Origin of the sequence: Mycolicibacterium confluentis, from assembly GCF_010729895.1 — a bacterium.
In the GTDB taxonomy this organism is placed as follows: Bacteria; Actinomycetota; Actinomycetes; order Mycobacteriales; family Mycobacteriaceae; genus Mycobacterium; species Mycobacterium confluentis.
Window position 1 is genome coordinate 854953 of sequence record NZ_AP022612.1, and the last position, 115343, is coordinate 970295.

A 115343-nucleotide genomic window follows, 5' to 3' on the forward strand; every position below is an offset into this window, starting at 1 on the left:
GTTTCGGGACGCCGACAACGCCGCGGCCACCCACGTCGCGGAGGCCGCGAAGGCGGCCGGGTTGAAGCGCATCGTTTACCTCGGCGGGTTCGTGCCCGACGACGACGCACTGTCCGAGCACCTGGCCAGCCGCGCCGAGGTGGCCGACGCACTGCACGTGGACGGCGGCCCCGAGGTGGTGTGGCTCGGGGCGGCGATGATCATCGGCGCCGGGTCCACGTCGTTCGAGATGCTGCGCTACACCGGGGACCGGTTCGTGCTCATGCCGATGCCGAAATGGGCGCGACATCCGATGGACCCGATCTCGATTCGCGATGTGCTGCACTACCTTCTGGCCGCGGCCGACCCCAAACAGGTGCCTGTCGGCTCCTACGACATCTGCGGGCCGACCACCACGACCTACGGTGATCTCATGCGCACCTACGCTCGGCTGGCCGGGAATCGACGCGCGCGGGTCCAAGTGCGGGGGATCGACACCGCGGCGCTGTCCCGGCTGACCGCGGTGGCCCTGCCGATTCCCGGTGGTCTGGCCGCGGATCTGGTGGCCTCCCTGGATTATCCGATGACGGCGTCGGCGCACCGCCTCGGTGACGTGGTGTCCGACCCCGACGGCGGCCTGGTCGGCATCGAGGACGCCATCGCCCGCTCGCTGGAACCCGTCGAACCCAAACCCGTGGATCGACTGACGGATCCGCACCACCTGGCCGACACCGACGCGGAATGGGCCGGCGGTGACGCGCTGCGCATCCAGCGCCTCGCGGCCATGGTCACGCCGTCGTTCGCGCACCCGGCGCTCGGGCTGATCTCGGCGGTGCCGAAACCCGTGGCGGGTGCGGTGCGCGCGGGCCTTGATGCCCTCGATGCGATCTCCGGAATGCTGCCCAAGCCCGGGCCGTCATGACGGGGGTGCTGGAGCAGATCACGGCCCTGGTGACCGCGGCGGCGGCCCCGCCGGAGGAAGCGCCCTCGGTGCGACGCCGGCGGCGGATCACCGTCGTCGTGGTTCTGGTGCTCGGTGCGGTGTTGTTGGGCCTGTCGCTGACGCGCACCCCGGGCGACGCGAGCTTTTACTGGCTGACCATCGCCATGGCGATCGTGTGGGCGGGCGGGGCGCTGCTGTCCGGCCCGCTGCACCTCGGTTGGGTGACTGTCGCGGGAAGGCGGCGGCGCCCCGTGCTCACCGGCCTGGGCGTGGGACTGGCCGTGGGCGCGGCGTTCGTCGCGGGCGCGTTGGTGGCCCGCGAGATCGACGTCATCGCCGGACCGATCACGCGCGTGCTGGCCTATGCCAACCAGGGCAGCCTCGCGCTCATCGTGGCCATCACGCTGGCCAACGGCCTGGCCGAGGAGCTGTTCTTCCGCGGCGCGCTCTACAGTGCGCTGGGAAGCACTCGGCCACTGCTGATTTCGACGCTGCTGTACATCGCGGCGACCTCGGCGTCGGGCAACCCGATGCTCGGCTTCGCGGCCGTGGTGCTGGGACTGGTGTGCGCGGTCGAACGCCGGGCGACCGGCGGCGTGCTGGCCCCGATGCTGACGCACCTGGTGTGGGGCCTGATCATGGTGCTCGCGCTGCCGCCGCTGTTCGGGATCTAGTTCGCTTTCCGGCGCGACCAGACACAAACTCGCATGAAATCGCCCAATTTCGTGCGAGTTTGTGTCTGCTCGCGGGGGAATCAGGACAGCGGGTGCGCGATCTCGTCGCGCGGCATCCGCGCGACCGTCAACGCGATCAACGCGAGGATGATCGGCAGGATTCCGGCCACCGCGAAGATCGTCTGCATCGAGACGACCTTCGAGAGCGGACCCGCGATCGCCATCGAGACCGGCATGAACGCCAGTGAGACGAAGAAGTCCAGGCTCGACACCCGGCCCAGCATCGCCGGCGGGACGCGGCGCTGCAGCAGCGTGCCCCAGATGACCATGCCCGCACCGTCGGTCACGCCGACGAGGAACGACGCCACGAGCATGAGCCAGAACGAACTGGTCCACCCGATCACGATCAGCGGAAGCGACCCGGCGCCCCACATCAGCATCATCACGGTCAGGTAGCGCCGCGGAAGGCGCCGAGAGGAGACCCCGAGCGCACCGAGCGCACCGCCCATACCGAACGCCGCGAGCACCAGGCCGTAACTGCGGGCGCCGTCCTCGAATCGTTCGGTGGCGATGAACGGCAGCAGCACCTCGAGCGGTCCGATCACCACGAGCACGAACATGCTCGCGAACAGCAGTGTCCACAGCAGCCAAGGCGTCTTGACCATGAATCGCACGCCGTCGGCCAGGTCGGTCAGCACGCGCGTCTTGACGCGCGCGGGTTCCACCACGAATCCGTTGCTCACCGGCCGGGTGGCGACCAGCAGCACGAGCGCCAGTGCGAACAGAACCGCGACGGTGGCCGACCCGAGCGTCGGAAAGGTCGCTCCGACAAGGAGTCCCGCGACGGCCGGGCCGACGGCGCGCTGCAGCACGGGCCGCATGACGCCCTCGACGCCGTTGGCCGCGAGCAGCTGCTCGGCCGGCAGGATGCGCGGCAGGTAGGCGCTGTAGGCCGGGAAGAAGAACGCCGCCGCGATGCCCAAGACGCCCGCGGCCACGGCCATATGCCAGATGCGCAGCAGGTCCAAAGCGCCGAGGACGGCGACGGCCGTGACGGCCACCAGGTTGACGGCCTCGACGACGAGAATGATCGCGCGCTGTGGGAATCGGTCCGCGGCGATACCGCCCACCAGGACGAATCCCACCAGACCCGCACCCAGGCACGCCGCCACCAGAGAGAGCGCCGCGGGGTCATGGTCGAGTTCCATGACCTGCAGAGCCATCACGACGGCCCACATGCCCTCGGCGAAGATCGACAGCGAGACCGCCGCGATCAGCAGGCGGTATTCGCGGAACCGGAACGGGGCGAGCACGCGCCACCCGCCGGGGGCCCGTGCCTCCGACTGCCGTTCCAGGTCAGTGCTCACTCATCGATGGTGGCCGAGTGGGCATGGCCGAGTCCACTGGTTTTCCCGCGCCGAATCTGACCTTGTCCCGCACCGACGCCGACACTGCCCGCGTCGAGTGTGACGAAATGGCGTGATCCACTCGAACTTTCACGACCATGACAACGTGCGGGCGGATATCGCCTAGCTGTCGCTGAAGTTCGGTGCGCGCTTCTCCTGGAACGCCGTGACACCCTCGTAGAAGTCAGATCCGCTGAGCAGCATGTGCTGGCCCGCGGTCTCATGAGCCAGGGTGGTGTCCAGGTCGCCGAGGGTGGCGCCGTTGATCGCGCGCTTGGTCTTGGCGTAGGCCACCGCGGGCCCGGTCATCAGGCGCTTGATCACGGCGTCGGCCTCGGCCTCGAGTTGCTCGGCCGGGTACACGGCGCTGACCATGCCCCACTCGAGTGCCTCGGCAGCTGTCACGCGCTCGGCCAGCAGTGCCATCTTCATCGCACGCACGCGACCGATGGCCGCAGCCACCAGGGCCGAGGCGCCGCCGTCGGGCATCAGGCCAATCTTGGTGAATGCCAACAGGAAGAAGGCCTTCTCCGATGCCAGGATCAGGTCGGACGCCAGCGCCAGCGATACGCCGATGCCGGCCGTCGGGCCCTGCACCACGGCCACCACTGGACGCGGGAAGTCGACGATCGCGCGGATCGCGCGATTGCCCTGATGCAGGGTCTCCATCGGGTTGTGCCCGTTGCCGGTGTCGTCGGCGCTGATGCCCGCGCCGGCGCAGAAGCCGCGCCCGGTGCCGCCCAGGCGCACGACGCGGACCCGTGGGTCGGTCGCAGCGCGCTCGAGGGCGTCGGCCATACCCGCGAACACCGTCGGATTCACCGAGTTGAGGGTGTCGGGTCGATCGATGGTGATCGACAGCACGCCGTCGGTCAGGTCGACGAGGAGCCCGTCGACGGGAGTGAGTGCTTCCAGGCCGGTTTCCGCGATCGTCATGAACACACCATAGGAACTCCGCACCGCATCAGCACAGCCCACCCGTCGGTTGGTTGGGAGCCGGTGAGAAGATGCAGATCACACGTCAACGCAGAATTCAGATTCACACGAAGGGTGGACATCGTGGCGGGACCGCTTCAGGGATTGCGAGTTGTAGAGCTGGCCGGAATCGGGCCGGGGCCGCACGCGTCGATGATTCTCGGTGACCTCGGCGCCGACGTCGTGCGCGTCGAGCGTCCCTCCAAGAATCCGATTCCGATGCCCTCGCGCGACGCGACGCTGCGCAACCGTCGTTCGGTGGCCGCCGATCTCAAGGCGCCCGAGGGCAAGCAGCTGGTGCTCGACCTGATCAGCAAGGCCGACGTCCTGATCGAGGGCTACCGTCCCGGCGTCACCGAGCGTCTGGGCCTGGGGCCCGACGACTGCTTCAAGATCAACGACCGACTCATCTACGGCCGCATGACCGGCTGGGGCCAGGACGGCCCGCGTGCGCTGCAGGCCGGCCACGACATCAACTACATCTCGCTCAACGGCGTGCTGCACGCCGTCGGCCGCAAGGGGGAGAGGCCGGTGCCGCCGCTGAACCTCGCCGGCGACTTCGGCGGTGGGTCGATGTTCCTGCTCCTCGGCATCCTGTCGGCGCTGTACGAGCGGCAGACCTCGGGCAAGGGCCAGGTGGTCGACGCCGCCATGGTCGACGGCTCCAGCGTGCTGATCCAGATGATGTGGTCGTTCCGCGCACAGGGCATGTGGTCCGACGAGCGCGGCACCAACATGCTCGACACCGGCGCGCCCTACTACGACACCTACGAGACCGCCGACGGCAAGTACGTCGCGGTGGGTTGCATCGAGCCGCAGTTCTACGCCGCGATGCTGGAGGGCCTGGGACTGGATCCGGCCGAACTGCCCGGGCAGAACGACATCAGCAACTGGTCCAAGCTCAAGCAGATCTTCACCGAGAAGTTCGCCGAGCACGACCGCGACCACTGGGCCAAGGTGTTCAACGGCACCGACGCCTGCGTGACGCCCGTGCTGTCGTTCGGTGAGGTGCTCACCGAACCGCACATCACCGAGCGCGACACCTTCTACGACGCGGGTCAGGACGGCCTGCAGCCCCTCCCGGCGCCGCGGTTCTCGCGGACGCAGCCGGATACCCCGACGCCGCCGCGGGTGCCCGGCGAGGACACCGAAGCCGTGCTGCGCGACTGGAGCTGACGCTCTAGGACGCTGACGCTCTAGGAGACGAGGACACCAGCTGGCGCTCGGGCGCCTGCTGGGTGTCCTCGGCGAGCGTCTCCGCCGACACCAGTTTCAAGCCGGCGACGGCCGCGATGATGCCGGCGAGGAAGACGAGCTTGAGGACCGACGCCGACTCCTGGCCGGTCAGCAACGCGATACCGACTGTCAGCGCAGCGCCCACTCCCGTCCACACCGCGTAGGCCGTGCCGATCGGGATGCGGCGTACCGCCCAGCCCAGGCCGGCCATGCTGAGCCCGAATGAGATCGCGAACACCGTCGTCGGCCCCATGCGGGAGAAGCCGTCGGACTGGCCGAGCGCAGTGGCCCAGATGGCTTCCAGCACCGCACTCGCCAAGAGCACCAACCATGCCATCTCAGCTCACCGCCTTCAGGCCGCCGACGCTGCCGATGAGCAGGGTGAGCAGCAGCGCCTTCTTGGTGGACATACGCTCGTCGCCGACGAAGGTCGACCACAGCACCGTGACGGTCGCGCCGATGCCGATCCAGACCGCGTACGCGGTGCCTGCGGGCAGTTCCGTCATGGCATACGCCAGGCCGCCGAGGCTTGCGATGGTCCCGAGGATGAACACGAGGACCGGGACCAGACGCCGAAATCCATTGGATGCACCGAGTGCGATGGCCCATACGGCCTCAAACACGCCGGAGATCACCAACACCGCCCATGCCATGACAGACCCTCCTGAGTCAGTCTTGTCCGGTGCGGGTACTGCTCCCTCGTCCGCGAGCCCGAGAATGGGGCTCCATCAGCCAGGTTACGCGACTGTTTCAGGGACGTCATGGCGTCGAAACAATTGTTGCGCCGCCCCCCGGGGAGGGGCCTGAGACCTGCGGCACAGTGATCGGTATAGTCCCGACCAACCAGTAGGTCGAAGATGACGAAAGGATCATTGACGTGGAGATCAAGGACTCCGTGGCAGTAGTCACCGGCGGAGCGTCGGGGCTCGGTTTGGCCACCACCAAGCGCCTGCTCGATCGCGGTGCCTCGGTGGTGGTGATCGACCTCAAGGGTGAAGAGGTCGTCGCCGAACTCGGTGATCGCGCCAAGTTCGTCGCCGCCAACGTCACCGACGAGGCCGCGGTGAGCAAGGCCCTCGATGTCGCCGAGCAGATGGGCCCGCTGCGGATCAACGTCAACTGCGCCGGCATCGGCAACGCGATCAAGACGCTGAGCAAGAACGGCGCCTTCCCTCTGGACGCGTTCAACGCCGTCGTCCAGGTCAACCTGATCGGCACCTTCAACGTGCTGCGGCTGGCCGCCGAGCGGATCGCCAAGACAGAACCGGTCGGTGGCGAGGAGCGCGGCGTCATCATCAACACCGCGTCGGTGGCCGCATTCGACGGTCAGATCGGCCAGGCCGCGTACTCGGCGTCCAAGGGCGGCGTGGTCGGCATGACGCTGCCGATCGCCCGCGACCTGTCGCGTGAACTGATCCGCGTGTGCACCATCGCCCCGGGTCTGTTCAAGACCCCGCTGCTGGGCTCGCTGCCCGAGGAGGCTCAGAAGTCGCTGGGCCAGCAGGTCCCGCACCCGGCGCGCCTCGGCGATCCGGATGAATACGGCGCGCTGGCTGTGCATATTGTGGAGAACCCGATGCTCAACGGCGAGGTGATCCGCCTCGACGGCGCGATCCGTATGGCGCCTCGCTGATCAGGGGGAAGGAATCCATGGCAATCAAAACGAAGTTCACCGAGGCATTCGGGGTCGAGCACCCCATCGCTCAGGGTGGTATGCAATGGGTCGGTCGCGCCGAACTGGTTGCGGCCGTGGCGAACGCGGGTGCGCTCGGGTTCATCACTGCGCTGACTCAGCCCACGCCTGCGGACCTGGCCAACGAGATCGCCAGGACGCGGGATCTCACGGACAAGCCGTTCGGCGTGAACCTGACGATCCTGCCGTCGATCAACCCGCCGCCGTATGACGAGTACCGCCAGGTGATCGTCGACTCGGGCATCAAGATCGTCGAGACCGCGGGCTCCAACCCCGCGCCGCACCTGCCGATGTTTCACGACAACGGCATCAAGGTGCTGCACAAGTGCACCTCGGTGCGCCACGCGGTCAAGGCCCAGAGCCTGGGTGTCGACGGCATCAGCATCGACGGTTTCGAGTGCGCCGGTCACCCGGGTGAGGACGACGTTCCCGGCCTGGTGCTGATCCCGGCTGCCGCCGCGCAGATCGAGATCCCGATGATCGCCTCGGGTGGCTTCGCCGACTCGCGCGGCCTGGTCGCCGCACTGGCCCTGGGCGCCGACGGCGTCAACATGGGTTCGCGGTTCATGTGCACCGTCGAGTCGTGCATCCATCAGAACGTCAAGGAGGCCATCGTCGCCGGTGACGAGCGGGGTACGGAACTGATCTTCCGCAGCCTGCACAACACCGCCCGGGTGGCGTCCAACGTGGTCTCGCGTGAGGTCGTTCAGATCCTCAAGGACGGCGGTCAGTTCGAGGACGTCAAGGATCTGGTCGCGGGTGTGCGTGGTCGCAAGGTGTTCGACAACGGCGACATCGACGCCGGCATCTGGACCGTCGGCACCGCGATGGGTCTGATCAACGACATCCCGACCGTGGGCGACCTGGTGTCGCGCATCGTCGGCGAGGCCGAAGAGATCATCACCGGTCGCCTGGCCGACATGGTCGCCGACGAGGCCGAGGAATCGGCCGCCTGATTTCCGCTCCGAGTGGGCGCTGAGGCGGGCATCGGCTCGCCTCAGCACTCACTCGTGGCCGCAGCAGAGCAGCAAAAAGCCGATGTCCGCCGCAGAGCGGGCATCGGCTTTTTCGTTGTCCGGCACAGGCCGGTTCACGTCACCCGGAAGTGACGTGACCGTACTCAGCTGGCCAGATGGAGGTCGTCGAACTGCTCCGAAGTCTCACCCTCGACGAGGAAATCGCCGTGGTAGAGCGCGTCGAAATCAATCTTGATGACATCAGCGTTGGTGTCGTCGATCCACATGACACTGAGCGTATGGGTCACTCTTAAGGATTCATTGAGTCACAGTTCGGAAAACGTTGGCAATTATTACTTCGAAGTAGGGTTACTGACAGGTCAACCTCAGGCCGCAGGCGCGGTGAAGTGGATCGGGTTGGTTCCGTTGAGCGCCACCCAGGTGATCACGGCGGCTGCGATCGCCGCGACCAGCAAAGTCACCGAGACCAGTCGAGGCCAGGTGGCGCGCCCCCACAGGCGCTCATCGATCGAGTAGACGCCGGCACCGGTGAGCAGCAGGGCCACGGCCCCGAGTCCGATCATGAACGGCAGGTTGAACGGTGCGGACCAGAACGCCGCGCCCGCGACGTTGACGGCCCACGCGTCGATCATCGCGGCGATCACGGCCATCGCTGCCAGGGGCGTCACGATTCCGAGCAGCAGACCGACACCGCCGAGTGTCTCGGCCGCGGTGACCATGAAGGCCGCCAACTGCGGCATACGCCATCCGCTCTGTTCCATGCTGTCGACCACCATCTGGAAGTCGAACGCCTTGAGCAGGCCCGCCTGCAGAATGGCCGCGCCCACGGCAAAGCGCAGCACCAGCAGGCCCAAATCCCGTCCTGACGTCGTGAAACGAATATCGGATTCAGTTGTCATAAGTCACCACACTAGGGGGCGACGCCGACAATGTGAGCCTCGCTCAGCGTGGCCACAGGTCCCGAGTGAACGATGGGGAACCGCACGACGTGACCACCGTGCGACGTGTTCGACCGGCGTCGTTCAGGCATTGACCGCGATAACTTAACGTTGATAAGTTCGTGCCGATTCGCGGCTTGAATCGAGGGCGGTGGCAGACGGCCATCGGTGAGGGGGGACGAACGTGCTGCAACGGATCGCGCGGCTGGCCATCGCGGCGCCGCGTCGCATCATCGCGCTGGCGGTGCTGACCATGATCGCCTGCGCGGCGTTCGGTCTCCCGGTGGCCAAGAGCCTGTCCGCGGGCGGATTCCAGGACCCGGGATCGCAGTCCACCCGGGCCTCCGAGCTGCTCGCCGACAAGTTCGACCAGGGCGATATGCAACTGGTCTTCGCCGTCACCGCGCCTGAGGGTGTCAAGAGCGTCGAGGCCACCGACGCCGCACGCGACATCATCGACCAGATCAAGAGCTCCGAACACATCGCGAGCGTCACCTCGGCCTGGACCGCACCTCCGGCGGCCGCCGCCGAGCTGATCAGCCGCGACGGCAAGACCGGCCTGATCGTCGCCGGAGTGAGCGGCGGTGAGAGCAAGGCCCAGAAGTACGCCCAAGAAGTCGTGGACTCGGTCACCGAGACGATCCCGGCCAAGCATGTGGGCGTCACGATCGTCACCGGTGGGCAGGCCCTGGTCTACTCGCAGATCTCGAAGCAGTCCGAACACGATCTGCTGCTCATGGAGTCGATCGCCATTCCGCTGAGCTTCCTGGTGCTGGTGTGGGTGTTCGGCGGACTGCTGGCGGCGGCGCTACCCATGGCGGTTGGCGCACTGGCGATCGTGGGTGCCATGTCGGTGCTCCGATTGATCACCTTCGCGACCGACGTGTCGATCTTTGCCCTCAACCTCTCCACCGCGTTGGGGTTGGCGCTCGCAATCGACTACACGCTGCTGATCATCAGCCGCTACCGCGACGAACTGGCGCAGGGCTCCAGCCGTGATGAGGCCCTGGTGCGCACCATGGTCACCGCGGGCCGCACAGTGCTGTTCTCCGCCACGACGGTGGCGCTGTCGATGGTCGCGATGATCCTGTTCCCGATGTACTTCCTGAAGTCCTTCGCCTATGCGGGCATCGCGACGGTGGCGTTCGCGTCGTTCGCGGCCGTGATCATCACCCCCGCGGCGATCGTGCTGCTGGGCCCTCGCCTCGACGCGTTCAATGTGCGCAGGCTTGCGCGCAGGCTCACCGGACGGCCCGAACCGCAGCCCAAACCCGTCGAGCAGCTGTTCTGGTACCGCTCGACCAAGGCCGTCATGCGCCGGGCCGTGCCCATCGGCCTGGCCGGAGTCATCCTGCTGCTGGTACTGGGCACCCCATTCCTGGGGATCAAGTGGGGATTCCCGGACGACCGCGTCCTGCCGACGAGTGCCTCGGCGCACCAGCTCGGCGATCAGCTGCGCACCGAGTTCGCCGACAACTCCAACACCGCCGTGACCGTCGTCGTCCCCGACGCCGACGGGTTGACGCCCGCGGACTTCGACCGGTACGCCGCCGACCTGTCCAAAGTGGCCGACGTGTCCGCGGTGACGGCGCCGACCGGTACGTTCGTCGACGGCGACCGAGTCGGGCCACCCGCCGGCGCCACCGGAATCGCTGACGGCAGCGCGTTCCTGACCGTCGGCAGCGACACCGCGCTGTTCTCCGACGCCTCGGAGAGGCAACTCGATGCGCTGCACGGCGTTGCGGGCCCGGGCGATCGTGACGTCCAACTGACCGGTCTCGCGCAGATCAACCGTGACAGCGTCGACGCCATCACCTCCCGGCTGCCGCTCGTGCTCGGCGTGATCGCGGTGATCACCTTCATCCTGCTGTTCCTGTTGACCGGCAGCGTGATCCTGCCGTTGAAAGCTCTTGTGCTGAACGTGCTTTCACTCACCGCAGCCTTCGGCGCGCTGGTCTGGATCTTCCAGGACGGGCACCTCGGTGCGTTCGGGACCACGCCCACCGGGACGCTGGTCGCCAACATGCCGGTGCTGCTGTTCTGCATCGCGTTCGGCCTGTCGATGGACTACGAGGTCTTCCTGGTCTCCCGAATCCGCGAGTTCTGGCTGGCAGGGGGTAAGACCCGTGCCGACAATGACGAGGCCGTCGCCCTGGGGCTGGCCCGCACCGGGCGGGTGATCACTGCCGCGGCACTGGTCATGTCGATCTCGTTTGCGGCGCTGATCGCCGCGCAGGTGTCGTTCATGCGAATGTTCGGCCTGGGGCTGACGCTGGCCGTGCTGGTGGACGCGACGCTGGTTCGCATGGTGCTGGTCCCGGCCTTCATGCACGTGCTCGGCAGGTGGAACTGGTGGGCGCCCAAACCCCTGGTGCGCCTGCATGAACGGATCGGGATCAGTGAATCCGGTGCCGCCGGCGCCCATCCGGGTGCGGACACGCAGGCAGGCGCCAGGGTCGCGACGGAGACCGGTTGATGAACCCACGGTCGTTGGGGGAACGTCGACAGCGGGCCCCACGCGGATCCGGAGAGCAGTTGCACGACGAGATCCTCGATGCGGCAACCGATCTGCTCCTGGAGACCGGCAGTGTCAAAGAGGTGTCGATCCGCTCGGTGGCCGAACGCGTCGGCGTCACACCGCCGTCGATCTATCTGCACTTCACCGACAAGGACGCGCTGCTGGACGCGGTGTGCGCGCGCTACTACGAGCGCCTGCACACGAAGATGAAGCAGGCGGCCGAGGGGCAGTCGACCACGCTGGACGTGCTGCGCGCACAGGGCCTGGCCTACGTCCGATTCGCCATCGACACCCCGGAGTTGTACCGCATCGCCACGATGGGAGAAGGCCGTCCCGGCAGCGACGTGGACGCCACGTTGGCGTCGTCGGCGTTCGTGCACCTGCGGGAGACGGTGCAGGCGTTGATGACCGAGGGCATCTATCCGCCCGGGGACGCCACGGCCGTCACCCTCCAGCTGTGGTCGACTGCCCATGGGGTGGCGGCGCTGCTGGTCGCCAAGCCATACCTGCCGTTTGGTGAACCACTGGAGTTCGCCGACAACGTCATGCGGGCGTTCTGCACTGGACAGATCGTGATCGGATTGATCGGCACCGAGGCCACGGTGCAGGACACCCTGGATTGGGTGATCGAGAACAAGGGAGTGCGTCAATGAGCGAGGTGTCGAACCCGTTCTTCGCCCGGGTCTGGACCGTGATGTCGGCCCATGAGACCGAGGAGTTGACCAGGCTGCGCCGCGAGAACCTGGCGGGGCTGTCCGGGCGGGTGCTCGAGGTGGGCGCGGGCACCGGTACGAACTTCGCGCACTATCCGTCCCAGGTCAGCCAGGTCGTCGCCGTCGAACCCGAGGCTCTGCTGCTGCGGCACGCGCAGGCGGCCGCCGCGTCCGCGCCTGTCCCGGTGACGGTCACGGGGCAGACCGTGGAGGAGTTCGCCGACGCCGAACCGTTCGACGCCGTGGTGTGCTCACTGGTGCTGTGCACGGTCGACGAGCCTGCGCCGGTGCTGCGTCAACTCTTCTCGGTGCTGAAGCCCGGCGGCCAACTGCGCTACCTCGAGCACGTCGCGAGCGCCGGATGGCGCGGACGGCTGCAGGGCGCGGCCGACGCCACGGTGTGGCCGCGGCTGTTCGGAGGGTGCCACACCCACCGGGAGACCGAACGCGGACTGACCGAGGTCGGGTTCGCGATCGACGTCGCGCGCAGGCAGTGGACGCTGCCGCGCTGGCTGCCGCTGCCCGTTGCGGAGTTCGCGTTGGGCCGCGCCGTCAAACCCGCTTGAGCAGCGAGGGAAGCTGCTGCAACAGGTGCGGTAGGGCGTCGCTGGCGCTCTGTCGGACCGCCAGGGTCGCCGAGGAGGACAGCGGGGTCTCCTCAGGGTTGATCTCCACCACCACGGTGCCCTGCGCCAACGCCATCTCCGGCAGGCCCGCGGCCGGGTAGACGATGCCTGAGGTCCCCACCACGATCAGCAGATCCGCGCGCTGCACGGCGTCGACCGAGGCCTGCCAGGGACGCTCGGGCAACTGCTCGCCGAACCACACGATGTCCGGGCGGATCAGCCCGCCGCAGGTGCACTGCGGCGGTTCGGCCTCCAGTTCGGGCTCCAGCATCTCGGGCAGTTCGCCGGCGTACGCGGAATCGCAGTTGTCACAACGGAATTCGAACAGGCTGCCGTGCAGGTGGTGCACCGCGCTGCTGCCCGCGCGCTCGTGCAGGTTGTCGACGTTCTGCGTGACCACCGTGACGTCCTCGATGCCGGTGATCTTCTCCCACTCGGCCACGGTGCGATGCCCGTCGTTGGGGTCGACGCGCTGGACCAGGTGGTGGCGCCACAGGTACCACGCCCAGACACGCTCGGGGTGGTCCTGCCAGCCCTGCGTGCTGGACAGTTCGTAGGGATCGAAGCGTGCCCACAGGCCGTTCTTGTCGTCGCGAAAGGTGGGCACGCCGCTTTCTGCGGAGATGCCCGCGCCGCTGAGGACCACAATGCGCACCCCACCAAAATAACGGACCTGATGGATACTGGGACACGTGGAGTTGGGGGAGTGGGTGCAGGTTGATCCGAACGCGCCGAAGCCGCTGTTCGACCAGTTGCGTAGCCAGATCATCGAGGCGGTTCGGGACGGAAGTCTTCCGCCCGGTACTCGGCTGCCGACGGTGCGCGAACTGGCGGGGAAGCTGAGCCTGGCGGTCAACACCGTGGCGCGGGCCTACCGCGAGCTGGAGGCCTCGGGAATGCTCGAAACGCGGGGGCGCTTCGGCACTTTCGTGGCGCGGGCAGATCCGGCGGATGCGGCGATGGCCGCGGCGGCGCACACCTACGTGCAGGCCGCACAGGCGCTCGGGGTGGATCGGGCCGCGGCGCTGCGCTACGTCGAGGCCGCCTTCGCCTGACGCTCGGCTCAGCCGAACTTGAGCAGCGCTGTGGTCCCGCGGACCGAATTCAGCAGGCTGGTCGCGTACAGCAGCTCGATGGCGTGGTTGAACAGCCAACCTCGGCCGGATTCGAGCGGGACGTCGTGCACGGCCGCAACGCCGGGAATGGCACTGAGCTGGGCCACCGCCTCGTCGGGCGTCAGTGCGAACGGCATGGTCGGCACGGTGTACCGGCGGGACGGACGCAGCCGGCCCCGCTGCGCGAGCCCGGCGAACCACTTCGGCGTCAGGTCGAACATCATGCGGCCGCCCGGGAAGCGCGCGGCGCATTCGCCGATCAGGGCGAACGCCTCCTCGGGCTGCAGGTACATCAGCAGCCCCTCGGCCGTGATGATGACCCCGTGCGAGGTGTCAACGGCGTCCATCCAGCTGTAGTCCAGCGCGGACTGCGCGCGGTACTCGATGCGCGGCGACTCCGGCAGCAGTGCGCGCCGGATGTCCACGACGGGCGGCAGATCAACCGTGAGCCAACGGAATCGAGGCTCGGGAAGGACCGCGTCCAGCCGCCAGAAACTGGTCTGCAGACCCTCGGCCAGCGCGACGACGGTGGCCTCGGGATGGCTGCGCAGGTACTGCGAGGTGTGCAGATCGAAGGTCTTGGACCGCACGGCCATGTCCTGACGCGTCGAGCCGAACCTGGTGAAGTCGTAGTCGATCGAATCGACGAGGCGGATGGCCATCGGATCAGAGATCGTCGCGTCGGCCCTGCCGGCCTCGCGCGCTCGGCTGTAGAGCGTCATCAGCGCGGTCTCGGAGACCCCGGTCAGTTCGGCCTTGTGCTTGGCGGCCGTGTGGTTCTCCAGGTCGTTCTCGAGGGCGTCGTCAGGTGAGGCAGTCATCGAGTTCGACCTTACCGGCGCAGCACTTTCTCCAGCGTGCGCAGGTTTCGGGTGGTGGTCGACGACTTGTAGCGCTTCTTTCCCATGGTCTTGCCGATCGTGGAGTCCAGCGTGCCGGCGCGCGGCACCTGCCAGTAGAGGACGCCGACTCCGCGCGCGATCCTCTCCTCCGGGCCCGCGGGCAGCGCGGCCAGTTCGTCGAGCACCTCGGGGTCGGTGACGAACGTGACGTATGAGTGATGGCCCTCGACCTCGCGTTCGAACGGGAAGGCGTCGTCGATCGCCGCGACCGTGTCGATGTCGTAGGCCAGCACCCACGCGTCGTAACCGAACTTCTCGCGCAGTGCCTTTTCTGCGTTCCTGCGCACCGTGTCGACCTTGGCTTTGGCGTCGAACAGGACGTTGCCGCTGGCCAGCACGGTCTTGACGTTGCTGAACCCGGCGTCGGTGAAGGCCTTGGCCACATCGGCCATCTTCAGGTTCACCCCGCCGACGTTCACCCCGCGCAGGAAGGCCACGTATCGAGTCATCGGAGGGATCCCGAAAGCCTTGGCCCGTCGGCGGTCACAGTCATGATTTCGATGGTAGGCACGAGTGGGCCCGGTCAGTAGGCTCACAAGATGACTCGGCAGGTATTCGACGACAAGCTCCTGGCCGTCATCCGCGGCAACTCTCTGGGCGTGCTGGCCACACTCAAGCGAGATGGCCGTCCGCAGTTGTCCAACGTCTCCTACCACTTCGATCCGCGTGAGGTCGCGATCCAGGTGTCCATCACCGAACCGCGCGCCAAGACCCGCAACCTGCGCCGGGACCCCCGCGCGTCCATCCTCGTCAGTTCCGACGACGGGTGGTCTTATGCGGTCGCCGAGGGCACCGCGAGCCTCACTGCCCCGGCCGCCGACCCGCACGACGACACTGTCGAGGCGCTCGTCGAGTTGTATCGCAACATCGCGGGCGAGCATCCGGACTGGGACGAGTATCGGCAGGCGATGGTCACCGATCGGCGTGTGGTGCTGACGATGCCGATTTCGCACCTATATGGCAGCCCTCCGGGCAAGCGCTGACGGTAGGCTGCCGTCATGGGCAAGGACGAGACTCCTGAGGACGAGAGCAAGAAGAAGTTCCGGGAGGCATTGGAGCGCAAGAACGCCAAGTCCGCGGCCGGGACATCCCACGCAGACGGCGGTGCCAAGCAGCCCAGGGCTCATGGCCCGGTTGAGGGCCGTCGCGAATTCCGGCGCAAGAGCGGGTAACTCAACGTTCGACGACAACGATGTCCAAGGCCGCGGCGAACCTGTCAGCGCATCCTTGACGCGGCTGCACACATCCTCAGCCGGGAAGGCTGCGCCAGATTTCGTCTGGTCGACGTCGCGGCCTACGCGCAACTGCGGCCGCCGACGATCTACTACCACTACGCGTCCCGCGATGACCTGATCGAAGAGGTCATGGGGTCGGGTATCGCCGATATGCGCGCCCGTGTCATCGCCGTGCTCGACGACGCGGCCCGCAGGGTCACTCAAGCGCCGAATGCCCACCCCTGAGCGAGGTCACTCAGAGGTGGGCGGGAGGGTGGTCAGTGCGCGGCGGGGTGGGCCGTGGCGGTCGTGTCGGCGGCAGCGCGGCTGAGCACCCGGGCCGCGATCAGCGCGGCCAGCATGACCGCGACACACGCGATGCCGTCGTCCTTCAGGCCCCACTTCACGGCCGCGAGAGTCGCGGCACCGGCCACGCACAGCAGCGCGCCCACCGCGGCACTGCGCGGTCCGGGCGACACGGCGATCGCGCCGTCCCATCCGGGCAACGGATTGTTCTCGAGTGGCCGCAGCGCCACGAACAGCGCACCGACCACCGCGAGCATCATGAGCAGTTGAATCACGCTGAGTGCCAGGAAGTTCGGCTGACCCGGATAGCGGTCCAGGCCGGCATAGTCGAAGGCCAGGTGCATCAGCAGCAGGGCGGGCATGTGCCAGAGGTACAGCGTCATCGCCCCCGAGTTGCCGATCGCGGCCAGCCACCACACCCGGGGCCGCTGCGCCCACCGATTGATCGCCGGCGCCGCGGCGATCGCGAACGCGCACATCATGATTGCGTGCCCGGCCAGCAGCAGCGACGGCGGCGTCATATTCGCCAGGCGTTGACCCTCGATGCCGACCAGGCTCAACTCGTAGGGCCCGAACACCAGAAACCCCACGTTGACGGCGAACATGCCCAGTCCCACCCACAGCGCGGCGGCCCCGTCGAGCAGGCGGCGGCGATACGCCACACCGAACATGCCGGGAACCAGCCACACGGCCATGTTGACGTAGCCCAGCAGCGCCAGTTCGGTGTCGTGCAGGCGGACGGCGTCGACGGCCGCGACCAGGGCGTAGACGCCGACGACGCCGACGAGCAGGTGACCGACGGTGCTGATCCGGTGCAGCAGCGGCATCGCAGCCAGCATCAGCACGTAGGCGCCCAGGAACCACAGCAGTTGGACGCTGATCCCGGCGATCGGCTCGTAGACGTGCACGGGCAGTATGCGCTGCAGCGCCACCAGCGTGACGGCCCAGAAGGCCAGGTACCAGAACACCGGCCGGAACAGCCTGGTGCAGCGCTTCATCAGCCATCCGCCCCACGAGATGCCCGGTTTCCACGAGGTGGCGCTGGCGGCCGCGCCGGCGAAGAAGAACAGCGGCATGATCTGCAGGACCCAGGTCAACGCCTGGAAGACGACCGACGTGGTGAGCAGGTTGTCCCAGATGAAGACGTCGTCGCGGATGGTGCTGGTGGCCATCACGGTGTGGCCTGCGACCACGCCGACCAGCGCGGAGATGCGGATGACGTCGATGGCACGGTCACGGTCGGCCGGGGTCTGCTCGGCAACCTGCGCGGGCGTCGGAAAAGGCATAGGAGAAACCTAAGCCGCCTCCGCCTAGGTAGAAGTCACTAATTCTGCGGTTGCCTGCGCTCCTGCAGCAGCACCGCGACCAGGCACAGCGCCGAAAGCACCGCGACCGCGATGGAGAACGTCTCGCCCGCGGTCTTCAGGCCCCAGGTCTGGGCGGCCAGGCCGACGCCGATCACCGGAATGGAGATCGCCACGTAGGCGACCACGAAGTACGTCGAGCTGACCTCGGCGCGCCGCTCGGCGGGGGTGCGCTCGGACACCGCGGCCAGACCGCGCGCGAAGCTGATGCCCTGACCGGCGCCGGCGATCACCGCCGACACGATCAGCCACGGCAGCGACGCGGCGTGCAGGGACACCGCGAGCATGAGCATCGCGACCACCAGGATCGCGCAGCCCAGCGCGACGGCCCGCGCCGGTGGAATCCGGCCCGCGAACAGCTGCGCCCCCGCGGATCCCGCGAACACCACACTGGCCGCCGCGCCCGCCACGGCGAGATTGTCGATGCCCAACAGGCCCGAGACGAACGACGGTGCCACCGCTGCGAACAACCCTGTGACGGCGAAGCCCGCGAACGCCGCGGTGGACGCGACCGCGAACACCGCACGGGTCTGCGGTGGCACCGACAGGCGCTGCACGCCGATGCGTCCGGCGCGGGCCGAGGTCTCCGGCGCCGCCAGCACGGCCACCACCGCGAGTACGGTCAGCGCGATGTGGACGAGGAAGCTCAACTGCAGGGGATGCGGTGCGTACTGCACCAGCACGCCGGCGACCAGTGGTCCCAGCCCGAGCCCACCCATGTTGGCGACGGTCGCGATTGCGGCGGCGCGGCCACGCCACGCCGGCGGTGCGGCCTCGATGATCGCGGCGGTCGCGGTCCCGGTGAACACGCCCGCTGACAGTCCCGACAACACGCGGGCGATCAGCAGGACCGGAATGGAATCGGCGACCAGGAAGACTGCGGCGCTGGCCAATGCGGAGGCTGCGCCGGCCAGGAGCACGGGGCGCCGGCCGATCGCGTCGGACCACCGACCGAACAGCAGCAGCGCAGCGAGCACGCCCACCACGTACGTGGCGTAGATGACCGTCGTGGTCAGCACCGAGAAGTGCATGCGCTCGGCGTAGAGCGCGTACATCGGCGTCGGCATCGTGGTGCCGACCATGATGGCGGCGAATGCGTAACCCAACAGTGCGATGCCGAAGCGGTTTCGGGGCGGGTTGGTCACGTCGAGCACCTGACGAGTCTGGGTCACCCAGACCTCAACTCCGCAGGCACCTCCCCGATTCCCGCCCCCATACCGCGAGCAGACGCAGACTCGCATCGATCACCTCGATTTCATGCGATTCTGCGTCTGCTCGGCGCTGCGGGTGGGGCTAGTGCGCGACCGCCTTCTCGGCGCCCACGCCGGTCAGCGACCGGACCTCCATCTCGGCGTTCTTCTCGGTGTCACCGGTGTCGGGGGACGTCAGCGTCCCGACGATGCCCAGGATGAACGCCAGCGGGATCGAGATGATGCCGGGATTGGCCAGCGGGAACCACGCGAAGTCCGCGTTGGCGATCATCGAGGTCTTGGTGCCCGACACCGCGGGCGAGAACACGATGAGCACGATGGTCGAGATCAGACCGCCGTACATGCTCCACAATGCACCCCGGGTGTTGAACCGCTTCCAGTACAGCGAGTAGACGATGGTCGGCAGGTTGGCCGCCGCGGCCACCGCGAACGCCAGCGCCACCAGGAATGCGATGTTCTGCCCGTTGGCCAGGATGCCCAACCCGATCGCGAACACGCCGAGCACCACCGCGGTGATGCGAGAGACGCGCACCTGCTCGTCCTCGGTGACAGTGTTTTCGCCGTGCCGGCTTCGCCAGACGCTGGCGTACACGTCGTGGGCGAAGGACGCCGACGCCGTGATGGTCAGGCCCGCGACCACCGCGAGGATGGTCGCGAACGCGACCGCCGAGATGATGCCGAGCAGCACCACGCCGCCGAGTTCGAAGGCCAGCAGCGGCGCCGCGGAGTTCACGCCGCCCGCCGCGCCGAGGATGCGGTCGGGGCCGACCAGGGCCGCCGCGCCGTAGCCGAGCACCAGGGTGAACAGGTAGAACGCACCGATCAGCGCGATGGCCCAGACCACGGACCGGCGGGCCTCCTTGGCGGTCGGCACGGTGTAGAAGCGCATCAGCACGTGCGGCAGACCCGCGGTGCCCAGCACCAGCGCCAGGGCCAGCGAGATGAAGTTGATCTGCGACGTCAGCGATCCGCCGTACTGCGCGCCGGGGGCGAGCACGTCGCGACTCGCGACACCCTGGGTCGTCGACCCCGAGATCGCGGCCTGCGCGCTGCCGAGGATCTCGGAGAAGTTGAGCCCGAACCTGCTCAGCACCATGACCGTCATCAGGCCGGCGCCGGCGATCAGCAGCACGGCCTTGATGATCTGCACCCATGTGGTGCCCTTCATGCCGCCCACCAGGACGTAGACGATCATCAGGATGCCGACGACGGCGATCACGATGGACTGCCCTGCGCGGCTGTTGATGTCGAGCAGCAGGGCCACCAGGCCGCCGGCGCCGGCCATCTGGGCCAGCAGATAGAACAGCGACACCGTCAGCGTCGAGGTGGCCGCGGCCAACCGGACCGGCTTCTGTTTGAGTCGGAAGCTCAGCACGTCGGCCATGGTGAATTTGCCGGTGTTGCGCAGCAGTTCGGCCACCAGCAGCAGGGCCACGAGCCAGGCCACCAGGAAGCCGATCGAGTAGAGGAAGCCGTCGTAGCCGTACACCGCGATGGCACCCGCGATACCCAGGAAGCTGGCCGCTGAGAGGTAGTCGCCTGCGATGGCGATGCCGTTCTGCGGTCCGGAGAAGCCGCGGCCGCCCGTGAAGAACTCGTCGGCCGTGGCGTTGCGCTTGCTGGCGCGGATCACCACGACCATGGTGACCGCGACGAACACGCCGAAGATCGCGATGTTGGCGACGGGATTGCCCACGGCGTCGGCGGCAAGGAGAGTGGTGGTCACAGTGCGCTGCCTTCCAGTTCCTCGCGGATCGCGGTCGCGCGGGGATCGAGTTCACGGTTGGCGAACCGTACGTAGAGGCCCGTGATGAGGAACGTCGTCAGGAACTGGCCCAGGCCGATGATCAGGCCGAGGTTGACGTTGCCGAACACCCGGATGGCCATGAAGTCATGGGCGAAGGCGCCCAATGCGACGTAGAGCGCGTACCAGAGCAGGAAGAACGCGGTCATCGGAAACACGAAGCGGCGCAGCCGAGTCCGCAGTTCCTGGAACTCTGGACTGGCCTGGGTCTCAAGGAACTGAGCGCTTGTAGGCGCTGGTGGACTGTCGGTGGTGGGCACGGCGGGTCTCCTGACGTCGATGTGGTGCTGCACTCTGAGGTCAGAGTATTGAGACTCACATCACATCCGAAGGGCTCACGCGACCCAGCTCGCCGAAGCTCGCCCGTCCTGCGGTGAACGGTTGTCGGTGACCGTTGAACGGTCACGGGTCAACCGCGCGGAACGCGCTCGATTCCCATGCCCAGGCGTTCCGGGACGTGCATGCGCGCGAAGATCCGGGCGACGTCGCGCGGTGCGCTGCCCGCCGTCAGCCGGCTCACCACCACCGTCGTCACGAACGCGATGGGGACCGTGACGGCGGCCGGGTATCCGACGATGGCGGCGGGCCATCCGGAGAAGAGGTCGGTGTCGATCACACCGGTGACGGTCAGGGCGACGGCCGTGCCGGACAGCAGGCCGCCGGTGGCCAGGCCGGCGATCGCGCCCGCCGCCGTCAGACCGCGCCACCAGATGCCCAGCACCAACAGCGGGCACAGTGTCGACGCCGCGACCGCGAACACCAGTCCGACGTTGCGGGACAACTCGAGCGACGTGGCGGCCAGCGCCAGGGGAACCGGCACGAGTCCGCCGATGACCGCGGCCAACCGGAAGTCGCGCACCCGACCCTTGAGCACGTCGGTCGACAGCGCGCCGGCGATGCTGACCAGCAGTCCCGACGAGGTGGCGAGGAACGCCGCGATGGCCCCGGCCGCGACCAGGGCCGCCAGCCCGGCGCCCACCGGTCCACCGATCGCGGCTCCCGGCAGCAGCAGCACGGCCGCGTCGGCGGTGCCGGTGATCAGCAGTTGTGGCACGTGGAGGCGGGCGAACACCCCGAGGATCGTCGGAAACAGATAGAACAGCGACAGCAGCGCAATGACCGCCAACGCTGTCCGCCGCGCCGCGCGACCGTCGGGATTGGTGTAGAACCGCACCAGCACATGGGGCAGCCCCATGGTGCCCAGGAACGTCGCCACGATCACCGAAAGCACCTGGTAGAGCGGATGTTCGCCGCCCAGGCCGGAACCTGAGGAGAGCCACTGATCGCCGCTGACGGGCGCGCCGTCGACGACGGGGGTGGCCGCGCCTGCCGCCAGGGTCAGAGTGCTGCCGGTGTGCAGCGTGTAACGGCCCGGCCCGTGCAGCGGTGCGCCGTCGACCGAGACACCCTCGGGTTGCGCGACCTGCACCACGACGTCGGTCTCGATCGCGACCGTCGTCGCTTCGGTGACGACAGGGGGCAGCGGACCCCCAAGGGCGGGACGGTCGGTGAGGAACAGCGCCGTCAGGGCCAGTGCGGGTATGGCGATGGCCGTCAGCTTGAGCCAGTACTGGAAGGCCTGGACGAACGTGACGGACCGCATGCCGCCGCCGACGACGTTGGCGATCACGATGGCCCCCACGGCCACCGGGCCGATCCAGACCGGCACGCCCAGAAGGATCTTCAGTGTCAGGCCCGCGCCCTGATACTGCGGCACCAGGTAGAGCACGCAGATCACCACGACCACGAGCATCGCGATGGTGCGCACCCGCGCTGATCCCAGGCGGAACTCGGCGAAGTCCGGCACGGTGTAGGCACCCGAGCGGCGCAGCGGTGCGGAAGCGAAGAGCAGCAGCCCCAGATAGCCCGCGGTAAACCCAACGGGATACCACAGCGCGTCGGCGCCGTACTTGGCCACCAGCCCGGCGACGCCGAGAAATGATGCGGCCGAGAGGTATTCACCGGAGATGGCCGCGGCGTTCCAGCGCGGCCCGACGGTGCGGGAGGCCACCAGGAAGTCTGAGGTGGTGCGGGACAGTCGACCGCCGTAGGCGCCGACCAGGATCGTCGCCAAAGCCGCGAGCACCAGGGCGGCCGCGGTCACGGGTCCTCGCCCTCCTGGCCGCCCTCGTTCACGATGCGCATGAAATCGCGTTCGGACTGTTCGGCGAGGCGTACGTAGAGGCGGCCGAGGCCGTAGAACAGCGGGTAGAGGCCCACGCCCAACACCAGCCAGTTGAGTTGGATGCCGAACACGCTCAGCGCGGCGACTTCGGGAAAGGCGTTGCCGATCAGGGGGATCGCGATCGCGATGCCGGCGACGACGGCGGCCAGTCGCAGTGCCAGGCCCAGTTGGGCCCGCACCAGGCCGCGGACCAGGGCGTCGCCGACCTCGGTCTGTTCCTGGACCTCGACGCGCGTGCGCACCATGCGGGCACCGCGCCGGTGCGCGAGTACGACGCGTTCGCGGCGTGGGGGATCGGTGCGTTCGCGGCGGGGAGGATCGGAGCGGTTCACGGTTCGACCGGGCGATAACTGCGCATGGGTTCACGAACCAGTCGGTCGCGCAGTTCCCGGGTCTGTCTCCGACTCACCGGAAGTTCGACCGCGGGCGAGGCGCCGTTCTCCCGAATGCGCACCAGTACTCCGCTGTCGGTATTGCGCAACCCGGTGACCATGCCGAGCGCCACCAGATAGGAGCGGTGTACACGCTGGAAACCCGAATTGCGCCAACGGGTTTCCAGGGTGGACAGGGGGATGCGGACCAGATGCGATCCGGACGACGAATGCAGGCGCGCATAGTCGCCGTCGGCCTCGACCCAGCCGATGGTGTCCCGTCGCACCAGGGACGTGATCCCGGCGAGTTCGACGGGCACCACTTCGTCGTCGCCGCCGGTCTGCGGTTCGGCGGTTCGGGCGGCGACGACGCGGCGCACGGCCTCGTCGAGGCGCTCACGTCGCAGTGGCTTCAGCAGGTAGTCGATGGCCCCGACGTCGAAAGCCGCGACGGCCTTGTCCTCGTGCGCCGTCACGAAGACGACTGCGGGCGGGTTGGAGAAGTTGCCCAGCACCGCGGCGAGTTCCAGGCCCGACAGGCCCGGCATGTTGATGTCGAGGAAGATCGCGTCGATGCTGTGCTCGGACAGTTCGCGCAGTGCGGCGTTGGCATCACTGACCCCGTGCACCTCGCCGACGGACTCGTTGTTGGTCAGCAGATAGATCAACTCGTCGAGTGCGGGTGCCTCGTCGTCGACCGCGAGCACGGTGAGTGGGCTGGTCATACGCGTACTCCAGCCGCGAATTTGGGTACCCGCATGATCACCTTTGTGCCTGCCCCGAGCGCTGTTTCGACAACCAGACCGTAGTCGTTGCCGAAGGCCGCGCGCAGGCGATGGTCGACATTGGCCAGGCCGACACTGGCGGAGTCGTCGGCGTCGTTCCGTTCCAGTGCGTCGGCGTGCGCGGTGCGCAGGGTCTCCGGGTCCATGCCGACGCCGTCGTCCTCGACGCTGATGACGCAGTCGTTGCCCTCGTCGCGTGCCGTCAGGGTGATGACGCCGTCGCGCCTGCCTGCCAGGCCGTGCCGAATCGCGTTCTCCACCAACGGCTGCAGTGCCAGGAATGGCACCACCACGCCCAGCACCTCGGGGGCGACCTGAAGCCTGACGTCCAGGGCGGACCCGAATCGCGCGCGTTCCAGCGTCACGTAGCGGTCGATGTTCTTGAGTTCGTCGGACAGCAGCGTGTACGGACCTGCGGCGCGGAACGAGTACCGCGTGAAATCGGCGAAGTCGAGGATCAACTCTCGGGCCCGGTCGGGGTCGGTGCGGACGAACGAGGCGATCGTGTTGAGCGCGTTGTAGACGAAGTGCGGACTGATCTGGGCGCGCAGCGCCAGCACCTCGGCGCGGTCCAGGCGGGCCCGGGAGGCGTCGAGTTCGGCGAGTTCAAGTTGGCTCGACGCGTAGCGGGCGACTTCCCCGACCGCGCCGAGCATTCCGGGTCCGGGCCGGGCGTGGGTGAGGACCACCAGCACGCCGAGCACGTCGTGTTCGTCGGGCAGCAGAGGCTGGGCGATCACCGCGGGACTGGTGCCGGCCAACACGCGCCTGCCGTCCTCGGCCGCGGTGCGCGCCGCGCGAGCGCATTCAGCGAGCATGTGCGTGGTCCACATGAGCGCGTCGTCGGGGTCGTGCGCCAGCAGGTGACCCTCGGCGTCGTACAGGGCGACGCCCTGAGCGCCGGTCAGCTCCCGCAGGTGTGGCACCGCGTCGCGCGCCGACTCCGCGTCGAGGCCCTGGCGCAGGGCCCTTGCCGACAGCGCGGCGGTGTGCAGGGCCGCGTGCACGGCGATCTCGGTGGGGGTCGCCACGACGCGTCGGGTGCGCACCACGGCGATCGCCGCGAGCAGGGCGACGACGAGCAGTGCGGCGACCAACGCAGCCGCCATCTCGCCGGACATGCTGCCGACCCTAGCGACTCAGCGTGCGGCCAGGCTGCGGGTATGGCGAACGTGTTGCCGTCACTGGACGGGGCAGGCGTACTTCCGTGCCACATCGAAGACCCGGTCCTGGGCTCCGGGGCCGATGACACCCTGCGCGGCCAGTTCGATGCCGATGTATCCCGGGATGCCGCCGATGCACGCCTGATGGGCGACACGCCACGCGGTGTCCGGGTTGAGGTTGTAGCCGTTGCGCTGCAGGCCCTGCAGGTATTCATCGAACCCCGGCGTGCCCTGGTCTGGAATCGCCTGCGCCGTGCCGGCCAGGGCGAGCGCGGCGACCGCGGCCGCGACAAGAGGTGTCACCACGCGTCTCATGTCCATCTCCTATGGGCGTATCCAGGGTTATCGCGTCTACGTTCGCATACTCCGCCGACAGCGGCGTCTGAACCGGCTGACCTGGGTGCCCTTGCTGATCGCCGGCACCGAGCGGGCCTAAACTGGCTCAGTGCCCACCTTGCAGCTGGTTCAAGACCCGGACGCCGACGCGCTGCTGGAATCCAGCCCGCTCGCGCTGCTGATCGGGATGCTTCTCGATCAACAGATTCCGATGGAGGTGGCGTTCGCCGGGCCCAAGAAGCTCGCCGATCGCCTCGGCGGCCTCGACGCCCGTGTGATCGCCGAGTACGACCCGGAGAAGTTCGCCGCACTGTTCGCTGAAACGCCTGCGGTGCACCGGTTTCCGGGCTCGATGGCCAAGCGCGTGCAGGATCTGGCGCGCATCATCGTCGACGAGTACGACGGCGACGCCGCCGCGGTGTGGACCGAGGGCAACCCCAACGGGCGCGAGGTGTTGCTGCGGATGAAGCGACTGCCCGGGTTCGGCGATCAGAAGGCCAAGATCTTCGTCGCGCTGCTGGGCAAGCAGTACGGCCTGATCGCCGAGGGATGGCAGGCCGCCGCGGGTGATTACGGCAAGGATGGCGTGCACATGTCGGTCGCCGACGTGCGTGACGCCGAGTCGCTGGGCAAGGTCCGCAGTTACAAGAAGCAGATGAAGGCGGCAGCTAAGGAAGCCAAGGCCGCCAAGGGCTGAGCCTTACCCGCAGGCTTCACCTGCACCCACCCCATGCCCCCACCCCCAGCGCGCTCGCGGGAAAAGAAGGGGGCTTGCGGGAAAGAAGGGGCTCAGGGCACCACGGACGAACCGATGGTGGGCATGAACTGGCACTGCTTCTCGGTCGTGGTGACCTGCCCGAAGATCGTCGACATGATGCTGCCCGATCCGGTGTCGACGATCGCGGTCAGCGTCGTCGGCCCCTCGGGGTTGATGTCGGGGCGCGGCTTGAGCGTTGCGCTGCCGGACTTCCCGGTCGTCAGGTTGACCCAGGTGACGTTGAGCGGCAGCTTCTGCTCGGCCGCAGGCGCCGAGGTCCCGACCGCCGTGAACACGTAGGCGGTCTGCCCTGCGGCGGGCCCCGGCAGCGGGATGGTCGCGGGACCGGCCACGGAGATCGCGGTCGCGATCGAGTTGCCGCCGTCGGCCAGGCATCCATTGCCGATCGACGGGTACATGAAGTCCTGCGTGACCGGCGTGTCGGGCCCGAAACCCGGTGCGGGCGCGGGCCCGGGGACGGCGGCGTCGGGAGCGGGCGCCGCTTCTGGTGCGGGCGCCGCCTCGGGCGCCGGGGCGGGTGCGGCCTCGGGAGCCGGTGCCGGCGCCGCAAGCGGAGCGGCCTCAGGCTCAGGTCCCGCGGCATGCGCGGGATTGATCCCCGGCGGCAGGTGCGCCTCGGCGCCGGGCACCACACCGGCGGGCGGCACATGCGCGGTGGCGGCCACCGGTGCCGGGATCGAGGTCGGAGGATCGGACACGAACTGGCTGACCGCGGCCGCGAGGTGGTGCGAATCGTCGGCCGCAGCGGTGTTCTGGGTGAACGCCTGTGCGGCTGCCATCAGCATCGACGCGGCATTGGAAGGGTCGCCGGCGGCCTGTTGGATCGCCGGACTCAGGTTCTGCATCGCTGACAGCCCCGGAGCCTGCAGGCCATCGATCGGCGGCGGCGCCGGCGCAGGCGGTTCGGCGACGGCCACACCACCGAACGCGATCGCGACCGACGAGCCGACGACGAAAGCCGTGCTGCTCAGCAGGATCCGGGACATGCGGATGCTCCTTACGTTAAGGGCGACGATCAGGGCAGGGCGTTGGTGGGGAACAGCGACAGCAGTGCCGGCTCGGTTCCCGGGTATGCGGCCGACGGTGCGCCAGCCGCGGTCGCCGCCGCCTGCGCGGGCGTCATGGTCGTGCCGCCCAGGAACGACGTCAGCTCGGTGGGCAGCGTGAGGTTCTGCGGCAGCGGCACGGGCAGGCCGGGCACCTGGGGCAGCGTCAGTTGAGCCGCGGGCTGCGCGGCGCCGGGCGCGCTGGCGGGCACGGCGGGGGTCAAGGCGGGCATACCGGGCAGGGCGGCGGGCACAACCGGGGTTGCGGCGGGCATGCCGGGCAGGGCGGCGGGCACAGCCGGGGTTGCGGCGGGCATGCCGGGCAGGGCGGCGGGCATGCCGGGCAGCGTGGGCTGCGGCACGTTGAGTGACGCGCTGGCCACCGGCGGCGGCGTGAGCGGCAGGGCCGGCGTGGCCGGGGTGGTCTGCGCGCCGCCCAGGATCGACGCGGCGGTCTGCAGCAGCTGGGGTGCCTTGGACGGGTCGACGAACTGCTCGACGACGCTGAGCCCGGGCACGCTGGGTGCCGGGACCGCGGGTGCTGCCGGGTCGGCCTTGGCGATTCCTCCGGTCAACAGTGCAAGGCCGCCTCCGGCGATGATCGCGGAGGTGGACAACACGCTTCTGATCCCTGACATGGCTCTTCCAATCCCTTGTAAGTGGTCTGAACCCGAAGCTACGGTGTTACTGGTGGTACTCAAGTGACACGTGTGGCATTTATGGGACCGTTACCGAAGCGAGCGGCGACGGTGACCGGAAGCCGCGCCCATTAACCTTTCGCGTATCGACACAAAGAACACGGCCCTGCGATACGCCCCGGTGCTGCTGGTGCTCAGCGTCGTGGCGCGGCTGGCCTGGACCTACCTGGTCCCCACCGGCGCGAACTTCGTCGATCTGCACGTCTACATCGGCGGCGCGGAGGCGCTGAACCGGCCCGGCACGCTGTACAGCTACGTCTACGCCGACCAGACCCCGGACTTCCCGCTGCCCTTCACCTACCCGCCGTTCGCGGCCGTGCTGTTCTATCCGTTGACTCTGCTGCCGTTCGGCCTGGTGGCACTGCTCTGGACGCTCGGGGTGATGGGCGCCCTCTACGGCGTGGTGCGTCTGTCGCAGCGTCTGCTCGGCATCACCGGTGGGACGCGGACCGCGATGCTGTGGACCGCGGTGGGCATCTGGACCGAACCCATGCGCAGCACCTTCGACTACGGCCAGGTCAACGTCCTGCTCGTGCTGGCGGTGCTGTTCGCGGTCTACAGCACCAGATGGTGGGTGTCGGGTCTGCTGCTCGGACTGGCTGCCGGCATCAAGCTGACGCCCGCTATCGGCGGCCTGTACTTCGTCGGAGTTCGACGGTGGGGCGCGGCGGTGTTCTCGGCGGTCGTGTTCGCCGGAACCATCGCGCTGTCGTTGCTGGTCGTGGGGGACCAGGCGCGCTACTACTTCACCGATCTGTTGGGCGACGCCGACCGCGTGGGACCGATCGGCACGTCGTTCAACCAGTCGTGGCGCGGCGGCATCTCGCGCATCCTCGGGTACGACGCGGAGTACAACTCACTGGTGGTGGCGGCCATCGCGGTGACGGCCGTGTTGGCCTGGTTGGCGTGGCGTGCGGTGCAGACCGCGCCGGGCGAGCAGGACCGCCTGGGCCTGGTCCTGGTGGTGCAGATGTTCGGCCTGCTGCTGTCACCCATCTCGTGGACGCACCACTGGGTGTGGCTGATCCCGCTGATGATCTGGTTGATCCAGGGGCCGTACCGATATCTGCGCGAGGCCCGCGTGATCGGCTGGGGCTGGCTGGTGCTGGTCCTGGTCGGCGTGCCGTGGCTGCTGGGTTTCGCCCAACCGAGCATCTGGGACATCAGCCGGCCGTGGCCGCTGGCGTGGGCGGGGCTGATCTACATCGTCGCCGCTGTCGCGACGCTGGCCTGGATCGCGGCGTTGCGGATCAGGTGCCCGGGCGCCCGACGATCGAGTCGATATCGCGCGCCATAGCCACGTCCTTCTCCGTGATCCCACCCGCGGAATGTGTCACCAGAGCGAATGTGACTGTCCGCCAACGGATGTCGATATCGGGATGGTGATCCTGCGCTTCGGCGTGCTCGGCGACGCGGCGCACCGCGTCGATGCCGTCCAGGAACGTGTCGAATGTGATCGACCGTCGCAACGACCCGTCAGAGCGCTTCCACCCGTCGAGTTCCGCGGCGGCCGCGTCCACCTGTTCATCGGTCAACACAGACATGCTTCGATCTCCTCACCGAGTTGAGAGCATGTAGACCGATCATAGGTGAAGATCCTCCGCACGGACGCGGGCGAAGATGTCAGAATGCTCCCCTGTGGAGTCCACTGTCGTGACCGTTGCCGGCGTCCGTTCGCCTGTGCTGGTGGGAGGTGACGAGAAGGCTCCCGGCGAAGCCGTGGTGTTCGTCCACGGCAACAACGCCGGCGCGCCGTGGACCGCGCTCATGAATCCGATCACCGAGTTCGCACGCGCGGTGGCGCCGGAGATGCCCGGGTTCGGGGCCGCGGACAAACCGGCCGACTTCCCCTACACCGTCGACGGCTACGCGCGTCACCTCGACGGCGTGCTGACCGAACTCGGTGTCACGCGTGCGCATCTGGTGGCGCACGACTTCGGCGGACCATGGGCTCTGGCCTGGGCCGCCGACCACCTGGATCGCGTCGCGAGCATCACGCTGATCAACACGCCGGTGGACATCAACCACACGGCCGCCAAGATCTGGCGCACCCCGGTTCTGGCCGACGTGATGCGCGTCGTTATGGGGGAGCGGTCCACCGCGGCCCTGCTGCGCCGCACCGATCCGCAGGTGCCGGCGCGGGCACTCGACGAGATCGCCCGGCACGCAACGGTTCCCGAGACCTACCGCGCCGTCGTGCGGCTCTACCGGGCGACGGGACGGGATGCGATCGGGCCGTACGTGGAACGACTCAAACACTTTCCGGGCAACGTCCTGATCATCTGGGGGGACGGCGACGCCTACCTCCCGATCGACCAGGCGCGGCGCCAGCAGGAGCTGTTCGCGCATGCCGAGCTCAGGATCGTCCCGGGAGTCGGCCACTGGCCGTGGCTCGCCGAGCCCGACGTGGTCAGTGACCACCTGACGGCCTTCCTGAGCGAGCAGTGACCATGCCGATTCAAGTGGTCGTCGCGGGCGCCCTCATCGCCGACGGTGCGCTGCTGGTCGCGCAGCGGGAGCGACCGCCCGCGCTGGCCGGGATGTGGGAACTGCCCGGCGGCAAGGTGGCACCCGGGGAGTCCGACGAGCAGGCCCTGGCCCGCGAACTGCACGAGGAACTGGGGATCGACGTGACCGTCGGCGCGCGCTTGGGCGCCGACGTCCCGCTCAACGAGAACACCACGCTGCGCGCCTACCTGGTCACCCTGTCCGACGGCGACCCACACCCGCACGATCACCGTGAACTGCGCTGGGTGCGCAGCGGTGAACTGCACGACCTGCCGTGGGTGCCCGCCGACACCGCGTGGCTGCCGGATCTCACGGTGGCGCTGGCTGAGTAGGCACGGCCGAGACAAGGAAGATTTCGTTGAAGTCAACCCGCGCTGCGCCCGGAGTGCTTTGCTGAAGGGGTGACAACGGCGACCCCGTCGTCCACTTACGCCGGGCAGGGCGTGAACCTTGCACTGGCGACCTGGGTTTCGACGATCAACTTCTGGGCCTGGAATCTCATCGGGCCCTTGTCGACCACCTACGCCGCTGATCTCTCCCTGAGCAGCACGCAGGCGTCACTGTTGGTCGCGACGCCGATCCTGGTGGGCTCGCTCGGTCGACTTGTCAGCGGGCCGCTGACCGATCGCTTCGGCGGCCGACGCATGCTCATCGCGGTCACCCTGGCGTCCATCCTGCCCGTGCTCGCGGTCGGCGCCGCGGGAACCGCGGGGTCGTATCCGCTGCTGCTGGTCTTCGGCTTCTTCCTGGGCGTGGCGGGCACCATTTTCGCGGTCGGCATTCCGTTCTCCAACAACTGGTACGAACCGTCCCGGCGCGGATTCGCCACCGGCGTGTTCGGGGCCGGCATGGTGGGCACGGCCCTGTCGGCCTTCTTCACCCCCAGGCTCGTCACCTGGTTCGGCCTGATGGCCACCCACGTCCTCATCGCCGCCGCGCTCGCCGTCACCGCGTTGATCAGTTTCGTCGCGCTCAAGGATGCTCCGGCCTTCCACACCAACACCGATCCGGTGGCGCCCAAGCTGTTGGCGGCGGCCAAGCTGCGGGTCACCTGGGAGATGTCGTTCCTCTACGCCGTGGTGTTCGGTGGATTCGTCGCGTTCAGCAACTACCTGCCCACCTACATCAAGACCATCTACGGTTTCTCCCCCGTAGACGCCGGAGCGCGCACCGCGGCGTTTGCACTGGCTGCCGTGATCGCCCGCCCCATTGGCGGCGCGCTGGCCGATCGCATCCCACCCAGGACGGTGGTGCTGGCCTCGCTGGGCGGGACGGCAGTCATGGCGCTCATCGCGGTCACACAACCGCCCGCCGATCTGTGGTCGGCCATCACCTTCACCCTGCTGGCGGTGTTCCTCGGAATCGGCACCGGCGGTGTGTTCGCCTGGGTCGCCCGACGTGCACCCCGCAAGTCGGTCGGATCGGTCACCGGAATCGTGGCCGCCGCAGGAGGTCTGGGCGGATACTTCCCACCGCTGGTCATGGGCGCCAGCTACGACCCGGTGGACAACGACTACACGGTCGGACTGCTGCTCCTGGTCGTGACCGCATTGTGCGCCCTGGCCTACACGGCACTGCGATTGTCGGCGCACGAAGACCAGAAGGACACCTCATGACCGCACGCATCGGCGGACCCCTCGAAGAGCTGCTGGAGCGCAGTGGGCGGTTCTTCACGCCGGGTCAGGTCTCCGACGATCTGCGCACCGTCACCCGCACCGGCGGACGCGACGGCGACGTCTTCTACCGCGACCGCTGGAGCCACGACAAGGTGGTGCGCTCCACGCACGGCGTCAACTGCACCGGGTCGTGCTCGTGGAAGGTCTACGTCAAGGACGACATCATCACCTGGGAGACCCAGGAGACCGACTATCCGTCGGTCGGTCCCGACCGCCCGGAGTACGAACCCCGCGGTTGTCCGAGGGGTGCGGCGTTCTCCTGGTACACCTATTCGCCCACTCGGGTGCGTTACCCCTACGCGCGCGGCGTGCTCATCGACATGTACCGGGAGGCCAAGTCCAGGCTCGGTGATCCCGTGCTGGCATGGGCTGACCTTCAGTCGGATCCGTTGCGCCGCAGTCAGTATCAGCGCGCCCGGGGGAAGGGCGGCCTGGTGCGGGTGAGCTGGGCCGAGGCCGCCGAGATGATCGCGGCAGCCCACGTCCACACCATCGCCGAGTACGGCCCCGACCGGGTGGCCGGATTCTCCCCGATTCCGGCCATGTCGATGGTGTCGCACGCCGCCGGCTCGCGTTTCGTGGAACTCCTCGGCGGGGTCATGACCTCGTTCTATGACTGGTATGCCGACCTGCCGGTGGCCTCACCGCAGGTGTTCGGCGATCAGACCGACGTGCCCGAGTCCGGCGACTGGTGGGACGCCGCCTATCTGGTCATGTGGGGCTCCAATGTGCCGGTGACCCGGACACCCGATGCGCACTGGATGGCGGAGGTGCGCTACCGCGGCACCAAGGTGGTCTCGGTCAGCCCGGATTACGCCGACAACACGAAGTTCGCCGACGAATGGATGCCGTGTGCGGCGGGCACCGACGGCGCGCTGGCGATGGCGATGGGCCATGTCCTTCTCACCGAATGCTTTGTCGAGCAGCGTGTCCCGTTCTTCACCGATTATGTGCGGCAGTTCACCGACCTGCCGTTTCTGGTCAAGATCGAACATCGCGACGGCGCCCTGGTACCAGGCAAGAACCTGACCGCCGCCGATCTCGGGCACGACGTCGAGAACGCGGCATTCAAACCCGTACTGCTGGACGGGAAGACCGATTCCGTTGCGGTGCCGCGCGGTTCGCTCGGCTTCCGCTTCGGTGACGACGGCGTGGGGAAATGGAACCTCGACCTCGGCGACATCGTGCCCGCGCTCACCGTCGCCCGCGCGGACGGGGAGTCAGCGGCGATCCTGCTGCCCAGCTTCGACACCGTCGACGGCCACGGTGCGACCCTGGCGCGTGGGGTGCCCGTCCGTCGCATCGGTGAGCATCTGGCGTGCACGGTATTCGACCTCATGTTGGCGCAGTACGGTGTCGCGCGTCCCGGTCTGCCGGGCGAGTGGCCCACCGGGTACGACGATGCCGCGCACCAGTACACCCCGGCCTGGCAGGAGTCGATCACCGGAGTCTCAGCGGCACAGGCCATCCGGGTGGCCCGCGAATTCGCGCGCAACGCCGAGGAGTCCGGTGGCCGCTCGATGATCATCATGGGGGCAGGCATCTGCCAGTGGTTCCACGGTGACGCCACCTACCGCGCGATCCTGGCGCTGCTGCTGCTGACTGGATCGATGGGCCGCAACGGCGGGGGATGGGCGCACTACGTCGGACAGGAGAAGTGCCGGCCCGTGACGGGTTGGTCCACCGTGGCCATGGCGACCGACTGGTCGCGGCCCCCGAGGCAGATGGCGGGCACCTCCTACTGGTACGCCCACACCGACCAGTGGCGGTACGACGGCTACCGCGCCGATGCGCTCGCCAGTCCGACGGGCCGGGGCCGCTTCCGCGATCGGCACACCATGGACGTGCTGGCCTCGGCCGCGGCGATGGGATGGAGTCCGTTCTATCCGCAGTTCGACAAGTCAAGCCTGCAGGTCGCCGACGAGGCGCAGGCCTCCGGCCGCGACCCCGCCGAGTACGTCGCCGAGCAGTTGTCCTCGGGTGCACTGCAATTGGCCGTCACGGACCCGGACAACCCGCGCAACTGGCCCCGGGTGCTCAACGTCTGGCGGGCCAACCTGCTGGGCTCCTCAAGCAAGGGCAACGAGTACTTCCTGCGGCACCTGCTGGGCACCACGTCGAACCTGCAGGCCACGCCCGCACCGGAACATGTTCGGCCGAAGGGCATCACCTGGACCGAGGACATTCCTGAAGGCAAGCTCGATCTGCTGATGTCCGTCGACTTCCGGATGACGTCGACAACCCTGCTGTCCGACGTGGTGCTGCCCGCGGCCACCTGGTACGAGAAGGCGGATCTGTCGAGCACCGACATGCACCCCTACGTGCACGCCTTCACCCCTGCGATCGACCCGCCCTGGGAGACCCGGTCGGATTTTGACGCCTTCGGGGCAGTCGCCCGGGCGTTTAGCATCCTGGCCGCCAAGCACCTCGGCGTCCGCAGCGACGTCGTCCTCACCACGCTGCAGCACGACACCCCCGCGGCCATGGCCTGCCCCGGTGGTGCCGAGAATGACTGGCGCGCCAGCGGAGCGGTGCCGGTACCGGGGAAGACGATGGGGCCGGTGGCCGTCGTGGAGCGCGATTACGCCGCGATCTTCGACAAGTGGTCGACACTGGGACCGCTGACCGAACGATTGGGGTTGACCACCAAGGGCATCACCACGCATCCGGACGTCGAGGTCGAACAGCTGGCCGCCAAGTTCGGGGTGCTGAGTTCCGGTGTGGCTCAGGGCCGCCCGGCGATCACGACGGCCGAGCGGATGGCCGATGTCATTCTCGCCCTGTCGGGTACATCCAACGGCCGGCTGGCGGTGCAGGGTTTCCGCGAACTCGAGCGTCGCACGGGACGCCAACTCGTGCACCTGGCCGAGGGCAGCGAGGAGCGCCGAATCACCTACGCCGACACCCAGGCCCGCCCGGTTCCGGTGATCACGAGCCCGGAATGGTCGGGGAGCGAGACCGGGGGCCGCCGCTACGCGCCGTTCACCGTGAACATCGAAGGACTCAAACCCTTCCACACGCTCACCGGGCGAATGCACTTCTACCTCGACCACGACTGGCTCGAGGAGCTCGGTGAGCAGCTTCCCGTCTATCGGCCGCCGTTGGACATCGCGAGGCTCTTCGGGGAGCCGGAACTCGGGACCACCGGGGCCCTGGGGTTGACCGTGCGGTATCTGACCCCGCATTCCAAATGGTCCATTCACTCCGAGTACCAGGACAACCTGTTAATGCTGTCGCTGTCGCGGGGCGGGCCGACGATGTGGATGTCGCCCGCCGATGCCGCGAAGATCGACGTGAGCGACAACGACTGGGTCGAGGCCGTGAACCGCAACGGCGTCGTGGTGTGCCGCGCCGTGGTGAGCCACCGCATGCCGGACGGTGTCGTCTTCGTCTATCACGCGCAGGAGCGCACGATCGATGTGCCGTTGACCGAGACCACCGGAACCCGTGGCGGCATCCACAATTCGCTGACCAGGCTGCTGATCAAGCCCAGCCATCTGGCCGGCGGATACGCCCAGACGGCGTATGCGTTCAACTACCTCGGGCCCACCGGCAACCAGCGCGACGAGGTCACCATGGTGCGCCGTCGCTCGCAGGAGGTGACGTACTGATGCGTGTCATGGCTCAGATGGCGATGGTGATGAACCTCGACAAGTGCATCGGCTGCCACACCTGCTCAGTGACCTGCAAACAGGCCTGGACCAATCGCGCGGGCACCGAGTACGTCTGGTTCAACAACGTCGAAACCCGCCCCGGCCTGGGCTATCCGCGCACCTATGAGGACCAGGATCGTTGGCGAGGCGGATGGGTCCGAGATCGCAGGGGCCGGCTGAGATTGCGTGACGGCGGCAGGCTGGCCAAACTGGCGCGGATCTTCTCCAATCCGAAGTTGCCGTCCATCGACGACTACTACGAACCGTGGACCTACGACTACGAGAACCTGACCTCGGCCCCGCTGGGGGAACACATTCCGGTCGCGGCGCCCCGCAGCCTGATCAGCGGCAAGCCGATGAAGGTGTCGTGGTCGGCCAACTGGGACGACGACCTGGGGGGCTCACCGGAGATCGTGCCGCATGACCCGGTGCTCAAGCAGGTCAGCGAGCAGGTCAGGTTGGAACTCGAAGAGACCTTCATGTTCTATCTGCCGCGCATCTGCGAGCACTGCCTGAATCCGTCCTGTGTGGCGTCCTGCCCGTCTGGTGCGATGTACAAGCGCAGCGAGGACGGGATCGTTCTGGTCGACCAGGACCGGTGCCGCGGTTGGCGGATGTGCGTCTCTGGATGCCCTTACAAGAAAGTGTATTTCAACCACAAGACCGGCAAGGCCGAGAAGTGCACGCTGTGCTACCCGCGCATCGAGGTCGGCCTGCCGACGGTGTGTTCGGAGACGTGCGTCGGACGCCTGCGCTACCTGGGTCTGGTGTTCTACGACGTCGACCGCGTCCTGGAGGCCGCCTCCGTCGCCGACGAGAAGGACCTCTACGAGGCGCAGCGCGAGATCCTGCTGGACCCCAACGACCCTCAGGTGATCGCGGGCGCCCGCGCCGAGGGCATCTCCCCCGAGTGGATCGCGGCGGCCCAGCGCTCACCGGTGTATGCGCTGATCAACACCTACCGGGTCGCGTTGCCTCTGCATCCGGAGTTCCGCACCGTGCCGATGGTTTGGTACATCCCGCCGCTGTCGCCCGTGGTCGACGCCGTCAGCCGTGACGGACACGACGGAGAGGACATCGGCAACCTGTTCGGCGCCCTTGAGGCGCTGCGCATTCCGATCGAGTACCTGGCCGGGCTGTTCACCGCGGGGGACACGGCCCCGGTCGAGGCCGTGTTGCGGCGACTGGCGGCGATGCGGTCCTACATGCGTGACATCAACCTCGGCCGTGAGACCCAGGCGCACATTCCGGCCGCGGTGGGTATGACCGAACAGCAGATCTACGACATGTATCGACTGCTGGCGATCGCGAAGTACGACGAGCGCTACGTCATCCCCAGTGCCTACGCCCCGACAGGGGCGCCGGTCGAGGAACCCGCCTGCTCACTGGATTTCGACGGCGGTCCCGGCATGTACGCATCCGGTCCGTTCGGTGAGGCCAGCGGCGTGCCGGTGCCGGTGGCGGTGGAAACCTTCCACGCCCTTCAGCGCCGGCAGACCACCGGCGAGATGGCCGCCAACGCCAGCAGGCCGTCGCGGCTCAATCTGCTCAACTGGGACGGCCGCGGTGCGCCACCCGGGTTGTTCCCGGACGGAGGACAGCGATGAGGCTGGGGCGCAGGCGCGCAGTGACGTCGACGGATCGCGCGGTATGGCAGGCGGCCTCGCTGCTGCTGACCTATCCCGACGAGGGGCACAGCGCCCGTTTGCAGGTGGTGACGCAGCTTCTCGACCATGTGCCGGGCTGTGCCCGCGACCTTCTGGTGCGTGCGCACACCGCGCTGATCAGCCGCGGTTCGCGGCAGGCCGCCGAAGACTATGTCGAGACGTTCGACCTGAATCGGCACGCCACGCTGTACCTCACCTACTGGACCGCGGGGGACACCAGGCGCCGTGGTGCCGCGATGCACGAATTCGCCGCTGTGTACCGGACTTCCGGAGCGGACGCGCCCAAAAAGGAGTCGCCCGACCACCTTCCGGTGCTGCTCGAGTTCGCCGCCCGGGTGGATCCCGAGGCAGGGCTGCGTCTGCTCACCGAACATCGGGTGCCGCTTGACGTGGTGCGCGCGGCCCTGACCGAGCGCGGCTCACCCTATGGTGACGTGCTCGCCGCGGTGTGTTCGACGCTGCCTGCGGCCGGCGACCAGGACGTGCAGCTGGCTCGGAGACTGGCCGCGGCCGGGCCGCCCGTCGAAGCCGTTGGGCTGGAGCCGTTCACGCTGACCGTGCCGCCCAGACGAACCGAGAAGGTGCCATAGCCATGGGTGCTGTCTTCTGGGATGTGATCCCGTACGTGACGCTGGCCGTCGTGATCGTCGGAAGCTGGTGGCGCTACCGCTACGACAAGTTCGGGTGGACCACCCGCTCGTCGCAGCTCTACGAATCGCGACTGCTGCGGATCGGCAGCCCGATGTTCCACTTCGGCATCCTGGTGGTCATCATCGGCCACGTGATCGGCCTGGTGATCCCTGAATCCTGGACGCGTGCGCTGGGCCTGAGCGAGTACGCCTATCACCTCCAGGCCGTCATCCTGGGGTCCATCGCCGGCATCGCCACGCTGGTGGGCATCGTGCTGCTGGTGTATCGGCGCCGCACCACCGGTCCGGTGTTCATGGCGACCACGCGCAACGACAAGCTGATGTACGCGGTGCTGGTGGCCGCGATCGTGGCGGGCCTGTGCGCCACCGCGCTGGGATCGGGGCTCGTCGGCGAGCCCTACAACTACCGGGAGTCGGTGTCGGTGTGGTTCCGGTCGATCTGGGTGCTGGACCCGCGCGGCGACCTGATGGCGGGTGCGCCCATCTACTACCAGGTGCACGTCCTCATCGGGTTGGCGCTGTTCTGCCTGTGGCCGTTCACCAGGCTTGTGCACGCGTTCAGCGCCCCGTTCGCGTACCTGTTCCGGCCCTACATCGTCTATCGGACCCGTGATGCAGCCCGACCGACCGAACTGGTCGGCTCCCGGCCGCATCGCCGCGGTTGGTGACGGTGGGCAGGGTCAGTAATGCAGCGAGTCCGCCAGCACTCGCACGGGCGCGCGACGATGGTGCGCGGCATATAACGGGTGCATCAGCGCCGGGTGCCTGCAGTGCGGGCACGACGTCGGTGAGGAATTCACCGCCGATCCGGTGAGGTGATGACACTCACTGCAATGCACCACATAGAACCCGCCCATCCAATTGAGCAGGCCCAGATAGATGGCCAATGTTGCGGCGAATCCGACGAACGCGATGACCGCAAGCGCTATAGCCGTGACGACCATGTCGGTACCTCCAAACCAGCCCTGAGAGACCTTCCGGCGGGTGACTCCACGGTACGCCGCCAAGCTTCGCGTTGGGGCCGCAATCAGGGCGCCGAAGTGCGAGAACGGTGCGCCGCAGGGGCGGTCTCGGTGACGCGATCAGGCCTTTCGGGCGCGTTTGTAGACCTTCTCGAGTTCCTTGCCGCGAAGACCCGTCAACTCGGCTTTGTGGACCTTGTTCAGCACCAGTGGGCAGCGCTTGCAGCGGGGCTTGCTGCGGCAGCACTTCTTCTTCGGTTTGAGGTCGGCATACTTGCTTGACTTCACTGGCTGGCTGTTCTCGTTTTCGTGATCGGGGCCTGCACTGCGACAATCTGTAAGTGGAATCTCGCCCCAACTTTAGAAACGTCGCGATCGTCGCTCACGTCGACCACGGCAAGACGACTCTGGTCGACGCGATGCTGCGGCAGTCAGGGGCCTTGACGCACCGTGGTGACGACGCTGCCGAGCGCATCATGGACTCCGGTGACCTTGAGAAGGAAAAGGGCATCACGATCCTGGCCAAGAACACCGCGGTGCACCGGCACAACGCGGATGGCTCGGTCACCGTGATCAACGTGATCGACACCCCGGGCCACGCCGACTTCGGTGGTGAGGTCGAGCGCGGTCTGTCCATGGTCGACGGCGTGGTGCTGTTGGTCGATGCGTCCGAGGGGCCGCTGCCGCAGACCCGATTCGTGCTGCGCAAGGCGCTCGCCGCGCACCTTCCGGTGATCCTGGTGGTCAACAAGACCGACCGGCCCGACGCCCGCATCGCCGAGGTCGTCGAGGAGAGCCACGACCTGCTGCTCGATGTCGCCTCCGACCTCGACGAGGAGGCCCAGGCCGCGGCTGAGAAGGCGCTCGACCTGCCGACCCTGTACGCCTCGGGCCGCGCCGGCATCGCCAGCACCACCGCACCTGAGGACGGCCAGAACCCGGACGGGGAGAACCTCGACCCGCTGTTCGACGTGCTGCTCGAGCACATCCCGCCCCCGCAGGGCGATCCGGAAGCCCCGCTGCAGGCGCTGGTCACCAACCTCGACGCCTCGGCCTTCCTGGGCCGACTCGCGCTGATTCGCATCTACAAGGGCAAGATCAAGAAGGGCCAGCAGGTGGCCTGGATGCGTGAGATTGACGGGCACCCCGTCGTCACGAACGCCAAGATCACCGAACTTCTGGTCACCGTCGGCGTCGAGCGCACTCCCACCGAGGAGGCCATCGCAGGTGACATCGTCGCGGTCGCCGGCATGCCGGACATCATGATCGGTGACACCCTGGCCGACCCGGATCATGCGCACGCACTGCCGCGCATCACCGTCGATGAGCCGGCCATCTCGGTCACCGTCGGCACCAACACCTCGCCGCTGGCCGGCAAGGTGTCCGGTCACAAGCTGACCGCGCGCATGGTCAAGAGCCGGCTGGACGCCGAACTCGTCGGCAACGTCTCGCTCAAGGTCGTCGACATCGGCCGTCCCGACGCGTGGGAGGTGCAGGGCCGTGGTGAGCTGGCGCTGGCGATCCTCGTCGAGCAGATGCGCCGCGAGGGCTTCGAGCTGACCGTCGGTAAGCCGCAGGTGGTCACCCAGACCATCGACGGCAAGCTGCACGAGCCGTTCGAAGCGCTGACCATCGACTGCCCCGAGGAGTTCCTCGGCGCCGTCACCCAGCTGATGGCCGCCCGCAAGGGGCGCATGGAACAGATGGCCAACCACGCCGCCGGATGGGTGCGGATGGACTTCATCGTGCCCAGCCGTGGCCTGATCGGCTTCCGCACCGATTTCCTGACGCTGACCCGGGGCACTGGTATCGCCAACGCCGTGTTCGACGGCTACCGCCCGTGGGCCGGTGAGATCCGCGCACGGCACACCGGCTCGCTGGTGTCCGATCGAAGCGGTCAGATCACCCCGTTCGCGATGATCCAGCTCGCCGATCGCGGGCAGTTCTTCGTCGAGCCCGGCGAGGAGACCTACGAGGGTCAGGTCGTCGGCATCAACCCGCGCGCCGAGGATCTCGACATCAACATCACGCGCGAGAAGAAGCTGACGAACATGCGCAGCTCGACCGCCGACGTGATGGAGACGCTGGCCCGGCCGCTGGAACTCGACCTGGAGAAGGCCATGGAGTTCTGCGCCGAGGACGAGTGCGTCGAGGTCACGCCTGAGATCGTTCGGGTGCGCAAGGTGGAACTGACGGCCAGCCTGCGGGCCCGCGCCAAGGCGCGCGCCAAGGCGAACGCCAAGGTCTAGACAGCACGCTGGGCCCCTCCTGGCGGAGAGGCCCAGCGGGTTTCGCCGCCGTCACTCGGTGGCGTCGGCGGTCTTCTTCGGCTTCGGTGACAGTGCCTTCTTGACCTTGGCCACCGCGGCCTTGACCTCGGTGCGCACCGACTTCGCCGCCTGACGCAGTGCCGCGCCTGGCTTGGCCTTCGGGGTCTTCGTCGTCTTGGCGGCCCCGTCGGTGTCGCCGTCGGTCTTGGCAAGGCCGGCGGTGTCGTCGGTGAGGGCGGCCCGATCCGCCTTGACCAGCTTGGCCCGCGGTTCGTCGGCGAGCTTGGCCTGGTCGTCGACCGTCTTGATCCTCCCCGGGTTGAGCGCGTCGGCGATGCTGAGCTGCGCGGCGCGCACCGTGGCCAGGATGCTCCGGTGGCGCACCTCCATCTTCATCTCGACCGGGGCGTCGTCGCGGATGCCAGTTCCGATGGTGACCGCCCGCGTGACGTCGGCGACGTTGGCCGCGCCTGTCACCACGGCGTTGTAGGTCGCGGTGAGGTCGCGTGTCTTGGCGGCATCGACAACTCCCACGAATGCGGTGATCTGAGCGCGGGTGATCTCCCGGAAGGCGTTCGCCGAGGCCGCGAGGATGGCCCTGGCCGCCTCCGGTACGACTTCGGAAAGTCGTCCGACGATCTCGGCCTGCATCCGCATGATCTGCTGGCCGGTTCGGATCAGTCTGTCGGCCGCCTGGAGGGCGCGGCCTATGGTGCCGTCCTCGAGCACCGCGATGGCACCTTCGACGTCGCCACTGCGGACCAGATCCCTAGCGGAGCTCAACGTGGCGGGCAGGTCCCAGACGATGCTCGAGAGCGTGGCACCGGCGTCCACCGCCGCGGCCGCGAGTCCCCCGGTGAAGTACAGCTGGTTCGAGATGAGTTGGCTCGTGATCGGCACCGGGTCGCTGACGAAGTCCATCGTGGACAGCGTGAGGTCCCGAATCGTGGCCTGCACGACGGGGGAGAACGCCTGGATCGGGTTGATCGGCCCTGTGGCCATCGCGGTGGGGACGACGGTGATGTCGTGAACTGAGCGAACTTCCGGCCCCGGTGTGACGGGTGACACCAGCAGGGCGCCGACGCCGACAAGCGCGACTCCCGCGGCTAAATGACTTCGTATTGCAATTGACATCTGGAGACCCTTTCCAATGGTGGCTGATGTGCGGAAACGTACCTGAGAGGAAGCTGAGCGATTGTTTTTCAGCAAAAATTAACGGCATGGTCGATCAATGTGCTTAACAACGCAAATAGTTGTTTAGCAAAGGTGAAATAGCTGCTATGGTCAGCGCAGTTCAACACGAGAAAGCGGGCCCCTCTCAGGGCGGAGGACGACCACCTTCGCACCGCAACCTTTGAGGCGATAGCCGTCTATAACAGCTAACGTAATTGTCGCTGGCATGAATGGTGTGCGGACCTGCGAAAATCTTGCCGCCGACAATATGGCGAAATTCTTCAGAGGAGCGCCGAATAGCCCACCCTGCACAATTGTCCGGCGGACTTATGGCATCGGGCAAACCTTTGCTGGGCAACGTCTGTGCTCGCTGATGCCGGTGATGACCGGCAGAAGGCCGCCGAACCTGCCGATACGCTGATGTGCGTGCCGACCGCCCGCCGCCGCCTGATGACGACCGCGGCCGTTTTGTCTGCGCTGGTCACCGGGGCGTGCACGGTCAGTCCGCCTCCGGCGCCGCAGAGCACGGAGACCGTGGAGAGCACGCCCCCGCCGCCGCCGAAGGCGACCCAGATCATCGTGGGCATCGACAACGTGGGCCCCGGCTTCAATCCGCATCTGCTCTCTGATCAGTCACCCGTCAATGCGGCGATCAGTGCCCTGGTGCTGCCCAGTGCGTTCCGTCCGGTCGTCGACAACAAGACTTCGACGGGATCGCGCTGGGAGATCGACAACACCCTGCTGCTGTCGGCCGAGGTCACCAGCGAGGATCCGTTCACGGTCACCTACAAGATCCGACCCGAGGCGTCGTGGACCGACAACGCCCCGATCGCCGCGGACGACTTCTGGTACCTGTGGCGCCAGATGGTCAGCCATCCCGGCGTGGTGGATCCCGCGGGTTATGACCTGATCACCGGCGTGCAGTCGATCGAAGGCGGTAAGACCGCGGTCGTGACGTTCTCGCAGCCCTACCCGGCCTGGCGGGAACTCTTCACCGACATCCTTCCGGCCCACATCGTCAAGGACGTGCCCGGCGGGTTCGGAGCGGGTCTGGCCCGCGCCCTGCCCGTGACGGGTGGTCAGTTCAGGGTCGAGGCCATCGATCCGCAACGCGATGAGATCCTGCTGGCGCGCAACGACAGGTTCTGGGGCCAGCCCGCGGTGCCCGATCAGATCCTCTTCCGCAGAGCCGGAGCTCCTGCGGCGCTGGCCGATTCGATCCGTAACGGCGACACACAGGTGGCTCAGGTCCATGGCGGTGCCGCGGCCTTCGCTCAGTTGTCGGCCATTCCCGATGTGCGCACCGCGAGGATCGTGACGCCCCGCGTCATGCAGTTGACGCTGCGCGGTCAACAGCCCCAGCTGTCAGATCCGCAGGTGCGCAAGGGCGTTCTCGGCCTCATCGACGTCGACCTTCTGGCCGCCGTGGGTGCCGGCAGCGACAACACCGTGACGCTGGCCCAGGCACAGGTCCGCTCGCCGTCGGATCCCGGATACGTGCCCACCGCCCCCGCGGCGCTCACGCGGGAGGCCGCGCTCGACCTCCTCGAGGGCGCCGGTTATGTGTTCGAACCGGAGAGTGCCACTCCGGAGCAGGAACCGTCCCGGCCTCGTCTGGTCAAGGACGACAAGCAGCTTGCGCTGGTGCTCGGGGTCGCAGCCAACGATCCGACGTCCGTGGCAGTGGCCAACACTGCCGCCGACCAACTGCGGAACGCAGGCATTGCGGCCTCAGTCCTGGCGTTGGACCCGGTCGCGTTGTACGGAGACGCCCTGGCCAACAACAAGGTTGACGCGATCGTCGGGTGGCATCGGGCCGGGGGAGACCTCGCGACGCTGCTGGCCTCGAGGTACGGCTGCCCAGCGCTGGAGGCGACTCCGGTTCCGACGACGGGGGCCACGCCGACCCCCACCTCCGCGTCACCAAAGCCGACGTCGGTGAGTCCGACCACCACCTCTGCGTCACCGAAGCCGACGTCGCCCACCGCGACTCCGACCACCACCACCGTGCCCCCGCCGCCTGCGGAGTCGGCCGAACTGGTTCAGGCGCCGTCCAACCTGACGCAGGTCTGCGACCGCAGCATTCAGGCCAATATCGATGCGGCCCTTGACGGTTCGAAAGAGATCGGCGCGGTGATCGACGCCGTCGAGCCCAAGCTGTGGAACATGTGGACCGTGATGCCCATCCTGCAGGACACCACCATCGTGGCGGCGGGGCCGTCCGTGCTGAACGTTGCCCTGACCGGCGCGGTGCCGGTGGGCATCGTCGGCGATGCCGGCACGTGGGCGAAGAAGCCCTGACCGATCGAGTCCTGCTGTGAGAGTCACTGCGGCCGGGTGACGCCCTGAACTGATGCGGAGGGGTGCCCGCGGCCGTGAACGCCACTGCCCCCTGTCCGACGCCGGGCGCCGAGCAGGGGGCAGAAGTGGCTCAGTCCTTCGAGTCGGCGGCCGACGCACGATCGGCGCCGGTCACGCGTTTCACGAGGCGCTCCAGGCGCTTACCGGGAGCCTTCACGTCGAGCTTCCGGTCGGCCTTGGTCAGAGAGGAGAGCGGCGTGATCCGCTTCGGCGCGGCCGTGTCGTCCTTCTCGTCCTTGACGTCCTTTGCAGCCGTGTCCCTGGCCGCGGACGGCAGCAGGCTGCTGCGCGCCTGCACGGTCGTCGTGGGGACCGGGGCACCCGAATTGGGGTTCACTCCCAGGGCGTCGGCCACGGTCTTGCGCACCGAATCGCGGGCGCCGATAAGCACGTTGTTGCGGAACTGCATTAACTGACCGTCACCGGTCGGGTCCGTGGGTTCGCCGTTTGTGCCTCCGACGGGTGCGGGCAGCACGCGCGCGACGCCTTCGATGGCGGGATCAGCGATCCACTGCGGTGCGTCGATGTACTCCCGCAGGGCCAGGTACAACGCGGTGTTCGGACCACCCGACAGTGAGGTGAGCGCCCCCTCCGCGACGGGAACCACGCCGAGGGGTGCCGACGCGAGTCCTCTGATCAGACGCTGCAGGGAAATGGCCGTGCCTTCGGCGAGGTCGCCGACATCGTCGCGCAGGTCGATCAGCGCGGTGTTGCGGAACTTCAGCAGAGCCCCGTCGCCGACACCATCGGTGGGCTCGCCGCCGGTTCCGCCGCCCAGTTCGTCCGGAATGATCTGCGCGAGGGCCTCCAAGACGGGGTCGAGCGCCCACAGCGGTGTATCGGCGGCATCGGTGACCACGCTGCGCAGCAGATTCTCGTCACCTGCGATCACCACGTACGCCGCGACAAGGGGCGTCAGCGGGGCTGACGCCACGGTGGTGACGAACCGCTGGCCGGACAGCGCCAGCAGTTCGGTCGGCGGCTGGTTATAGATTGCTGCCAGCCCAACCTGTGCTTCGATCGCCCGCGGTGTCGCCGCCGACGCGGGCGCGATCGGTGTCAGAGCGATGACGCTCGCGCCGACGATCGCCACACCCGCACCAAGACGGCATTGAACAGACTTCTTCATTTGCTGAACCCCCCAAGGTTCTGTGATTGCCCCAACCCCGCGCAGGTCTTCCATGCGCCCTGCGACGAGTATGGCTCAGGTTCCTCTCAGCTTTCACCACCTCGTTGAATGCGCAAGCATCCCTGGTTTCGAGGTGGTAGCTGACCGCTGGTCGAGTCGAACGGGGCCGCAGATCGAGCGGTCGGCTCGCCTTTGCTGGCGGCTGGGGCACGAGCAGAAACAAAGCGGGGCCCACTCAATGAGTGGGCCCCGCTTCGTGGGGGTGTTACTCGGCGCTGGCGCTGCTCGACGCAGACTCCCGCTTCGAGGCGCGCTCGGCCTTGGCGGCTGTGCGCTTCTCGGCACGCTCGGCCTTGGCGGCCTGACGCTTTTCGGTCCGCTCAGCCTTGGCCGCGGCACGCTCGGCCTTGGCGGCTTCGCGCTTCTCCTTGGCCTTGCTCACCGTGGACGGGGCTTCGGTGCTGGATTCGCTGTCGGAGCCGCCGGTCGACGGGGTCTCGGTCAGATCCGAATCCTTCACGACCACCGAGGTCTCGCCCTCGGAGGTCTCGTCCTTGATGGTGGAGTCGTCGACGGCGACGATCTCCTTGTCGACGGCGACATCGGTGGCGACCTCGACGTTGACCAGTGCGGTACGCGCACCGGCACCGGCATCCGGTGCCTCCGGGGTCAGCGCTTCGCCGATCGCCGTCAGGGCGCCGGTGATGGTCTCCTCAACCGTGTAGGAGATGGCGAGGGCGGTGTCGACGCCGTCGTCGATCAGGCCGTTGACGGCGGTGAGGCCGCCGAGCGCCAGGTCCTTGGCGTCGCTGATCACCTGGTTGATCTGCACCGCCAACGCCACCGGCAGACCCGCGATGTCCTCGGGCAGGCCGACGGCCGTCAGCAGGCCGGAGACCGCGTCCGCGACACCGGTCGTGAGGGAGGCGATCAGAGTCGCGGTGGTCTCCGTCAGGCTGGATGCCAGGTTCACCGGGATGTGCAGGAAATCGCCGGAGGCGATGATCCCGGTGTTGAGCACCCCGAAGCCTCCGCTGATGAGCGAGGACAGGGCCGTGGTGTAGCTCGCGGGGCTCAGCGGCTGGTCGCCGATGGCGGTGAGCGCACCGTTGATGCCCTGCTGCACGCTGGCGGTCACGTACCAGGGGATATCGGTGGCGGTGAAGAAGCCGGCCCGGAGGGCGTCCACGACGGCGTTTCCGGTGCTCGCCGCGGCGTTGACCACCGCAGAGATCGGGGTGATCGCCAGGCCCTGGATCGCCTGAACCACACCCGCGACGATCTGGCTGTCCGAGGCGGTCGCGAGGCCGCTGAGGATGCCGCTCAGGCCGCCGAGCGCGATGTTGATCTGGCCCTGCACCTCTCCGATGCCGAGCTTGATCAGGCCGTCCGTCCACGACACGGACTGTGCGGCGGAGGGCTCGACGTTGTTCCAACCCAACAGCGCGCCACCGAGGGTGTCGATCAGTTCGACGCCGCCGTAGACCGCGCCTGCGGCGATGTCCACGCCGCCGCTGAGCAGGCCGGTGTAGCTCGACAGGGCCAGCGGGTTGTTGACGACGTCGGCGAGAGCGTACAAAGCCGTCGACAGCGAACCGATGAGCGTCGAACCGATGATGTCGGTGACATCGCCCGGCAGGAAGGAGACGATCAGGTCGGCGTTGCCGACGGTGCTCAGGAGCTGGGAGAAGCCCGCTTCTGACGTGGCGGACAGGGCGTACAGCAGGCCGCCCAGGGTCGTCGTCGGGCCACCCGCGGCGTCGATCAGGGTGGTCCACAGGGCGGTGTTGAGGGTGGACGCTTCGTCGAGTACGCCGAGCAGAGTTTGCCCCGGAATCGAGGCGATCGCGTCGACCGTCCCGACGACGTCGGCGAGGCCGGCGTTGAGTGCGGCGATGAACTCAGCGATCGCGGCGTCGTCGATCACAGCCGACAGCTGCACGTCGGGCACCGAGACGCTCGGAATCGTCAGGGTCCGATTGTCGCTTGGTGTGACCACGACGGGCGTCAAAGCAATGGCACTGGCTGCAGTGAGTGCCATGCCGGCCGTGAGGTACGAGCGGGCGGAGATCTCCATTTTTTGTTACTTCCCCTTCTGGTTGGGCTGAACCGGGTAGCTGTGAGCGTAGGGGCAATTTCTCAGGTTCTGCTCAGGGAATTGCAGACCAATTCGGTCGATCTTTGCGTTTTCAACTAAGTTTGCTGGCGAAGGTCGGTGGCGTCGGCGGACTCACGTGTCGAAGACCGTGGATAACGGAAACTGGTGGCATGAGCTGTCATTGTTTGCTGGATACGCGTGAGGCTGCTGTTGCTGCTGTAACCAGCCTTCAAGATCGCCCGCGAGCGGCATAACTGTTAGCTGGGCCACATGAGCCGTGGTTAATTTCCGGTAACGTCAAAAATGATTGGCGGCGCTACGAGAATGTTTGCCCCAGGTGAACGAAATTTGATCTCGAAACAGTCTCGGCGGGATGTCGAGAACTCTCAGGAAGCCTCTCGGAAGGGGCTGACGGAGCCGTAAAACCTTGCTGCCAGGGCCGCGAACCTGAGCTCAACCTGGGAAGCTGCCGGTGGGCGGCGTTCGCCAAAAGATCGCCGCTACGCTGAATCGATGCAAGCTGAAAGGCCACGTCTTCTCTTTGTGCACGCGCACCCAGACGACGAGACCATCAACAACGGGGCAACCATCGCCCACTACGCAGCCCTCGGCGCCGAGGTTCGGGTCGTCACCTGCACCCTCGGCGAGGAGGGAGAGGTGATCGGCGAGCAATGGGCTCAGTTGGCCGTCGATCACGCCGATCAGTTGGGCGGATACCGCATCGCCGAACTCTGCTCGGCCCTGCACCTTCTCGGGATCGACGACCCGATATTCCTCGGAGGGGCCGGACACTGGCGCGACTCCGGGATGGCGGGAACACCTCCACGTGGCGGGCGGCAGCGCTTCGTCGACGCGGATGAGAGGGAGGCCGTCGGCGCTCTCGTGGAGATCATCCGCGATCTGCGTCCCCACGTCGTCGTCACCTATGACCCCAACGGCGGTTACGGGCACCCAGACCACATCAGGGCACACGAGGTGACGACGGCGGCGGTCGCTGCCGCAGCCACGACGGAGTACCCCGGTGAGCCCTGGACGGTGTCCAAGTTCTATTGGACGGTCCTCTCGGGCCGTGCCGTGCAGGCCGCCGCCGCCGGTTTGGACTCGTCTGACCTCCTGCCGGGATGGGTGCTGCCGCCGAGCGACATCGAGTTCGGCTACTCGGACGAGCAGATCACCGCGATGGTCGACGCCACCGATGGGTTGACCGCCAAGATCGAAGCGCTTGGGGCACACGCCACGCAGGTCGTCGTCGGTCCCACCGGTCGCGCCGCGGCGCTCTCGAACAACCTCGCACTGCCGGTCTCGGGATACGAGCACTACGTCCTCGCATCAGGGGAGAGCGGCGAGCGAAACGAGCGCGGTTGGGAGACCGACCTCCTGGCAGGCCTGGACCTGCCTTAGACAGGGAATCGCCGGCGGGACTGCCCCCTCTGCAGTCCCGCCGGCGAAGTCTTTGGCTCAGACGTTCGGAGAGCGCCGGAAGCGGCGCGTCCGAGTCCTCTTCGCGCGGTTTCGGCCCGCCTGGTGCTGTGTTTCGGTGCGGCCCTGCGCGATCCCCGCGATCATCGCGGCGCAGATTCTGCTGCTCATCGATCCCCCTCGATTCGGCTCTGCGCAGGAAATTACGGTGCTTCGTGACGGTGCGATACGCCCTGCGCCGCACACGCGTAGCCCTGGCCGGAGATTCGAGTAGTGACTACCTATGTCGGGTAGGCTGCCGACAGCGGCGCATCGGAAGGGACGAACCATGGATCCGGATCTGGACCCCAACCAGCAGCATTGGCAGGACCGGCTGGACAACTTCCAGTGGGTCGTGGGCTCGCTGACCGCGCTGCTCGACAGCGTCCCGACCTGACCGACGACCGCGGAGTCGATTCCGCCAGTCGCGTCATCGTCCTAGCTCTCCTCGCCGTCGACGGCGTCATCTGCGCCGTCATGTCTGCGCTGCTGTTGCCGCTGTATATCGGTGTCATTCCGTTCCCGATCAGTGCCATCGTCGCAGGCCTGGTCAACCTGGCGTTGGTGTGGGCTGCCAGCCAGTGGACGACGGAGACGCGCATCGCTGCGCTCCCACTCTGGACGTGGCTGATCACTGCCGGATTGTTGACCTTCGGGGGTCCCGGCGGCGACATCATGTTCGGCGGATCGGGTTGGCGCGCGTTCTACCCGATCCTGCTCATCGCGGTCGGGGCGGCACCGGCCGCCTGGTTCCTGGTGCGGCACAACGACGCGAAGCTTCGCCGCGCGCAAGCCAATCGCTGAAAGGCTTGCGCTGATCTCCCGCTGATCGGCTGCGCCAGCGCCCTCGGGGCAGGCCCGGTCTGCGTCAGTGCCCTCGGCCAGCCTGATCGGCTGCGCCAGCGCCCGTCGGGCAGGCCCGGCCTCGGTCTGCGCTACTCCGCGGTTTCGGCGGACCTTCGCGGTGACTTGGACGTGGTGGCCTTCTCGACGGCTTTCGCCACCCGGGTCTTCAGGCCGTCTCCGATGCGTGTACGTGGGCTGTCACCCACCGCGGGGTCGGAACTGGTGTGGTCCCTGCTGTCGTCCTTTTTGTCGGACTGGGCGGTCGCCTCGGAGGAGGACTTGACGGCCTTGGCCGCCCTGTCGAAATTCCTGCCGGCCTTCTCCCTGGTCAGTTCAAGCCGTGACAAGGTTTTGGCGAGGACATTCCGCGGATGCTGGACCGCGACGTCGGCGGGCGTGGTGACATCCGCCGGGGCGGGCGTGGTGACGGACGTGGTGTCCGGGGTGGGCTCAGGTGGCGTTCCCTGGTCCCCGGACTGCGTCGCGCCTTCGTTTTCGAGGTCAGTGAGCTGCACCGGTGGCGACGTCAGTGCGGAACCGGACCTGTCGGCGGGTGCGATCTCGTCGAGCGCAGGAACCCAGGTCGCGGGGTCGAGCGCCTGGGCCAGGTGGTCGACTCCGCGCTGGATCGCCGGCTGGATCGCAGCGTCCCAGGCCTCGCCAAGCGACTCGGACATTTCCGTGAGGGCTTCCGTGGCGTTGAGGACTGACTCTGGCTCTGTGGCGACGGACGCGGACGCGACTGACGAGAGGCTCGGCCACCACGGCGGCAGCGGCGGTATGGGGAACGGCAGCCACTGCAGGCTCAGGGCGTAGTTGATCTCCCCTCGGACGCCGGCGATCACACCATTGACGGCGGCGTCGGCGATGGCGCCGATTCCGGCGGCCCAGACGCCGAGGTTGAGCGGGTCGTTGACCACCGGGTCCAGGAAGTCGTAGACGAACGCATCGGTCACCGCGAGCACGAAGGGCTGGTACCAGATGAAGATCTGGTCGGAGATCAGGTAACCGAACGGGACGAAGCTCAGCGCCCACGGGGCCAGTTCGAGCGAAGCGTAGTTGGCCCAGCGTCGAGTGAACTCATACACGGTGTCGATGACGTTCGAGGCCGCGTTCATCGGGGCGACCCCCGCATCGGGCGACGGCGGCGCGGCCAGGGTGAACAGGTTGGGGGCGACGCTCGCGGTGTTCTGCACCGACCAGGTGACGGCCGGTGGCGCAGCGGGGGCGGGCGGTGACACGACTGGAGCGGCCACGATCGCGGTGGCCGTCAGCGTCGCGACGCCAACGGTCAGAACCGAGCGAACGGAAACACCCATACCAGCCCCTTGCCTGTGGATTTGGCCGTCCTGAAATCTACGCGCTGGGCGGCTGATCTGCCCGTATTGCTGCACACAACCGAGGGTGTGTTCACCGAAGCCGTCGGCGCGGCTAGTGTGGGGGGCGTCAGGGCAGGCACCGACGTTTCAGATAGTGAGACATGCGGATGAATCTCAACCATCGATGGGTTATCGAGGAGTGGCTCTGAACCCGCAGCGCGTTGACCTGCCCGCACCGGTCATACCCGTGGATACAGATGCCCCGAGTCAAGCGGCGCTGCGGCGAGTCCTGCGGCGAGCACGCGACGGAGTCGCCCTCAACGTCGACGAGGCCGCCATCGCATTGGCCGCCCGCGGAGATGACCTGACGGATCTGTGTGCGAGTGCCGCGCGGGTTCGCGATGCGGGCCTGGAGTCGACGGGTCGGCGTGGCCCAAAGGGGCGCCTGCCGATCAGCTATTCGCGCAAGGTGTTCATCCCCGTCACCCACCTGTGCCGGGACACCTGCCATTACTGCACTTTCGTCACCGTCCCGGGCGCGCTGCGCAAGCAGGGTATGGGCATGTACATGGAGCCCGACGAGATCCTCGAGGTCGCGCGGCAGGGCGCCGAACTGGGCTGCAAAGAGGCTCTGTTCACCCTCGGCGATCGACCCGAAGACCGCTGGCCCGAGGCGCGGCAGTGGCTCGATGAGCGCGGTTATGACTCGACGCTGGACTACGTGCGCGCCATGGCAATTCGCGTGCTGGAGGAGACCGGCCTGCTGCCGCACCTCAATCCCGGCGTAATGAGCTGGTCGGAGTTGTCGCGACTCAAGCCCGTCGCACCCTCAATGGGCATGATGCTTGAGACCACATCGCGGCGACTGTTCGAGACCAAGGGCGAGGCGCACTACGGCAGCCCGGACAAGGATCCCGCGGTTCGCCTGCGCACGCTGACCGATGCCGGTCGGCTGTCCATCCCGTTCACAACGGGACTGCTCGTGGGAATCGGGGAGAACCTGGCCGAGCGGGCCGAGACGATTCATGCGATTCGGAAGTCGCATAAGGAGTTTGGGCACATCCAGGAAGTGATCGTGCAGAACTTCCGTGCCAAGGACCACACCGCCATGGCATCGACGCCGGATGCCGGGCTCGAAGATTTCCTGGCCACGATTGCCGTGACCCGACTGGTGCTCGGCCCCGGCATGCGTATCCAGGCGCCACCGAACCTCGTGTCGCGCGAGGAGTGTCTGGCGCTGGTCGGCGCGGGAGTCGACGACTGGGGCGGCGTGTCTCCGCTGACGCCCGACCACGTCAACCCCGAACGGCCCTGGCCCGCATTGGATGACCTCGCCGACGTCACCGCCGAGGCCGGCTACGACCTGGTTCAGCGGCTGACCGCACATCCCAAGTACATCCAGGCCGGCGCGGCCTGGATCGACCCGCGGGTGCGTGCGCATGTCGACGCCGTGGCGGATCCCGACACCGGTTGGGCCCGCGACGTCAATCCGACGGGCCTGCCCTGGCAGGAACCGGACGAGGCCTCCGAGTCGCTGGGGCGCACCGACCTGCACACCGCGATCGACTCCGACGGGCGGCTGACCGAGACGCGCAGCGATCTAGACAGTGCATTCGGTGATTGGGAATCCATCCGCGCGCACGTCCACGAACTCGCGGCGCGCGCGCCCGAGCGGATCGACACCGACGTCCTCTCCGCGCTGCGATCGGCCGAACGTGACCCTGCCGGATGCAGCGACGACGAGTACCTGGCGCTTGCCACCGCGGATGGTCCCGCGCTGGAAGCCGTGACCGCGCTTGCTGATTCGCTGCGCCGCGAGGTGGTCGGCGACGACGTGACATTCGTGGTGAATCGGAACATCAACTTCACCAACATCTGCTACACAGGGTGCCGGTTCTGTGCCTTCGCGCAGCGCAAGGGCGATGCCGACGCGTACTCGCTGTCGACCGACGAGGTCGCCGACCGAGCCTGGGAGGCGCACGTCGCGGGTGCCACCGAGGTGTGCATGCAGGGCGGGATCGATCCGGAACTGCCGGTGACGGGTTACGCCGATCTGGTGCGGGCCGTCAAGGCGCGGGTGCCCTCGATGCATGTGCATGCGTTCTCTCCCATGGAGATCGCCAACGGTGTCACGAAGAGCGGGTTGAGCATTCGTGAGTGGTTGATCGCCCTGCGCGAAGCCGGCCTCGACACCATCCCGGGAACCGCCGCTGAGATCCTCGACGACGAGGTGCGTTGGGTGCTGACCAAGGGCAAGCTGCCGACCTCCATGTGGATCGAGGTCGTCAGCACCGCGCACGAGGTGGGTCTGCGGTCGAGTTCGACCATGATGTATGGCCACGTCGACACCCCGAGGCACTGGGTCGGTCACCTCAACGTGTTGCGGGAGATCCAGGACCGCACCGGCGGTTTCACCGAGTTTGTGCCGCTGCCGTTCGTGCACCAGTCCTCGCCGCTGTACCTGGCGGGCGCTGCGCGGCCCGGGCCCACCCATCGCGACAATCGTGCCGTGCACGCGCTGGCCCGGATCATGCTGCACGGCAGGATTTCTCAGATCCAGACCAGTTGGGTCAAGCTCGGCGTCGAACGCACACAGGTCATGCTGCGCGGCGGCGCCAACGACCTCGGCGGCACGCTGATGGAGGAGACCATCTCGCGCATGGCCGGTTCGGAGAACGGCTCGGCCAAGACCGCCGCCGAACTGATCGAGATCGCGGCCGGTATCGGCCGGCCCGCCCGTCAGCGCACCACGACCTACGCCAAGCACGCGGCCTGACTAGTCCGAGTCGGCGTGGGCTCGGCCGATGTGGGACTCGGCGCGCATCCGCTCCACCATGTGCGGGTAGTGCAGCTCGAATGCGGGCCTCTCCGAACGGATTCGGGGCAGCTCGGTGAAGTTGTGTCGCGGCGGCGGGCAGCTGGTGGCCCACTCGAGCGAGTTGCCGTAGCCCCACGGGTCGTCGACGGTGACGGGCTCCCCATAGCGCCAGCTCTTGAACACGTTCCACGTGAACGGCAGCACCGACAAACCGAGGATGAAGGCCCCGATCGTCGAGACGACGTTCAGGGTGGTGAACCCGTCGGTGGGCAGGTAGTCGGCATAGCGGCGCGGCATGCCCTCGTCACCCAGCCAGTGCTGCACCAGAAACGTGGTGTGGAAGCCGATGAAGGTCAACCAGAAGTGCAACTTGCCCAGGCGCTCGTCGAGCATGCGGCCCGTCATCTTCGGGAACCAGAAGTAGATGCCGGCGTAGGTGGCGAACACGATCGTGCCGAAGAGCACGTAGTGGAAGTGGGCCACCACGAAGTAGCTGTCATGAACCTGGAAGTCCAGCGGCGGGCTGGCCAGCAGCACGCCGGACAGGCCACCGAGCAGGAACGTGATGATGAAGCCGACGGAGAACAGCATCGGTGACTCAAACGACAACTGGCCCCTCCACATCGTGCCGATCCAGTTGAAGAACTTGATACCCGTTGGCACCGCGATCAGGAACGTCATGAAGGAGAAGAAGGGGTAGAGCACCGCACCCGTGGCGAACATGTGGTGCGCCCACACGGCCATCGACAGCGCGGCGATGGACAGCGTGGCGTAGATCAGCGTGGTGTAACCGAAGATCGGCTTGCGGCTGAACACCGGAAAGATCTCGGACACGATGCCGAAGAACGGCAGCGCGACGATGTACACCTCGGGGTGCCCGAAGAACCAGAACAGGTGCTGCCACAACAGCACACCGCCGTTGGCGGGATCGTAGACATGGGCACCCAGGTGACGGTCGGCGGCCAGGCCGAACAGTGCGGCGGTCAGCAGCGGGAACACCAGCAGCACCAGGATCGAGGTCACCAGGATGTTCCAGGTGAAGATCGGCATCCGGAACATCGTCATGCCCGGGGCACGCATGCAGACCACGGTGGTGATCATGTTGACGCCACCGAGGATGGTGCCCAGACCGCCGACGGCCAGGCCCAGGATCCACAGGTCAGCACCGGCACCAGGGGAGTGGATGGCGTCGGTCAGCGGCGAGTAGGCGGTCCAACCGAAGTCGGCCGCGCCACCCGGGGTGATGAAGCCCGAAAGGGCGATCAGTCCGCCGAAGAGGAACAACCAGTACGACAGCGCGTTGAGCCGGGGGAACGCCACGTCGGGGGCGCCGATCTGCAGCGGCAGCACCAGGTTGGCGAACCCGAATACGACCGGTGTCGCATAGAACAGCAGCATCACCGTGCCGTGCATGGTGAACAGCTGGTTGTACTGCTCGTTGGAGAGGAACTGCAGCCCGGTCAACCCGAGTTCGGCGCGGATCAACAGCGCCATCAGCCCGCCGATGAAGAAGAACGCGAAGCAGGTGACCACATACATGATCCCGATCAACTTGTGGTCGGTGGTGGTCACCAGTTTGTAGACCAGATTGCCCTTGGGCCCCATCCGGGCCGGAAACGGACGCCTGACCGTCAGTTCGCCAACCGGTGGCGCCTCGGCTGTCACGAGACCCGCCAAGCCATGAATGCGACGCTCGACATTGCTGGCCTCCCCCACTAGTCCGAGTTCAGCAATGATTCCCAGCGTGACTACGGCGAGCTGCGTGCTCTAGGGCCAAAGGTCCCTCGATCACGAGGAGCTGCCCGCCGTGCGCTTGAAACTACGCGGCCTACGCCTCGGTCAGCAGTCTCGGCCGTAGTCGGGACGGGGTGATGTCGGCACCCGCATCGAGGTCGGCGGCAATGGTTTGTGCGGACTCGATCAGGCCGTCACCGTCGATCCCGTAGGGCAGCGGGCGGGGCACCTCGTCGATGCGGTCCGACGCTCGTCGCAGCAGGGCGGCAGCACCCCTGGGATTGCCGCGCTGGATGTGGGTGATGCCGACCGCAAACTGCGCCAACGCCTGCCACAGTGCGCGTTCTGCGGCTGGACCGGTCTTCCAGGCGGCTTCGAACACCTCATGTGCGTGGAATGCCAAACCGTCGTCGAGCAGTCGTTGCGCGTAGCGGAGTGTCTCGTCCGGGGCGAGCTTCAGATCTTCGCTGATGCGCGGTACGCCCTGGCTGCCAGGGGGAAGTGGGCGGCCGAGCACGTCGCGTGGCCGTGAGTTGCGGGGACGACCCGATTCGTCGCGGTCGCGGTCAGATTCGCTCGTCACTGTGTCCCCGTCCTGGATGACCTCAATCCTATGCCGCGGGCTTCCAATCGATCTCGACGACGACGGCGGCACTCCGCACCTTCCCGCCCCACACCGACCAGCCGCCCCGACTGCCCTGTTGCAGTCGGGGTCGTGGCCGTCGGCGTCTCCCCGCCTTTCGTCGCCGGCGCTCGGTTGGGGCGGCCCCGGTGGCCTTGGCGGCTCAGTCACTGTCGCCGCCGGGGTCGGACCGGCCTTGGTTGTCCTCCTTGTAGGGGTTGAGGAGGTTTTCGGGGTGGTGGTGGTCGTTGATGCGGCGTCCGCCGTTGTTCTCGGCGGTCGACAGCCCTGCGGAAGTTGATCCCTGGGGAATATAACCGGACCAGGGTCCGTTTATGCGAATGACGGTGCCGGGAAGACTGCGCCGCGAGATCAAGGAGACGTCATGACCACAGCACTGAAGACCACCGATCTGGCCACCGGGACCTGGGCGATCGATCCCGTACATTCCACCGTCGGATTCGCAGTCCGCCATCTCATGGTGAGCAAGGTGCGCGGCACGTTCGGCAGCTTCAGTGGCGCCATCACGGTCGCCGAGGACGGCACGCCCTCGGTCAGTGCTGAGATCGAGGTGGCGTCGGTGAACACGGGCAATGAACAGCGCGATGCCCACCTCAAGGCCGCAGACTTCTTCGATGTCGAGCAGTACCCGACCGCGACCTTCCGCTCCACCAGCGTCGAGGCCAAGGGCGACGAATACGTTGTCAACGGAGATTTCACGCTGCACGGCGTCACCAAGCCGGTCAGCCTTGCGCTCGAATTCAATGGAGTCAACCCTGGCATGGGACACGGCGAGGTGGCCGGTTTCGAAGCCTCGGTTGTCCTCAACCGCAGGGACTTCGGCATCAGCTTCGATGCACCTTTGGAGACCGGCGGCGCCGTGGTCGGCGACAAGGTCACCATCACCCTTGAGATTGAGGCGCTCAAGCAGGCCTGACGGACCTCAAACAGGCCGACGGACTACAGCCTGGCGGCCAACTCGGTGCCCTGGCGGATCGCCCGCTTGGCATCCAGTTCGGCCGCCAGCGCCGCACCTCCGATCACATGCGGCTCCACGCCTCGAGACCGCAGTGCATCCTCGAGATCGCGAACCGGCTCCTGCCCGGCGCACACCACGACGGTGTCCACCGCCAAGATCTGCGGGTCCGAGTGGTCAGAGCCAAAGCTGATGTGCAGTCCGGAATCGTCGATGCGCTCGTAATTCACGCCGGAAAGCTGATGCACCCCTTTGGCTTTCAGTGAAGCTCGGTGCACCCAGCCGGAGGTCTTGCCCAGGCCGCGGCCCTGAGCGCCCTTGCTGCGCTGCAGCAGATACACCTCGCGGGCAGCGGGCGCCGGCAGGGGAGTGGTCAATGCGCCGCGGGCTTCCTGGGGGTCGGCGACACCCCATTCGGCCTTCCACTCCTTGAGGTTCAGGGTGGGCGACTCGTCGGTGGTCAGCAGTTCGCTGACGTCGAAACCGATTCCGCCCGCGCCGATCACGGCGACGCGCTTGCCCACCGTCCGGACCCCGTAGATCGCCTCGGCGTAGGTCAGCACCTTCGGATGGTCGATGCCGGGAATGGAGGGAAGGCGCGGCGCCACACCGGTGGCCAGCACCACGTCGTCGAAGCCCACCAGATCGTCGGCGTCCACGCGGGTTCCAAGGCGAACATCCACACCGTGCTTGGCGAGCATGGTCGTGTAGTACCGGATGGTCTCGTTGAACTCCTCCTTGCCGGGGATGCGCCGCGCCATGTCGAACTGGCCGCCGATGAACTCGTTGGCGTCGAACAGTGTCACCCGGTGACCGCGCTCTGCCGCGTTCAGGGCCGCGGCCAGTCCCGCTGGACCCGCACCGACGACAGCCACCGAGCGCGCGCGACGGGTGGGCCCGAGCACGAGGGTGGTCTCGTGGCCTGCGCGTGGATTCAGAAGGCAGGACACGGTTTTGTGCACGAAGGCATGGTCCAGGCAGGCCTGATTGCAGGCGATGCACGTGTTGATCTCATCGGAGGCGTTGGCCGCGGCCTTGGCCACCCAGTCCGGGTCGGACAGCAGTGGCCGGGCCATCGAGATCAACTGCACGCGAGTTTCGGCCAGGATCTGCTCGGCGGACTCGGGCATGTTGATCCGGTTGGACGCCACCACCGGGATGCTGACGTGCTCGGCGACGGCGTTGGAGATGTCGATGAAGGCCGCGTTGGGCACCGAGGTGACGATGGTGGGCACCCGCGCCTCGTGCCAGCCGACGCCGGTGTTGATGAATGTCGCGCCAGCGGCCTCGACTTCGGTTGCCAGGGCGACGATCTCGTCCCAGCTCTGGCCGTCCTCGACGTAGTCGGCCATCGACATCCGATAGTCGATGATGAACTCCGGACCGACGGCGGAGCGGACCCGGCGCACGATCTCGACCGGCAGCCGTCGGCGATTCTCGGGCGACCCGCCCCACGCGTCACGGCGTCTATTCGTCCGCGGTGCCAGGAACTGGTTGAGCAGGTAGCCCTCGCTGCCCATGATCTCAACCCCGTCATAGCCGGCGTCCCGGGCCAGCAACGCGCAGCGGACGAAGTCGTCGATGGTCGTCCGGACGCCACGGTCGGACAGTGCACGCGGCCGAAAGGGGTTGATGGGAGCCTTGATCGAGGAGGCGCTGACCGACAGCGGATGGTAGGCGTAGCGCCCCGCATGCAGGATCTGCAGCAGGATCTTCGCGCCCTCGGCGTGCACGGCGGACGTGATCCGCCGGTGCCGTCGTGCCTCCTTCGAGGACACCAACTGCGCAGCGAAGGGCAGCAGCCATCCCGTGCGGTTGGGGGCATATCCGCCCGTGATGATCAGGCCCACACCACCGCGAGCGCGTTCGGCGAAGTAGGCGGCCAGCTTGTCGATGTCCTTGGCGCGATCCTCGAGACCGGTGTGCATCGAACCCATCACCACTCGATTCCGCAGCGTGGTGAACCCCAGATCCAGGGGCGACAACAGGTTCGGATAGGGATCAGGCACCGATGGCCTCCAGAATCTCGTCGAGCCAGTCGAGGGACCCCTCCTCGGCGCGGATGCCGCCGCGCAGCACGAGGTACTGGTGGAGCGCACCGCCGTCCAGCGAGGCGGGGTCGGCGAACTGACTCTTCTCGTAGCCGCGGTAGGTGTCGAGCAGCGCGGCGCGCTCGGCCCGCAACGACACGATCTGCCCGCGCAGCGCTTCCAACGCACCGTCGCCGCCGTACTGCGCCCCGCGCAGTTTCACCGCCAAGTCGCGGGTGCGGGAATCACTCACCGAACTGCCCGCCCCGGACAGCGGGGCGGCGATCCAAGCCGACAGTTCGGCGCGACCGGCGTCGGCGACGGTGTAGACCTTCTTGTCCGGCCGACCCTGCTGGACGACGGGTGTGACGTGCACCCAGCCGTCGGCCTCCATGGTGCGCAGCGTCCGGTAGATCTGCTGATGCGTGGCACGCCAGAAGTGGCCGATCGACCGGTCGAACCTCCTCGCCAGCTCATAGCCGGTACCGGACTGTTCGCACAGCGACACCAAGATCGCATGGGGCAGGGCCACCCGAGAAGCGTATGCAGTACCGGCGGTCATATGCAACAAAGTGCACAGCGCCTGGATGCATATCCGCAGCGCGGGCGGAGACGCACCGGGTGCCGCGTTTGCGCGACTTGTAAATGCGACGTCTAGTATCAGGTACCGCGCCTGAGAGGGTCTGGGCGTGGAAGTTAGGGCACACTGGCACAGCCGTCCGGTTTTGGTCATCGGATACTGGTCATCAGCCCGCTGGACGATAAGAACAGCAGCCCTGCACCGAGTTAACGCAGAGACCCAGAGGAGATTTCTGTGACATACGTGATCGCCGAACCTTGCGTCGACGTCAAAGACAAGGCATGTATCGAAGAGTGCCCCGTCGACTGCATCTATGAGGGCGCACGGATGCTCTACATCCACCCCGACGAGTGCGTGGACTGTGGTGCCTGCGAGCCGGTCTGCCCGGTCGAGGCCATCTTCTACGAAGACGATGTGCCCGACGACTGGAGTGGCTACATCCAGAGCAACGCAGACTTCTTCGAAGAACTCGGCTCGCCCGGCGGCGCCTCGAAGGTCGGCCAGACCGACAACGATCCGGCGTCGGTCAAGAGCCTGCCGCCGAAGGCGGAAGACTGAGCACAGCAGTGACCGGGCTAAAGGTGTCGGCGTCCCTGCCGGTCTTCCCGTGGGACACCCTCGCCGACGTCACCGCCAAGGCCCGATCGCACCCGGACGGCATCGTCGACCTGTCGGTCGGCACGCCTGTCGATCCGGTTGCCCCGCTCATCCAGGACGCCCTCGCGGCGGCCGCGTCCGCACCCGGTTACCCGACGACGGCGGGCACGCCCGCGCTGCGTCAGTCCGCCGTGGGTGCACTTCAGCGCCGGTACGGCATCACCGGACTGGAAGAGCATGCGGTGCTGCCGGTGATCGGCACCAAAGAGCTCATCGCCTGGTTGCCGACGCTGCTCGGCCTGGGCCGCGATGACCTGGTGGTCATCCCGGAGTTGGCGTATCCGACGTACGACGTCGGCGCGCGCCTCGCGGGTGCGCAGGTGCTGCCCGCCGATTCGCTGACTCAACTGGGTCCGCAGACACCGGCGCTGATCTTCATCAACTCACCGAGCAACCCGACCGGCAAGGTGCTGGGCGTCGACCACCTCCGCAAGGTGGTCGGCTGGGCCCGCGAGCGCGGCGTGATCGTCGCGTCCGACGAGTGCTACCTGGGCCTGGGCTGGGACGCTCAACCGCTGTCGGTGCTGCACCCGTCGGTCTGCGACGGTGACCACACCGGACTGCTCGCGGTGCACTCGTTGTCCAAGACCTCGTCGCTGGCCGGCTACCGCGCCGGCTTCGTCGCGGGTGACCCGAAACTGGTCGCCGAACTCCTCGCGGTGCGCAAGCACGCCGGGATGATGGTGCCGACGCCCATCCAGGCCGCCATGGTCGCGGCCCTGGACGACGACGCCCACGAGGCGCATCAACGCTCGCTGTACGCGCGGCGCCGCGAGGCGCTGCTCCCGGCGATCCAGCGCGCCGGATTCACGGTCGACGACTCCGAGGCGGGCCTCTACCTGTGGGCCACGCGCGGCGAACCGTGCCGTCAGACGCTGGCATGGTTGGCCGAGCGCGGCATCCTTGTTGCGCCCGGTGAGTTTTACGGCGCGCGCGGCGCCCAGCACGTCCGGATCGCGTTGACCGCGACAGACGAGCGCATCGACGCCGCAGTCGCCCGCCTGTCCTGACTCCGTCCTGACGCCGGGTCAACCCGACGCGCGCAGGCTCAAGTCCAGCAGCAGTCGTGACTCCGGGTCGCCCAGCGACGTCCCCAGCACCTGCTCGATCCGACGTACCCGGTACCGCACGGTGTTGGGGTGCACGTGCAGTGCCTCGGCGGCGTCGGCCACATCACCGAAGCTGTCCAGATAGGTGCGCAGCGTCCGGGTCAACGTCGAATCCAACTGCTGGATCCGGGAATCCAGCAGCCGAGGATTGTCGGCCAGCCAGGTGACGATCTCGTCGAGCAGCACGGTGGTGCGTGCCTCCGCAGTCGAGCTCACCCGATCGATCGCGCCGGGATGCCGATCGCCACTGTCCAGCACGCGGTCGATGTCGACGCGGGCCGCCGCGACCTGACCGAGCCCGGCCAGCGACGCGGCCGTCACGGCCCGCAGATCCAGGCCCAACTCGGTCTTCAGGGAACTCACCACACCGCGGATCCACGACGTGACGGCCGCGGGTCGGCCCGCGTCGGGGAACACCACGTAGGCCCGCTGGCCGACGGACGCGACCACGGCGTCGCGGCGAAACGCGCTCGCGCTCAGCCCCAGAATGTCGCCCAGCCGAGCATGAGGCGCTGCGCACTGCACGCCGACGACCGCGGCCCGGCCGTCTTCGGCGATCCCGAGTTCCCGGGCCAGCGTGCCGAGGTCGTCGCCGCCCTCACGCAGTCCGAGCAGTTCGTGGGCCCGGACGGTGTGCATCGACGGTGTGCTCATCAGCCTCGTCATGATGCGTGCCGCGAGGACGGCGGCACCCCGCAGCACGTCGTCGGCGTCGTCGGCCAATGGACGGGACCCCTCCTGGACCCAGATCGTCCCCGCGAACGTCGGGGTCCGACGCTGGTCGACGTCGGGGCGGTGGACGCCGATCGCACGCCGAGGCCGCAGTCCCAGTTCCGGGCGTGCGGCCACCCGCACGACGCCGCTGCCCACGCGCAGTGCGTCGAAGATGCCCCACTGCGCGATCCACGCCAGGTGCTCGGGCGGCCCGGCGCGGCCCAGGATCGACAGCCGGCGCAGTTCGTCGGCCTCGTCGTTGGACGCCGAATACGCGAGCACATGCGACTGCGCGTCCTCGATGCTGACCATGCCGTGCGTCCGGTCGGCGATGGACTGTGCCAGGCCGAAGAGGTCGGTGCCGGAGTCGGACTGAGGGTCGGCGCGGTCGCCGTGATGCTCGAAGACATGGTTGACCAGGCGGTACAGCCGTTCCCATCGCGCGCGGGGGTCGACTGCGACGACGGCGACGCCCAGCGTCGCGGCCCGCTCGACGAGCGTCGATCCGGGCTCCTTGGCGAAGATCGCGGTGGGATGCCGTGCGGTGGCCTGCCGGTCCAGCCATCTCAGCGCCTCGGCCTCGGAGATGCCGAGGAGGAAGAACACGTCGGCCGACCCCGCCGCGAGCGCAAGGCCCAGGCGGACGTCGTCGGAGTCCAGCAGCGCGGCCGACGCCACCGGAAGATCGAGCCCGCGGGGCGCCTGCACCAGCGTGACCAGGGTCGCGTCCAGGGCCAACAGCAGTTGACCGAGGCTTACTCCCGTGACCCGCATATTGTCCGATTCTACTAACACCGACGCTCTGGATTGGCTGATCAGCTCACAGTTCGGTCGGTCATGTCGGGGATCGTTGACCCCATGGATGCCATCTCCGACGTGCCGCTTCCCGCCAACGAACCGGTCCATGACTACGCCCCCGGGTCGCCCGAGCGCGATCGCCTGATCACCGCCTTGGACGAGCTCACCTCGGCTCCGATCGATCTCCCACATGTCATCGCCGGCCGGCGCCTGATGGGCGACGGTGCCCGCATCGACGTCGTCCAACCGCATCGCCACAGCGCCGTGCTGGGCACACTCACCAACGCCGAGCACCGTGAGGCCGCAGACGCCGTGGACGCCGCGATGGCGGCCAAGGCGAACTGGGCCGCGATGCCCTTCGACGAACGCGCCGCGGTGTTCCTGCGCGCGGCCGACCTGCTGGCTGGGCCGTGGCGCGAGAAGATCGCAGCGGCGACCATGCTGGGCCAGTCGAAGACCGCCTATCAGGCCGAGATCGATGCGCCCTGCGAACTCGTCGACTTCTGGCGGTTCAATGTCGCTTTCGCCCGCCAGATTCTGGCGCAGCAGCCGATGAGTTCGCGCGGCGTGTGGAACCGCACCGACTACCGGCCGCTCGATGGATTCGTCTACGCCATCACGCCGTTCAACTTCACCGCGATCGCGGGTAACCTGCCCACCGCACCCGCGCTGATGGGCAATACCGTGGTGTGGAAACCCTCGGTCACGCAGACGTTCTCGGCCTACCTGACCATGCAACTGCTCGAAGCCGCAGGCCTGCCGCCCGGCGTCATCAACCTCGTGGCCGGTGACGGTCTGGCGGTCTCCGAGGTGGTGCTGACGGATCCACGCCTCAGCGGAATCCACTTCACCGGGTCCACCGCGACCTTCCAGCATCTATGGCGGGAGGTCGGCACCAATATCGAGCGCTACCACAGCTATCCGCGTCTGGTCGGGGAGACCGGCGGCAAGGACTTCGTCGTGGCCCACTCGTCGGCACGGCCAGACGTGCTGCAGACCGCGCTGATTCGCGGTGCGTTCGACTATCAGGGGCAGAAGTGTTCGGCCGCTTCGCGCGCGTTCATCCCGCAGTCGGTGTGGCACGAGATGGGTGACGATTTCCTTGGTGCCACCGACGCGCTGGCCTACGGCGACGTCACCGATCTGCGCAATTACGGCGGCGCCCTGATCGACGAGCGGGCTTTCGCCAAGAACGTCAAGGCCATCGAGCGGGCCAAGGGTGCGGCGGGGGTGACGGTGGCCGCTGGCGGCGAGTATGACGAGAGCACAGGCTATTTCGTGCGTCCCACCGTGCTGCTGTCCGACGACCCGACGGATGAGGCGTTCTCCACCGAGTACTTCGGGCCGATCCTCGCGGTGCACGTGTATCCGGACGACAAGTTCGACGAGATCCTGACGGTCGTCGACCAGGGGGCCAAGTATGCGCTGACCGGAGCGGTGATCGCCGACGACCGCGGGGCGGTGCTCACGGCGTCCGAACGCCTGCGGCACGCCGCGGGCAACTTCTACATCAACGACAAGCCCACCGGGGCGGTCGTCGGGCAACAACCATTCGGCGGATCGCGGGCCTCGGGCACCAACGACAAAGCCGGCTCGGCGCTGAATCTGTTGCGCTGGACATCCGCGCGGTCCATCAAGGAGACGTTCGTGCCGGCCACGTCGCACCCCTACCCGCACATGGAGGTCTGAGCCATGACACGCCTCTTCGACACCCTGGCCCGACCCGCGATCCTGACCGCGAGCCATTCCCACGGCTTGAAGCGGTCTGCGGAACGGATCCCTCTGACCCGTCGGGTGGTGCAACGGTTCGTGCCGGGGGAGACGGTCGAGGACGTGCTCAGCGCCGTCGCGGACCTGCGGTACTCGGGGCGGATGGTCAGCATCGACCACCTCGGCGAGGATGTCATCGACACGGGCGCCGCCGACGCCAACGTGCAGGTCTACCTGAGGCTGTTGGACCTTCTGGGAGAACGGGGCGAGGCGAATCCTGAAGGGGTTGCGCCGCTCGAGGTCTCGTTGAAGCTGTCGGCGCTGGGGCAGGCGCTGGACCGCGACGGTGAGAAGATCGCGCTGGAGAACGCCCATCTGATCTGCACCCGGGCACGTGAAGTCGGGGCGTGGGTCACGGTCGACGCCGAGGACCACACCACGACGGACTCGACCCTGCTGATTGTGCGCGAACTGCGCGCCGACTTCCCGTGGCTGGGCACCGTCCTGCAGGCCTATCTGCGCCGCACCTACGGCGACTGTCAGGAGTTCGCGGCCTCCGGTGCCCGGATTCGATTGTGCAAGGGCGCCTATGACGAACCGGCCGCTGTCGCCCACCGCAACCCCGATGAAGTCACGGCCAGCTATGTGCGCTGCCTGCGGGTGCTGATGGCCGGTTCTGGATACCCCATGGTCGCCTCACACGATCCGGCGGTGATCGATGCCGTGGCCGGTATTGCCCGTGAATGCGGGCGGGGAGCAGGGGATTTCGAGTACCAGATGCTCTACGGCATCCGGGATGCCGAGCAGGTTCGTCTGGCCGACGCGGGCGCCAACATCCGCGTCTACGTGCCGTTCGGCACGCAGTGGTTCGGCTACTTCATGCGGCGCCTGGCCGAGCGCCCCGCCAACCTGGCGTTCTTTGCGCGTGCGTTGGTGCAGCGGGGTTAGGCCGGGTACGCGGCGACCGGCATCACGACGCTGCCGCGGCAGGCTCCGGTGGAGATGTCGGTGTGCCAGATGCCGCGCAGCGACCCGTCAGGCTGTGGCGCGTAGAACGTGAACGACTGCGCCGGACTCCACTGCGACTGGCTGGTGTCACCGCCGATTGAGCACTGCCACACCCACTCGTAGCTGGTCTTCCACTGCTGGCCGTCCCATGAGTAGCGCAACGGGTTGGGCACGGTCGGGTTCGAGGACGGCGGGCCGTCGGCCGTGGCGACGCACGCACCCGCGCCGCAACTGGTCGACAACGTGAAGACCGCGGCGAAGTCGGCCTCGCGCTGGCGGACCGCCGCGCTGGTGCCGCCCTTCTGCGAGGCATAGGTCACCATCGAATACCGCCCCATCCACGGCTGCCCCGCGGCCTGCGCCGGAGCCACTCCGATCAACGTCAACCCCGCGATGAGGCACAGGGCCATCACCGCACCGCGTGGGCGTCGGATGCGCATCGTTTTCCTCGAATGATGTGGATTGGTCGGTGGTCCACCCAAGGTATCGACGGGGTCCGTCAATTCCCGAATCGCGACGCGGGGCATGACCAAGTCGTTATGGAGTCGATGCCCGGTCTTGGCGCAGGTGTTGCCGGCCGCGTCAGACCAGCGAATCGAGCGCCGTGATGATGCCGACGACGTCGGTGCTCTCGGCCCGACGAATCCGCCGCACCACCGTCCCGATCGGCTCCGGAGGGTTTGCGATGACGCGGCCGAGGAGCTTGGTCCGGTTGTCCAACCCGTCGATGACGAGCGGCCGGATGGCACCCGGGACGTTCGACACCAGCGTGCCGGCGCGCCAGGCCTCGTCGCGCGCGATGTCCACGCTGAAGTTCAGCGCCAGCGCCACATCGGGCCCGCCGACCGCGGTCAGTTCGGCGAGCTTGGGTGAGAACTCCTCGACGGCTTTGCGGGCCAGCGGGATCAGGCTCGCCAGCACCTCGTTGATCTCGTCGAAGTCCGTGCGAAACCCCGGCAGAGCGGCGGGCTTGAACTCCGATCCCGTCACCACGCCAAGGTCCAGGTTGATGTGGGCGTTGATGCCCAGCAGCAGGTCCTGCAGGATGATCGTCTGGTCGGCTCGGGCCTGCTCGAAGGCGAACTGCCACGAGCGGCTCGTCCGTTGCCTGCGCTGGAACCGGTCGTAGGCGGCGAAGTAGGCATTGGCGAACTTCGCGTCGAACCGGGACATCCGCGGACCGTCCTCGAAGATGCCCAACTCGATCCCGTCCCTGACCCGCAGGGTCACCTGCCGGTAGAGCGCCGCGAAGTACCCCAGTGGGTCCCGTCGTCTCTTGGTGTCGGCGACGATCGTCGCCAGGATGTCGAGCACGTCCTCGATGTCCTTGGCCTGCATGATGAACCACCCCCTATGTTGCACTGTGGCCGCGCCGTGGGGGTCTCGCACGCGTAGTCGACTACGTGTCGTTGTCGAGAAGTCCCAGCAGCGTCCAGGCGGCCAGCGACTGCGCGTCGGTGATCTGGGAGGTGCGCATCATCGACTCGACCTGCTCGCGGGTGAACCACGCACAGCGCATGTCCTGCTCCTCGTGCTCGCGCTGCGGCGGGCCTTCGGTGATCCCGAGCGCCAGATACGCCCGGCCACGCTGACTGCTCATCCCCGGCGCGACGTCCAGCAGACCCAACTCGACCATCGTGGTCGCCGTCAGACCCGTCTCCTCGCGAAGTTCACGCGCGGCCAGATCGGCCGGCGCCATCTCAGCGCGCTCCGGCGCGGTGCCCTGCGGAAACTCCCAGCGACGCATGCCCAGGGGGTACCGGAACTGCTCGACGAGCATGTACTGATCGTCGTGCCGCGCGATCACCAGCGCATAGTCCGGTTTGTCCACCACTCCGTAGATGCCGTGGCTGCCGTCGGGCCGGCGAATGGCGTCTTCGCGCACGGTCATCCATGCGTTGGAGTACACCGTGTCGGACTTGCACCGCTCGATGGGATCCATCGGGTCAGTATCGCGGTAGCGTCACAGGCGTGCTGTTGGCTTCCTTGAACCCCGCTGCTGTGGCCGCCGGTGCCGACCTCGCCGACGCTGTGACGATCGGCGGCACCACGCTGAGCCGCAGTGACCTCGTCGGCGCCGCGACGTCGGTCGCCGAACGCCTCGGCGGTGCCCGCCGAGTGGCCGTGCTCGCCACGCCGACCCCGGCCACCGTGCTGGCCGTGACGGGCTGCCTGATCGCCGGCGTGCCCTTCGTGCCGATTCCGGCCGACGTCGGCGTCACCGAACGCGCGCACATGCTCACCGACTCCGGTGCCCAGGCCTGGCTCGGGGAGCTGCCCGACGATCCCGGCGGACTGCCGCACATCCCCGTGCGCATGCACGCCCGGTCGTGGCACCGGTACGCCGAACCCTCGCCCAGTGCACTGGCCTACATCATGTACACCTCGGGCACCACGGGTCTGCCCAAGGGCGTCCAGACCACCCGCGCGGCCGTCGCCGCCGACATCGACGCGCTGGCCGAGGCGTGGCAGTGGAACGCGGACGACACACTGGTGCACGGACTTCCGCTGTTCCACGTGCACGGCCTGGTGCTGGGGCTGCTGGGCTCGCTGCGCATCGGCAACCGATTCGTGCACACCGGAAAGCCCACACCCGAGGCCTACGCCGCGGCGGGAGGCACGCTGTACTTCGGGGTGCCGACGGTCTGGTCGCGGGTGGTCGCCGACCCCGACGCGGCCCGCGCCCTGTCGTCGGCGCGCCTGCTGGTGTCGGGCAGTGCGCCGCTGCCGGTGCCGGTGTTCGACAAGCTGACCGAACTCACCGGGCATGCGCCCGTGGAACGGTACGGCAGCACCGAATCGCTGATCACGCTGAGCACCCGCGTCGACGGTGAGCGTCGCCCGGGTTGGGTGGGGTTCCCCCTTCGGGGAGTCGAAACCCGCCTGGTGGACGACGCCGGTGAGCCCGTCCCACATGACGGGGAAACCATTGGCCACCTCCATGTTCGGGCGCCGATGCTGTTCAAGGGATACCTCAACCGGCCGGAGGCCACCGCCGAGGTGCTCGGTGACGACGGCTGGTACCGCACCGGGGACGTCGCCGTCATCGACGCGGAGGGGATGCACCGCATCGTCGGACGCGAGTCGGTCGACCTGATCAAGACCGGCGGCTTTCGCGTGGGAGCCGGCGAGATCGAGACCGCGCTGTTGGAGCACCCGGGCGTGCGTGAAGCTGCGGTGGTCGGGATGCCCGACGCGGATCTGGGCCAGCGGATCGTCGCCTACGTCGTCGGGGATGCGTCCCCGGAGGAGCTGATCGACTATGTCGGGCAACAGCTTTCGGGGCATAAGCGGCCGCGTGAGGTGAGGATCGTCGCCGAGCTGCCGCGCAACGCGATGGGCAAGGTGCTCAAGAAGGAGTTGATGACATGCCCCTGAGGTTCAGCGAACTGTGCATCGACGCCCATGATCCCGCGGCGCTCGGGCACTGGTGGTCGCAGGCCCTGGACTGGCCGTCGGAGATCACCGAGGACGGCGACGTCGCACTGCGCCCGCCCGGTGGAGCCCGGCCGCTGTGGCTGTTCCTGCCGGTCGACGATGAGAAGGTGGTCAAGAACCGCATCCACTTCGACTTCACGCCCGACGATCAGGAGGCCGAGGTGGCGCGCTTGATCGGCTTGGGCGCCCGCCACGTCGACATAGGGCAGGGCGAGTCGAGTTGGGTTGTGCTCGCAGACCCCGAGGGCAACGAGTTCTGCATCCTCGCCGCTGAGTAGCCAGCGGAGTAGCTCTTTCCCGCGTGCACCCCTTCCCGCGAGGCCTCACCTTCCCGCGAGTGTGCGTGTCTGTACGGTGACACGCCGCGTCAGGCGTACAAAGTGGGCCGCTCGCCAGAGACCCAGGGGACGCTCGGCGTCGTGAGAAGAGCTCAGCCCCAACCATTCTCGAAGACGAACTCCGAAAGTGGACGCGCCACCGCCCAGTGGTCGATCTCCAACTGTGGGCGCGCGGGGAACTCCGGCACCTCACCCAGGCACAGCACCGCGATGGGTTCGGCGCCCGCGGGCATGCCGAGCAGCTGAGCCAACGCCTCCGGATCGAAGATCGACACCCAGCCCACCCCGTAGCCCTCGGCCCGGGCCGCAAGCCAGACGTTCTGAATCGCACACGCGGCCGAGGCCAGATCCATCTGCGGCATGGTGCGCCGGCCGAAGACGTGCTGCTCGCGGCCCTCGCCCAGCGCGATGACCAGCAGTTCGGCGCAGTCCAGGATGCCCTCGACCTTGAGCGCCATGAACTCGTCGTCGCGAGAGCCCAGCGCCTCGGCCGTGCGGATCCGCTCCTCGTTCACCAGGCGGTGAATCCCGGCGCGAACCTCGTCGTCGGTGATCCGGATGAACCGCCACGGTTGCATCAGGCCGACGCTCGGCGCCGCATGCGCGGCGCGCAGAATCCGGTGCAACGCCTCGGGCGGTACGGACGTGCCGGGCACGAATCGGCGCATGTCACGCCGGGCGAAGATGGCGTGGTAGACCGCGTGGCGTTCAGTGTCGCTGAACGCATGCAGGCTCATTGTTGGCGCCTCAGTTCGCGTGCAGGGCCTCGTTGAGGGTGATGCCGTGGCCGTCGCGATGGACGACCTCCACCGCTCCGCTGAGTGAGTTGCGGCGGAACAGCAGATTCGACGATCCGGACAGTTCGCGCGCCTTGACCGACTGGCCGTCGGACGTGGTCACCTTCGTGCCTGCCGTGACATACAGACCGGCCTCGACGACGCAGTCGTCGCCCAGCGAGATGCCCAGACCCGAGTTGGCGCCCAGCAGGCAGCGCTTGCCCAGCGAGATGACCTCGCTGCCGCCGCCCGACAGCGTGCCCATGATCGAGGCACCGCCGCCGACGTCGGAGCCGTCATCGACGACCACGCCGGCCGAGATGCGCCCCTCGACCATCGAACTGCCCAGGGTGCCCGCGTTGAAGTTGACGAATCCCTCGTGCATGACGGTGGTGCCGGAGGCCAGGTGCGCGCCGAGTCGCACACGGTCGGCGTCGGCGATGCGCACGCCCGCGGGCACGACGTAGTCGACCATGCGGGGGAACTTGTCGACGCCGTAGACCGTCACCTGCCCGCGGCGGCGCAGCTTGGCGCGCACCAGTTCGAAGCCCTCGACCGCGCACGGCCCGTGGTTGGTCCACACGACGTTGGTCAGCAGGCCGAAGAATCCGTCGGCGTTGAGCTTGTGCGGCGCGACCAGGCGGTGCGACAGCAGGTGCAGACGCAGGTACACGTCGTGCGTGTCGGCGGCCTTCGCGTCGAGGTCGGCGATCGTGGTGCGGACGACGACGGTCTCGGTGCCGCGGTCCTCGTCGCGACCGGCCAATGAGGCCAGGTCGGCGGGCGCGTCCGCGCCCGAAAGCCGCACGGTGCCGGCGTCGCTGAACGTTCCGAGTTCCGGGGCGGGGAACCAGGTGTCGAGAACCGACCCGTCGCTCGCCAGTGTTGCCAATCCGATACCCGCAGCTCCAGTCACGGTGTTACAGGCTACCGGGACGCCCAGTTGACGCCCACGGCACGTCCTTGCCATCGCCGAGACTGCGGGGAGTGCGAAAACTCGCCGGATTGAGCTCACTCACCGCAGTCTCGGCGGATGGGGGCAGGGCGGCTAGCCTGGGTAGTCGTGCTGGACCTTCACGGTGATCCGATTGCCCTGACCGCGGCGCTGGTCGACATCCCCAGCGAGTCGCGCGACGAGGCGCGCATCGCCGACGCGGTCGAGTCCGCGCTGCGCGAGCAGACCGTCGGCTTCGAGGTGATCCGCAGCGGCGACTCCGTCCTGGCCCGCACCAATCGGGGCCTGCCCAGTCGCGTCATGCTGGCCGGACACCTCGACACCGTGCCGATCGCCGAGAACCTGCCCAGCCGGATCGAGGGCGACGTCATGTACGGATGCGGCACCTCCGACATGAAGTCCGGTGACGCGGTGTTCCTGCACCTGGCGGCCACCGTCACGGACCCCGCCCACGATCTGACGCTGGTGTTCTACGACTGCGAGGAGATCGAAGCCTCGGCCAACGGCCTCGGTCGCATCGAGCGCGACCTGCCGGAGTGGCTGCGCGCCGACGTCGCCGTGCTGGGGGAGCCGACGGGCGGTTACATCGAAGCCGGCTGCCAGGGCACGCTGCGCGTTGTCCTGAGCGCGACGGGTACTCGGGCGCATTCGGCGCGATCGTGGATGGGCGACAACGCGATTCACAAACTGTCGCTCGCGTTGGCGAGGCTGGCCGACTATCAGCCGCGCGATGTCGACATCGACGGGTGCGTGTACCGCGAGGGTCTGTCGGCCGTGCGCATCGACGGGGGAGTGGCGGGCAACGTCATCCCCGACGCGGCCTCGGTGACGGTGAACTTCCGGTTCGCACCTGACCGCAGCCCGCAGCAGGCGTTCGACCATGTCCGCGAGGTGTTCGACGGTCTGCCGGTCTCCGTCGAGTTGACCGACTCCGCGGCGGGAGCACTACCGGGTCTCGGGCAGCCCGCCGCGGCCCAACTTGTCGCGGCCGCAGGCGGTCAGGTGCGGGCCAAGTACGGCTGGACCGACGTGTCGCGGTTCGCGGCGCTGGGCATCCCCGCACTCAACTACGGCCCGGGGGATCCGAACCTGGCCCACCGGCGTGACGAGCGGGTGGAGATCGCGCAGATCACCGCCGTGACGGAGACGCTGCGCGCTTACCTGTCCCGCTGAACCCCGCGGGCTTCGGCGAGCGCGCGGTCGGTCAGCGCAGCGTCGACCGTGGGCGCGAGTCGCTCGAGCGCGTCGGTGGCGCGTGGGTCACCGAACCTGACTGCCTCATACCAGCACTGCACCGCGATGGCGGCCTGCCCGGATCGTTCCGCCATCCCGGCGGCCTGCCTGGCCGCCGCGACGGCGCCATGCTGATCGCGGCCGGCCGCAAGCCGCCATGCCCGTGCGATCCCCAACTCCGGAGCGAACAGTGCGGATTTGGTGCCGTGCCGAGACTCCGCCCGTGCCAACATCTTTGCCGCGCCGGGCAGGTCGCCGAGCTGCGCCTTCGCTGTTGCCGAAAGCATCAACGCCAGCGGTCCCCACGAATAGCCCGTACGTTCCAGAGCCGCCGCGGCGGGACCGAGAAGTTGCGCTGCGGTCGCCGAATCACCCTTGGCCAGAGCGACATTGGCGAGAAGCACCTCACCGATCGCGCGACCCGGCTGCTGCAGTTCGGCGAAGTCGGTGTGCCGCTGCGCGACGGCTTCGGCACCGTCGAGGTCTCCGGCCATCACCAGCGCCGTGCACTCCGCCAGCCCGACCGTGAACCGCAGCAGGCCCGGGTGCTCGACCGCGGAGGCGCGTCGCGCATAGGGGTCGACGTCGGCGAATCGGCCCATCCGCGCCGAGGACAGGGCCGCGGCACTGGCCGCCCAGGCCACCGCGGTGTCGTCGGCCGTCGATGACGACAACACCGTCTCGGCAATCCGCAGCGCACGCTCCGGCGCTCCGGCGTTCATCGAGAAGGTGGCGGTGAGCGCATCGATCGTGGTCTGCGCGGAGGGTTCGCTGAGGCGACTGCGGGTGTTGCGCAGGAACGCCGTCGCCTGCTCGGGCTCGCCGAGCATCCAGAACTGATTGGCCGCGCGCGGCAGCGCCCACGCCATCACTTCACCGTCCGACAACCCGTTCTGGTCCACGGCAGCGAGCAGTTCGGCCGCCTCCCGCCCGCGGCCCTGCCAGGACAGGGCGTGCGCGAGCACCAGACGAGCACCGAGGGCGTCGGATCGTGCCAAGGCCGAGCGGGCCAGGCGTTCGGCCAGGGTGAGGTCGCCGAGGCGCAACGCCGCACCGGCGTCGGAGATGGTCTGGTCGACGGGCGGCGGGCGATCACTGTCGACGGCGAGGTCGGCCACCCGGAGTCGGTCGCTGGGGTGGTCACCCGCGCGCGCCGCCGCGACCTGCGCCAGGGCGCCCCGAATGCGTCGTCGGGCATCCGGATCGAGGGCCGCCGCTGAGCGCAGCGCGAACAGCGGATGCGTCGTGAACACCATCTGTGCGCCGCCACGGGGAAGCACCTCGATCACTCCGAGTCGCTCCGCGTCGCGCACCGCCTCCTCCGACGTCAGCGTGACGAGGTCCTCGCGCGGGATGGGCTCCTGCTGGCTGAGGTGGTCCAGGACGGCGCGGACTTCCGCGGGCGCATGGGTCAGAAACGCTTCGGCGTCCTCGACCGAGGTGACCGCAGCGGCCTGCGCGACGTCGATGCGGCGCAGCAGCGCGTCGGTCCACAGCGCTCGGACGGGCGCCGGTGCGTCCTCTTCGCGTGCCGTGACGATCATCCGGGTCTCGCCGGCCAGCGCGAGTTGGTACACCAGCGTCGCCGAGAGCGGATCGAGTTGGTTGGCGTCGTCGACGATCATCAGGTCGTCGGCCTCGGCCCGCAACGAGTCGCGCGCGGCGCGCAGCAGCGCGGCGGGTTTGCCCATCTCGGCGACGTCGACCAGATGTGCGAACGCGCCGAACGGAACCGCGCGTTCGGTGGGCGTACCGGTCACGATGCGCAGCGCCACGCCGGGGTGCGCCTCGGTGTACTGCGCGGCGGCTTGGTGCACCAGGGTCGATTTGCCGACCCCATCGGGCCCGGTCACGACGGCGCCGGGACGCCTCGCCACCGCCGCCGCGAGCTGCTCGAGGACGTCGGCGTGCTGCGGGACGCTCCAGTGCATCGGCACGGCCGGATCCTATGACCCGGGCGGCGGGGCTGACCGGGTTAGCGCCAAATACGCTCGGGTGTCATGCAGAACGAATGGGCCGTCTGTGTGTACTGCGCCTCGGGGCCCACACATCCTGAACTGTTGGATCTGGCCACCCGGCTGGGCCGGGGGATTGCCGACCGGAACTGGACGCTGGTGTCGGGCGGCGGCAACGTCTCGGCGATGGGAGCGGTGGCCGCGGCGGCGCGCTCGCGCGGTGGCCGCACCGTGGGGGTGATTCCGAAGGCGCTCGTGCACCGCGAGGTCGCCGACGTCGAGGCCGACGACCTGATCGTCACCGACACCATGCGTCAGCGCAAACAGGTCATGGAGGACCACGCCGACGCCTTCATCACGCTGCCAGGCGGCATCGGCACGCTCGAGGAGATGTTCGAGACCTGGACCGCCGGCTATCTGGGCATGCACACCAAACCCGTGGTGCTGCTCGACCCGGACGGGCACTATGACGGGCTGCTGTCGTGGTTGGACGGGCTCCTGGCAACGGGTTTCGTCGCCCAAGCGGCATTGGACCGGCTGCTGGTCGTGCGCGATATCGACGCGGCGCTGGATCTGTGCGCTCCCCGTCCGATACCACCGGTCTCGTCTCCCGGTTAGGCTCGACGGCATGCCAGCGTCTGACTCTCGTGCTTCCGTCGGCCTCCTCGACATCGTTAGCCAGATCCCCGGCCTCCTGCTGGATGCGCCCGCGATCGTTCGCGGGGTCAGCACCGGGATGCTCGCGCGACCGACATCGAAAGCCTCCATCGGCAAGGTCTTCCAGGACCGGGCGGCCAAGTACGCCAACCGGGTCTTCCTGAAGTTCGGCGACCAGCGGATCACGTACGCCGAGGCCAACGCCACCGCCAACCGCTACGCGGCGGCCCTCGCGGCGCGCGGCGTCGGGCACGGCGACGTCGTGGGCATCATGCTGAGGAACTCACCGAATGCGGTGCTCGCGATGCTGGCCACGGTCAAGTGCGGGGCCGTGGCGGGGATGCTCAACTACCACCAGCGCGGCGACGTCCTCGCACACAGCGTCGGACTTCTGGGGGCCAAGGTCATCCTGTCCGAGACCGACCTCGTCGAGCACCTCAGCGAATCCGCCGAACTCGAGCCCGGCGTGGTGGTGACCATCGAGGAGTTCGAGAAGTCCGCGGCGACCGCGCCGACGGGCAACCCGGCGTCGGCGTCGGCGGTGTTGGCGAAGGACACCGCGTTCTACATCTTCACCTCAGGCACCACCGGCAACCCCAAGGCCAGCGTCATGACGCACTTCCGCTGGCTGCGCGCGCTGGCCGGGTTCGGCGGACTTGGCCTGCGACTGCGGGCCGACGACACGCTCTATTCGTGCCTGCCGCTCTATCACAACAATGCTCTGACGGTCGCGTTGTCGTCGGTGATCAACGCCGGTGCCACGCTTGCCATCGGCGAGAAGTTCTCGGCGTCGCGGTTCTGGGACGACGTGATCCGTTACGACGCGACGGCGTTCATCTACATCGGCGAGTTGTGCCGGTACCTGCTCAACCAGCCCGAGAAGCCGACCGACCGGCAGCACAGGGTCCGGTTGATCGCGGGTAACGGCCTGCGGCCCGAGATCTGGGACGAGTTCACCACGCGGTTCGGGATCAAGCGGGTGTGCGAGTTCTACGCCGCCAGCGAGGGCAACACCGCGTTCATCAACATCTTCAACGTCTCGAAGAGCACGGGTGTCAGCCCGATGCCGTTCCTGGCCTACGTCGAATACGACACCGACACAGGCGAACCCAAGCGCGACGAGAACGGGCGGGTGCGCAAGGTGGGTGCGGGCGAACCGGGTCTGCTGATCAGCCCCGTCAACCGACTGTCGCCGTTCGACGGCTACACCGACCCGACGGCCAGCGAGAAGAAGTTGATTCGCAACGCCTTCCGGGACGGCGACGTGTGGTTCAACACCGGTGACGTGATGAAGCCGCAGGGCCTGGGGCATGCCGCATTCGGCGACCGCCTCGGCGACACCTTCCGCTGGAAGGGTGAGAACGTCGCGACGACCGAGGTCGAGGCGGCACTGGCCGCTGATCCTCAGGTCGAGGAGTGCACGGTCTTCGGCGTGGAGGTGCCGAACACCGGCGGGCGCGCGGGCATGGCCGCGGTCAAGGTCCGCGAGGGGTGTGAGTTCGACGGAGTGGAACTGGCCGAGACGCTGTACAGCAGGCTGCCCAGTTACGCGGTGCCGCTGTTCGTTCGGATCGTGGACTCGCTCGAGCACACCACCACGTTCAAGAGTCGCAAGGTGGATCTGCGCGACGAGGCCTACGGGTCACACGTCGAGGACCCGCTGTTCGTGCTCGCCGGTCGGCGTGAGGGCTTCATCCCTTTTCACGATGCGTACCCCAGCGAGGTCGCGAGCGGGGAGCGTCCGAAGGGCTGATGGTTCTGCTGCGCCGAGATCGACACCAGGGCTGTGAAGCTGGTGAGGCAACGACCCGTGTGTCGAACTCGCGGCAGATCTGCTGTCCGCACTGCTCAGAGGCTATATCCGGATCAGTCGACCCGACCGGTGAACGCGGCCATCTAGCCTGGAGTCGTGCAGTCGACGTTCTTGGGTAGGCCGGTGGCCAGCGATCGGGCGCTGATCATGGCGATCGTCAACCGCACGCCCGACTCCTTCTACGACCGCGGCGCGACGTTCACCGACGGCGCCGCCAAGGCCGCGGTGCACCGCGTCATCGAGGAGGGCGCTGACGTCATCGACATCGGCGGAGTCAAGGCCGGTCCCGGTCAGCAGGTCGACGCCGACGAGGAGACCGCCCGCGTCGTGCCGTTCATCGAATGGGTGCGCGCGGAGTATCCCGACCAGTTGATCAGCGTCGACACCTGGCGCGCCAGTGTGGCCAAGCTGGCCTGCGCGGCGGGCGCGGATCTGATCAACGACACGTGGGCCGGCGCTGACCCCGGCCTGCCCGAGGTGGCCGCCGAGTTCGGCGCAGGGCTGGTTTGCTCCCACACCGGGGGAGCGGTCCCGCGGACCCGGCCTTTCCGTGTCAACTACGGCACCAGCACCCACGGCGTCGTCGACGACGTGATCCACGAGGTGACGTCGGCAGCCGAGAAGGCCGTTGCTGCGGGCGTGGCTCGGGACGCGATTCTGATCGATCCGACCCACGATTTCGGCAAGAACACTTACCACAGTCTTAGTTTGTTGCGGCACGTAAAAGAGCTTGTTAACACTGGATGGCCGGTCCTGATGGCCCTGAGCAACAAGGATTTTGTCGGGGAGACTCTGGGTGTGGGACTGACCGAACGCCTCGAGGGAACCCTGGCCGCCACCGCGTTGGCGGCGGCCGACGGTGCCCGAATGTTCCGGGTGCACGAGGTCGGATCCACTCGGCGCGTACTCGACATGGTCGCGTCGATCCAAGGCGTGCGTCCACCGACGCGCACGGTGAGGGGATTGGCATGACGACACTTCCTGACCTGTCCACCGAGAACACGGTTCCCGGCTACTCGTGGTTGTCCGACCACAGCTGGAACCGGCCGACGTGGACAGTGGCTGAGCTCGAGGCCGCCAAAGCCGGTCGCACCATCTCAGTGGTGCTGCCCGCACTGAACGAGGAGGAGACCGTCGCCTCCGTCATCGACACCATCTCCCCGATGGTCGGCGGACTGGTCGACGAACTGATCGTGCTGGACTCCGGGTCCACCGACGACACCGAGATCCGCGCCATCGCCGCGGGGGCGCGCGTCGTCAGCCGCGAACAGGCCCTTCCCGAGGTGCCGCCGCAGCCCGGCAAGGGTGAGGTGCTGTGGCGGTCACTTGCCGCCGCCACCGGCGACATCATCGTGTTCGTCGACTCCGACCTCATCGATCCCGACCCGATGTTCGTGCCGCGCCTCGTCGGCCCGATCCTGACCGGCGACGGCATCCACCTGGTGAAGGGCTTCTACCGGCGCCCGCTGAAGGTCAGCGGCGCCGAGGACGCCAACGGTGGCGGCCGGGTCACCCAACTGGTCGCGCGCCCGCTGCTGGCGTCACTACGACCCGAACTGGGGTGTGTGCTGCAGCCGCTCGGCGGTGAGTACGCCGGCACCCGCGAACTGCTCACCTCGGTGCCGTTCGCACCCGGCTACGGCGTGGAGATCGGACTGCTGATCGACACGTACGACAGGCTCGGTCTCGACGCCATCGCTCAGGTGAACCTCGGTGTGCGCGTGCACCGCAACCGCCCGCTGACCGAACTGGCGTCCATGAGCCGCCAGATCATCGCGACCATGCTGCAACGCTGCGACTTTCCCGACTCGGGTGTGGGCGTGACGCAGTTCTTCGCCGACGGCGACGACTTCACGCCGCGGATCTCCAAGGTGACGCTGGAGGACCGGCCGCCGATGAACACCCTTCGTTAGCGGTGCCCCGCCCGATCTGTCACACCCATCGGGCAGTATCGAACCCGTGACCATGGTTCTGCTCTATCTGGTGGTTCTCGTCCTGGTTGCGGTGGTGCTCTTCGGTGTGGCCAGCGTGCTGTTCGGCCGCGGCGAGCAGCTTCCGCCGCTGCCTCGCGGCACGACGGCCACGGTGCTGCCCGCCTCGGGCGTCACCGGCGCCGACGTGGAACGGGTCAAGTTCGCCCAGACCCTGCGCGGTTACAAGACCAGCGAAGTGGACTGGGTGCTCGACCGTCTCGGCGCCGAGTTGGACTCGCTGCGTGGTGAGCTCGCGACGCTGCGCGGGGTCACCGACACACCGTCGCCCGACGAGGACGTCGACGAGATCTCCGCGGAAGCGTCGTCGCGTCAGGACGCCCCGTGACCGTCGAGGCCGACACCCGCGTCCGCTGCGGTTGGGCTGAGGGCTCCGACCTCTACCGGGACTACCACGACCAGGAGTGGGGTCAGCCGTTGCGCGGGGCCGTGCCGCTGTTCGAGCGGATGACTCTCGAGGCGTTCCAGAGCGGCCTGTCGTGGCTGATCATCCTGCGCAAGCGGGACAACTTCCGAGCCGCGTTCAACGGGTTCGACATCGCGACCGTCGCCGAGTACGACGAGTCCGATGTGGCGCGGCTGATGGCGGATGCGGGCATCGTGCGCAACCGCGCGAAGATCGACGCGACCATCGCCAACGCCCGAGCCGTGGCCGAACTCGACGTCGACCTGTCCGACCTGTTGTGGTCGTTCGCGCCGCCATCGCGGGCGCGGCCCAAGACCATGGCCGACGTGCCGGCCACCAGCCCGGAATCGGTAGCGATGGCCAAGGAGCTCAAGCGGCGCGGCTTCCGATTCGTCGGTCCCACCACCGCTTACGCGCTGATGCAGGCCACCGGAATGGTCGACGATCACCTCGCGACCTGCTGGGTTCCGGGCCGCTGAACGCGCCTAACGGACGGGTCTTGCACACGTCGAGCCACCGATAAGGAACAATGGGCACCGTGAACCGGCAGTTCGCGCCGAATCGGGCCGCAACGCCGGACCAGCGCAGATGTGGAGGGAGCACTCGATGGCGGCCATGAAGCCCCGGACCGGTGACGGTCCGCTGGAAGCAACCAAAGAGGGGCGCGGCATCGTGATGAGGGTTCCACTCGAAGGAGGTGGCCGTCTCGTCGTCGAACTGACACCCGACGAAGCGGCTGCGCTGGGCGACGAACTAAAGAACGTCACAAGCTGATCCGCCACGTCAGCCGGACCAGCGTTGCGTCCGGCTGACTAGGCCGACACCTTGCGATAGATCTCCAGGGTCTGCTCGGCGATGTGGGCCCAGGAGAACTCGTCGATGCAGCGCTGACGCCCGGCCCGTCCGAAGGCAGCCGCCTTGTCGGGGTCGGCGATCAGCGCGTTCACCGCGTCGGCGAGATCGGTCTCGAACGCCTGCGGCCGCGCCGCGTCGTAGTGCACGAGCGAGCCGGTCACCCCGTCGTTGACCACCTCGGGTATCCCGCCGACGTCTGACGCAACGACCGCGGTCGAGCACGCCATCGCCTCGAGATTGACGATGCCGAGCGGCTCGTACACCGACGGGCAGACGAAGACCGTCGCCGCGGACAGAATCCCGCGAATCTTCGCGATCGGCAGCATCTCCCGCACCCAGAACACTCCGGTGCGCGCAGCGGACAACTCCTGCACCGCATTCGACACCTCTGCGGCGATCTCCGGGGTGTCGGGCGCCCCCGCGCACAGCACCAACTGCACCTCGGGCGCGAAGCGATGTGCCGCCGCTACCAGATGCGCGACGCCCTTCTGGCGGGTGATCCGTCCGACGAACGCCACCACCGGCCGGGTCGGGTCCACACCGAGTTCGGCGAGCACCGAGTCTTCCGAATCCGCAGGGGTGGGATACCACACCGCGGTGTCGATCCCGTTCTTCACAACATGCACCCGGTTGGGGTCGAGAGCCGGGTAGACCCGAAGTACGTCCTCGCGCATCCCTGAACTGACTGCGATGACCGCGTCGGCCGCCTCCACTGCCGTGCGTTCCACCCACGACGAGACGCGGTAGCCGCCGCCGAGTTGTTCGGCCTTCCACGGCCGCAGCGGTTCCAGAGAATGCGCGGTCACCACATGCGGGACGCCATACAGCATCGCCGCGACGTGGCCGGCCATGCCGGTGTACCACGTGTGCGAGTGCACGATGTCGGCTCCCGCGGCGCCGTTGGCCATCACCAGATCGGCCGACAGCGTCGACAGCGCGGCGTTGGCGCCCTGCAGCGCCGGATCGGGTTGAGCCACCGTCACGCCCGGACGTGGCGCACCCATGCAGTGCACGTCGACGTCGCACAGTCTGCGCAACTGGGCGACGAGTTCGGTCACGTGAACACCGGCGCCGCCGTAGACCTCCGGCGGATACTCCCGCGTCATCATCGCCACCCGCATAGCGTCACCGTAGTGGTGCCGTGAAGTGTCCGCACCCCTGCCTCCGAACCGGGCGATATCCACTGTGCGACGGCGTACAAATCGGCGTTTGACCTAGCCGCATCAGGCCCTGTGCCGATAGGTTTGAGGGATGAGGGAAGCGCCACATGTGCTGGGGATCGTCCTGGCGGGCGGGGAGGGCAAGCGCCTGTACCCATTGACGGCAGATCGCGCCAAGCCGGCGGTTCCCTTCGGTGGCGGTTACCGCCTGATCGACTTCGTGCTCTCCAACCTGGTGAACGCCCGATATCTGCGGATCTGCGTTCTGACGCAATACAAATCGCATTCGCTGGACCGGCACATTTCGCAGAACTGGCGGTTGTCGGGCTTGGCGGGGGAGTACATCACGCCGGTGCCGGCCCAGCAGCGTCTCGGGCCGCGCTGGTACACCGGATCGGCCGACGCGATCTACCAGTCGCTGAACCTGATCTACGACGAGGATCCCGACTACATCGTCATCTTCGGTGCCGACCACGTGTACCGGATGGATCCCGAGCAGATGGTGCAGCACCACATCGAGAGCGGTGCGGGCGCGACCGTGGCGGGTATCCGGGTTCCGCGCACCGAGGCGACCGCGTTCGGATGCATCGACGCCGACGATTCCGGCCGGATCCGGCAGTTCGTGGAGAAGCCGGCCGACCCGCCGGGCACCCCCGACGACCCCGAGCAGACGTTCGTCTCGATGGGCAACTACATCTTCACCACCAAGGTGCTGATCGACGCGATCCGCGCCGACGCCGATGACGACCATTCCGATCACGACATGGGCGGCGACATCATCCCGCGCCTGGTGGCCGACGGCATGGCCTCGGTGTACGACTTCAGCAACAACGAGGTGCCCGGCGCCACCGAGCGCGATCACGGGTACTGGCGTGACGTCGGAACGCTCGACGCGTTCTACGACGCCCACATGGACCTGGTGTCGGTGCACCCGGTGTTCAACCTGTACAACAAGCGCTGGCCGATCCGCGGCGGCGCGGAGAACCTGGCGCCGGCGAAGTTCGTCAACGGCGGTTCGGCGCAGGAGTCGGTGGTCGGCGCGGGCAGCATCGTGTCGGCGGCGTCTGTGCGCAACTCGGTGTTGTCCTCCAACGTCGTGATCGACGACGGCGCGATCGTCGAGGGCAGCGTGCTGATGCCCGGTGTCCGGGTCGGCCGCGGTGCCGTGGTGCGCAAGGCGATCTTGGACAAGAACGTGGTCGTCGGGCCCGGCGAGATGGTGGGCGTCGACCTGGAGAAGGACCGGGACCGGTTCGCGGTGAGTTCCGGCGGCGTGGTCGCAGTCGGCAAGGGCGTCTGGATCTGAGCCCCTTCATCCGCGCGAGGTCGACGACAGGGCGGATGCGGAGTCGGTGAACCCGGGGCACGGCAGGAACGTCTGCATGCCCGACGGGGTACCCGCTTTTCAGGGCCCGTCGGGGACGGCTCTCTTCCGGCTCCGGATGCGGCGCAGCAGTTTCCAGGCGCCCCAGGCGATGACTGCCAGGAACACCAGCACCAGTACAGGGAGCAGCAGCGCCACGAGCACCAGACCGACGCTCGTGACGTCCTCAAGGGTCGACAGCACGGGCGCGGCCACGCCTGCGGTCGCGACGTTGGCCGCCGGTCTGACCGCCGATTTGGTCAGCGACACCACGAGCGCGATAACGACGCCGATCACCACGGGCACCCACTGACCCGACTGGGCCCACTCGCCGGGGTCGGCGACGGCGGCGGTCTGCGCTGCCGTCCCGGACCCGAAGACGATGCCGCCCGCGGCGGGGCGCACGAAGGTCTGCACGGTGTCGTTGATGCTGTCCAGCGCGGGCACCTTGTCGGCGACGACCTCGACGATCAGCAGCACGGCCAGGATGGCCAACACCCAGCCGTTCTCCATCCACGACCAGCCCTGCGGCAGGTTCACCACGTCGGTGAACCGCGCAAGCAGTCCGAGCATCAGCATCGGGATGTAGGCGTTGAGTCCCGCTGCGGAGGACAGGCCGAGGCCCGTCAGCAACTGCTCCATGGCCTCAGTATGCGGTGACGGACTCGTCGGCCCGAGCCGTTCACCACAGGCGTGGGATGAGCCGGTATCGGACCTGCCGGCTGTAGGCGCGATAGCCGGGCAGTTCGTCGGCCAGCAGGCGCTCCTCGTCGCGGATCCGCGCGGCCAGCAACAGCAGCGCCGGTGGCACCAGGACCAGACCCCAGAACGAGTCGAGCGCCACCGGCATGCCGACCATCATCAGCAGGACCGAGCTGTACATCGGGTGACGGACCAGGGCGTACGGGCCAGAGGTCACCAACTGCTGGCCGGACTCGACCGTGATCGACGCTCCGGCGAATCGATTGGCGATGACCACCCCCTGTGCCGCGGTCAGCCCCACCGCGACGAGCACATCGCCCACCACAGTCAGCCAGAGCGGCACCTGCGACCAGCCGAACCGGTGGTCGAGCGCGCTGAGCACCAGGATCGCCACCACCAGCGTGACGATCGCGGTCATGATGATCCGCTCCGCGGGTCGCGTCTCGGCCGTCGGGCCGGCCCGCAGACGGCGTTGCAGTGCAGCCGGATCCGTGATCGCGAGGTAGATCGTGGGGATGAAGGTCGACACGGCGAACACCGCGATGAAGACCGACGCCTGCCAGTAGTCGATGGTCCCGGCGGGCACGAACAGCGCGATCCCGAAGAACGCGAATCCGAAGACGGCCGAAGCGACGGTCTGCAATGCCAGCTTCATCGTGTCCTCCTGTCAGCGCAGATCGCGACGGCGAAACGCGGCGAACGCGCATAGCGTCAGCGCGGCGTCGATTGACAGCAGCCACAGCACGGGCATCAGCGGGGAAGCCGCGCCGACCACCGAGGTGTGCACGAACGGCACGAGGTCCAGCAGCCATTGCGGGAACCCGGACAGCGACCCCAGCAGATACAGTGCGACGAACCCCGCCAGCACGGCCCACGCGACCGAGGTGAATCGCGGGACCACAGCGAAGAGCACTGCTGTGACCGCGATGAGCAGCCATACGGCGGGAAGCTGCGCGGCGGCGGTGCCCAGCACCTTGATCATCTTTCCGTTGACGTCGGAGGCCGCGATGCCGTAGGTCAGTCCCACGGCCCATCCGGCGACCAGCATCGCCGCCCCGCTGCCCACCGCCGCCATGACGAGATGGCTTGCCAGCCAACGACTTCGGCTGACCGCGCCGGCCAGAAGCGGCTCGGCGCGCAGGCCCGACTCCTCCTGGTGCAGGCGAAGCGCCACCGAGATGCCGCAGGCCGAGGCCAGCAGCGCGAGCATGGTGAACGCGACCGCGATGAACGCCTCTTCGAGGGCGTCGACGCCGCCGAGGCGGATGACCATGTCGTGCGCGATCTGGCTGTCGCCGATCTCGTCGGCGACACCATGCGCAACGTTGCCGATCATCAGACCGTAGAGGCACAGGCCCGCCGTCCACAGCAGCACGCTGCCGCGGTCGAGTCGCCACGCCAGGCCGAACACGCCGCTCAGTGACGATGCGGCGCGGCGAGGTCCGGGCCGCTCGGCCAGCAGGCCCGCACCGACGTCGCGGCGGTTCAACAGCGCGAAGGCGATTGCGATCAACACCGCAGCCGTGCCCACGTGCAGCAGCAGCACCCACCAGCGGTCCCCGGCATAGGGTCGCACCTGCAGTGACCAGCCCAGCGGCGACAGCCAGGACAGCCCGGCGGCGCCTGCATCGCCCACCGCGCGCAGCGCGAACGCCGAGGCCAGGACACTGAACGTGAGGCCGCGCGCGAAGCGTGCGCTCGGCGACAGTTGGGCCGCGACCGCGGCCACGCCCGTGAACACCAACGCCGAACCCAACAGTGCGAGGCAGAACGCGGCCGAACCGGCCAATGGGACACCTGTCGTGGCGAGTCCGGCGAAGCCGATCACTGCCGTCACCGCGGCGGCGCCGGACACCAGCAGCAGGGTGGCCGTCAGGCTCGCGTAGCGGCCGACGACGCACGTGTCGACGAGCTCGGTGCGGCCCGCCTCCTCGTCGGCGCGGGTATGGCGGATCACGGTCAGGATGACCGCCACGGCGATCAGCAGGTGGAAGATCGACGCCTTCCAGATGCCGACCGCGCCGAGGCTGTCGTTGTAGACGTTGCCGTACAACGCGCGCTGCGCCGGGCTGGCCATGATCGACGCCGCCAGAGCCGTGCGAGAGGACTGCGTCGGGTACACCGCGTCGATGCTGCCGATGTAGACCGTGGCCAGCGGCACCGACAGCAGCAGCACCCACAGTGGCAGCACGATCCGGTCGCGTCGGAGTTGAATCCGCAGTAGCCCAAGGGTTCCGGCGAGATTGGCGGTCCGAGGCCGGTGGGGGCTCGCGGGTGCGCCCGGCCGCTGCAGTGTCGTGCTGCTCATGAGCGCACCCGGTCGGGTTCGGCGGCGACGTCATAGTGCTGCAGGAACAGATCCTCGAGGGTGGGCGGACGACTCTCCAGACTGCGCACCCCCGCGTCGCCCAGCAGTCGGATCAGATCGCCCAGATTGGCGCTGTCGACCTGCGCGTGCAGGATGGTTCCGTCGTAGCTCGCGTCGGCGACCCCGGGCATGCCGCGGACGTCGCCCGGATCCCGGACCATCTCGGCCCTGATCGACGTGCGGGACAGGTGGCGCAGCGACTTCAGGGTCCCGGTCTCGACGGTGCGGCCCGCGCGGATGATGGTCAGCCGGTCACACAGCGCCTCGGTCTCGGCCAGGATGTGGCTCGAAAGCAGCACGGTGGCGCCGCGATCACGGGCCTCGCGGACGCACTGCTGAAAGACGTTCTCCATCAAGGGGTCCAGCCCGGTGCTCGGTTCATCGAGCATCAGCAGCGTGGCGTGCGACGAGAACGCCGAGACCAGCGAGACCTTCTGCCGGTTGCCCTTCGAGTAGGTGCGGGCCTTCTTCGACGGGTCGAGGGCGAACCGTTCGATCAGCTCCGCGCGCCGCCGATCGTCCTGTCCGCCACGCATTCTGGCCAGAAGATCGATGATCTCCCCGCCGGTGAGGGACGGCCAGAGCGTCACATCGCCCGGCACGTAGGCGATGTCACGGTGCAGTGCGACGGCGTCGGCCCAGGGGTCACCGCCCAGGACCTGGGCGCTGCCGCCGTCGGCCCGGACCAGGCCCAGCAGCACCCGCAGTGTCGTCGACTTGCCGGCGCCGTTGGGGCCGAGGAAGCCGTGCACCTCGCCGGTGTGGACCGCCAGGTCCAGCCCGTCAAGTGCCCGCACTGCTCCGAAATTCTTTGTCAGACCGCGGGTTTCAACCGCGTATGTGCTCCTTGGGGTCATTCGTCTCCTCCTCGGGTTGTTGTTCGCGTTCGGCGAGGAATGCGTCGAACATCGTGGAGTCGGTCATGAGTCCTTCGGTGTAGACCTCCAGCGCGGGCAGGACCATGTCCCGCGCGTAGTCGTGCAGCACCGCGCGCATGTCATCGGGGTTTTCGTGCAGTTGCAGGTACAGCAGGAATCCGCCGCCGCCGACCATGCCCAGGAACCGGGCTCGGGCCTTCGGGTCGACGCTGGGTTTGATGGTGCCGGCCCGCACACCTTCGTCGAGGTACTGCTCGACGTTGTCGATCATCCTGCGCAGGAGCATCTTTGCCAGCTCGCCGCCGGTCTGCATGCTGCGCATGAGGTAAGCCATGAGTGGCGCGAAATCCTCGATCTCGGCGACGGCCGCGAACCATGCGGCGGGATCACTCGTCTGCAGCGCCTCGGACTTGGACTCGCGGATGGTTTCGGTGACGAACTCGTCGCACGCCCGGCGCAGTTGTTCCTTGGAGCCGAAGTGGTGGATGACCAGGGCGGGGCTGACCCCGGCGGTCTTGGCGATGGCGCGCACGCTGACGTCGAACCCGTGCTGACCGAACTGTTCGATGGCCGCTGAGCGGATCCTCGCGGCCGCGGTCAGATCACTCACTGAACGCATGTTTAGTACGCTAAACACTTGTTCAGTAAGCGTCAACCTTTTGACCGTGAGCGGGTTCGCGGAAAGAAAGTGAGCTGCTCGCTGGGGCGGGCTATTCGCGCGCCGCGGCCAGAATTCCGTCGCCCAGCGGAACCAGAACCGGGGTGAGGCGTTCGTCCTCGGCGATCAGACGCGCGGCCTCGCGCACAGCGACGACGTCGGCGTCATGGGCCGCCGGATCGCCGGCGCGGCCACCCAACGCTGCGCGGTGCACCACGATGACCCCGCCGGGGCGGAGCAGGCGCACGCCCTCGACGACGAAGTCAGGCTGATCCCGCGGTTCGGCGTCGATGAACACCAGGTCGTAGGACTCGTCGGCCAGGCGGGTGAGCACCTCCTGCGCGCGACCGCTGATGAGCCGCGTCCGGGAGGGGCCGATTCCGCCCTCATTGAAGGCCTGTTTGGCCAGGCGCTGATGTTCGGGTTCGACGTCGATCGTGGTCAGCACGCCGTCGTCGCGCATACCCGCCAGCAGCCACAGTCCGCTCACTCCGACACCCGTGCCCACCTCGACGACGGCTTTGCCGCCCGACAGGCGCGTCAGCAGGCTCAGGAGCGCGCCGACGGCCGGCGTCACCGCACCGCACCCGCTGTCCTCGGAGCGCTCACGGGCCGCGGCCAGCACCGCGTCCTCGGAGATCGAGCCCTCGGCATGGGTCAGCATCGACTCGGCGCGGCGGGCGTTCTCGGCGCCTCCTGGTTCGTCTTGAGAGGCCATTCCCGCAGCGTAGAGGCAAGCGACTCGCACATGAAACAGGCGCGCCAGGTCGGACCCGTCGCACGGTACGGTGTGTCTTCCCCCGACACGCCGAACGTGTCGGGGGAATGGCGCAGGTCACACTGCGGCATCGCCGCAGCGCAACCCCACCGTCGGTGTCTTTCTCAGGAAAAGTTCAGTTTGCTCATACTGTTGGCACACACGTTCGAGAGAGGGTATGCGCATGGAACGCGGCGAACGCTGGTCCGGGAATACCCCGCAGTCTGCGGGTGTTGCCGATGACGTTCGTCGTCTGCGGGCATCAGGCCCCAGCCGTGACCGGGAGGATCTGACGACCACCACGATGATGGCCCCGACCACCATGGCTCACCTCGAGCAGGACACCGATCACTTCGTCGAAACGCCCGATGAGCCGCAGGGCACCGCCGTCTTCGACGCCACCGGCGACAAGGCCACCATGCCCTCATGGGATGAATTGGTGCGCCAGCACGCCGACCGCGTGTACCGCCTGGCCTACCGGCTCTCCGGCAATCAGCACGACGCCGAGGACCTGACGCAGGAGACCTTCATCCGGGTCTTCCGGTCGCTGCAGAACTACCAGCCCGGAACCTTCGAGGGCTGGCTGCACCGCATCACCACGAACCTGTTCCTGGACATGGTTCGGCGGCGCAGTCGCATCCGCATGGAGGCGCTGCCCGATGACTACGACCGCGTCCCGGCTGATGACCCGAACCCCGAGCAGATCTATCACGATGCGCGGCTCAATGCTGACCTGCAGGCCGCGCTCGACGCACTGCCGCCGGAGTTCCGCGCCGCCGTCGTCCTGTGCGACATCGAAGGTCTGTCCTACGAGGAGATCGGCGCCACGCTCGGTGTGAAACTGGGCACCGTCCGCAGTCGCATCCACCGTGGTCGCCAGGCGATCCGCGACTTCCTGGCAGCCGAGGCGAACCGCACGGCCGAGCCGGCCTGATTCACCGAATCGGACCGATCATGATGTCGTATCGCTATCAAGGGCAGCGCGTTGCGCGCTACATTCGAGGTGAATCTGGCCGGTCCGCCCGGCGCGGACGCACAGCGGGAGGAGGAGCGCAGGTGACGATGGATCGTGGACACCTGTTCCGCCGTGCGTTCTCCTGGGTCCCCGCGCACTTCGCCTCGCAGAGCGACGCGCCCGTCGGCGCGCCGCGGCAGTTCGGTTCCACCGAGCACTTGTCGAGCGAGGCCGTCGCCGCCTACGTCGACGGCGAGCTGAGGATGAACGCGCACCTGCGGGCGGCTCACCACCTGTCCCTATGCCCGCAGTGTGCCGCCGAGGTCGACGCGCAACGGCAGGCTCGTGAGGCGCTGCGGGACTCGTGGCCGGTGAGCATGCCGAGCACCCTGTTCACCACGCTGTCGCAGATCCCCAACGCTCCCTTGACGCCGCCCGACGATGTGCAGCAGCCGGTTGCCGATCAGTTGGCGCAAGACCGCGCTCGGGACCGGCGTCGTCGCCGGTAGGCTAGGCACGGTCGGCGCCGGGACGCGGCCCGGCCGCATCTCGTGAGCGCAAGAAGAGGATGACTTGAGCCCTAACGAAGACTCCGCGCCGGGGTCGAGCGGCCCTCGCCTGGCCCCTCGGCCTGTCACCAGACCACCCGTCGATGACGCGTCTCGCCGAGTGTTCGGCAGGCCCGACGGCGTGGAGGGCTCGTTCATCGCCGAGAACGTGCGGTCGGCGAAATTCCGCGAGTCCGACGAGTTCCAGCCCCGAGACCTGCCGCCCGACGCCGTTCTGGCGCAGGCCTTCGGCCGCCCCTATTCGGGCGCGGAGTCCCTGCAGCGCCATCCGATCGACGCGGGTGCGCTCGAGGCCGAGGGGCAGGGTCCCGAGGAGCCCGAAGATCCGTGGCGTAACCCCTCGGCGCAGGTGGCCCCCGGCAAGCCGGCCGTCGATGCGCAGCCCGCGACCGCAGCCGCATTCGTCCCGACCAAGCTCGGCGTGCGCGATGTGTTGTTCGGGCGCAGCGTGTCCTACGGGGTGCTGGCCATCCTCGGTGCCATGGCGCTGGCGATCGGCCTGGTCGGAGGCTGGATCGGGCAGAAGACGGCCACGGTCGCGGAGGCCTTCACGACCTCCAAGGTGGTCCTGGAGACCAGCGGCGGCGACGAGCTTCCCCCGGGACAGTTCGCCCGCGTGGCCGCCTCGGTCGCCGATTCGGTCGTCACGATCGAGGCGGTCAGCGACAAGACCGGTGCACAGGGTTCGGGCGTCGTCATCGACGGCGAGGGCTACATCGTCACCAACAACCACGTGATCTCCGAGGCCGCGACCAACCCCAGCCAGTACAAGATGAACGTCGTCTTCAACGACGGCAAGGTCGTGCCGGCCAATCTCGTGGGCCGTGATCCCAAGACGGACCTCGCGGTGCTCAAGGTGGACAACGTCGACAACCTGACCGTGGCGCGTCTCGGCGACTCCGACAAGGTCAAGGTCGGCGAAGAGGTCATCGCGGCCGGCGCACCGCTGGGTTTGCGCAGCACAGTCACCCACGGCATCGTCAGCGCGCTGCACCGGCCTGTCCCGCTGTCCGGCGACGGATCCGACACCGACACCGTCATCGACGCAATCCAGACCGACGCCTCGATCAACCACGGCAACTCCGGTGGCCCGCTGATCAACATGAATTCCGAGGTCATCGGCATCAACACTGCGGGCAAGTCGTTGTCCGACAGTGCGAGCGGTCTGGGCTTCGCCATCCCGGTCAACGAGATGAAGTACACCGCCCAGACCCTGATCAAGGACGGCAAGATCAACCACCCGACGCTGGGCTTGAGCGCTCGGTCGGTCAGCAACGACCTGGCGTCCGGCGCGCAGGTGGCCAACGTCAAGGCGGGTGGCCCGGCGGAGAAGGCCGGCATCCTGGAGAATGACGTGGTGGTTCGGGTCGGAGATCGCAAGGTCGCGGACGCCGACGAGATGATCGTCGCCGTGCGGCAGTTGAAGCCGGGTGAAGAGGCTGACATCGAGGTCGTTCGCGACGGCAGGCATGTCACCCTGCGCGTCATTCCGCAGGCGGACGGCTAGACATGTTCGCCAATGTCGGCTGGGGCGAGATGCTGGTGCTGGTGATCATCGGCCTGGTGGTCCTCGGCCCGGAACGTCTGCCCGGTGCGATCCGCTGGACCTCCGGTGCGTTGCGCCAGGCGCGCGACTACGTCAGCGGCGCCACCAGTCAGTTGCGCGAGGATCTCGGCCCCGAGTTCGACGACCTGCGTGAGCCGCTGTCCGAGTTGAACCGGCTGCGGGGGATGACCCCGCGGGCCGCCATCACCAAACACCTTCTTGAGGGCGATGATTCGGTCTTCAAGGCCTTTGACGTCGATGAGCTGAAGGGATCGCCGACGTCGAACGGTCCCGCCGTCAAGCCCGTGTCGGCACCCTCGCCGACGCCCGCCGTCGAGCCCAGCACGCCGGGCCCGACGAAGTTCGACCCCGACGCCACCTGAGTCCTTCCCGCCGACACTGCGGGGAGTGCGAATTTCCGCGCTGCTGATCGCGGCCACCGCAGTCTCGGCGAGAGAATGCGGGCGGCGCTCAGCGGCGGGTGGTGTCCAATCCCAGCGACATGCCGGCCAGGCCCCGCTTGCGCTCCGACAGTGAGTCGGCGATGCTCCGGAGCTGCTTACCCGCAGCCGAGTCCGGCGCCGACAGCACCAGCGGCACACCGGTGTCGCCTGCGGCCACGAGGGCCGGATCCAGCGGCACCTGCCCCAGCAGCGGGACGTCGGCGCCCACCGACCGGCTCAGGCTCTCGGCGACCTGCTTGCCGCCGCCCTCGCCGAACACCTGCATGGTGGTGCCGTCGGGCAGCACCAGTCCGGACATGTTCTCCACGACGCCGACGACGCGCTGCCGCGTCTGCAGCGCAATCGCGCCCGCCCGTTCGGCCACCTCGGCGGCCGCCAACTGCGGCGTGGTGACAACCAGGATCTCCGCGCTGGGGATCAACTGCGCGATCGAAATCGCGACGTCCCCGGTGCCCGGCGGCAGGTCGAGCAGCAGCACGTCGAGATCGCCCCAGTAGACGTCGGTCAGGAACTGCTGCAGCGCGCGGTGCAGCATCGGCCCGCGCCACACCACAGGCGTGTTGCCCTGGGTGAACTGGGCGATCGAGATGACCTTCACGTCGTGCGCGACGGGCGGCACGATCATCGAGTCCACCTGCGTGGGTCGGTCGTTGGTGCCCATCATGCGTGGCACCGAATGGCCGTAGATGTCGGCGTCCAGCAGACCGACCGACAGCCCACGGGCGGCCATCGCCGCGGCCAGGTTCACGGTGACGCTGGACTTGCCCACACCGCCCTTGCCGGAGGCCACGGCGTACACCCGGGTCAGAGATCCAGGCTGCGCGAACGGGATGACCGGTTCGGCCGCGTCACCGCGAAGCTGCTTGCGCAGCTCGGCGCGCTGTTCGTCGTTCATCACATCGAGGCTGACCCGGACCGCACCGGTGCCGGGCACGTCCGCGACGGCCTGGGTGACCAGCTCGCTGATCTCGGTCTTCTTCGGGCAGGCCGCGGTGGTCAGGTAGATCTCGACGTGGATCGCCGAGTCGGCGTCGACGTCGATGTTCTTCACCATCCCGAGTTCGGTGATGGGGCGGCGCAGTTCAGGATCGATCACCTTGGCCAGCGCAGTGCGCACGGCCCCGGCGAGATCGGAGGTTTCAGTCATCACCACGGAGTCTAGTGGGGGGTGCTGACCCGATTTTCAGCGCAGGCGTCGACGGCCTCAGGAGGCCGGCGCCTCCGCGGGCCCGGGCAGCGGTCCCAGTGAGGCGGAGCCCGGCGCTGGGGGTGCTGACTCGGCCGGAGCCGGACCCGGTACCGGTGCTGGCACCGGTGCACCGGGCATGCCCGGCAGCGGTGGTGTCGCGGGCAGCGGTGCGGCCGCCGGCGGCGGTGGCGGCGGCGGGGGAGCCATCCACGGCGGCAGGAACGGCGCGGGCGGCGGCGCCGCGGGCGTGGGCGTCTGCGCGGGGTTGCCGCCGATGCAGAACACCGCACAGGGCGAGTCGGGTGCGGTGCCCGCGCCCGTCGCGGCCGGGCCAGGCGGCACGGGCAGCTGGTTGGCCATGTCGGTCGGCGTCAGGTTGAACACCGGAAGCTCACCGATCGGGTTGCTCAGGCTGGTCCCCGGCAGATCCGGCCCGAGGCCCTGGAACCCCTGAATGCCCTCGAACGCCTCGATGTGGGTGTCGGCGATCGGCGGAGTTCCGTTGATCGGCGGCAGATCGAGCGGAGCGACGCCGGTCGCGTAGGCCCCGGCCCAGCCGAGCACGTTGCGGGCGTAGGCCATCGAGTTGTTGTAGCGCAGGATTGAGGTCAGCACCTGGTTCTGATCGCGCAGGTTCATGTTGCCGCTGCACAGGTAGCGGGCCGCGGCCAGCGCGGCGTCGTACACGTTCTGAGGGTCGGCCTTGCCGTCGCCGTCACCGTCGGAGGCGTAGCGCGACCAGGTGCCCGGCAGGAACTGCATCGGGCCCATTGCCCGGACGTAGGTCACGCGCCCGGCCTGCACGCTCTGCACGATGACCTCGTTGCCGGGCAGTGTGCCGTCGAGCGCGGGGCCGTAGATCGGGTTGACGGGGTTGCCACGGGTGTCGGTGGCGCCGCCGTTGGCGTGGCCGGACTCGATGCGTCCGATGCCGGCCAGCAGGTTCCAGCTGACGCCGCAGTTCGGGTACGCGCGCGTCATCATCGACTCGGCGTTGCGGTAGGCGCTCAGCGCGATCGCGGGGATGCGCATGGCGCCGGGTGCCGACACCACGACGCTGGGCGGTGGGGCCGACACGTTCGCTTTGGCGACGTGGAACGGTGTCGGAGGCCGCGCGACGGCGATCACGGTGGGACCCGATGTGTCGCGCGGCGTGGGTGCGACCGCGACCATGGGCGTCACGTCGGTGTCGTAAACGTTGTCGTCGTTGGGGGCCAGCGTCGGGCCCGACGCACCGACGGCCGCGGCCAGGACCAGCGGGGTGATGATCCCGACGCCGATGACCGGTGAATGTGCGACGCGGGAGAGTCGGCCGCGCGCGGAAGTCAGAGCCGTCGCCAGGGCCGGGCGCTCACCCGAGCCTCCGCCTATGCGCACTCGACCGTCCTCGTTGCTGCCAGATGAGTCTCGTTGTTCCAGTTGTGAACCAAGTCACCATACATAGTCTTGTGACGGCTGTGGCGACAATGGTCTCGCAACTGCTCTGCTGCCCAGATCACGAGGATTTTTTGCCCCCGTCGCCCTTGCCGGACTTGGGCTTCTCGTCGGTGCGGTCAGGCTGCAGCGCCTCGAGCATGTCGCGCAGTTCCTCGAGTTCGCGGCGCAGGTAGTCGCGGGTGACCACTTCGCCGATCGCCAGGCGCAGTGCGGCAAGCTCGCGGGCCAGGTATTCGGTGTCGGCCTTCGTCTGCTCGGCGCGACGCCGGTCCTCGTCGAGCGAGACGCGGTCGCGGTTCTCCTGACGGTTCTGCGCCAGCAGGATCAGCGGTGCGGCGTAGGCGGCCTGCGTCGAGAACGCGAGGTTCAACAGGATGAACGGGTAGGGGTCCCACTCCAGGCCGACCGCGAACAGGTTCAGCGCGATCCAGACGATCACGAAGATGGTCTGGAAGGCCAGGTAGCGCCCCGTACCCAGGAACCGGGCGATGTTCTCGCTGAACCGGCCGACCGCCTCGACATCAACACGGGGCGCGAAGCGGGACGTGCGCGGCGTGTCGAGACGTCCGCGTGAAGTCGAGTCGCTCATGGGGCCGTGTCCAGTTCGGGCTCACCCTCGCTGGCCCGCCAGTCGTGGGGCAGCAGATGGTCGAGGATGTCGTCCACCGTGACGGCGCCCAGCAGGTGCCCCTCCTCGTCGACGACGGGCCCGCACACCAGGTTGTAGCCCGCGAAGTACCTGGTGAGGGCTGCCAGGGACATGTCCGGCTCCAGGCTCGGCAGATCGGCGTCGACGATCCCGCTGACTAGGGCCGCGGGTGGCTCGCGCAGGAGGCGCTGCAGGTGCACGCAGCCCAGGTACCGGCCCGTCGGGGTGGCGGTGGGGGGACGCACCACGAATACCAACGAGGCCAGTGCCGGCGACAGGTCGGCGTCGCGCACCCGCGCCAACGCCTCGGCCACGGTCGTGTCGGGGGCCAGCACGACGGGGTTCGACGTCATCAGGCCACCCGCGGTGTCGGGGGAGTGCTGCAGCAGGCGGCGCACCGGGTCGGAATCCTCGGGGTCCATCCGGGCCAGCAGCACCTCGGCCTCGGTCGGGTTCAGCACACCCAGCAGGTCGGCGGCGTCGTCGGGATCCATCGCCTCGAGCACGTCGGCGGCCCGTTCGGTGTCCAGCGACTGCAGCACGTCGATCTGTTCGTCCTCGGACAGCTCCTGCAGGATGTCGGCCAACCGTTCGTCGTCGAGGGCCGTGACGACCTCGTTGCGGCGCTTGCGCGGCAACTCGCGGATCGCGTTGGCCACCTCGATGGGCCGCTGATCCTCGAACTGGTGCAGAAGCTGGGCCACACCCTGGCCCGGCATGGCCAGCCCCGACGGCGTCAGGCCGGAGACGTTCTGCCAGTCGACCACGTAGACGTTGCTGCGCCGGCCCAACCGGCGCTGGCTGCGGACGGCGACCCGCGTGACGAGCCAATCGCGCGACCGGATCTGCTCGATCGCGAGGTCGACGACGGTCAGGTCGATGCCGGCAAGCTGTTCGTACTCGGGATCGTTGACCTGTACGCGGGTGTCGAGCACCTGCCCGAGCACCAGGACTTCACCGGGACGCTGGACGAAGCGGCGCAGCGACACGTTGGCGGTGGTGAGGGTGACGGCGTGCGGTTCGATCGCCGTGACCCGCAGAATGGGTACGAAAATTCTTCGCCGCGTGAGCAATTCGACGACAAGGCCCAGTACGCGGGGCTGCTGGCGCACGATGCTGATGCTGATGACGACGTCGCGGACCCGGCCCAGCGACTCCCCGTCGGGTCCCAGCACCACCAACCCAGCCAGACGTGCCGCGTAGACCCTGTTGACGGACGCCATGAGTGTTAAGGGTAGGAGTGGAACCGTGAATAGCGCGTATCGACCCCGCAGGACGTGTCTCTCGGTGCCCGGCAGCAGCCGCAAGATGATCGACAAGGCCAAGCTGCTGCCCGCCGACGAGGTCTTCCTGGACCTCGAGGACGCGGTCGCGCCCGAGGCCAAGGCCACGGCGCGCGCCGAGGTGGCCGCGGCGTTGGCCGAGCCGGGCTGGGCCGGTCAACTGCGTGGTGTGCGGGTCAACGACTGGACCACGCCGTGGACGCACGCCGACATCATCGAAGTCGTCGCCGCGGCGGGGGAGCACCTCGACGTGGTGATCCTGCCCAAGGTGACCGAGGTCGCCCACGTCACCGCACTCGATCTGCTGTTGACCCAGCTCGAACTGAGCCACGGACTCGAGGTGGGCCGCATCGGCATCGACGCCCAGATCGAGGATGCTCAGGGCCTGACCAACATCAACGCCATCGCCGCGCACCCGCGCGTGCACGCGCTGGTGTTGGGCCCGGGCGACATGGCGGCGAGTCTCAACATGCGCACGTTGGAGGTCGGCGGCCAGCCCGAGGGCTACGACATCGGCGACGCACACCACCACGTGCTCATGTCCATCCTGATCGCGGCGCGCGCCCACGGGGTCGCGGCGATCGACGGGCCGTTCGTGAAAGTCCGCGATGTCGAGGGGTTCCGGCGTGTGGCGGGTCGCTCGGCCGCGCTGGGCTATGACGGCAAATGGGTGCTGCATCCCGACCAGATCGAGGCCGGAAACGACATCTTCAGCCCGCGCCAGCAGGACTACGACCATGCCGAACTGATCCTCGAGGCCTACGAGTGGCACACGTCCTCCGCGGGCGGCGCACGCGGCGCGGTGATGCTCGGCGACGAGATGATCGACGAGGCCAGCCGCAAGATGGCTCTGGTGATCGCGGCGAAGGGGCGCGCCGCGGGTATGCAGCGTCAGGGCGCGCCCTTCACGCCGCCGAGCTAAATCGACGAGTAGTCGGGCGAGTTCAACCCCACTGCGCCGACCGCGATCACCAATATCAGGGCGAGCAGGAGGGTCAGCGCGCCGACCACGATGCCCGCGATCGCCAGACCGCGGCCCGGTTGGCCTGTGGTCTTGATCTGGTTCAGCGCGACGACCCCGAGCACGATGCCCACGATCGGCGCGACGATGAACGCGCAGCAGAGCAGGGTCAGCACCAAACCGCCGGCCGAGGTCGCCAGCGACGCGATGGCCATGGTGTTGGTGCCCGTCGGCCGCTGCTGACCGTAGGGGTCATAGGGGTTCGCCGAACCCGGGTACGGCGCGGGATATCCGCCTGCCGCAGGCGGATACGCGCCCGGTGCGGAGTAGCCGCCTGAGGGCTGCGGGGGATAGGACGCGGGGTAGCCCGACGGCGGTGGCGGGTAGGCCCCCGCCGGTGGCGGCGGGTAGCCGCTGGACGGCGGCGGGGGGTAGCCGCCCGACGGTGGCGGGGGGTAGGACGAGGGGTAGCTCGGCGGCGGGGGATAGGCCGACGGCGGAGGGGGATACGCCGGATAGTCCACCGGCGAGTAGGGATCAGGCTGTGACTGCTCGCCGTTGGGGTCACCGGGGGTGCCGGGTGGTGGTGTCGTCATATCCTCATCGCATTGCGTAGATGGTCCAGATCAGGCCGATGATCAAGGTGGCCACTCCCACCACGATGCCAGCGACGGCCAACCCGTAGCCGCCCTGGGGCGCCTGCCTGATCTGATTGAGCGCGATGGTGCCCAGCACGATGCCGACGATCGAGAGCAGACCGCCGAAGTACGGCGCGAGGCCGGCTACCGAGGACACCAACGACACCACCGCAAGCGCATTGGTGCCCGAACGCGGTGGCGGGGCACTGCCCGCGCCGAATGGATTGGGCGTGAACTGCCCGGCGGGCGAGGCCGGCGGGGTGCGCCCAATGTCCGAAGGATGCGGATTTCGGCCGGGTTCGCCATCCGCCGCAGTCATGGTGATAAACCTAGCGTATGTGCAGGTAGCGCGGTGGTCTTGTCGCAGGCAGGCACTATGGGCGGCTTGAGTTCGTTGAGCCGGAAAGCGGTTCGGCCCGCCCCGCCCGATCGGCTCGAACGGGTGGCACCGCGGGCATCTGAAGAGGAGAATGACCAACGATGACCAGTCCATTCCAGCCGGGATCTCCCGCTGGCGCCACACCGGCTTCCGGCGCGCGTAGGCCCGTCGGTCTGCCCACCCCGCCGAAAGGGTGGCCGATCGCGTCCTATCCGACGTACGCCGAAGCCCAGCGCGCCGTCGACCACCTGTCGGATCAACAGTTTCCGGTCCAGCAGGTCACGATCGTCGGGGTGGACCTCATGCAGGTCGAACGGGTGACGGGCCGGCTGTCCTGGCCCAAGGTGCTCGGTGGCGGTGTGCTGACCGGTGCCTGGCTGGGCATCTTCATCGGCCTGGTGCTCGGTTTCTTCAGTGAGAATCCCTGGTCGGCGCTGCTCACCGGCCTGATCGCGGGTGTCTTCTTCGGTCTGATCAGCTCTGCGATTCCGTACGCGATGGCGCGCGGCACACGCGATTTCAGCTCCACGATGCAGCTCGTCGCCGGCCGCTATGACGTCCTCTGCGACCCGAAGAACGCCGAGCAGGGGCGGGACCTGCTGGCGCGCTTGCAGATCTGATCCGTGCGCCTGCGCGTCGTCGAATTACGACGCGCCTGGCGCAGGTGTTGCATGTCACGTGGCCGTGGCTCTACGGTTCTGGCGCGGGAGTAACCCGATGGCCGAAGCCGAGAGGCGGTGTGAGCGGTTCGTGACAGCGTGCGCACGCTCGACGGGTCTGCGTACCCGCATGTGGAGATTTGGCGCCGGCGCAGTGGCGGCACTGACTGTGGCTTCGACGGTTTCGGCGTGCGGTGAATCCTCCGACGGGCTGGTGATCAGCTACTACACGCCGGCCAGCGAGACCGCGACGTTCACGGCCGTGGCCAAACGCTGCAATGAACAACTCGGCGGGAAGTTCACGATCCAGCAGATCAGCCTGCCCAAGGGCGCTGACGATCAGCGCCTGCAGCTGGCGCGGCGGCTGACGGGCAACGACCGCACGCTCGACGTGATGGCTCTCGACGTGGTGTGGACCGCTGAGTTCGCGGAGGCCGGTTGGGCGCTGCCGCTTTCCGACGATCCCACGGGCGAGGCCGAGGCCGACGCCATGTCGAACACGCTGCCCGGTCCGTTGGAGACCGCGAAGTGGCAGGACAAGCTGTACGCCGCGCCGATCACGACCAACACCCAACTGCTCTGGTACCGGGCCGATCTCATGGACGCGCCGCCGGCCACGTGGGACGGCATGGTCGCCGAGGCCACCCGCCTGCACTCCGAGGGCAAGCCGAGCTGGATCGCCGTGCAGGCCAAGCAGTACGAGGGCCTCGTGGTGTGGTTCAACACGCTGCTGCAGAGCGCGGGCGGACAGGTCCTGTCCGACGACGGCAAGACCGTGACACTCGTCGACACCCCCGAGCACCGTGAGGCGACCGTCAAGGCGCTGTCGATCATGAAGGCCGTGGCCACCGCACCGGGCGCCGACCCGTCGATCACTCAGACCGACGAGGGCACCGCGCGACTCGCGCTCGAGCAGGGCAACGCCGCGCTGGAGGTCAACTGGCCCTTCGTGCTTCCGTCGATGCTGGAGAACGCCGTCAAGGGTGGTGTGTCGTACCTTCCGCTCAACGAGCGGCCCGAACTCCAGGGTGCGATCAACGACGTCGGCACCTTCTCGCCGACCGATGAGCAGTTCGACATCGCCTACACCGAGAGCCAGAAGGTGTTCGGCTTCGCGCCGTACCCCGCTGTGCGCGAGGGCGAACCGGCCCGCGTGACGCTCGGCGGGCTCAATCTGGCCGTGGCGAAGACAACCAAGCACAAGGCCGAGGCCTTCGAGGCGGTCCGGTGCCTGCGCAGTGTCGAGAACCAGCGGTTCACCTCGATCGAGGGCGGCCTGCCTGCGGTGCGGACCTCGCTGTACTCCGATCCGGCGTTCCAGAAGAAGTACCCGCAGTACGCGATCATCCAGGATCAGCTCACCAACGCTGCCGTGCGACCCGCGACGCCGCTGTATCAACCGGTGTCGACCATGATGTCGGCGACGCTGGCTCCTGTCAGTGCGATCGATCCCGAGCGCACCGCCGATGAACTCGCCGAGCAGGTCCAGAAGGCGATCGACGGCAAAGGACTGATCCCGTGACGGTCACCGCGCCCGCGCCCGGGCAGCTCACCGACGACAAGAGATCCGAACGGCGACTGGCCTTCTGGCTGATCGCACCCGCGGTCTTCCTCATGGTGGCGGTCACGGCGTACCCGATCGGGTACGCCGTGTGGCTGAGCCTGCAGCGCTACAACCTGGCCGAACCGGACGACACGACGTTCGTCGGCTTGAGCAACTACGTCACGGTCCTGACGGACGGCTACTGGTGGACAGCGCTTCTGGTGACCACCCTGATCACCGTGATCTCGGTGGCCATCGAGTTCGTGCTGGGCATGGCACTGGCGCTGGTGATGCACCGCACCATCTTCGGAAAAGGCTTGGTGCGCACGGTGATCCTGATCCCGTACGGGATCGTCACCGTGGCGGCCGCCTACAGCTGGTACTACGCCTGGACGCCCGGCACGGGCTACCTGGCCAACCTGCTGCCCGACGGCGCCGCGCCGCTGACGGAACAATGGCCGTCGCTGGCCGTGGTGATCCTGGCTGAGGTGTGGAAGACCACGCCGTTCATGGCGCTGCTGCTGCTCGCCGGTCTCGCACTGGTGCCCGACGACCTGCTCAAGGCGGCCCAGGTGGACGGCGCAGGCGGATGGAAGCGGCTGACCAGGATCATCCTGCCGTTGATGAAGCCGGCGATCCTGGTGGCACTGCTGTTCCGGACGCTGGACGCATTCCGCATCTTCGACAACATCTACATTCTGACCGGCGGCTCGAACAACACCGCGTCGGTCTCAATCCTGGGTTACGACAACCTGTTCAAGGGTTTCTCGATCGGGTTGGGCTCGGCGATCAGCGTGTTGGTGTTCCTATGCGTCGCGATCATCGCGTTCGTCTTCATCAAGCTGTTCGGCGCCTCGGCGCCGGGTTCCGATAGCGAGGTGCGCTAGATGTCGGAGCGGGTGGCTCCCAGTCGGGCCGCAGGCTGGACCATCGTCAACATCGTCGTGGTGATCTACGCGATGCTGCCGGTGCTGTGGATCCTGTCGCTGTCGCTCAAGCCGACCTCAGCGGTCAAGGACGGCAAGCTGATTCCGTCGGAGATCACGTTCGACAACTACAAGGCCATCTTTGTCGGCGGAAACACCAATGTGTTCAACTCGGCGCTGATCAACTCCATCGGCATCGGGCTCATCACGACCCTCGTCGCTGTGGTGATCGGCGGCATGGCCGCGTATGCGGTGGCGCGCCTGGACTTCCCGGGCAAGAAGGTCCTCGTCGGGATGGCCCTGCTGATCGCGATGTTCCCCCAGATCTCCCTGGTGACACCGATCTTCAACCTGTGGCGCACCATCGGGCTGTTCGACACCTGGCTCGGGCTGATCATTCCCTACATCACGTTCGCCCTGCCGCTCGCGATCTACACGCTGTCGGCGTTCTTCCGCGAGATCCCGTGGGACCTCGAGAAGGCCGCCAAGATGGACGGCGCCACGCCCGCCCAGGCCTTCCGGAAGGTGATCGCGCCATTGGCCGCGCCCGGCATCGTCACGGCCGCGATCCTGGTTTTCATCTTCGCGTGGAACGACCTGCTGCTGGCACTGTCGCTGACGGCCACCAAGTCGGCCATCACCGCACCGGTGGCGATCGCCAACTTCACCGGCAGTTCGCAGTTCGAGGAGCCCACGGGTTCCATCGCGGCCGGTGCCATGGTGATCACGGTGCCGATCATCATCTTTGTTCTGATCTTCCAACGGCGCATCGTCGCCGGACTGACCTCTGGTGCGGTGAAAGGGTAGCGATGGCCGAGATTGTCCTGTCGCATGTGACCAAGAGTTACGCCGACGGCAAGGGTGTGCGGGATGCCGTCAAGGATCTGTCGCTCACGATCGCCGACGGCGAGTTCGTCATCCTGGTCGGGCCGTCGGGGTGCGGCAAGTCCACGACGTTGAACATGATTGCGGGCCTGGAGGACATCTCCTCGGGCGAGTTGACGATCGCCGGCGAACGGGTCAACGAGAAGGCCCCCAAGGACCGCGACATCGCGATGGTGTTCCAGTCCTATGCGCTCTATCCGCACATGACGGTGCGGCAGAACATCGCCTTTCCGCTGACCCTGGCGAAGGCGGCCAAGGCCGACATCGCCAAGAAGGTCGAGGACACCGCGAAGATCCTCGACCTGACCGAACTCCTGGACCGCAAGCCCTCGCAGCTCTCCGGTGGGCAGCGCCAGCGTGTCGCGATGGGCCGCGCGATCGTGCGCAATCCCAAGGCGTTCCTGATGGACGAGCCGCTGTCGAATCTCGATGCCAAGCTGCGCGTGCAGATGCGCGGCGAGATCGCCCGCCTGCAGCAGCGACTGGGCACCACGACGGTCTACGTGACCCACGATCAGACCGAGGCCATGACGCTGGGCGACCGCGTCGTGGTGATGCGCGCGGGTGTGGCTCAGCAGATCGGCACCCCCGACGAGCTGTACTCCCGGCCGGCGAACCTGTTCGTCGCGGGGTTCATCGGATCGCCGTCGATGAACTTCTTCCCGGCCACCCTCACGGATGTCGGTGTCCGACTGCCGTTCGGCGAGGTCACGCTGACGCAGGAGGCGCTCGACAGCATCGCGTCGCATCCGACCCCGAAGAACGTCATCGTGGGCGTGCGGCCCGAGCAGTTCGAGGACGCCGCGCTGATCGACGGTTACCAGCGCATCCGCGCCCTGACCTTCGATGTCACGGTTGATCTCGTGGAGTCGCTCGGCGCCGACAAGTACGTGTACTTCACGACGGCGGGGGACAGCGCGCGCGCCGAGCAGCTGGCCGAGTTGGCCGCCGAATCCGGTTCGGGCGCCAATGATTTCGTCGCGCGAGTGTCGACCGACTCGACCGCGGCCTCGGGCCAGACGCTCACCCTGGCATTCGAGTCGTCCAAGGTCCTGGTGTTCGACGCCGACTCCGGAGTGAACCTCACGCTGCCGGTGCCCGGAGCCAGGTGACCTCGGTTCTCGACGACGTTCGCGCCCACCTGATCGAGCATTTCGCGCAGGCGGGAATCGGCGGCGAGCCGGATTCCGCCAGCGTGACGTTCCTCGGCGTCGAACCCATCACGGTGCTGCGGTTCGGGCCCGATCCCCGTCCCGGCCTGGACGGCGTCGTGCACTATGTGTCGTTGGGCTGCTCGCGTCATCCGATGGGGGACCCGACGGCCCCGACCGCCGACCCGGTCCGAGGGCCCCGCGCCGAAGTCGTCGTGAGCCTGCGTCCGACCATCCCGACGCCGGGCATCGCGCGGACGGTGGCACTGCTGGCCGCGACACCCGCGGTCGACGGCATCGTGCTGCTGCCCGACGCCCTCATCGATCTCGGTGCTGCGCTGTGGGCGGCGCAACCCGGCCACGCGCCGCTTTCCGCGGTGCTGCTGGGGGAACCGCAGATCCCCGAGTTGCCCCGGCCCGCACCCATGGATCCCGTGCAGTTCCTGACGGCGGTGCCGATCACGGGGAACGAGGCCGCGTGGGTTCGGCTCAAGGGGGCCGACGAACTGCGTCGCACCTGGGAGCAGGACGGCACCGATGTTCTCGACCCCGCCCGCGTCTAACCCTCCCGCGCGCAGACACACAATCGCCCCAAGCGGGCGGAATTCATGCGAGTGTGCGTCTGCTCGGCAAGAGAACTAGAGCCAGTGGTTGCGGCGGAAAATGCGGTACAGCGTGGCGCACACCAGCAGCATGAACAGCAGGACCGAGGGATAGCCCAGCGTCCAGTCGAGTTCCGGCATGTGGTCGAAGTTCATCCCGTAGATGCCGGCGATCATCGTGGGCACGGCCGCGATCGCGACCCACGCCGAGATCTTGCGCATGTCGACGTTCTGCTGCATGCCGACCTTGGCGAGCGCGGCCTGCACCAGTGACGTCAGCATCTCGTCGTAGCTGGCGATCCGGTCGGCGGCCCGGGTCTGATGGTCGAGGACGTCGCGCATATAGCGCAGCACCTCTTTGGTCATCAGATCCTTGAACTCGGAGTTGATCCGGCCCAGTTCCACCGACAGTGGCGCGACGGCGCGGCGCAACTCGACCACTTCCCGCTTGAGCATGTAGATCTGCTCGATGTCGGTCTTCGCGGTCGAGGAGAACGTCTCCTCTTCGATGGCGTCGACGTCGCACTCCATCAGCTGCGTGACCTCGAGATAGGTGTCGACGACGTGGTCGGCGATCGCATGCATGACGCCGTACGGGCCCAGCGCCAGGTGTTTGGATTCGTCCTCCAACCGCCTGCGCACGCCGGCCAGGCCGGAGTGGTCGCCGTGCCGCACCGTGACCACGAAGTCGGACCCGACGAACACCATGATCTCGCCGGTCTCGACGATCTCGCGGGCCAGCGCCACAGATTCGTGGGGGACGTAGTTGACGGTTTTGAGCACCAGGAACAGGGTGTTGTCGTAACGCTCGAGCTTGGGCCGCTGATGGGCATGCACGGCGTCCTCGACGGCCAGCGGGTGCAGTCCGAAAATGTCTGCGACCGAATGCATCTGGTGTTCGTCGGGCTCGTGCAGCCCGATCCACACGAACGCGTTCTGGCCCGCGGCCACCAGTTCGCGGGTGCGCTCGACGGCCGCGGCGTGGGTGTACTTGCCCGGTTGGCGGGTGCCGTCGACGTAGACGGCGCAGTCGACCATGGCGCGCGACACGGGGACAGGGATCGGCTTGGCGTCGATCCCTTGGCCCGGCGTCCGATTGGCGCCGGTCAACGACGGCGGAAGCGCACGAAATGATGGCATGGACCTACCTCCCCGCTTCTGCCGTGGAGTGCATTGGTGATGCTACGCGCCCCCACCCACACCTCCTCCTCACGAGGGGGGAACCGTCCCCGGTGAGGATGTTGGGTCAAGTAACCTGACGCGGTGGCTGAAACAGTGAGCACCCCGCATCTCGTCATTGAGGACGAGGAAATCTTTGACGCCCATGTCGGCGGCAAGCTGTCAGTCGAGTTGAAGTCGCCGCTGGACACCCAGCGTGCGCTTTCGATCGCCTACACCCCGGGCGTTGCGCAGGTCAGCCGCGCGATCGCCACCGATGCCACCCTGGCCAAGCGCTACACCTGGGCAAACCGTCTGGTGGTCGTGGTCAGCGACGGCACCGCGGTGCTGGGCCTCGGAGACATCGGTCCGTCGGCGTCGCTGCCCGTCATGGAGGGCAAGAGCGCGCTGTTCAAGGAATTCGGTGGGCTGGACTCGATCCCGCTCGTGCTCGACACCAAGGATCCCGACGAGATCGTTGAGACGCTCATCCGCCTGCGGCCGAGCTTCGGCGCGGTCAACCTGGAGGACATCTCCGCGCCGCGCTGCTTCGAGATCGAGCGCCGCGTGATCGAGGCGCTGGACTGCCCGGTCATGCACGACGACCAGCACGGGACGGCGATCGTCGTCCTCGCGGCGCTGCTGGGCGCCACCAAGGTGCTCAACCGTGACATGGCCTCGCTGCGCCTGGTGATCTCTGGCGCCGGTGCCGCGGGCGTCGCCTGCGCCAACATCCTGCTGGCCGCCGGTATCACCGACATCACGGTGCTGGACTCCAAGGGCATCGTGCACCGCGAGCGCGACGACCTGAACTCGTTCAAGGCCGAACTGGCCGAGCGCACGAACCCCGCCGGACGCACCGGCGGCCTCGCGGAGGCCCTCGACGGCGCCGACGTGTTTCTGGGTGTGTCGGCCGGTGTGGTGCCAGAGGAGCTCATCGCGACGATGGCGCCCAACAGCATCGTGTTCGCGTTGAGCAACCCGGATCCCGAGATCCACCCCGACATCGCGCACAAGTACGCCGCGGTGGTCGCCACGGGACGCAGTGACTTCCCGAACCAGATCAACAACGTGCTGGCCTTCCCCGGTGTGTTCCGCGGGGCGCTGGACGCCGGGGCCCGCCGGATCACGGAGAAGATGAAAGTCGCTGCTGCCGAAGCCATCCACAGCGTGGTGGGCGACGACCTGGCGGTTGAGCACATCGTGCCGAGCCCGCTGGATCCGCGGGTCGGACCCGCAGTCGCCGCAGCGGTGGCCGCTGCGGTCGACGAGGACGAGGACTAGCCCCTGAGCTGCATCCGCGCGCTGCGGCCGACCATTCTGTGGGGTCTGCTGGCCCTGCTGCTGGTCGGTTGTGGCGGTCCGCAGACGCCACCGCATTCGGTGGCCGTGGGCGCCACCTCCTCGACGGAGTCCGTGCTGCTGGCCAACCTGTACGCGGCGGCGCTGCGCTACTACGGGACACCCGCGCACGTCGTCGAGCTTCCGGATCCGCTGCGCGCGCTGGACTCCGGCGAGGTCACCGTGGTGCCCGGGTTCACCGGTCAGCTGCTGCAGACGTTCGCCCCCGGCACTCGGGGCGCCGGCGATGAGCAGGTCTACAAGGCCATGGTCGGGGTGCTGCCCGAAGGCGTCGGCGCGGGCGATTTCGCCACGGCCGCCGAGGACAAACCAGCCGCCGTCGTCACCGAGGGCACGGCCACCGCGTGGGGTGGGCGGGATCTGCCCATCCTGGTCAAGCACTGCACGCAGATTCGCGCGGGTGCGCTGCGCGGCGCCGTCGTCCCCGCGGCGGTGGGGAAGTGCAGGCTCGCGCCACCGCGCGAATTCGGCAGCAGCGCTGAGCTTTTCGAGGCGCTGTCGGGCGGTCAGATCAACATCGCCTGGGCCACGACGGCTGATCCCGACGTGCCCGGCACGGTCGTCGCGCTGGCCGACGGCAAGCCGTCGCTGATTCAGGCGCAGAACGCCGTGCCGCTGTATCGGCGAAATGAGCTGACCGCACGGCAGGTGCTGGCCCTCAACGAGGTTGCGGGCGTGCTCGACACCGCGACGCTCAAGCAGATGCGTCAGCAGGTGGACGACGGTGCGGATCCACGTGCCGTCGCCGACGCGTGGCTGGTCGAGAACCCGCTGGGCCGCTAGATCAGTGCACGTTGGGTGCGGCCTTGCTGAGCACCTTTGAGAACAGCCGCTGGTAGCCCGATCCGGTGATCCGCACGATGACGTCGAGGATCTTGGCGTCAGCGCCCACAAGGACGCGGGCCTTCTTCTTGTGGACGGCCTCAAGGATGATCGTGGCGGCCCTTTCCGGAGTGGTGCGGGCGAGCTTGCGGTCGAACTCCTGGGCCAATTCCTTGGGATCGAGTCCCTCGGCCGCGGTGGCATTGCGCGCGATCGCGGTCTTGATGCCTCCGGGGTGCACTGCGGTCACCTGGACCGGGCGCTTCTTGGTGATCATCTCCTGGCGCAGGGCCTCGGTGAAGCCGCGGACGGCGAACTTCGCGGCGTTGTACGCCGACTGACCCGGCACCGAGAAGATGCCGAACAGGCTCGAGACGTTGACGACGTGCCCGTCGCCGGACTCGATGAGGTGCGGCAGGAAGGCCTTGGTGCCGTTGACGACGCCCCAGAAATCGACGTCCATAATCCGCTCGATGTCCTTGAAGTCGCAGACCTCGACGTCGCCGGTGAACGCGATGCCGGCGTTGTTGTAGATCTGGTTGACCTTGCCGTAGTGCGCCTTGACCTCGTCGGCGTACAGCAGGAACGCTTCACGCTCGGTGACGTCGAGGCGGTCGGCCTTGACCGGTGCGCCGATCGCCTTCAGTTCTGCTTCGGTCTTGGCCAGGCCCTCGATGTCGACATCGCTGATGGCCAGTTTGGCTCCTGAACGGCCCAGTTCGATGGCCAGAGCCTGTCCGATACCGGACCCCGCCCCCGTCACGACACAGACTTTTCCGGCGAACCCCTCCATGGCGAACTCCCTCGCTTCGGCCTACGCGTCCAGTTGGCCAGTCACGCTACCCGATACCGCCGGTACCTCTCGGGGTAGGGGGCAGTCGTTCGGCTCGGTAACGAGCACCATCCGGCATACGATGCCCACATCATGAAGTGCATCCGTATTGCGACCGCAGGCTCGCTGGCCGCCGCAGGCCTCGCGCTGAGCCTGTCCGTCGCCTCTCCCGCTCAGGCCGACCCTGAGACCGACGCGTTCTTCAACGCCGTGACCGAGTCCGGGATCACCGGCCTGGATCCGGCGACGGCGACGCAGGTCGGCCAGCAGGTGTGCCCCATGCTTGCCGAACCCGGTCAGCAGATGGCCGACGTGGCCGGGAGGGTCTCCGAGTCGATCGGCAGGCCACTCGGACCCGCGACCATGTTCACCGGTCTGGCCATCACGTGGTTCTGCCCCGGGGCGGTGGCCTCGATCGCCAACGGCGACTCACCGATTCCGCTGGGTCTGTTCGGCTTCTAACGCAAAAAATGTGCGGATCTGCAGCCTTTTTCGCGATTGAGGCTGCAGATCCGCACATTTCTTTTGACTACTGGGCGAAAGCCTCGTCGAGAATCTCCTGGTGCTCGACCGCATGCACCTTCGACGAACCCGATGACGGCGCCGACATCGCGCGCCGCGAGATGCGCTTGATCCCGGTCAGCATGTCGGGCAGGAACTCCGGCAGCGCCAAGCCGAACGTCGGCCAGGCACCCTGGTTCGCCGGCTCCTCCTGCACCCAGAAGTACTGCTCGACGTTGGGATACAGCTCCAGCGTCTTGCGCAGGCGGCGCGGCGGCAGCGGATACAGCTGCTCGATCCGGACGATCGCGATGTCATCGCGCTTGTCCTTGGCTTTGCGCGCCACCAACTCGTAGTACAGCTTGCCGCTGCACATCAGGATGCGCTTGACCAGCGAGCGGTCGCCGTCGCCGACCTCGTAGGTGGGCTCCTCGAGCACCGAGTGGAACTTCGACTCGGTGAAGTCCTTGACGTCGCTGACGGCGGCCTTGTTTCGCAGCATCGACTTCGGCGTGAACACCACCAGAGGGCGGTGGATCCCGTCGAGCGAGTGCCTGCGCAGCAGGTGGAAGTAGTTCGCCGGAGTCGACGGCTGAGCGACGGTCATCGAACCCTCGGCACACAGCTGGAGGAACCGCTCGATGCGGCCCGACGTGTGGTCCGGCCCCTGACCCTCGTGGCCGTGCGGCAGCAGCAGCACCACGTCCGACGTCTGGCCCCACTTGGCCTCACCCGAGCTGATGAACTCATCGATCACCGACTGTGCGCCGTTGACGAAGTCGCCGAACTGCGCCTCCCACAGCACCAGTGCGTCGGGGTTGCCCACCGAGTAGCCGTACTCGAAGCCGACCGCGGCGAACTCCGACAGCGCCGAGTCGTACACCAGGAACCGGCCGCCGGTGGGCGTGCCGTCCTCGTTGGTGGCCAGCAGCGACAGTGGGGTGAACTCCTCACCGGTCTTGCGGTCGATCACGACCGAATGCCGCTGCGTGAACGTGCCGCGGCGGGAGTCCTGACCCGACAGCCGGACCATCTTGCCCTCGGCGACCAGCGAACCGAACGCCAGCAATTCGGCGAAGGCCCAGTCGATCTTGCCCTCGTAGGCCATGTCGCGGCGCTTCTCCAGTACGGGCTTGACCCGTGGGTGCACGGTGAAACCGTCGGGGATCGCCAGGTGCGCGTCGCCGATGCGGGACAGCACCGACTTGTCCACCGCGGTGGCCAGCTTCTGCGGGATGACCTGGTCGGATTCGACCGACTCGCTGGGCTCGACCTCGTGCTTCTCGAGTTCGCGGACTTCGTTGAACACCCGTTCCAGCTGCCCCTGGTAGTCGCGCAGCGCGTCCTCGGCCTCTTTCATCGAGATGTCGCCGCGGCCGATCAGGGCTTCGGTGTAGGTCTTGCGGACGCCGCGCTTGTGGTCGATCACGTCGTACATCGCGGGCTGCGTCATCGACGGGTCGTCGCCCTCGTTGTGCCCGCGGCGGCGGTAGCACAGCATGTCGATGACGACGTCCTTCTTGAACTTCTGCCGGAAGTCGACCGCCAGCTTGGCCACCCAGACGCACGCCTCGGGATCGTCGCCGTTGACGTGGAAGATCGGCGCGCCGATCATCTTGGCGACGTCGGTGCAGTACTCCGAGGACCGCGAGTGCTCAGGAGACGTCGTGAAGCCGACCTGGTTGTTGACGATCATGTGGATCGTGCCGCCGGTGCGGTACCCGCGCAGCAGTGCGAGGTTCAGCGTCTCGGCCACGACACCCTGGCCGGCGAACGCCGCGTCGCCGTGCAGCATGAGCGGAACAACGGAGAAGCCGCTGTCGGTGTCGCCCTTGTCGAGCAGGTCCTGCTTGGCCCGCACCAGCCCCTCGAGCACAGGGTCGACCGCTTCAAGGTGGCTCGGGTTGGCCGTCAACGACACCTCGATGTCGTTGTCGCCGAACATCTGGATGTAGGTGCCGGTCGCGCCGAGGTGGTACTTCACGTCACCCGAACCGTGCGCCTGCGACGGATTGAGGTTGCCCTCGAACTCGCTGAAGATCTGCGCGTACGGCTTGCCGACGATGTTGGCCAGCACGTTGAGGCGGCCGCGGTGCGGCATGCCGATGACGACCTCGTCGAGGCCGTGCTCGGCGCACTGGTCGATCGCGGCGTCCATCATCGGGATGATGGTCTCGGCGCCCTCGAGCGAGAACCGCTTCTGCCCGACGTACTTGGTCTGCAGGAAGGTCTCGAACGCCTCGGCGGCATTGAGCCGGCTCAGGATGTACTTCTGCTGGGCGACAGTCGGTTTCTCGTGCCGGACCTCGATCCGCTCCTGCAGCCACTGCTGCTGCTCGGGTTCGAGGATGTGCGTGTACTCGACGCCGATGTGACGGCAGTACGCGTCGCGCAGCACCGAGAGCACGTCGCGCAGCTTCTTGTACTCCTTGCCGGCGAAGCCGTCGACCTTGAACACGCGGTCCAGGTCCCACAGCGTCAGGCCGTGCGTGAGCACGTCGAGGTCGGGGTGGCTGCGCCACTTGTCGCGCTCGAGTCGCAGCGGGTCGATGTCGGCCATCAGGTGGCCGCGGTTGCGGTAGGCCGCGATCAACTCGATGACCCTGGCGTTCTTGTCGGTGACCGCATCCGGGTTGTCGGTGCGCCACCGGATCGGCTCGTAGGGGATGCCCAGCTCGGTGAAGATCTCGTCGTAGTACTCGTCGGACAGCAGGAGCTGATGGACGGTGCGCAGGAAGTCGCCGGACTCCGCGCCCTGGATGATGCGGTGGTCGTAGGTCGAGGTGAGCGTGATCAGCTTGCCGATGCCGAGTTCGGCGATGCGCTCCTCGCTGGCGCCCTGGAACTCGGCGGGGTACTCCATGGCGCCCGCGCCGATGATCGCGCCCTGCCCGGCCATCAGTCGCGGCACCGAGTGGACGGTGCCCAGCGTGCCGGGGTTGGTCAGCGAGATCGTCACGCCGGAGAAGTCCTCGGCGGTGAGCTTGCCGTCGCGCGCGCGCCGGACGATGTCCTCATACGCCGCGATGAACTGACCGAAGGCCATGGTCTCGCAGCCCTTGATGGCCGCGACCACCAGAGAACGCTTGCCGTCCTTGCCCTGCAGGTCGATCGCCAGGCCCAGGTTGGTGTGGGCCGGGGTCACCGCATTCGGCTTGCCGTCGATGACCGCGAAGTGGCGGTTCATGTTCGGAAAGCTCTTGACCGCCTGCACGATCGCGTAGCCGAGCAGGTGGGTGAAGCTGATCTTGCCGCCACGGGTGCGCTTGAGGTGGTTGTTGATGACGGTGCGGTTGTCGATCATCAGCTTCGCCGGGATGGCCCGCACGCTCGTGGCGGTGGGCACCTCCAGCGAGGTGTTCATGTTCTTGACGACGGCTGCCGCGGCGCCACGCAGCACCTGGGTCTCATCGCCGGATGCCTCGGCGGGTGCAGCGGCGGGGGCGGCAGGCTTCACGGGCTTCTCGGTCTTCGCGGCGGCGGGTTTGGCGGGGGCGGGTTTGGCTGGGGCAGCCTTGGCAGAGGCGGCGTTATCGGCGGCCTTCTCGGGCTTGGCGGTCGCCGGCTTCTCTGCCGGCGGCGCAGGTGCGGGGGTTGGCGGCGCGGAGGGGGCGCTGGTGGCCACCTGCCCGTTGCTGGCGGAGGAGGTCTCGGAGAGGCCGGCCTGCACCGGTTCGGGGTTGTAGTCGACCAGGAACTCATGCCAGCTGGGATCGACCGAGGAGGGGTCGTCGCGGAATTTGCGGTACATCTCCTCGACCAGCCATTCGTTCTGCCCAAATGGGGAACTTGTACTGCTCACAGCAGCTGCTCGCCTCAATTCATCTCGTAGCTTCGCGTTACGGACAGGCGCGGCGCTGTGCCTGCCACGTGTACTGGGTGCGACCCCGATGCCAACCGGGGTGTTTCCACCGCATTAAAGGCTATCGCGTGCGCAGTGGGTCAGACCACGTAGCAGCGCAATACCGTGAATTGTCACAAGCGCTGCGCCCAACGGCCCGCGCGATGCGACGAGCGGCGCCCGTCGCGGCGTCACGTGGCCTGCGATTCGATCTCACCTTCAATGACGGGCGGCAGCACATGCAGTGCGCCCGGCCATTTCTGCGGTGCGGGGCCGAACGCCTCGCGGGCATTCTTGACGATCGTCTTGCCCATCAGCCGGTTTCCGACGCCGCCGATGAGGGCGCCGACGCCGACCGGCAGCACCTTGCCGAACATCAGCGCGCCACGCTTGACGGTGTACTTCTTCACGAAGAACTTCATCAGCCTCCCATTGAGCTGGGACAGCGCGGGCAGCGGTACCGTCGCCGCACCCTCGCTGAGCCACGCGCCGTTGGTGCGCCCCGGGCCGAGCAGGCGTCCGACGGCGTTCTTGGCGTCGTCACCCGTCAACGCGCCGAGCACCAGTGTGCGGCGCCGCTCCCGATCGTCGACCGGAATGCCGTGCACCTCGGCGACGGCCAGGACGAACACCGCGGTGGTCTCGAGGAACAGTGCGGTTTCACCGGCGACCAGGGAGAGTGCCAGGACCGTTCCGACGCCAGGCACCAGGGCGGCCGAGCCGACGGCCGCACCGCTGCCCATGACGGCGGCCAGATAGTGCTTCTCCAGCCGGGTCACGATCTCGTCGGGCGTCGCGCCGGGGGACTTGTCGCGCAGCCTCTGCACGTAGGCCCTGATCGCCGGGGCCTGCAGTCGAGAGCCGGACTCGATCAGGTGGGACAGCGCGCGTGCCGCAGCGCTGGGGTCGTCGTCCTCCACCCGGGCGGGAAGGTTGTCCGGCTCGGTCTTCGACTTCTTGGCGAACATCAGGTTGCCTCTCTGCGATACGACCCTGGTTCAAGGCTAGCGAACGCTCAACGAACGACACGGCGATCCGGGTGCCCGGCAGTGACACCTGTCACGGTGCCAGAAATTGGGAAGAAAACCGGCGCTCGGGCATGCTGATTTCTCTCATGGCTTCAGCGCAGGTGGCTCCCAGCCGACTCCGGATCATCGTGGTGCTGGGAGCGCTGATCGCGCTGGGCCCGCTCACCATCGACATGTACCTGCCCGCCCTGCCGAGCATCGCCGACGAATTGGGTGTGGGCTCGTCGGTGGTGCAGTTGACGCTGACCGGCACGTTGGCCGGTCTGGCGCTCGGACAACTGGTCGTCGGGCCGCTGTCGGATTCACTGGGACGGCGCAGGCCGTTGATGGCCGGCATCGTCCTGCACATGGTGGCGTCGGTGATCTGCCTGTTCGCCCCGAACATCGGGGTCCTCGGCATCGCGCGTGGTCTGCAGGGCATGGGTGCGGCTGCGGCCGCCGTCGTCGCCGTGGCTGTGGTCGGAGACCTCTACACCGATTCGGCGGCCGCCAAGGTGATGTCCCGGCTGATGCTCGTGCTGGGGGTGGCGCCCGTGCTGGCACCGTCGCTGGGTGCGGTGGTGCTGCTGCAGGCGTCGTGGCACTGGATCTTCGGCGCCCTGGTGGTCATGGCCGGGGGGCTGCTGCTGACGGCGGCCCTCGCGCTGCCTGAGACGCTGCCCGCCGAGCACCGCAGACCACTGCGCGTCCGAAGCATCGCCACCACCTATCGGCGTCTGCTGCGCGATCTGCGATTCATGACGCTGGTGCTGGTCGGCGCGTTGAGCATGGCCGGCCTGTTCGCCTACATCGCGGGAGCGGCGTTCGTCCTGCAGGGGCACTACGGCCTGGATCAGCAGATGTTCGCGGTGGTGTTCGGCGCGGGCGCAATCGCCCTGATCGGCGCGACCCAGTTCAATGTGGTGCTGCTCAACAGGTTCTCGCCGCAGCGCATCGTCACGGGTGCACTGATGGTCGCCGTGGTGGCGGCGCTGGTGTTCACGGTGCTGACGGTCGCGCGTGTCGGCGGGGTGTACGGCTTCCTGATTCCGGCGTGGACGGTGCTGGCCGCGATGGGGTTCGTGCTGCCCAACGCGCCTGCGCTGGCGCTGTCCCGCCACCACGAGGCGGCCGGCACGGCCGCGGCACTGCTGGGGGCCGCGCAGTTCGGGCTCGGTGCGGTGGTGGCGCCGCTGGTC

111 protein-coding genes, 1 pseudogene and 1 riboswitch (2 of these 113 only partly in view) are annotated in these 115343 nt (G+C 67.7%); of the genes and pseudogenes, 57 read left to right on the forward strand and 55 right to left on the reverse strand.

Annotation, left to right across the window (positions count from 1 at the left end):
* Positions 1–901: the 3' portion of an NAD(P)H-binding protein gene (locus G6N34_RS04060; protein ID WP_085153879.1), read on the forward strand. Its footprint begins 257 nt before the window's first position; the window shows 901 of its 1158 coding nt (coding positions 258–1158); the start codon falls outside the window, past its left edge; the stop codon is at positions 899–901.
* A complete protein-coding gene (locus G6N34_RS04065; RefSeq protein WP_085153881.1) occupies positions 898–1596 on the forward strand; it encodes a CPBP family intramembrane glutamic endopeptidase in 699 nt (232 codons plus the stop codon). Before G6N34_RS04060 ends, G6N34_RS04065 begins: the two co-directional genes overlap by 4 nt.
* Before the next feature lie 80 nt (positions 1597–1676).
* Here G6N34_RS04065 and tet(V) read toward each other — a convergent pair whose 3' ends face one another.
* Together tet(V) and G6N34_RS04075 are read right to left on the reverse strand one after the other, a co-directional pair.
* Positions 1677–2951, reverse strand: coding sequence for a tetracycline efflux MFS transporter Tet(V) (gene tet(V) / locus G6N34_RS04070; protein ID WP_234813001.1), 1275 nt, complete (start codon positions 2949–2951; stop codon positions 1677–1679).
* 174 nt (positions 2952–3125) lie between these two features.
* Positions 3126–3932, reverse strand: a complete 807-nt coding sequence (locus G6N34_RS04075; protein WP_407663258.1) for an enoyl-CoA hydratase — start codon at positions 3930–3932, stop codon at positions 3126–3128.
* A gap of 129 nt (positions 3933–4061) precedes the next feature.
* On the opposite strand from G6N34_RS04075, the gene G6N34_RS04080 reads away from it, so the two are divergent.
* Positions 4062–5153, forward strand: a complete 1092-nt coding sequence (locus tag G6N34_RS04080) for a CaiB/BaiF CoA transferase family protein (protein ID WP_085154086.1) — start codon at positions 4062–4064, stop codon at positions 5151–5153.
* A 4-nt stretch (positions 5154–5157) separates the two neighbouring features.
* Here G6N34_RS04080 and G6N34_RS04085 read toward each other — a convergent pair whose 3' ends face one another.
* Both G6N34_RS04085 and G6N34_RS04090 read right to left on the reverse strand, forming a co-directional pair.
* The gene (locus G6N34_RS04085) at positions 5158–5550 is read right to left on the reverse strand and encodes a DMT family transporter (RefSeq protein ID WP_085153885.1); all 393 of its coding nucleotides are present in this window, start codon (positions 5548–5550) and stop codon (positions 5158–5160) included.
* Between the two features lies 1 nt (position 5551).
* On the reverse strand, positions 5552–5866 hold the full coding sequence (locus G6N34_RS04090) for a DMT family transporter (RefSeq protein WP_085153887.1): 315 nt from the start codon (positions 5864–5866) through the stop codon (positions 5552–5554).
* Positions 5867–5876: 10 nt separating this feature from the next.
* A riboswitch (guanidine-III (ykkC-III) riboswitch) is annotated at positions 5877–5942 on the reverse strand.
* 148 nt (positions 5943–6090) lie between these two features.
* On the opposite strand from G6N34_RS04090, the gene G6N34_RS04095 reads away from it, so the two are divergent.
* Positions 6091–6846 carry a 3-hydroxyacyl-CoA dehydrogenase gene (locus G6N34_RS04095; RefSeq protein ID WP_085153889.1) on the forward strand — a complete coding sequence of 252 codons (756 nt, stop codon included), beginning with the start codon at positions 6091–6093 and terminating at the stop codon, positions 6844–6846.
* A gap of 17 nt (positions 6847–6863) precedes the next feature.
* Complete coding sequence (locus G6N34_RS04100; RefSeq protein WP_085153890.1) at positions 6864–7862, forward strand: NAD(P)H-dependent flavin oxidoreductase; 999 nt, start codon at positions 6864–6866, stop codon at positions 7860–7862.
* A 164-nt stretch (positions 7863–8026) separates the two neighbouring features.
* On the opposite strand, the gene G6N34_RS28255 is transcribed toward G6N34_RS04100, so the two are convergent.
* Positions 8027–8149: a hypothetical protein gene (locus G6N34_RS28255; RefSeq protein WP_264016864.1), complete on the reverse strand. Its 123-nt coding sequence runs from the start codon at positions 8147–8149 to the stop codon at positions 8027–8029.
* Positions 8150–8248: 99 nt separating this feature from the next.
* Positions 8249–8782 (reverse strand): DoxX family protein, encoded by a 534-nt coding sequence (locus G6N34_RS04105; RefSeq protein WP_085153892.1) that lies wholly within the window; start codon positions 8780–8782, stop codon positions 8249–8251.
* A 223-nt stretch (positions 8783–9005) separates the two neighbouring features.
* Between G6N34_RS04105 and G6N34_RS04110 the strand changes: the two genes are divergently transcribed.
* The 3 genes from G6N34_RS04110 to G6N34_RS04120 are packed head-to-tail and all read left to right on the forward strand — an operon-like array spanning position 9006 to position 12618.
* The gene (locus G6N34_RS04110; protein WP_085153894.1) at positions 9006–11297 is read left to right on the forward strand and encodes an MMPL family transporter; all 2292 of its coding nucleotides are present in this window, start codon (positions 9006–9008) and stop codon (positions 11295–11297) included.
* Positions 11297–11992, forward strand: coding sequence for a TetR/AcrR family transcriptional regulator (locus G6N34_RS04115; protein WP_085153896.1), 696 nt, complete (start codon positions 11297–11299; stop codon positions 11990–11992). Before G6N34_RS04110 ends, G6N34_RS04115 begins: the two co-directional genes overlap by 1 nt.
* The gene (locus tag G6N34_RS04120; protein WP_085153898.1) at positions 11989–12618 is read left to right on the forward strand and encodes a class I SAM-dependent methyltransferase; all 630 of its coding nucleotides are present in this window, start codon (positions 11989–11991) and stop codon (positions 12616–12618) included. The genes G6N34_RS04115 and G6N34_RS04120 overlap by 4 nt, the downstream gene beginning before the upstream one ends.
* Here the strand turns inward: G6N34_RS04120 and G6N34_RS04125 are convergent.
* On the reverse strand, positions 12605–13333 hold the full coding sequence (locus G6N34_RS04125) for an NAD-dependent deacylase (RefSeq protein WP_085153900.1): 729 nt from the start codon (positions 13331–13333) through the stop codon (positions 12605–12607). The genes G6N34_RS04120 and G6N34_RS04125 overlap by 14 nt on opposite strands.
* 37 nt (positions 13334–13370) lie before the next feature.
* Between G6N34_RS04125 and G6N34_RS04130 the strand changes: the two genes are divergently transcribed.
* The gene (locus G6N34_RS04130; RefSeq protein ID WP_407663205.1) at positions 13371–13733 is read left to right on the forward strand and encodes an Rv1152 family transcriptional regulator; all 363 of its coding nucleotides are present in this window, start codon (positions 13371–13373) and stop codon (positions 13731–13733) included.
* Between the two features lie 8 nt (positions 13734–13741).
* Here G6N34_RS04130 and G6N34_RS04135 read toward each other — a convergent pair whose 3' ends face one another.
* Both G6N34_RS04135 and G6N34_RS04140 read right to left on the reverse strand, forming a co-directional pair.
* Entirely contained in the window at positions 13742–14578 is an 837-nt protein-coding gene (locus tag G6N34_RS04135; RefSeq protein ID WP_407663259.1) for a class I SAM-dependent methyltransferase, read from the reverse strand.
* A 47-nt stretch (positions 14579–14625) separates the two neighbouring features.
* A complete protein-coding gene (locus G6N34_RS04140; RefSeq protein WP_085153906.1) occupies positions 14626–15144 on the reverse strand; it encodes a DUF1697 domain-containing protein in 519 nt (172 codons plus the stop codon).
* A gap of 90 nt (positions 15145–15234) precedes the next feature.
* Between G6N34_RS04140 and G6N34_RS04145 the strand changes: the two genes are divergently transcribed.
* Genes G6N34_RS04145 through G6N34_RS04155 form a run of 3 tightly spaced genes read left to right on the forward strand, consistent with a single transcriptional unit; the run spans position 15235 to position 16155 of the window.
* Positions 15235–15678, forward strand: coding sequence for a PPOX class F420-dependent oxidoreductase (locus G6N34_RS04145; RefSeq protein ID WP_085153908.1), 444 nt, complete (start codon positions 15235–15237; stop codon positions 15676–15678).
* Between the two features lie 15 nt (positions 15679–15693).
* On the forward strand, positions 15694–15867 hold the full coding sequence (locus G6N34_RS04150; RefSeq protein ID WP_163645313.1) for a DUF5302 domain-containing protein: 174 nt from the start codon (positions 15694–15696) through the stop codon (positions 15865–15867).
* Between the two features lie 51 nt (positions 15868–15918).
* Positions 15919–16155, forward strand: a complete 237-nt coding sequence (locus G6N34_RS04155; RefSeq protein ID WP_085153910.1) for a TetR/AcrR family transcriptional regulator — start codon at positions 15919–15921, stop codon at positions 16153–16155.
* Positions 16156–16187: 32 nt separating this feature from the next.
* Here the strand turns inward: G6N34_RS04155 and G6N34_RS04160 are convergent, their stop codons facing one another.
* From G6N34_RS04160 to G6N34_RS04200, 9 genes are all read right to left on the reverse strand, one after another.
* Complete coding sequence (locus G6N34_RS04160) at positions 16188–17501, reverse strand: acyltransferase family protein (protein ID WP_085153912.1); 1314 nt, start codon at positions 17499–17501, stop codon at positions 16188–16190.
* A 38-nt stretch (positions 17502–17539) separates the two neighbouring features.
* Positions 17540–18751 carry an MFS transporter gene (locus G6N34_RS04165; RefSeq protein WP_407663206.1) on the reverse strand — a complete coding sequence of 404 codons (1212 nt, stop codon included), beginning with the start codon at positions 18749–18751 and terminating at the stop codon, positions 17540–17542.
* 121 nt (positions 18752–18872) lie between these two features.
* Complete coding sequence (locus G6N34_RS04170) at positions 18873–20516, reverse strand: monocarboxylic acid transporter (RefSeq protein ID WP_085153916.1); 1644 nt, start codon at positions 20514–20516, stop codon at positions 18873–18875.
* Positions 20513–20854, reverse strand: a complete 342-nt coding sequence (locus tag G6N34_RS04175) for a DUF485 domain-containing protein (protein ID WP_085154088.1) — start codon at positions 20852–20854, stop codon at positions 20513–20515. Before G6N34_RS04175 ends, G6N34_RS04170 begins: the two co-directional genes overlap by 4 nt.
* A gap of 149 nt (positions 20855–21003) precedes the next feature.
* On the reverse strand, positions 21004–22698 hold the full coding sequence (locus G6N34_RS04180) for a sodium/solute symporter (protein ID WP_085153918.1): 1695 nt from the start codon (positions 22696–22698) through the stop codon (positions 21004–21006).
* On the reverse strand, positions 22695–23024 hold the full coding sequence (locus G6N34_RS04185; protein WP_085154090.1) for a hypothetical protein: 330 nt from the start codon (positions 23022–23024) through the stop codon (positions 22695–22697). The genes G6N34_RS04180 and G6N34_RS04185 overlap by 4 nt, the downstream gene beginning before the upstream one ends.
* A gap of 83 nt (positions 23025–23107) precedes the next feature.
* Positions 23108–23875 carry a LytR/AlgR family response regulator transcription factor gene (locus G6N34_RS04190; RefSeq protein ID WP_085153920.1) on the reverse strand — a complete coding sequence of 256 codons (768 nt, stop codon included), beginning with the start codon at positions 23873–23875 and terminating at the stop codon, positions 23108–23110.
* The gene (locus G6N34_RS04195) at positions 23872–25056 is read right to left on the reverse strand and encodes a sensor histidine kinase (RefSeq protein WP_085153922.1); all 1185 of its coding nucleotides are present in this window, start codon (positions 25054–25056) and stop codon (positions 23872–23874) included. The genes G6N34_RS04190 and G6N34_RS04195 overlap by 4 nt, the downstream gene beginning before the upstream one ends.
* Positions 25057–25116: 60 nt before the next feature.
* Positions 25117–25419 carry a DUF732 domain-containing protein gene (locus G6N34_RS04200; protein ID WP_085153924.1) on the reverse strand — a complete coding sequence of 101 codons (303 nt, stop codon included), beginning with the start codon at positions 25417–25419 and terminating at the stop codon, positions 25117–25119.
* A 124-nt stretch (positions 25420–25543) separates the two neighbouring features.
* Between G6N34_RS04200 and G6N34_RS04205 the strand changes: the two genes are divergently transcribed.
* On the forward strand, positions 25544–26131 hold the full coding sequence (locus G6N34_RS04205; protein WP_085153926.1) for an HhH-GPD-type base excision DNA repair protein: 588 nt from the start codon (positions 25544–25546) through the stop codon (positions 26129–26131).
* Positions 26132–26223: 92 nt separating this feature from the next.
* On the opposite strand, the gene G6N34_RS04210 is transcribed toward G6N34_RS04205, so the two are convergent.
* Complete coding sequence (locus G6N34_RS04210; protein WP_085153928.1) at positions 26224–27198, reverse strand: Rv1157c family protein; 975 nt, start codon at positions 27196–27198, stop codon at positions 26224–26226.
* A gap of 29 nt (positions 27199–27227) precedes the next feature.
* Positions 27228–27896 (reverse strand): hypothetical protein, encoded by a 669-nt coding sequence (locus G6N34_RS04215; protein WP_085153930.1) that lies wholly within the window; start codon positions 27894–27896, stop codon positions 27228–27230.
* 130 nt (positions 27897–28026) lie between these two features.
* Between G6N34_RS04215 and G6N34_RS04220 the strand changes: the two genes are divergently transcribed.
* Positions 28027–29253: a mannosyltransferase gene (locus tag G6N34_RS04220; RefSeq protein WP_085153932.1), complete on the forward strand. Its 1227-nt coding sequence runs from the start codon at positions 28027–28029 to the stop codon at positions 29251–29253.
* On the opposite strand, the gene G6N34_RS04225 is transcribed toward G6N34_RS04220, so the two are convergent.
* Entirely contained in the window at positions 29207–29500 is a 294-nt protein-coding gene (locus G6N34_RS04225; RefSeq protein ID WP_085153934.1) for a 4a-hydroxytetrahydrobiopterin dehydratase, read from the reverse strand. The genes G6N34_RS04220 and G6N34_RS04225 overlap by 47 nt on opposite strands.
* Before the next feature lie 94 nt (positions 29501–29594).
* Between G6N34_RS04225 and G6N34_RS04230 the strand changes: the two genes are divergently transcribed.
* The 7 genes and pseudogenes from G6N34_RS04230 to narI all read left to right on the forward strand — a co-directional run.
* On the forward strand, positions 29595–30404 hold the full coding sequence (locus G6N34_RS04230) for an alpha/beta fold hydrolase (protein ID WP_234812998.1): 810 nt from the start codon (positions 29595–29597) through the stop codon (positions 30402–30404).
* Between the two features lie 2 nt (positions 30405–30406).
* A complete protein-coding gene (locus G6N34_RS04235) occupies positions 30407–30796 on the forward strand; it encodes a (deoxy)nucleoside triphosphate pyrophosphohydrolase (RefSeq protein WP_085153938.1) in 390 nt (129 codons plus the stop codon).
* 69 nt (positions 30797–30865) lie between these two features.
* Positions 30866–32080 carry a nitrate/nitrite transporter gene (locus tag G6N34_RS04240; protein ID WP_085153940.1) on the forward strand — a complete coding sequence of 405 codons (1215 nt, stop codon included), beginning with the start codon at positions 30866–30868 and terminating at the stop codon, positions 32078–32080.
* Entirely contained in the window at positions 32077–35751 is a 3675-nt protein-coding gene (locus tag G6N34_RS04245) for a nitrate reductase subunit alpha (RefSeq protein WP_085153942.1), read from the forward strand. Before G6N34_RS04240 ends, G6N34_RS04245 begins: the two co-directional genes overlap by 4 nt.
* Positions 35751–37400 (forward strand): nitrate reductase subunit beta, encoded by a 1650-nt coding sequence (gene narH / locus G6N34_RS04250; protein ID WP_085153944.1) that lies wholly within the window; start codon positions 35751–35753, stop codon positions 37398–37400. Before G6N34_RS04245 ends, narH begins: the two co-directional genes overlap by 1 nt.
* Positions 37397–38050: a nitrate reductase molybdenum cofactor assembly chaperone gene (gene narJ / locus G6N34_RS04255; protein ID WP_085153946.1), complete on the forward strand. Its 654-nt coding sequence runs from the start codon at positions 37397–37399 to the stop codon at positions 38048–38050. The genes narH and narJ overlap by 4 nt, the downstream gene beginning before the upstream one ends.
* Before the next feature lie 2 nt (positions 38051–38052).
* Positions 38053–38778 (forward strand): annotated as a pseudogene (gene narI / locus G6N34_RS04260) (respiratory nitrate reductase subunit gamma); the annotation flags it as partial.
* 12 nt (positions 38779–38790) lie between these two features.
* Here narI and G6N34_RS04265 read toward each other — a convergent pair.
* A complete protein-coding gene (locus G6N34_RS04265) occupies positions 38791–39054 on the reverse strand; it encodes a hypothetical protein (RefSeq protein ID WP_085153950.1) in 264 nt (87 codons plus the stop codon).
* Positions 39055–39192: 138 nt separating this feature from the next.
* The gene (locus tag G6N34_RS27585) at positions 39193–39360 is read right to left on the reverse strand and encodes a hypothetical protein (protein WP_109788585.1); all 168 of its coding nucleotides are present in this window, start codon (positions 39358–39360) and stop codon (positions 39193–39195) included.
* A gap of 53 nt (positions 39361–39413) precedes the next feature.
* Between G6N34_RS27585 and typA the strand changes: the two genes are divergently transcribed.
* On the forward strand, positions 39414–41321 hold the full coding sequence (typA, locus tag G6N34_RS04270; protein WP_085153952.1) for a translational GTPase TypA: 1908 nt from the start codon (positions 39414–39416) through the stop codon (positions 41319–41321).
* 51 nt (positions 41322–41372) lie between these two features.
* Here the strand turns inward: typA and G6N34_RS04275 are convergent, their stop codons facing one another.
* Entirely contained in the window at positions 41373–42476 is a 1104-nt protein-coding gene (locus G6N34_RS04275) for a hypothetical protein (protein WP_133057797.1), read from the reverse strand.
* A 459-nt stretch (positions 42477–42935) separates the two neighbouring features.
* Here G6N34_RS04275 and G6N34_RS04280 point away from each other — a divergent pair, with 459 nt between their 5' ends.
* A complete protein-coding gene (locus G6N34_RS04280; protein ID WP_085154092.1) occupies positions 42936–44816 on the forward strand; it encodes an ABC transporter family substrate-binding protein in 1881 nt (626 codons plus the stop codon).
* Positions 44817–44946: 130 nt separating this feature from the next.
* Here G6N34_RS04280 and G6N34_RS04285 read toward each other — a convergent pair whose 3' ends face one another.
* Both G6N34_RS04285 and G6N34_RS04290 read right to left on the reverse strand, forming a co-directional pair.
* Entirely contained in the window at positions 44947–46005 is a 1059-nt protein-coding gene (locus G6N34_RS04285; protein ID WP_133057798.1) for a hypothetical protein, read from the reverse strand.
* Between the two features lie 265 nt (positions 46006–46270).
* Entirely contained in the window at positions 46271–48082 is a 1812-nt protein-coding gene (locus G6N34_RS04290; protein WP_133057799.1) for an autotransporter outer membrane beta-barrel domain-containing protein, read from the reverse strand.
* Positions 48083–48616: 534 nt separating this feature from the next.
* On the opposite strand from G6N34_RS04290, the gene mshB reads away from it, so the two are divergent.
* Positions 48617–49504: an N-acetyl-1-D-myo-inositol-2-amino-2-deoxy-alpha-D-glucopyranoside deacetylase gene (mshB, locus tag G6N34_RS04295; RefSeq protein WP_085153961.1), complete on the forward strand. Its 888-nt coding sequence runs from the start codon at positions 48617–48619 to the stop codon at positions 49502–49504.
* Between the two features lie 405 nt (positions 49505–49909).
* Positions 49910–50365: a hypothetical protein gene (locus G6N34_RS04300; RefSeq protein WP_085153963.1), complete on the forward strand. Its 456-nt coding sequence runs from the start codon at positions 49910–49912 to the stop codon at positions 50363–50365.
* 131 nt (positions 50366–50496) lie between these two features.
* Here G6N34_RS04300 and G6N34_RS04305 read toward each other — a convergent pair whose 3' ends face one another.
* On the reverse strand, positions 50497–51726 hold the full coding sequence (locus G6N34_RS04305; protein ID WP_085153965.1) for a hypothetical protein: 1230 nt from the start codon (positions 51724–51726) through the stop codon (positions 50497–50499).
* Positions 51727–51925: 199 nt separating this feature from the next.
* Here G6N34_RS04305 and G6N34_RS04310 point away from each other — a divergent pair, with 199 nt between their 5' ends.
* Positions 51926–54502 carry a bifunctional FO biosynthesis protein CofGH gene (locus G6N34_RS04310; RefSeq protein ID WP_085153967.1) on the forward strand — a complete coding sequence of 859 codons (2577 nt, stop codon included), beginning with the start codon at positions 51926–51928 and terminating at the stop codon, positions 54500–54502.
* Here G6N34_RS04310 and ctaD read toward each other — a convergent pair whose 3' ends face one another.
* A complete protein-coding gene (gene ctaD / locus G6N34_RS04315) occupies positions 54503–56209 on the reverse strand; it encodes an aa3-type cytochrome oxidase subunit I (RefSeq protein ID WP_085154094.1) in 1707 nt (568 codons plus the stop codon).
* Between the two features lie 163 nt (positions 56210–56372).
* Positions 56373–56861 (reverse strand): DUF309 domain-containing protein, encoded by a 489-nt coding sequence (locus tag G6N34_RS04320; protein ID WP_085153969.1) that lies wholly within the window; start codon positions 56859–56861, stop codon positions 56373–56375.
* A gap of 424 nt (positions 56862–57285) precedes the next feature.
* On the opposite strand from G6N34_RS04320, the gene G6N34_RS04325 reads away from it, so the two are divergent.
* Complete coding sequence (locus tag G6N34_RS04325) at positions 57286–57837, forward strand: YceI family protein (protein ID WP_085153971.1); 552 nt, start codon at positions 57286–57288, stop codon at positions 57835–57837.
* A 23-nt stretch (positions 57838–57860) separates the two neighbouring features.
* Here G6N34_RS04325 and G6N34_RS04330 read toward each other — a convergent pair whose 3' ends face one another.
* Together G6N34_RS04330 and G6N34_RS04335 are read right to left on the reverse strand one after the other, a co-directional pair.
* On the reverse strand, positions 57861–59885 hold the full coding sequence (locus G6N34_RS04330) for an NADPH-dependent 2,4-dienoyl-CoA reductase (RefSeq protein ID WP_085153973.1): 2025 nt from the start codon (positions 59883–59885) through the stop codon (positions 57861–57863).
* Positions 59878–60438, reverse strand: a complete 561-nt coding sequence (locus G6N34_RS04335) for a PadR family transcriptional regulator (protein WP_085153975.1) — start codon at positions 60436–60438, stop codon at positions 59878–59880. The genes G6N34_RS04330 and G6N34_RS04335 overlap by 8 nt, the downstream gene beginning before the upstream one ends.
* Positions 60439–60720: 282 nt before the next feature.
* Between G6N34_RS04335 and fdxA the strand changes: the two genes are divergently transcribed.
* Positions 60721–61044 carry a ferredoxin gene (gene fdxA / locus G6N34_RS27695; RefSeq protein ID WP_068242986.1) on the forward strand — a complete coding sequence of 108 codons (324 nt, stop codon included), beginning with the start codon at positions 60721–60723 and terminating at the stop codon, positions 61042–61044.
* A gap of 23 nt (positions 61045–61067) precedes the next feature.
* Positions 61068–62153 carry a succinyldiaminopimelate transaminase gene (gene dapC, locus G6N34_RS04345; RefSeq protein WP_109788586.1) on the forward strand — a complete coding sequence of 362 codons (1086 nt, stop codon included), beginning with the start codon at positions 61068–61070 and terminating at the stop codon, positions 62151–62153.
* An 18-nt stretch (positions 62154–62171) separates the two neighbouring features.
* Here dapC and G6N34_RS04350 read toward each other — a convergent pair whose 3' ends face one another.
* Positions 62172–63740 (reverse strand): helix-turn-helix domain-containing protein, encoded by a 1569-nt coding sequence (locus G6N34_RS04350; protein ID WP_085153977.1) that lies wholly within the window; start codon positions 63738–63740, stop codon positions 62172–62174.
* Positions 63741–63824: 84 nt separating this feature from the next.
* Between G6N34_RS04350 and pruA the strand changes: the two genes are divergently transcribed.
* Both pruA and G6N34_RS04360 read left to right on the forward strand, forming a co-directional pair.
* Entirely contained in the window at positions 63825–65453 is a 1629-nt protein-coding gene (gene pruA, locus G6N34_RS04355; RefSeq protein ID WP_085153979.1) for an L-glutamate gamma-semialdehyde dehydrogenase, read from the forward strand.
* 3 nt (positions 65454–65456) lie between these two features.
* Positions 65457–66422 (forward strand): proline dehydrogenase family protein, encoded by a 966-nt coding sequence (locus G6N34_RS04360; RefSeq protein ID WP_085153981.1) that lies wholly within the window; start codon positions 65457–65459, stop codon positions 66420–66422.
* Here the strand turns inward: G6N34_RS04360 and G6N34_RS04365 are convergent.
* The 3 genes from G6N34_RS04365 to G6N34_RS04375 all read right to left on the reverse strand — a co-directional run bounded on the left by G6N34_RS04365 (position 66419) and on the right by G6N34_RS04375 (position 68424).
* On the reverse strand, positions 66419–66922 hold the full coding sequence (locus G6N34_RS04365) for an Rv2253 family sensor-like surface protein (protein WP_085153983.1): 504 nt from the start codon (positions 66920–66922) through the stop codon (positions 66419–66421). The two genes, G6N34_RS04360 and G6N34_RS04365, sit on opposite strands and share 4 nt — an antisense overlap.
* Before the next feature lie 142 nt (positions 66923–67064).
* Positions 67065–67820, reverse strand: coding sequence for a DUF5995 family protein (locus tag G6N34_RS04370; RefSeq protein ID WP_085153985.1), 756 nt, complete (start codon positions 67818–67820; stop codon positions 67065–67067).
* Between the two features lie 61 nt (positions 67821–67881).
* Entirely contained in the window at positions 67882–68424 is a 543-nt protein-coding gene (locus tag G6N34_RS04375; protein WP_085153987.1) for an NUDIX domain-containing protein, read from the reverse strand.
* A 29-nt stretch (positions 68425–68453) separates the two neighbouring features.
* On the opposite strand from G6N34_RS04375, the gene G6N34_RS04380 reads away from it, so the two are divergent.
* Both G6N34_RS04380 and G6N34_RS04385 read left to right on the forward strand, forming a co-directional pair.
* Entirely contained in the window at positions 68454–69860 is a 1407-nt protein-coding gene (locus G6N34_RS04380; protein WP_085153989.1) for an acyl-CoA synthetase, read from the forward strand.
* On the forward strand, positions 69851–70198 hold the full coding sequence (locus G6N34_RS04385; RefSeq protein ID WP_085153991.1) for a VOC family protein: 348 nt from the start codon (positions 69851–69853) through the stop codon (positions 70196–70198). The genes G6N34_RS04380 and G6N34_RS04385 overlap by 10 nt, the downstream gene beginning before the upstream one ends.
* Positions 70199–70350: 152 nt before the next feature.
* On the opposite strand, the gene bluB is transcribed toward G6N34_RS04385, so the two are convergent.
* Both bluB and dapD read right to left on the reverse strand, forming a co-directional pair.
* Positions 70351–70995: a 5,6-dimethylbenzimidazole synthase gene (bluB, locus tag G6N34_RS04390; RefSeq protein ID WP_085153993.1), complete on the reverse strand. Its 645-nt coding sequence runs from the start codon at positions 70993–70995 to the stop codon at positions 70351–70353.
* A 10-nt stretch (positions 70996–71005) separates the two neighbouring features.
* Positions 71006–72004 (reverse strand): 2,3,4,5-tetrahydropyridine-2,6-dicarboxylate N-succinyltransferase, encoded by a 999-nt coding sequence (dapD, locus tag G6N34_RS04395; protein WP_179965723.1) that lies wholly within the window; start codon positions 72002–72004, stop codon positions 71006–71008.
* A 93-nt stretch (positions 72005–72097) separates the two neighbouring features.
* On the opposite strand from dapD, the gene dapE reads away from it, so the two are divergent.
* Positions 72098–73162 carry a succinyl-diaminopimelate desuccinylase gene (dapE, locus tag G6N34_RS04400; RefSeq protein ID WP_085153997.1) on the forward strand — a complete coding sequence of 355 codons (1065 nt, stop codon included), beginning with the start codon at positions 72098–72100 and terminating at the stop codon, positions 73160–73162.
* Here the strand turns inward: dapE and G6N34_RS04405 are convergent.
* Positions 73147–75153, reverse strand: a complete 2007-nt coding sequence (locus G6N34_RS04405) for an ATP-binding protein (RefSeq protein ID WP_234813003.1) — start codon at positions 75151–75153, stop codon at positions 73147–73149. The genes dapE and G6N34_RS04405 overlap by 16 nt on opposite strands.
* Before the next feature lie 69 nt (positions 75154–75222).
* Here G6N34_RS04405 and G6N34_RS04410 point away from each other — a divergent pair, with 69 nt between their 5' ends.
* The 7 genes from G6N34_RS04410 (at position 75223) to G6N34_RS04440 (ending at position 80818) form a co-directional block, all read left to right on the forward strand.
* Entirely contained in the window at positions 75223–75795 is a 573-nt protein-coding gene (locus G6N34_RS04410; protein WP_085154001.1) for a cytokinin riboside 5'-monophosphate phosphoribohydrolase, read from the forward strand.
* A gap of 10 nt (positions 75796–75805) precedes the next feature.
* On the forward strand, positions 75806–77587 hold the full coding sequence (fadD6, locus tag G6N34_RS04415) for a long-chain-acyl-CoA synthetase FadD6 (protein ID WP_085154003.1): 1782 nt from the start codon (positions 75806–75808) through the stop codon (positions 77585–77587).
* 156 nt (positions 77588–77743) lie between these two features.
* Positions 77744–78619 (forward strand): dihydropteroate synthase, encoded by an 876-nt coding sequence (gene folP / locus G6N34_RS04420; RefSeq protein ID WP_085154005.1) that lies wholly within the window; start codon positions 77744–77746, stop codon positions 78617–78619.
* A complete protein-coding gene (locus G6N34_RS04425; protein WP_085154007.1) occupies positions 78616–79560 on the forward strand; it encodes a glucosyl-3-phosphoglycerate synthase in 945 nt (314 codons plus the stop codon). The genes folP and G6N34_RS04425 overlap by 4 nt, the downstream gene beginning before the upstream one ends.
* 46 nt (positions 79561–79606) lie before the next feature.
* Complete coding sequence (locus G6N34_RS04430) at positions 79607–79966, forward strand: DivIVA domain-containing protein (protein WP_085154009.1); 360 nt, start codon at positions 79607–79609, stop codon at positions 79964–79966.
* Positions 79963–80523 (forward strand): DNA-3-methyladenine glycosylase I, encoded by a 561-nt coding sequence (locus G6N34_RS04435; protein WP_085154011.1) that lies wholly within the window; start codon positions 79963–79965, stop codon positions 80521–80523. The genes G6N34_RS04430 and G6N34_RS04435 overlap by 4 nt, the downstream gene beginning before the upstream one ends.
* Positions 80524–80650: 127 nt before the next feature.
* Positions 80651–80818, forward strand: a complete 168-nt coding sequence (locus tag G6N34_RS04440) for a DUF3117 domain-containing protein (protein ID WP_005059648.1) — start codon at positions 80651–80653, stop codon at positions 80816–80818.
* Positions 80819–80856: 38 nt separating this feature from the next.
* Here G6N34_RS04440 and glgA read toward each other — a convergent pair whose 3' ends face one another.
* A complete protein-coding gene (gene glgA, locus G6N34_RS04445) occupies positions 80857–82020 on the reverse strand; it encodes a glycogen synthase (RefSeq protein WP_109788588.1) in 1164 nt (387 codons plus the stop codon).
* Between the two features lie 130 nt (positions 82021–82150).
* On the opposite strand from glgA, the gene glgC reads away from it, so the two are divergent.
* Positions 82151–83365, forward strand: coding sequence for a glucose-1-phosphate adenylyltransferase (gene glgC, locus G6N34_RS04450; protein ID WP_068245822.1), 1215 nt, complete (start codon positions 82151–82153; stop codon positions 83363–83365).
* A gap of 99 nt (positions 83366–83464) precedes the next feature.
* Here the strand turns inward: glgC and G6N34_RS04455 are convergent, their stop codons facing one another.
* The 6 genes from G6N34_RS04455 to G6N34_RS04480 form a co-directional block, all read right to left on the reverse strand.
* Entirely contained in the window at positions 83465–84064 is a 600-nt protein-coding gene (locus tag G6N34_RS04455) for a DUF4126 domain-containing protein (RefSeq protein WP_085154013.1), read from the reverse strand.
* Between the two features lie 40 nt (positions 84065–84104).
* Positions 84105–84779 (reverse strand): methyltransferase family protein, encoded by a 675-nt coding sequence (locus G6N34_RS04460; RefSeq protein ID WP_085154015.1) that lies wholly within the window; start codon positions 84777–84779, stop codon positions 84105–84107.
* Between the two features lie 12 nt (positions 84780–84791).
* Positions 84792–86432: an ABC transporter permease gene (locus tag G6N34_RS04465; RefSeq protein WP_085154017.1), complete on the reverse strand. Its 1641-nt coding sequence runs from the start codon at positions 86430–86432 to the stop codon at positions 84792–84794.
* The gene (locus tag G6N34_RS04470; protein ID WP_085154019.1) at positions 86429–87349 is read right to left on the reverse strand and encodes an ABC transporter ATP-binding protein; all 921 of its coding nucleotides are present in this window, start codon (positions 87347–87349) and stop codon (positions 86429–86431) included. Before G6N34_RS04470 ends, G6N34_RS04465 begins: the two co-directional genes overlap by 4 nt.
* Positions 87321–87989 (reverse strand): TetR/AcrR family transcriptional regulator, encoded by a 669-nt coding sequence (locus G6N34_RS04475; protein ID WP_085154021.1) that lies wholly within the window; start codon positions 87987–87989, stop codon positions 87321–87323. The genes G6N34_RS04470 and G6N34_RS04475 overlap by 29 nt, the downstream gene beginning before the upstream one ends.
* A gap of 91 nt (positions 87990–88080) precedes the next feature.
* A complete protein-coding gene (locus G6N34_RS04480) occupies positions 88081–88746 on the reverse strand; it encodes an O-methyltransferase (RefSeq protein ID WP_085154023.1) in 666 nt (221 codons plus the stop codon).
* A gap of 223 nt (positions 88747–88969) precedes the next feature.
* Here G6N34_RS04480 and sigE point away from each other — a divergent pair, with 223 nt between their 5' ends.
* The 4 genes from sigE to tatB all read left to right on the forward strand — a co-directional run bounded on the left by sigE (position 88970) and on the right by tatB (position 92238).
* Positions 88970–89719 carry an RNA polymerase sigma factor SigE gene (sigE, locus tag G6N34_RS04485; protein ID WP_085154100.1) on the forward strand — a complete coding sequence of 250 codons (750 nt, stop codon included), beginning with the start codon at positions 88970–88972 and terminating at the stop codon, positions 89717–89719.
* Positions 89720–89847: 128 nt separating this feature from the next.
* The gene (rseA, locus tag G6N34_RS04490; RefSeq protein ID WP_085154025.1) at positions 89848–90249 is read left to right on the forward strand and encodes an anti-sigma E factor RseA; all 402 of its coding nucleotides are present in this window, start codon (positions 89848–89850) and stop codon (positions 90247–90249) included.
* A gap of 64 nt (positions 90250–90313) precedes the next feature.
* Positions 90314–91816 carry a serine protease HtrA gene (gene htrA, locus G6N34_RS04495; protein WP_085154026.1) on the forward strand — a complete coding sequence of 501 codons (1503 nt, stop codon included), beginning with the start codon at positions 90314–90316 and terminating at the stop codon, positions 91814–91816.
* Between the two features lie 2 nt (positions 91817–91818).
* Positions 91819–92238, forward strand: coding sequence for a Sec-independent protein translocase protein TatB (tatB, locus tag G6N34_RS04500; RefSeq protein ID WP_085154028.1), 420 nt, complete (start codon positions 91819–91821; stop codon positions 92236–92238).
* Positions 92239–92326: 88 nt separating this feature from the next.
* On the opposite strand, the gene G6N34_RS04505 is transcribed toward tatB, so the two are convergent.
* From G6N34_RS04505 to G6N34_RS04520, 4 genes are all read right to left on the reverse strand, one after another.
* Positions 92327–93466, reverse strand: coding sequence for an Mrp/NBP35 family ATP-binding protein (locus G6N34_RS04505; protein WP_085154101.1), 1140 nt, complete (start codon positions 93464–93466; stop codon positions 92327–92329).
* A gap of 57 nt (positions 93467–93523) precedes the next feature.
* A complete protein-coding gene (locus G6N34_RS04510) occupies positions 93524–94885 on the reverse strand; it encodes a lytic transglycosylase domain-containing protein (protein ID WP_085154030.1) in 1362 nt (453 codons plus the stop codon).
* A gap of 118 nt (positions 94886–95003) precedes the next feature.
* On the reverse strand, positions 95004–95534 hold the full coding sequence (locus G6N34_RS04515) for a DUF1003 domain-containing protein (RefSeq protein ID WP_085154032.1): 531 nt from the start codon (positions 95532–95534) through the stop codon (positions 95004–95006).
* Positions 95531–96817: a magnesium transporter MgtE N-terminal domain-containing protein gene (locus G6N34_RS04520; protein ID WP_085154034.1), complete on the reverse strand. Its 1287-nt coding sequence runs from the start codon at positions 96815–96817 to the stop codon at positions 95531–95533. Before G6N34_RS04520 ends, G6N34_RS04515 begins: the two co-directional genes overlap by 4 nt.
* Positions 96818–96842: 25 nt before the next feature.
* On the opposite strand from G6N34_RS04520, the gene G6N34_RS04525 reads away from it, so the two are divergent.
* A complete protein-coding gene (locus tag G6N34_RS04525; RefSeq protein WP_109788589.1) occupies positions 96843–97799 on the forward strand; it encodes an HpcH/HpaI aldolase/citrate lyase family protein in 957 nt (318 codons plus the stop codon).
* Here G6N34_RS04525 and G6N34_RS04530 read toward each other — a convergent pair.
* Together G6N34_RS04530 and G6N34_RS04535 are read right to left on the reverse strand one after the other, a co-directional pair.
* A complete protein-coding gene (locus G6N34_RS04530; RefSeq protein ID WP_085154038.1) occupies positions 97796–98434 on the reverse strand; it encodes a DUF4190 domain-containing protein in 639 nt (212 codons plus the stop codon). The two genes, G6N34_RS04525 and G6N34_RS04530, sit on opposite strands and share 4 nt — an antisense overlap.
* Before the next feature lie 4 nt (positions 98435–98438).
* Positions 98439–98795, reverse strand: a complete 357-nt coding sequence (locus G6N34_RS04535) for a DUF4190 domain-containing protein (RefSeq protein WP_163645314.1) — start codon at positions 98793–98795, stop codon at positions 98439–98441.
* Positions 98796–98956: 161 nt separating this feature from the next.
* Between G6N34_RS04535 and G6N34_RS04540 the strand changes: the two genes are divergently transcribed.
* The 6 genes from G6N34_RS04540 to G6N34_RS04565 all read left to right on the forward strand — a co-directional run bounded on the left by G6N34_RS04540 (position 98957) and on the right by G6N34_RS04565 (position 104582).
* On the forward strand, positions 98957–99475 hold the full coding sequence (locus G6N34_RS04540) for a YflT domain-containing protein (protein WP_085154042.1): 519 nt from the start codon (positions 98957–98959) through the stop codon (positions 99473–99475).
* 169 nt (positions 99476–99644) lie between these two features.
* The gene (locus tag G6N34_RS04545) at positions 99645–101036 is read left to right on the forward strand and encodes an ABC transporter substrate-binding protein (RefSeq protein WP_085154044.1); all 1392 of its coding nucleotides are present in this window, start codon (positions 99645–99647) and stop codon (positions 101034–101036) included.
* Positions 101033–101944 carry a carbohydrate ABC transporter permease gene (locus G6N34_RS04550; RefSeq protein ID WP_085154045.1) on the forward strand — a complete coding sequence of 304 codons (912 nt, stop codon included), beginning with the start codon at positions 101033–101035 and terminating at the stop codon, positions 101942–101944. The genes G6N34_RS04545 and G6N34_RS04550 overlap by 4 nt, the downstream gene beginning before the upstream one ends.
* Complete coding sequence (locus G6N34_RS04555) at positions 101945–102790, forward strand: carbohydrate ABC transporter permease (RefSeq protein WP_085154047.1); 846 nt, start codon at positions 101945–101947, stop codon at positions 102788–102790.
* A gap of 2 nt (positions 102791–102792) precedes the next feature.
* Positions 102793–103980, forward strand: coding sequence for an ABC transporter ATP-binding protein (locus G6N34_RS04560; protein ID WP_085154049.1), 1188 nt, complete (start codon positions 102793–102795; stop codon positions 103978–103980).
* Positions 103977–104582 (forward strand): suppressor of fused domain protein, encoded by a 606-nt coding sequence (locus tag G6N34_RS04565; RefSeq protein WP_085154051.1) that lies wholly within the window; start codon positions 103977–103979, stop codon positions 104580–104582. The genes G6N34_RS04560 and G6N34_RS04565 overlap by 4 nt, the downstream gene beginning before the upstream one ends.
* Before the next feature lie 75 nt (positions 104583–104657).
* Here G6N34_RS04565 and corA read toward each other — a convergent pair whose 3' ends face one another.
* Complete coding sequence (gene corA, locus G6N34_RS04570) at positions 104658–105761, reverse strand: magnesium/cobalt transporter CorA (protein ID WP_085154053.1); 1104 nt, start codon at positions 105759–105761, stop codon at positions 104658–104660.
* A 123-nt stretch (positions 105762–105884) separates the two neighbouring features.
* Between corA and G6N34_RS04575 the strand changes: the two genes are divergently transcribed.
* Positions 105885–107063, forward strand: a complete 1179-nt coding sequence (locus G6N34_RS04575; protein WP_085154055.1) for an NAD(P)-dependent malic enzyme — start codon at positions 105885–105887, stop codon at positions 107061–107063.
* Positions 107064–107075: 12 nt separating this feature from the next.
* Complete coding sequence (locus G6N34_RS04580) at positions 107076–107924, forward strand: glycine betaine ABC transporter substrate-binding protein (RefSeq protein WP_407663260.1); 849 nt, start codon at positions 107076–107078, stop codon at positions 107922–107924.
* A 1-nt stretch (position 107925) separates the two neighbouring features.
* Here G6N34_RS04580 and G6N34_RS04585 read toward each other — a convergent pair whose 3' ends face one another.
* Positions 107926–108756 carry an SDR family NAD(P)-dependent oxidoreductase gene (locus G6N34_RS04585; RefSeq protein ID WP_085154059.1) on the reverse strand — a complete coding sequence of 277 codons (831 nt, stop codon included), beginning with the start codon at positions 108754–108756 and terminating at the stop codon, positions 107926–107928.
* A 132-nt stretch (positions 108757–108888) separates the two neighbouring features.
* Here G6N34_RS04585 and G6N34_RS04590 point away from each other — a divergent pair, with 132 nt between their 5' ends.
* Entirely contained in the window at positions 108889–109257 is a 369-nt protein-coding gene (locus G6N34_RS04590) for a DUF732 domain-containing protein (protein ID WP_085154061.1), read from the forward strand.
* A 67-nt stretch (positions 109258–109324) separates the two neighbouring features.
* Here the strand turns inward: G6N34_RS04590 and G6N34_RS04595 are convergent, their stop codons facing one another.
* Positions 109325–113098, reverse strand: coding sequence for a multifunctional oxoglutarate decarboxylase/oxoglutarate dehydrogenase thiamine pyrophosphate-binding subunit/dihydrolipoyllysine-residue succinyltransferase subunit (locus tag G6N34_RS04595; RefSeq protein WP_163645315.1), 3774 nt, complete (start codon positions 113096–113098; stop codon positions 109325–109327).
* A 230-nt stretch (positions 113099–113328) separates the two neighbouring features.
* Entirely contained in the window at positions 113329–114105 is a 777-nt protein-coding gene (locus G6N34_RS04600) for a hypothetical protein (protein ID WP_085156481.1), read from the reverse strand.
* 146 nt (positions 114106–114251) lie between these two features.
* Between G6N34_RS04600 and G6N34_RS04605 the strand changes: the two genes are divergently transcribed.
* Positions 114252–115343: the 5' portion of a multidrug effflux MFS transporter gene (locus G6N34_RS04605; protein ID WP_234813099.1), read on the forward strand. Its footprint extends 138 nt past the window's final position; only the first 1092 of its 1230 coding nucleotides appear in the window; the start codon lies at positions 114252–114254; its stop codon lies beyond the right edge, outside the window.

Coding starts and splice junctions, on each gene's coding strand:
- G6N34_RS04065 (WP_085153881.1), top strand. CDS start 898: ATGACGGGGGTGCTGGAGCAGATCACGGCCCTGGTGACCGCGGCGGCG.
- G6N34_RS04085 (WP_085153885.1), bottom strand. CDS start 5,550: ATGGCATGGTTGGTGCTCTTGGCGAGTGCGGTGCTGGAAGCCATCTGG.
- G6N34_RS04090 (WP_085153887.1), bottom strand. CDS start 5,866: ATGGCATGGGCGGTGTTGGTGATCTCCGGCGTGTTTGAGGCCGTATGG.
- G6N34_RS04100 (WP_085153890.1), top strand. CDS start 6,864: ATGGCAATCAAAACGAAGTTCACCGAGGCATTCGGGGTCGAGCACCCC.
- G6N34_RS28255 (WP_264016864.1), bottom strand. CDS start 8,149: ATGTGGATCGACGACACCAACGCTGATGTCATCAAGATTGATTTCGAC.
- G6N34_RS04105 (WP_085153892.1), bottom strand. CDS start 8,782: ATGACAACTGAATCCGATATTCGTTTCACGACGTCAGGACGGGATTTG.
- G6N34_RS04115 (WP_085153896.1), top strand. CDS start 11,297: ATGAACCCACGGTCGTTGGGGGAACGTCGACAGCGGGCCCCACGCGGA.
- G6N34_RS04120 (WP_085153898.1), top strand. CDS start 11,989: ATGAGCGAGGTGTCGAACCCGTTCTTCGCCCGGGTCTGGACCGTGATG.
- G6N34_RS04140 (WP_085153906.1), bottom strand. CDS start 15,144: ATGACTCGATACGTGGCCTTCCTGCGCGGGGTGAACGTCGGCGGGGTG.
- G6N34_RS04145 (WP_085153908.1), top strand. CDS start 15,235: ATGACTCGGCAGGTATTCGACGACAAGCTCCTGGCCGTCATCCGCGGC.
- G6N34_RS04150 (WP_163645313.1), top strand. CDS start 15,694: ATGGGCAAGGACGAGACTCCTGAGGACGAGAGCAAGAAGAAGTTCCGG.
- G6N34_RS04160 (WP_085153912.1), bottom strand. CDS start 17,501: ATGCCTTTTCCGACGCCCGCGCAGGTTGCCGAGCAGACCCCGGCCGAC.
- G6N34_RS04185 (WP_085154090.1), bottom strand. CDS start 23,024: ATGGTGCGCACGCGCGTCGAGGTCCAGGAACAGACCGAGGTCGGCGAC.
- G6N34_RS04190 (WP_085153920.1), bottom strand. CDS start 23,875: ATGACCAGCCCACTCACCGTGCTCGCGGTCGACGACGAGGCACCCGCA.
- G6N34_RS04195 (WP_085153922.1), bottom strand. CDS start 25,056: ATGTCCGGCGAGATGGCGGCTGCGTTGGTCGCCGCACTGCTCGTCGTC.
- G6N34_RS04200 (WP_085153924.1), bottom strand. CDS start 25,419: ATGGACATGAGACGCGTGGTGACACCTCTTGTCGCGGCCGCGGTCGCC.
- G6N34_RS04210 (WP_085153928.1), bottom strand. CDS start 27,198: ATGTCCCGGATCCTGCTGAGCAGCACGGCTTTCGTCGTCGGCTCGTCG.
- G6N34_RS04215 (WP_085153930.1), bottom strand. CDS start 27,896: ATGTCAGGGATCAGAAGCGTGTTGTCCACCTCCGCGATCATCGCCGGA.
- G6N34_RS04225 (WP_085153934.1), bottom strand. CDS start 29,500: ATGTCTGTGTTGACCGATGAACAGGTGGACGCGGCCGCCGCGGAACTC.
- G6N34_RS04235 (WP_085153938.1), top strand. CDS start 30,407: ATGCCGATTCAAGTGGTCGTCGCGGGCGCCCTCATCGCCGACGGTGCG.
- G6N34_RS04245 (WP_085153942.1), top strand. CDS start 32,077: ATGACCGCACGCATCGGCGGACCCCTCGAAGAGCTGCTGGAGCGCAGT.
- narH (WP_085153944.1), top strand. CDS start 35,751: ATGCGTGTCATGGCTCAGATGGCGATGGTGATGAACCTCGACAAGTGC.
- narJ (WP_085153946.1), top strand. CDS start 37,397: ATGAGGCTGGGGCGCAGGCGCGCAGTGACGTCGACGGATCGCGCGGTA.
- G6N34_RS04265 (WP_085153950.1), bottom strand. CDS start 39,054: ATGGTCGTCACGGCTATAGCGCTTGCGGTCATCGCGTTCGTCGGATTC.
- G6N34_RS04275 (WP_133057797.1), bottom strand. CDS start 42,476: ATGTCAATTGCAATACGAAGTCATTTAGCCGCGGGAGTCGCGCTTGTC.
- G6N34_RS04280 (WP_085154092.1), top strand. CDS start 42,936: ATGTGCGTGCCGACCGCCCGCCGCCGCCTGATGACGACCGCGGCCGTT.
- G6N34_RS04285 (WP_133057798.1), bottom strand. CDS start 46,005: ATGAAGAAGTCTGTTCAATGCCGTCTTGGTGCGGGTGTGGCGATCGTC.
- G6N34_RS04290 (WP_133057799.1), bottom strand. CDS start 48,082: ATGGAGATCTCCGCCCGCTCGTACCTCACGGCCGGCATGGCACTCACT.
- mshB (WP_085153961.1), top strand. CDS start 48,617: ATGCAAGCTGAAAGGCCACGTCTTCTCTTTGTGCACGCGCACCCAGAC.
- G6N34_RS04305 (WP_085153965.1), bottom strand. CDS start 51,726: ATGGGTGTTTCCGTTCGCTCGGTTCTGACCGTTGGCGTCGCGACGCTG.
- G6N34_RS04325 (WP_085153971.1), top strand. CDS start 57,286: ATGACCACAGCACTGAAGACCACCGATCTGGCCACCGGGACCTGGGCG.
- G6N34_RS04350 (WP_085153977.1), bottom strand. CDS start 63,740: ATGCGGGTCACGGGAGTAAGCCTCGGTCAACTGCTGTTGGCCCTGGAC.
- pruA (WP_085153979.1), top strand. CDS start 63,825: ATGGATGCCATCTCCGACGTGCCGCTTCCCGCCAACGAACCGGTCCAT.
- G6N34_RS04360 (WP_085153981.1), top strand. CDS start 65,457: ATGACACGCCTCTTCGACACCCTGGCCCGACCCGCGATCCTGACCGCG.
- G6N34_RS04365 (WP_085153983.1), bottom strand. CDS start 66,922: ATGCGCATCCGACGCCCACGCGGTGCGGTGATGGCCCTGTGCCTCATC.
- G6N34_RS04370 (WP_085153985.1), bottom strand. CDS start 67,820: ATGCAGGCCAAGGACATCGAGGACGTGCTCGACATCCTGGCGACGATC.
- G6N34_RS04375 (WP_085153987.1), bottom strand. CDS start 68,424: ATGGATCCCATCGAGCGGTGCAAGTCCGACACGGTGTACTCCAACGCA.
- G6N34_RS04385 (WP_085153991.1), top strand. CDS start 69,851: ATGCCCCTGAGGTTCAGCGAACTGTGCATCGACGCCCATGATCCCGCG.
- bluB (WP_085153993.1), bottom strand. CDS start 70,995: ATGAGCCTGCATGCGTTCAGCGACACTGAACGCCACGCGGTCTACCAC.
- dapD (WP_179965723.1), bottom strand. CDS start 72,004: ATGGCAAGGACGTGCCGTGGGCGTCAACTGGGCGTCCCGGTAGCCTGT.
- G6N34_RS04405 (WP_234813003.1), bottom strand. CDS start 75,153: ATGCACTGGAGCGTCCCGCAGCACGCCGACGTCCTCGAGCAGCTCGCG.
- G6N34_RS04410 (WP_085154001.1), top strand. CDS start 75,223: ATGCAGAACGAATGGGCCGTCTGTGTGTACTGCGCCTCGGGGCCCACA.
- fadD6 (WP_085154003.1), top strand. CDS start 75,806: ATGCCAGCGTCTGACTCTCGTGCTTCCGTCGGCCTCCTCGACATCGTT.
- G6N34_RS04425 (WP_085154007.1), top strand. CDS start 78,616: ATGACGACACTTCCTGACCTGTCCACCGAGAACACGGTTCCCGGCTAC.
- G6N34_RS04440 (WP_005059648.1), top strand. CDS start 80,651: ATGGCGGCCATGAAGCCCCGGACCGGTGACGGTCCGCTGGAAGCAACC.
- glgA (WP_109788588.1), bottom strand. CDS start 82,020: ATGCGGGTGGCGATGATGACGCGGGAGTATCCGCCGGAGGTCTACGGC.
- glgC (WP_068245822.1), top strand. CDS start 82,151: ATGAGGGAAGCGCCACATGTGCTGGGGATCGTCCTGGCGGGCGGGGAG.
- G6N34_RS04455 (WP_085154013.1), bottom strand. CDS start 84,064: ATGGAGCAGTTGCTGACGGGCCTCGGCCTGTCCTCCGCAGCGGGACTC.
- G6N34_RS04460 (WP_085154015.1), bottom strand. CDS start 84,779: ATGAAGCTGGCATTGCAGACCGTCGCTTCGGCCGTCTTCGGATTCGCG.
- G6N34_RS04465 (WP_085154017.1), bottom strand. CDS start 86,432: ATGAGCAGCACGACACTGCAGCGGCCGGGCGCACCCGCGAGCCCCCAC.
- G6N34_RS04470 (WP_085154019.1), bottom strand. CDS start 87,349: ATGACCCCAAGGAGCACATACGCGGTTGAAACCCGCGGTCTGACAAAG.
- G6N34_RS04475 (WP_085154021.1), bottom strand. CDS start 87,989: ATGCGTTCAGTGAGTGATCTGACCGCGGCCGCGAGGATCCGCTCAGCG.
- G6N34_RS04480 (WP_085154023.1), bottom strand. CDS start 88,746: ATGGCCTCTCAAGACGAACCAGGAGGCGCCGAGAACGCCCGCCGCGCC.
- sigE (WP_085154100.1), top strand. CDS start 88,970: ATGGAACGCGGCGAACGCTGGTCCGGGAATACCCCGCAGTCTGCGGGT.
- rseA (WP_085154025.1), top strand. CDS start 89,848: ATGGATCGTGGACACCTGTTCCGCCGTGCGTTCTCCTGGGTCCCCGCG.
- tatB (WP_085154028.1), top strand. CDS start 91,819: ATGTTCGCCAATGTCGGCTGGGGCGAGATGCTGGTGCTGGTGATCATC.
- G6N34_RS04505 (WP_085154101.1), bottom strand. CDS start 93,466: ATGACTGAAACCTCCGATCTCGCCGGGGCCGTGCGCACTGCGCTGGCC.
- G6N34_RS04515 (WP_085154032.1), bottom strand. CDS start 95,534: ATGAGCGACTCGACTTCACGCGGACGTCTCGACACGCCGCGCACGTCC.
- G6N34_RS04520 (WP_085154034.1), bottom strand. CDS start 96,817: ATGGCGTCCGTCAACAGGGTCTACGCGGCACGTCTGGCTGGGTTGGTG.
- G6N34_RS04530 (WP_085154038.1), bottom strand. CDS start 98,434: ATGACGACACCACCACCCGGCACCCCCGGTGACCCCAACGGCGAGCAG.
- G6N34_RS04535 (WP_163645314.1), bottom strand. CDS start 98,795: ATGACTGCGGCGGATGGCGAACCCGGCCGAAATCCGCATCCTTCGGAC.
- G6N34_RS04540 (WP_085154042.1), top strand. CDS start 98,957: ATGACCAGTCCATTCCAGCCGGGATCTCCCGCTGGCGCCACACCGGCT.
- G6N34_RS04545 (WP_085154044.1), top strand. CDS start 99,645: ATGTGGAGATTTGGCGCCGGCGCAGTGGCGGCACTGACTGTGGCTTCG.
- G6N34_RS04555 (WP_085154047.1), top strand. CDS start 101,945: ATGTCGGAGCGGGTGGCTCCCAGTCGGGCCGCAGGCTGGACCATCGTC.
- G6N34_RS04560 (WP_085154049.1), top strand. CDS start 102,793: ATGGCCGAGATTGTCCTGTCGCATGTGACCAAGAGTTACGCCGACGGC.
- corA (WP_085154053.1), bottom strand. CDS start 105,761: ATGCCATCATTTCGTGCGCTTCCGCCGTCGTTGACCGGCGCCAATCGG.
- G6N34_RS04585 (WP_085154059.1), bottom strand. CDS start 108,756: ATGGAGGGGTTCGCCGGAAAAGTCTGTGTCGTGACGGGGGCGGGGTCC.
- G6N34_RS04590 (WP_085154061.1), top strand. CDS start 108,889: ATGAAGTGCATCCGTATTGCGACCGCAGGCTCGCTGGCCGCCGCAGGC.
- G6N34_RS04600 (WP_085156481.1), bottom strand. CDS start 114,105: ATGTTCGCCAAGAAGTCGAAGACCGAGCCGGACAACCTTCCCGCCCGG.